Genomic DNA, 115,343 nt, shown 5'->3' on the forward strand with positions numbered 1-115,343 from the left:
CTGGACACCCACGCCTGGTTCGGCCGCCGGGCGCCGCTGGTGCTCGAGATCGGCTGCGGCAACGGCGCGTCCACGCTGGCGATGGCCGAGGACGAGCCCGGCATCGACGTGATCGCGGTGGAGATCTACCGGCGCGGCCTGGCCCAGCTGCTGTCCGCAATCGACCGCGAGCAGGTCGGCAACATCCGGTTGATCCGCGGGAACGCGATCGACGTGCTGGAGCACCTGATCGCGCCGGGCTCGCTGACCGGGGTTCGCCTCTTCTTTCCCGACCCGTGGCCGAAGGCCCGCCACCACAAACGCCGGTTCCTGCAACCGCGCACGATTGGCCTGATCGCCGACCGGTTACTCCCTGGTGGTGTCCTGCACGCTGCGACCGACCACCCCGGCTACGCCGAGCACATCGCCGAGGTCGGCATGGGCGAACCGCGGCTGCGTCGCGTCGATGCGGGCAGCCGACTGCCGATCTCGGTGGTCCGCCCCACGACCAAATACGAAACGAAGGCCCAAGAAGCGGGCAGCGCCGTGACCGAATTCGTCTGGAGAAGGCAATGACCACGCTGGCCGAAGAGACCACAGCGGAACCGGAACCCCTCGACTCGCCGTCGGTGCTGTCCGCCGAGGGGCTGAGCAGCTTTCAGGCGCCGGGCGGGCGCGTCTTGCTGGTGTGGGACGCCCCCAACCTCGACATGGGGCTGGGCTCCATCCTGGGTCGTCGCCCCACGGCCCTGGAACGCCCGCGCTTCGACGCGCTCGGTCGCTGGCTGCTGGTCCACACGGCGGAGGTCAGCGCCGGCCGCCCGGGGGCGGTGATCGAGCCCGAGGCCACCGTTTTCACCAATATCGCGCCCGGCACCGCCGAGGTGGTTCGACCCTGGGTGGACGCGCTGCGCAACGTGGGGTTCGCGGTCTTCGCCAAGCCGAAGATCGACGAGGACAGCGACGTCGACCGCGACATGCTCGCCCACATCGAGTGGCGCCGTCAGGAGGGGCTCGCCGCCCTGGTGGTGGCCTCGGCCGACGGCCAGGCGTTCCGTCAACCGCTCGAAGAGATCGCCCGCACCGGGGTCGGCGTTCACGTGATCGGATTTCGTGAACACGCGAGTTGGGCGCTAGCGTCGGATACCTTGGACTTCGTCGACCTGGAGGACATCGCGGGCGTTTTCCGGGAACCGTTGCCGCGAATCGGCCTGGATTCGCTGCCCGACCGGGGGGCGTGGCTGCAGCCGTTCCGGCCGCTGTCCGCCCTGTTGACCGCGCGTGTGTGACACTGGCTTGAAAAACCGAAAAACGCTGCGCGGGTCGTTACTGATCCAGTAAGGAGCTTACGTGTTCGCCTGGTGGGGTCGAACTGTGTACCGATACCGGTACATCGTGATCGGGGTCATGGTGGCTCTGTGCCTCGCGGGCGGCGCGTTCGGGCTGAGCCTGGGAAAGCACGTCACGCAGAGCGGTTTCTACGACGACGGCAGTCAGTCGGTGAAGGCATCGGTGCTGGGCGACAAGGTCTACGGCAGGGACCGCAGCGGCCACATCGTCGCGATCTTCAAGGCTCCGGACGGGAAGACCGTCAACGACCCGGCGTGGGCCAAACGGATCACCGACGAGCTCAACCAGTTCCAGCAAAGCCACCCCGACCAGGTCATGGGATGGGCCGGCTACCTCCGCGCGCCCGACACGACCAGCCCGATCGTGCAGGGCATGGCCACCCAGGACAAGAAGTACACGTTCGTTTCCATCCCGCTCAAGGGTGACGACGACGACACCATCCTCAACAACTTCAAGGCCATCGAACCGGACCTGCAGAAGCTCGACGGCGGCACGGTTCAGCTCGCCGGCCTCGAGCCGGTGGCCAACGCGCTGGCCGGCACCATCGCCACCGACCAGCAGCGGATGGAAGTGCTGGCGCTGCCGTTGGTGGCGGTGGTGTTGTTCCTGGTATTCGGCGGCGTGGTCGCCGCCGTCCTGCCGGTGATGGTGGGCGGGCTGAGCATCGCCGGCTCCCTGGGCATCCTGCGGTTCGTCACGCTCTTCGGGCCGGTGAGCTTTTTCGCCCAGCCGGTGGTCTCGCTGGTCGGATTGGGCCTGGCGATCGACTACGGGCTTTTCGTGGTGAGCCGGTTCCGCGAGGAGATCGCGGAGGGCTACGACACCGAGGTGGCGGTGCGGCGCACGGTGATGACGGCCGGCCGCACGGTGACGTTCTCGGCCGTGATCATCGTCGCGTCGGGCGCCTGTCTGCTGCTGTTGCCGCAGGGCTTCGTGCATTCGCTGACCTACGCCCTGATCGCGGCGGTGACGCTCGCTGCCCTGCTGTCGATCACGCTGCTGCCCGCGTGCCTGGGAATCCTGGGCAAAAACGTCGACGCGCTCGGCGTCCGGACCCTGTTCCGGGTGCCTTTCCTGCGCAACTGGAAGGTGTCGCGCTCCTACCTCAACTGGCTCGCCGATCGGCTACAGAAGACCAAGACCCGCGAGGAGGTCGAGGCCGGGTTCTGGGGCAAGCTGGTCAACTTCGTCATGAAGCGGCCGCTGACGTTCGCCATCCCGATCGTCATCGGGATGATCCTGCTGGTAATCCCGTTGGGCAACCTGTCATTCGGCGCGATGAGCGAGAAATACCTGCCGCCCGACAACTCGGTGCGCCAGGCGCAGGAGCACTTCGACAGCCTCTTCCCCGGCTACCGCACCGACCCGCTGACGCTGGTGATCCAATCGACCAACCATCAGCCGGTCACCGACGCGCAGGTCGCGGACGTGCGCAGCAAAGCGATGACGATCGGCGGCTTCAGCGAGCAGGACAACAAGCCGGCGAACATGTGGCAGGAGCGCAGCTACGCGCCGGGCGCCTCGAAGGATCCCTCGGTGCGGGTGCTGCAGAACGGACTCGTCAACCCGAACGACGCGGCGAAGAAGATCGGTGAGCTGCGCAGCATCACGCCGCCCAAGGGGATCGACATATTGGTCGGTGGTACGCCGACCCTGATTCAGGATTCGATTCACAGCCTGGTCGCCAAGGCTCCGTCGATGGTGGTCCTGCTGATCACCGCGACCATGCTGTTGATGTTCCTGGCGTTCGGGTCGTTCGTGTTGCCGATCAAGGCGGCGGTGATGAGCGTCCTGACGCTGGGGTCCACCATGGGCATCCTGACGTGGATCTTCGTCGACGGGCACTTCGCGACGTGGCTGAACTTCACCCCGACACCGCTGATGGTGGTGATCATCGCGCTGGTCGTGGCCGTCGGATATGGGTTGGCGACCGACTACGAGGTGTTCCTGGTGTCCCGGATGGTCGAGGCACGCGAGCGCGGCATGTCGACCGCGGAGGCCATCCGCATCGGCACGGCGACGACCGGCCGCCTCATCACCGCGGCCGCCCTGGTCCTTGCCGTGGTCGCCGGTTCGTTCGTGTTCTCCGACCTGGTGATGATGAAGTATCTGGCCTTCGGCCTGATGGCGGCGCTGCTGCTGGACGCGACCGTGGTGCGGATGTTCCTGGTGCCGTCGGTGATGAAGCTGCTCGGCGACGACTGCTGGTGGGCCCCGCGCTGGGCCAGGCGCCTGCAGAACCGGATCGGCCTGGGCGAGATCGACCTCCCCGACGAGCGCAAGCGCCCCGCCCTCAATGGGCGGCCCACCCGGCCTCCCGTCGCGGCGGCCAGCCTGGTCGCGGCGCCGCCGCGACCGCCGCACGACCCCACGCATCCCGGCGCGCTGGAGCCGCCGCGCCCGGCGCGCCCGAGCCCCGCCGCCCCGCCCGAGGCCAGGCAGCCGAGGCCACCGACGCAGGCCAAAACGGCGCGCCTCTCCGTCCCCGGCAACGCGGCCCCCGGCAACCAGGTCGCACCCGGCCGCGAGCGACCGGCCGACGTGCGCGGCCCCGCCAACCCCACCCCGCCGGCCATGACCCGGCCCCCGGCACCGTCGACGCCGTCCGGCGGTCAAACCCGCGCCATGCCGATCCCGACCAACCGTTCCGGTGTCGAGGGCAAGAGCGACCAGGTCGATCCCACCGCCGCGCTGCCGGTCATGCGGGCCGACGCCGACGACACCGAGGCGGCCACGGAACAGCTCAACGCCCGCGGGCAGGGCGGCCACGGCGACAACGGCGACAGGCGCCGCCGCGGCGGCGGAGGCCTCAGCGCCCAGGACCTGTTGCGCCGCGAAGGACGGCTATAGGCCCCGCGACTCAGCCGGGCTCGTCCGGTTTCGCCTGAACGATCGCCCCGACGTCGTCGGCCTCCCCGGCCTGCTCCTCGGCTTCGGCGGACGGATCCCGGGCGAGCAGCACCTGGATCGCGTTGTTGAGGAACGCGACCGTCGGCACGGCCAGCAGGGCGCCGACGATCCCGGCGAGCACGCCGCCGGTGGCGATGGCCAGCACCACCGCGAGCGGGTGGATGGAGACCGCCCGACCCATCACGAGCGGCTGCAGCAGATGGGCCTCCAGCTGGTTGACCGCGATGAGCAAACCCAACGTGATCAGCGCGTAGACGAAGCCCTTCGCGAGCAGGGCCACCACCACGGCCAGCAGGCCGGAGATCAGCGCACCGATCAGCGGGATGAAGGCGCCGAGAAACACCAGCGACGCTAGCGGCAGCGCCAGCGGGATGCCCATGATCGCCAGCCCCGTGCCGACGCCCGCCGCGTCGGTCAGGGCCACCAGGAACGTCGCCCGCACGTACCCGATGAGCGACCCGTATCCGGCATGGCCCGCCTCGCGCACCCTCTCCCGGACGTCGGCGGGGACGAGCTTGGTGACGTATTGCCAGATGTTGCGGCCGCCGTAGAGGAAGAAGATCAGCGTGAACAGCACCAGCACCGCGGCCGTGACCAGCTCGGTGATGGTGGCCGCGGTGGCCAGCGCGCCGCTGGTCAGCTTGGCTTGGTTGTTGCGCAGCGCCTGGATGGCGGCGTTGCCCGCGTTGTCGATCTGTTCCCCGCGCAAATGCGCCGGCCCCTCGATCAGCCACCTGCGGGTGGAATCGATGCTGCGGGTCACCTGCTCGGTCAGGTCGGGCAAGCCGTAGACGAACTGGATGATGACGAACGCCAGGATGCCGCCCACGATGGCAAACCCGCCCAGCAGGACCAGCGTCACCGCGGCGCCGCGCGGCAGGCCCTTTTTGTCCAGCCAGTCAACCGCCGGCACCAGCAAAGCGCTGATCATCAAGGCCAGCAACACCGGTACGACGATGACCTCGAGCTTTTTCACGACCCACAGCAGGGCCGTCGCCGCGGCGACGATGACGAGCAAACGCCACGCCCAGGCCGCGGCCTTGCGGACAAGGGGTTCGACCGACGCGTCGTCGAGGTTTGCTGACATTCGGCCAGCCTATCTGGCGCCGGCCCGCCCCGAGGGTCGCCCGAAGGCCCGGCTCGGGTTTCCCGGGCCCCTGTCGCCGGCACGATCCGGTTACGACGACGACACGGTCGGTGCTGCGTCTCGATAGCCGCGCCACCTGCGCGGTTACCCTAAAGCACGTGTCGCACGACGCGCCCGCCCACAAACTCCACCCGCGCGTGGGGGGACTCCCCCACACGCCGCGGGGCAAGTACTGGTGGGTGCGATGGGTGGTCCTCGGCATCGTCGCGGTCGTGCTTGCCGTCGAGATCGCACTCGGCTGGGACCAGCTGGCCAAGGCCTGGATGAGTTTGTATGAGGCCAACTGGTGGTGGCTGCTCGCGTCGGTGCTGGCCGCCGCCGCGTCGATGCACAGCTTCGCCCAGATCCAACGCACCCTGCTCAGATCCGCCGGTGTGCACGTCAAGCAATTGCGGTCCGAGGCCGCGTTCTACGCCGCCAACTCGCTGAGCACGACGCTGCCCGGCGGGCCGGTGCTGTCGGCGACGTTCCTGTTCCGTCAGCAGCGGCTCTGGGGCGCCTCGACGGTGGTGGCGTCGTGGCAGTTGGTGATGTCGGGCGTGCTGCAGGCGGTGGGGCTGGCGCTGCTCGGCCTGGGGGGCGCCTTCTTCCTGGGCGCGAAGAACAACCCGTTCTCGCTGCTGTTCACGCTCGGCGGCTTCGTCGCGCTGCTGCTCCTGGCCCAGGCGGTGGCGTCGCGGCCGGAGCTGATCGACGGCATCGGCACGCGAGTTTTGGCGTGGGTCAACTCGATTCGCGGCAAACCGGCCGACACCGGTCTGGACAAGTGGCGCGAGACGCTCATGCAGCTCGAATCGGTGAGCCTGGGCCGCCGCGACCTGGGGGTGGCGTTCGGTTGGTCGATGTTCAACTGGATCGCGGACGTGGCCTGCCTCGGCTTCGCCGCGTACGCCGCCGGCGACCACGCGTCCGTCGCCGGGTTGACGGTGGCGTATGCGGCCGCTCGCGCGGTCGGCACGATACCGCTGATGCCGGGCGGGTTGTTGGTGGTCGAGGCGGTGCTCGTGCCCGGGCTGATATCCAGCGGGATGTCGTTGCCGAGCGCGATCTCGGCCATGCTGCTCTACCGGCTGATCAGCTGGTTGCTGATCGCCGCCGTCGGCTGGGTGGTGTTCTTCTTCGTGTTCCGCACCGAGAACACCGCCGACTCGGACGACGACCCGATCACCGGTCCGCTGCCGCTGCTGCCGCATCAGAGCGGCCCCTCCGACGACCCGGCCGACGACGCCCTGCAGGGTCCGCTACCGCCGCCCGAGCCGAACCCGTAGGCGGGGTTTGGTGCCGTCGGCCGGGTTGGACGCTTGTCGGCCGGTTGGGTGCTCGAGTGTGAACCCAGGGCTTTGGGTGTGAGCCCAGGGCGGGATTCCGGCGGACCAGTTTCGCGCCCACGCCTCACAATCGAAGCCCACGCCTCACAATCAAAAGCCCAGGCTTCACAATCGACGGCCGACCCAAAGCGGCGGGGTCTTAGCGGCGGCGTTTGACGTAGCGTCGGGGCCAGAGCGCAGCCGCCCGGGGACGCGGGCGGCGCTAAGACGCCGTCGGCGCCAAACGGAGTTCAGCCCGCGTTGTTCGGCTTCGGCGCACCGCCCACCGTCACGCCGGGCAGCAGCGCGCCCGCGGCCGGCAGCGCGCCCGCGGCCGGCGGAATGCCCGCGGGCGGGACCGGACCCGCCGCGAGCGGGGCGCCCGCCGCGCCCTGGGCCTGCTGCATAAGGCCCATCGCCTGGGGGATCGTGATCGGCAGCTTGCACTGCATCGACATGTTGGTCAGCGGCTGCGCGATCGACGTCATGTCACCGGCAACCTTGGGGTTGGCCTCGAAGTAGGACTTCAGCCCCGTCAACGACTGCGGCCCCGCCTGCTGCTGCAGCATCGTGGTCATCGTCTGGTTGGTCTCGGGATGCGAGTCCAGGTAGTCGCCCATCGACTTGGACACCGACCCGATCGTCCTCGCGACCTCGCTGGCCGCGCACGGGTCGTTGGAACCTGTCGCCGGCGGCCCCGCCAACACAGCGACAGCGGCGGCGGGCACCGCGGCGGCGATCAGCCCCGCGATGAGTCTGCGGCGCCTGGTCACGCTGCCTGTCGTCATGGATCACTCCTTAAAGTTCGCAAGGCGCACCCCGCACCTGGCAAACGGACGCAAGAGATGGCCCGACGGCGGGGTCCCCCGTGCCCGCGCGGCCATCCGACATCCTGCCATCACCGACCTGGTCGGCGCCAAGCCGCCGCCGCCCCTTGTGACCGAAATCCCGGTTGATCACCGGTTCACAACGACTTGGCAGCGTCTTGGCAACATCGGCGTCTTTGCAGCTCAGGATGCCGATAGCCGACATAATCCACAGGCTGCTGCGGTATCCTCGCCTGCACGCATCGCGCGAGAAACCGGGGAGTGAAGAAATCCAGCAGTTCATGATGCGCCTCAGCCGCAGCCTGCGTAAGCACCGCTGGTTGGTCTTCACAGGCTGGTTGCTGGCATTGGTGCCGGCGGTCTACCTGGCGATGACGCAGTCCGGAAACCTCACCGGCGGTGGTTTCGAGGTGGCCGGCTCCCAGTCGCTGGCGGTGCACGACCAACTCGAGGATTTGTACCACGACCAGGGCGCGTCCGCGCTGGCGCTGGTGGCGGCGCCCCGGCCGGACGCCAGCTACCAGGACATCAACGACGCGGTCGCGTTCCTGAGGCGGGTCGCCGGCGAGTTCCCCGGCGTAACCGAGGCGCCCAACCCCGCCCAGCGGCCGCCGCAGCCCGACCGGCCGTATGTGCTGTCGCTGCGGCTCGACGCCCGCAACGCCAACACCAGCGACGTTGCCAAGCAGCTGCGCCACAAGGTTGGCATCAAGGGCGATCAGTCCGGCCAGACCGCCAACGGCCGGGTGCGGCTGTACGTCATCGGGCAGGGCGCGCTCAGCGCCGCCGCGGCGGCAAACACCAAGCGCGACATCGCCGCCGCCGAACGCTGGAACCTGCCCATCATCCTGATCGTCTTGCTGGCGGTGTTCGGCTCGCTGGCCGCCGCGGCGATCCCGCTCGCCCTCGGCGTCTGCACGGTCGTGGTCACCATGGGCCTCGTCTACCTGCTGTCGGCGTACACGACCATGTCGGTGTTCGTGACGTCGACGGTGTCGATGTTCGGGATCGCGCTCGCCGTTGACTATTCGCTGTTCATCCTGATGCGTTTCCGCGAGGAGCTGCGCAGCGGCCGCCAGCCGAACGAAGCCGTGGACGCCGCGATGGCCACGTCCGGCCTCGCGGTCGTGCTGTCGGGGATGACCGTCGTCGCGTCCCTCACCGGGATCTACCTCATCAACACCCCCGCGCTGAAGTCGATGGCCACCGGGGCGATCCTGGCCGTCGCGGTGGCGATGCTGACGTCGGCGACCCTGACGCCGGCGGTGTTGGCGACGTTCGGCCGGGCGGCCGCCAAAAGGTCGGCGCTGCTGCACTGGTCGCGCCGGCCGGAGAGCACCCAGTCCCGGTTCTGGAACCGCTGGATCGGATGGGTGATGCGCCGGCCATGGATATCGGCGGTCGCGGCGTCGCTGGTGCTGCTCGTCATGGCGGTACCGGTGGCGTCGATGGTGTTGGGCAACAGCCTGCTTCGCCAGTTCGACTCGTCGCACGAGATCCGCGCCGGGGTGGGCGCGGCGGCCGAGGCGCTCGGGCCCGGCGCGCTGGGCCCCATTCGGGTGCTGATCACCTTTCCCGACGGCGGCGCGGCCGCACCCGAGCACGGCCAGATGATCGCCGCCATCCGTCAGCGGATGACGCAGGCGCCCAACATCGTCTCGGTGTCGCCGCCCCAATTCGCCGAGGACAACGGCAGCGCCCTGCTGTCCGCGGTGTTATCGGTCGATCCCGAGGACATGCGCGCCCGGGACGCCGTGAGCTGGATGCGCGCGCAGCTACCCCGGATTCCCGACGCCGGAACGGCGCGCGTCGACGTCGGCGGCCCGACCGCGCTGATCAAGGACTTCGATGACCGGGTGTCGCAGACCGAGCCGCTGGTGCTGCTCTTCGTCGCGCTGATCGCTTTCGTGATGCTGTTGATCTCCATCCACTCGGTGTTCCTGGCGTTCAAGGGCGTGCTGATGACGTTGCTGTCGGTCGCCGCCGCCTACGGCAGCCTGGTGATGGTTTTCCAGTGGGGATGGCTGCGGGACCTCGGTTTCGCGCAGATCAGCTCGATCGACAGCACCGTTCCCCCGCTGGTGCTGGCGATGACCTTCGGGTTGTCGATGGACTACGAGATCTTCCTGCTCACCCGCATCCGGGAACGCTTCCTGCACTCCGGGAACACCCGCGACGCGGTCGCCTACGGCGTCAGCACCAGCGCCCGCACGATCACCAGCGCCGCGCTGATCATGATCGCGGTGTTCATCGGCTTCGCGTTCGCCGGCATGCCGCTGGTCGCCGAGATCGGCGTGGCGTGCGCCGTCGCGATCGCGGTGGACGCCACGGTGGTGCGGCTGGTCCTGGTTCCCGCGTTGATGGCGATGTTCGCCCAGTGGAACTGGTGGCTGCCCGGCTGGCTGCGCCGCGTGCTGCCGTCGGTCGACTTCGACCGGCCGCTGCCCGAGGTCGACCTCGGCGACGTCGTGGTCATCCCCGACGACATCTCGGCGCTGACGGCGCCCAGCGCCGACCTGCGGATGGTGCTCAAGTCGGCCGCGAAGCTCAAGGACCTGGCGCCCGACGCCATTTGCGTGGCCGACCCGCTCGCCTTCACCGGTTGCGGGCGCAACGGCGGGGAGGATCGGGGCCAGGGCCCCGGACAGATCCCGCACCAGGTCGACATCGGCGACGACACCGCGGGGACCCCGGCGGGCCCCGTCGGCGACAAGGCCGGCACCAACGGCCACCCGGGCGCAAAGAAGCTGGTCGGCGGGCTGGCGTCGCGCAACGGCATCGCCCGCGCGATCGCCGGCTCGGACCGGCCGGTGCATCCGGTCACGTTGTGGCGGGGGCGGCTCTCGGTCGCCATCGACGCCCTCGAGGCCGGCTTGGAGGCCGACACCGCGACGGCGGGGGCCGCCGACGGTCCGAGGTACGAGCGGCGCAGCCCGGTGGAGACCACCCACGTGCAGCTGCCCACCGGCGACCGGCTGCTCGTCCCGACCGGTGCCGAAGCGCTGCGACTCAAGGGCTACCTGATCATGTGCCGTAACAGCAGCCGCGATTATGCCGACTTTGCTGACATGGTCGAGACGGTGGAACCCGAGACCGCCGCCGTGGTGCTGTCCGGGATGGATAGGTATTACTGTTGTCAAACGCCGAAGCGGGAGTGGATCGCCACCCAGTTGGTCCGCCGGCTCGCGGACCCGCATCCTTGCGATTTCGGCGACGATCGGTGGTCGGAACCCGACGCCAAGGCGGGCTGGGACGAGGTCAGGCAGCGCTGCCTGTCGGTTGCCGTGGCGATGCTGGAGGAGGCGAGGTGACGTTGGCATCCGACCGGCGCCCCGCACCGCCGCCCGAGCGGCCCGCGGATGAACAGCGCGGGCCTTCCGGACCCCTTCCGGACCCCGACCAGGCGGTGGAGTTCTGGCCGACGTCGGCCATCCGTTCGGCGCTGCAGGGCGGGGACATCGCCACCTGGAAGCGCATCGCCGCCGCACTCAAACGCGACCCCTACGGGCGGACCGCCCGCCAGGTCGAGGAGGTCCTGGACGGCACCCGGCCCTACGGCATCTCCAAGGCCCTGTGGGAGGTGCTGGAGCGCGCCCGCAGCCACCTGCAGGCCAACGAACGCGCCGAGGTGGCCCGCCACGTGCGACTGCTGATCGACCGGTCCGGCCTGGGCCAACACGAATTCGCGTCCCGCATCGGGGTGGCGTCCGAGGAGCTGGCCGCGTACCTCGACGGCGCCACCAGCCCGTCGGCCGCGCTGATGATCCGGATGCGCCGCCTGTCGGATCGATTCGTCAAGGTGAAGTCGGCGCGCCCGGCCGATTCCAACTGACTCTCGTCAGCGCGAGTTGATCGGCGCCACGTCGGACACCAGCCAGCTGCCGTCGCGCTTGGTCAGCGTCACCCGCAGCGCGGGCGCCGCCTGAGCCGCGGGCTGGCCGGGCGTGTCCTGAGTGACCCGCAGGATCACCGCCACACTGGCCGCCGACGGCCCGAGGGCCTCGACGCCGGCCGCCAGCGTGGCCGCGTGGGCCGTGACGTTGTGCTGGGCCAGGTCGACGCTGGACTTTTTGTACTGCTCCTTGAACGCGCCCGCCTGCTCCGGCGCCATCATGGCGCCGGCCCGATCGATCGAGCTCGTCGGGTCGCCCGGGGTGAACGACGCCATCGCCTCGGCCATGCCCGTGGCGACCCGAACCACCTCGCGGGAGTCCTTTCTGAAGTCGCGGTCCGGCGTCGTCCAGTGCGTGAACCCCGTCCACACCGAGGCCGCCAGCGCGGCCGCGCACAGGAAGACCACGGCCAGCCGCAGCCCCGGCGCGTCGTCGTCGGTGCCGACGCTCACCGAATCGCGGCGCAGCAGCCAGAAATTGACGCCCACGCCCTCGACGATCAGCAGCACCAGCACCGAGCAGGCCGACACCCACCACAGCGGCCAGCCGAGCACCACCCCGATCGCCAGCAGCGCGGCGATCGCGGCCAGCGGGGCCACGACGTCGAAGGCCAGCAGCCGCCACCTGTTTCTCATCGGATCGATTCCAGCCTGGAGACCATCAACTTGCCGTCCACGTCGGACACGTCGAGCCGCAGGTTCCAGTGCACCGTTTGCGGCTTGGCGCCGGCGTTCTCGCTGACCGACGTCGCGACCAGCATCACCGAGTCCGTTCGGGTGGCGAACGCCGGCGACGTGGTGGCGGGCCTCGCGACGCCGGGCTGGGCGTCCGGGTCGTGGTGCACCGTTTCGATGGCCACCGCCTCGATCCGGCCGGCGCTCTGCGACTGCAGCTTCTGCACCACCTGCCGGTAAGGCTGCATGGCCGCGTCGAAGTCGGTGTTGAGCTCTCCCACCGTGCCGTCGTGCAGCCGCTGCAGGCTGGCGTCGATGTTGCCGCTGTTCATGTTGATCAACACGCCCGTCCACTCGGCGGCGGTCTGCATGACGCGGGTCAGGTACGTGCGTTCGCCCGCCTCGTCGCGGTGCGCCGACCAGATGAGCACGCCGAGCACGACCGCGGTTACCGACAGCACGCCGAGAACGGTCGACGCGATGCCGTAACCGGAGAAGATCGGGCCGGTCGCTGGCTCGTCTTCGGTCGCTGGCTCGGTCTGCTCCCCGTCGGACATGGCCAGATCGTTGCACCCAAAAGAAGATGGAAGGATGGCGGGGTGACGTATGCGGCCATTCGCTCGGGAATCGACCTGAGCCATGTCGATCCCGATGCCCGGCCCCAGGACGACCTCTTCGGCCATGTCAACGGCCGCTGGCTGGCCGAATACGAGATACCCGCGGACCGGGCCACCGACGGCGCCTTCCGCCACCTGTTCGACCGGGCCGAGGAACAGGTGCGCGACCTGATCATCGAGGCGAGCCGGGGCGGCGCGGCCGCGGGCACCGACGAACAACGCATCGGCAACCTCTACGCCGGCTTCCTCGACGAGGAAACCGTCGAGCGCCGCGGCCTGCGGCCCCTGCTCGACGAGATGGCGACGATCGACAACGCCGCCGACGCCGCGGGCCTGGCCGCCGCGATGGGCGCGCTGCAGCGCACCGGGGTCGGCGGCGGCGTCGCGATGTACGTGGACACCGACGCCAAGGATTCGGCCCGTTATCTGGTGCACTTCACCCAGTCGGGCATCGGATTGCCCGACGAGTCGTATTTCCGCGAGGAGCGGCACGCCGAGGTGCTGGCGGCCTATCCCGGACACATCGCGCGGATGTTCGGTTTGGTCTTCGGTGGCGACCCGGCGGACCACGCCGAGACCGCGGCGCGCATCGTGGCGCTGGAGACGAAACTCGCTGCCGCGCACTGGGATGTGGTCAAGCGCCGCGACGCCGACCTCAGCTACAACCTGCGCACCTTCGTGGAGCTGCAGGCCGACGCGGTGGGCTTCGACTGGGCCGGCTGGGCGACGGCCGTGGGCGGCACCGCGGACCAGCTCGCGGAAGTGGTTGTGCGCCAACCCGATTACCTCGCCGCGTTCGCGGAGCTATGGGGCGGCGGGGATTTCGAGGACTGGAAGCGCTGGGCGCGTTGGCGTTTGATCCGCGCCCGCGCCGCCTGGTTGACCGACGACCTGGTGGCCGCCGACTTCGATTTCTATGGCCGCCTGCTGACCGGCGCCGAGCAGATCCGGGAGCGCTGGAAGCGGGCGGTGTCCTTGGTGGAGAGCCTGATGGGCGACGCCGTCGGAAAGCTGTATGTGCAAAGGCATTTCCCGCCGGACGCCAAGACCCGGATGGACGCGCTGGTGGACAACCTGCAGGCGGCGTACCGGCTGTCCATCGGCGAGTTGGACTGGATGACGCCGCAGACCCGCGAGCGCGCGCTGACCAAGCTGGGCAAGTTCACCGCCAAGGTCGGCTACCCGACGAAGTGGCGCGACTACTCGACGCTGGTGATCGACCGCGACGACCTGTACGGCAACTACCAGCGCGGGTACGCGGTCAACCACGACCGCGAGCTGGCCAAGCTCGGCGGGCCCGTGGACCGCGACGAATGGTTCATGACGCCGCAGACCGTCAACGCCTACTACAACCCGGGGATGAACGAAATCGTCTTCCCCGCGGCGATTTTGCAGCCACCGTTCTTCGACGCCGAGGCCGACGACGCCGCCAACTACGGCGGGATCGGGGCGGTGATCGGGCACGAGATCGGGCACGGCTTCGACGACCAGGGCGCCAAGTACGACGGCGACGGCAACCTGGTCGACTGGTGGACCGACGACGACCGCACCGAGTTCGGCGCCCGCACAAAGGCTCTCATCGAACAGTACGACGGCTTCGTGCCGCGTGGGCTGGGCGACGGGCACCACGTCAACGGCGCGTTCACCGTCGGGGAGAACATCGGCGACCTGGGCGGGTTGTCGATCGCGCTGCTGGCCTACCAGCTGTCGCTTGGCGGTCAGCCCGCCCCCGTGATCGACGGCCTGTCCGGCGTGCAGCGCGTGTTCTACGGCTGGGCTCAGGTGTGGCGAACCAAATCACGTGAGGCAGAAGCGATCCGGCGGTTGGCGGTGGACCCGCATTCGCCGCCGGAGTTCCGGTGCAACGGAGTCGTGCGTAACCTGGACGATTTCTACGATGCCTTCGACGTGGCCGAGGGCGACGCGCTGTACCTGGAGCCGCAACGCAGGGTCCGCATCTGGAACTAGGGTCGCGCCCCCTGGCGAGCAGACACAGAATCGCACGAATCCGCTTGGCGGCGTGCGATTCTGCGTCTGCTCGCCAGGGGCAGGGGCAGGCTAGGTCTGCCAGTCGTTGGAACCGTCGTTCTTCTTGTAGTCGCCGCCGCTGGAGTTCTTCACGATGATCGGATCCCCGGCGCCGAAGTTGTCGAAGAACCACTTCGCATTGCTGGGGCTGATGTTGATGCAGCCGTGGCTGACGTCGCGCTTACCCTGATCGTCCACCGACCACGGGGCGCTGTGCACGAAGTCGCCGACGTTGTCGAACCGGACGGCCAGGTCGACGGTCACCTTGTAGCCGTATGTCGAGTTGACCGGGACCCCGTAGGTGGACGAATCCATCACCACCGAGGGCATCTTCTCTTGCACGTAATAGGTGCCGTTGGGGGTTTGGTGATTGCCGGCCGACATGCCCATCGACATCGGGATGGTCTTCTCCACGGTGCCGTTGCGCGTGACGGTCAGCTGGTGGGTCGCGTCGTCCGCCGTGGCGATCAGGGTGTCCCCGGTCTGGAAGCTGGACACCGTGCCGCCGGCGTCAACCGTCACGGCGGTGTGCGCGGGCCAGAAGCTCAACGGCCGCCAGCGCAGCTGGGTCGGGGTCATCCAATAGAACTTGCCCGGCACCGGCGGGACCGACGAGACGTGCACGGCGTCGATGGCCGCGCCGGCGTCATCGACGCGCCCCGGGAAGTTGATGATGATCGGCTGACCCACCCCCACCGTCGAGCCGCTCTTCGGGACGAACGACGGCGGCCCGAAGGGCGGCGTGCCCGTGAACGGCGTCGGGTTCTGCCCGGCGGCGGGGCCCGCGAACACCGGTTGCGCCCCGGGGAAAGCGAACGGCGGTGGCGCCAGCGGGTTGGCCGGGGGCGGAGGCGCGGCCAACGGGTCGGGCGGCGGCGGCCCCGGCGCGACGACCCCGGGGTCGCCGGGGGCCGGGTCGGGGTCGGCCAGCGCTGCACCGGCGCTCACCACCAGCACGAACCCCAACATCGACGCCGATCCGACTGCCTTCAGGGCCGCGCGGAGGCCCTTCCCGGTCGAGGCCCTCGTCCAGCCCGACATACGCATCCCCTCCAGTCGCTTTCTGCAAATAGTGTGGCACAACGCGCGCCCTAGCTACCTCCTCCGCCGACGGCGACGGGCCGATGCGCGACCCAATCTGCCAGCTGACCTGCGCAGCTATGAATTGCGTGAGCTTGCCCGGGCAACGTCCAGCGTCTGGCGGTTGGCCGCCATGCCGGCCAGCGCGGCGGCCATCAATCCCGCCGAGGCGGTGAGCATCAGCGCGACGCTGCGCTCATACAGGAGTCCGCCCGCCAGCGACCCGGCCATGATGCCCACCTGGAACGCCGTCACGTACAGGCCCGACGCGCCGTCGGGGTCGTCGGCGCCGCTGCGCATCGCCGCGGACTGCAACATCGGCGACACGGCGGTGGCCATCGCGCCCCACAGCACGATCGCGCCCGTCCCGATCAGCACCATCGAGTAGTGGGCCGCGGCGGGTGCGCCGCCGAACGCGAGCGCGGCCAGCACCACGAACGCGACGGTCAAGCCCGCCATGCACAGAATGACGGCGCCCTTCGGCCGCCGGTCCATGGACCGCGCCACCAACCCCACGGCGATCACCCCGGCGGCGCCGTAGGCGGCCAGCACCCAGGCGACGGTCGGCCCGCGCACGCCGACCACGTCGCGGATGATCACCACGATGTAGGTGTAGGACACGAAATGGCCGGTGACGCCGACCATGGTGATCAGGCTGACGACGATCAGCGCGCGGTTGCGGTGGTGTCGCGCCCGCGGACCCACACACTTGAGCTGGTCGGCGGACAGCACCATCTCGGGCAGCAAAAGCCAGGCCGCCACGGTGACCACGGCCGCGGCGACCGTGACGCAGACCGCGGCCAGCCGCCAGCCCCACATCAGGCTCATGGCGGCCGTGAGCGGGCTGCCGATCACCAGCGCCAGGCTGGTTCCGACGTAGATCGACATCGTGGCGCGTCCGGCATGGCTCGGCGGGACCAGCCGGGTGGCGATCGGGGCGATCACCGACCACAGCAAACCGTGGGTGACCGCGCACAGCACCCGCCCGACGGCCAGCACCGCGAAGTTGGGCGCCAGCGCCGAGATGAGTTGCGAGACGGTCAGGCAGACCAGGCTGAACATCAACGCGCGACGGCGCGGCCAGTGCGCGGTCCAGCGCACCAGGGGGAACGTCGACAGGGCCGCCACCAGCGCATACCACGACAGCAGGGTGCCGACCAGGACCACGCTGACGTGCAGGTTGCGGGCGATCGCCGACAGCGCCCCCACGGGCAGGATTTCGGCCGTGACATAGGTGAAGGCCGCCGCGGCCAGCACGGCGAGCTGCGCGGCGACCCGTGGCGTCCACGTTCGCGCGGCAGTGTTGGCGGCTTGCACAGTCATGGCGGTCATCGGTCGGGTACGCGATCAGCCGGTCAACGCCGCCGGCGAGATCGCGCTGCACCTAACCGTACGCACCGCAACAAGAGGTTCGCGCGTTTGCGGTTTCAACACGCCCAGCAACAAATTCGACGGTCAGGAACGAACGAGGCGCGCGATGGCGGCGGAGGCCTCGGCCAGCTTGTCGTGGGCCGTTCCGGAGGCGTCACCGCCGCCCTCGGCGACGGCACGGGTGACGCAGTGGCTCAGGTGTTCGTCGAGCAAATTCAGCGCCACCGAGCGCAGCGCGCTGTTGGCCGCGCTGATCTGGGTCAGGACGTCAATGCAGTATTTGTCTTCCTCGATCATGCGCGCGATGCCGCGCACCTGGCCCTCGATGCGCCGCAGCCGTTTGGCGTAGTTGTCCTTCTGCTGCGAATATCCGTGTGCACTCGTCACCCTTCGAGCCTACCCCATACCCCGATGGGGTATGACCCGCGCGTTTGCGGGCGCGACGTGCCCGGCATACTTGCACGATGGCCACAACCACCGATTCGGCGCCCGCTTTAGGGGACGCCGACATCAAACCCCGTAGTCGTGACGTCACCGACGGCCTGGAGAAGGCCGCCGCCCGCGGCATGCTGCGGGCGGTAGGCATGGGCGACGAGGACTTCGCCAAGCCGCAGATCGGCGTCGCGTCGTCGTGGAACGAGATCACGCCGTGCAACCTGTCCCTGGACCGGCTCGCCAAGGCCGTCAAGGAAGGGGTGTTCGCGGCCGGCGGCTACCCGCTGGAGTTCGGCACGATCTCGGTGTCCGACGGCATCTCGATGGGCCACGAGGGGATGCACTTCTCGCTGCCGTCACGAGAGTTGATCGCCGACAGCGTCGAGACCGTGATGCAGGCCGAGCGGCTGGACGGTTCGGTGCTGCTGGCGGGCTGCGACAAGTCGCTGCCCGGCATGCTGATGGCCGCCGCGCGACTGGACCTGGCCTCGGTGTTCCTCTACGCCGGCTCCATCCTGCCCGGCGTGGCCAAGCTGTCCGACGGCAGCGAGCGCGAGGTCACCATCATCGACGCGTTCGAGGCGGTGGGGGCGTGCGCCCGCGGGCTGATGCCGCGCGAGGACGTCGACGCCATCGAGCGCGCGATCTGCCCCGGCGAGGGCGCATGCGGCGGCATGTACACCGCCAACACCATGGCCTGTTCCGCCGAGGCGCTCGGAATGTCGTTGCCGGGCAGCGCGGCACCACCGGCGACCGACCGCCGCCGCGACGGGTTCGCGCGCCGCAGCGGGCAGGCCGTCATCGAGCTGCTGCGGCGCGGCATCACCGCCCGCGACATCCTCACCAAGGAGGCGTTCGAGAACGCGATCTCGGTGGTGATGGCGTTCGGCGGCTCGACCAACGCGGTGCTGCACCTGCTGGCCATCGCCCACGAGGCCGACGTCGCTTTGTCGCTCGACGACTTCAGCCGGATCGGATCGAAGGTGCCGCACCTGGCCGACGTCAAACCTTTTGGTCGTCATGTGATGTTTGACGTCGACCACATCGGCGGGGTTCCCGTGATCATGAAGGCGCTGCTGGATGCCGGCCTGCTGCACGGTGACTGCTTAACCGTAACCGGCCAGACCATGGCCGAAAACCTGTCGGCCATCGCGCCGCCCGACCCGGACGGCAAGGTGCTGCACGCCCTGGACGACCCGATCCACCCGACGGGCGGCATCACCATTCTGCGCGGTTCGCTGGCTCCCGACGGTGCCGTGGTCAAGACGGCCGGCCTGGAGTCCGACGTGTTCGAGGGCACCGCAAGGGTTTTCGACGGCGAGCGGGCAGCGCTGGACGCCCTCGAGGACGGCACGATCGCCAAGGGCGACGCCGTGGTGATCCGCTACGAAGGCCCCAAGGGCGGCCCCGGGATGCGCGAAATGCTCGCCATCACCGGCGCCATCAAGGGCGCGGGGCTCGGCAAGGACGTTCTGCTGCTGACCGACGGCCGGTTCTCCGGCGGCACCACCGGCTGCTGCGTGGGACACATCGCGCCGGAGGCGGTCGACGGCGGGCCGATCGCGTTACTGCGCGACGGCGATCGGATCCGGCTCGACGTCGCCGGCCGCACACTCGACGTGCTGGCCGACCCCGTCGAATTCGAATCCCGGCGAAAGGATTTCGCTCCTCCCCCGCCGCGCTACCAGACCGGCGTGCTGGCCAAGTACGTCAAGTTGGTCAGCTCGGCGGCGATCGGCGCGGTCTGCGGCTGATCTTCCTTTGGCGCCCTATGGCGCCCTTTGGCGCGAGCGTGCGTGTTTGCACACGACACGCCGCCTCACGGTGGCATTCTGCGCACGCTCGCGGCAAAGGGGGGGTGGCGCCAAGGGGGTTGGGGTTAGGCCGCGGCGCGCGTGCGCATGCCGAAGTAGGTGGCGGTCACGCCCAGAAGGGTCACCACCGCACCCGCGACGACGTTCGACCAGATCATGCCGGCGGTCAGCGCGAGGCCCGGCAGAATCCACGGCGAGAAGACGATCCACAGGCCGAGAACCGGCAGCGTCCACGTCATACCGTGCGTGCGGTCCAGTGCCGTCGCGAACCCGTACGCCAAGATCGCGACCGCGATCCCGGCGATGACGTCGCAGCGGGCAAGGCCTCTGGTCGCGCTGAACCCGACGATCCACGGTGAGGCCGCCACATACAGGCCCGTCAGCAGAGCCAGGCCGAAGGTGACGTGCGCGCCCATCGACTCGGCGGCGCGCTCGTAGCCGGCGCGTAGAGCCAACAAGTCGGGGTGGTGATCGATTGATGAATGGACTGTACTCATTTTGTGACCTTTCTGTTATGCGGCAACCCCGTTGCGCAACAAGCACTATGGGCTCGCCGCAACCCATCCATCTGCCGTCAAGGCTACGCCCGCCACCGCAGGCCAGCAACGAAAATCGGGCCCGCTACCGCAACACCCCTCTTTGGCGCGAGCGTGCGTGTTTGCACACGACACGCCGCCTCACGGTGGCATTCTGCGCACGCTCGCGGCAAGGGGGGTGGAGTTGGGGCCCGCTACCGCACCACCGCGAGCGCAAAGCCGTCCCACTCCTTGGCCCCGACGGTCTGGATGACCGCCGTGTCCAGCCGCGGGTGCTCGCCCATCGCCTGCAGGGCCTGGCGCGTGGCCCGCACCCTGGCGTCGTCGCACTCCGGCTCGAGGATCTTGCCCTCACGAATGACGTTGTCCAGCACGATGACTGAGCCGGGACGGGCCAGCCGGACCGCCCACTCCAGGTACGCGACATTGTTCTCTTTGTCGGCGTCGATGAAGACCAGGTCGAAGGGGTCGCCGGTCAGCGTCGGCAACGTGTCCAGCGCGGCGCCGACCAGCACCTCGACGCGGTCGGCCACGCCGGCCCGCTGCAGGTTGGCCCGCGCGACCTCGGCGTGCCTGGGCTCGTATTCCAGCGTCACGACCCGGCCCTGCGGGCCCGCGCCGCGCGCCAACCAGATGGTGCTGAAGCCGCCCAGCGTGCCGATCTCGAGGATGCGGCGCGCCCCAATCGCCCCGGCCAGCAGGGACAGGAACTTGCCCTGCTGCGCCGAGACGGCGATCTGGGGCAACCCCGCCGCGTCGCTGGCCTCTCGCGCCGCGGCCAGTGCCGGATCGTCGCCAATCACGGTGCTGTCCAAGAATGCGTCGACGTCCTGGGGGGTTGGTTTCTCGGTCATAGGCCAACGGTAGCCCGGCGCGCCGATGGGCGCCCCGCCGGCCGTTTACCTGATACCCGTATGGGGTATATAGTGAGGGCGTGGTCAAACCACGGCACTGAGAGTCCACGACAGGAATGAGGGTGATTCGACATGGCAAACTACGACACAGGAGCGCTGCTCACCTGCGGCCACAAGGGCTGCGGATGTCGCGTTCGCATCGAGGTTCCCTGCCACTGCTCCGGCGCGGCCGAGTCGTACCGCTGCACGTGCGGCGATGAGCTGTCGCCCGTCGAGTAGGCCCGGAACGCCGGTCGTGCGTTCGGGCCATGCCGATCAGCGCCCGAACGCACGGCCGGCCAGCTCGACCCCGGCCGCCAGCCGCCACGCGGCCGCCGAGGCGCCCACGGCCACCGTGTAGCCGCCCGGTGCGATGCGCCAGGTGTTCGCGTCGTAGCGGGCCAGCAGGCGGGGATCCGCCTCGATGGTCACCCGGCGCGTGGCGCCCGGTTCCAGCTCGACCCGCTCGAATCCCAGCAACCGCAGGCGTTGCTCGCCGGGGGCCGCGGTCAGATACAGCTGCGGGACGTCGGCGCCGCCGCGGTCGCCGACGTTGACGACGCTGAAGCTGGCGGTGACGGTGTCACCGCCGTCGACGACCAGGTCGCGGTACTCAAAACCGGTGTAGGACAGGCCATGCCCGAACGCGAACAGCGGTTCCTGGCCGCTCGCCGCGAACCAGCGGTAGCCGACGTCGGCCCCCTCGAAGTAGTCGATCGTGGTCGGCGTCCCCCACGGCGCGCCGAGGTCGGGCAGCTCCGGGCGCGGGGTCTGGCCGAGATCGGCCGGGAAGGTGATCGGCAGCCGGCCCGACGGGTTCACCTGGCCGGCAAGGACTTCCGCGATGGCGCGGCCACCGGCCTGACCCGGATACCACGCCTGCACGACGGCGTTCACCGAGCCCAGCCACGGCATGGCCACCGGGTTGCCGGTCTCCAGCACCACGACCGTGTTCGGGTTCGCGGCGGACACCGCGGCGATCAGCGCGTCCTGGCCCCACGGCAGCGAGAGGTCGGCGCCGTCAAAGCCCTCCCCTTCGGCGCGGAGCGCGAACACGATCGCGACGTCGGCCCGCCGCGCGGCCCGCGCGGCCTCGGCCGGGCCGACGCCGGGATCGAATTCGATGTGCGCGTGGGGAAGTTGCTTTCGCAGCTCATCGAGCGGGCTCGACGGCAGCACGTACAGATTCCGCAGGCCGGCCTCCAGGCCGGGGCCGCCGATCGGGACCACGGCCGCATAGCCGCCCGGCGGAACGACGGCGCTCGAGCCGTAACCGGCCGCCACGCCCAGGTGGGCGTGGCCGCCGATGACGGCGATGCGCGCGGTCGACTCGCGCCCCAGGGGCAGCACCCCGCGATTGGTCAGCAGCACGATGCCCTGCCGCGCGATCTGCAACGCAATCGCGTTGTGCGCGTCCATGTTCGGCGCGGGCGCGGCATCGGACCGGTCGATTCCGACCGCGAACATCGACCGCAGTATCCGCCGGACCATGTCAGACAGGCGTTCCGGCGGCAGCCTGCCGTCGGCGTGGGCGGCCCGCAGGCTCCCGCCGAACGCCTCCGACCCCCACAGCAGCGCGTCGAGCTGCGCGCCGCACTCCTGGTCGAGGCCACCCAACGCGCACTCCCAGGACGGCGTCGCGCCCCAATCCGACATCACCCAACCGCGGTATCCCCAGGCGCCTTTCAGCACCCCGTTGAGCAAGTCGTCGTTCGCGGCGGCGTAGTCGCCGTTGACCTTGTTGTAGGCCGTCATCACGGCGCCGGGCCGCGAGCGCTCGATGGCCATCTCGAAGGCCAGCAGGTCGGATTCGCGGTGCGCGTCGGGATCGATGACCGCGTCCAAAAAGTGCCGGTTGGTCTCGTTGCAGTTCAACGAGTAGTGCTTGACGGTCGAAATGACGCCCTGCCGCTGTATCCCGTTGACCGACTCCGCGGCCATCGTCGCGGTCAAAAGCGGGTCCTCGGAAAGGTATTCGAAGTTGCGGCCGTTGCGCGGGTCGCGCGCGAGGTTCATCGCGCCCGCGAGCTGCACGTTGAACCCGCGGCCGCGCGCCTCCCGGCCGATCACCTCGCCGGCGGCGCGGGCCAGCGACGGGTCGAAGCCGGCGGCCAGCGCCAGTCCCGCCGGCAGCGCCGTGGCCGTGTCACCCGGGCGGTAGCCGGGGTTGGTGACGCCAAGGCCGGCGTCGCTCATCAGCAACGCCGGCACCCCGAGCCGCGGAACCCCGGGCACGTACCCGGCGCTCATCGGGACGCCCGGCGGGATGCGTGGATCGCGCACCGGCCACATGTCGCCGGCCCCCATCACCCCGATCAAGCAGCGAGAACCGCTCGTCGTCGGTCATCCGGGTTTCGACGTCGCGCGCCCGCGCGTCCGGGTCGTCCAGTTCGCTCATCGCACACCCTCTTTGGCGTAGACGACGCGCAGCACGTGGCCGAGTTCCGGCCCCATCACCAGCTCCGCCAACTCGCAGATCGTCGCGACGAACTCCGGACCGTGCGGCGGCTGCGCCCCACAGAGGTGATGCGCCACCTCATGGAGCACCACCAGCTCGCGCAGCGCCCAGTCGGCGGCACCGCGGTCGGGAACCGCGATAACGCCCGCACCGTCGTGGCTTTCGTAGTGCGCCGCGGTGGTGGCACGCCGCGCCCGCACCCGCAGCGGCGGCGTCCCCGGCCACCGTCGCCGCACCGCCGGCAGCGCGAGCACGTCGTCGACATAGCGCTGCACCGACGCGACCGACCCGAATCGCCCCTCGGGGGGAAGGGTCAACTGTGCGCCGAAGAAATCCACGACGGGTGATCCGTGCTCGGCGGCGCGGTCGAACAGCGTCCGGACGAATTCCTCGGCCGCATAGACCCTGGAGCGCTGCGAATCGCGGGCCTGAGTCACCGGCGCAATGCGTCCCGCGCCCCGGGCAGCTCGGGGCTGTTCTGCAGCCGCGCGCGCCGGCCGGCCCGGTCGCCCGCGCGCCGCGCCGCCGACGAATACCCGGCCGTGGCGCTGGTGGCCCGCCAGGTGCCGCGCGCCCTCGACGCGCCGCGATAGTAGTCGCGCAGCTCGATCTCCTTGTCCCGCAAGGCGATCGCGGTGCCCGGCGGGCGACCTCGGTCCTTGGTGGCCTCCCGCGTGGCCTGCTCGCGGGCCTCGGCCAGCCGCTGACCGACGCGGGCGCCGAACGCGAGCTGGAAGTTGAGCCGCGCGGTGATCGTCGGCGTGGGCCGGTGCGCGCCCGACGCCAGGTAGGCGTCCGACGCCCGCACCATCTGGACGACCAGGCTGGCGTACAGGGCGTGGGTCGCGTCGATGTCCTCGGCGAACCCGTACGCATAGAGGAACGTCGAGTTCGACGCCACGTCGCAGCGCACGTCGTTGGCCGCCGCGATCAGCACGAAAAGCTGCACATACGTCCGCAGCCCCCTGCTGCCCGCGGTCCCGATGGTGACGGTCCGCTGGGACGGGGCCTGCGTCGGCGAGCGGCTGGCCGCGTGCGAGCGCGCCACCGCCAGGTCGATGGAGGCCGCCGTCGCCAGCCGCTGCGCGGCGCTCAGGAAGGCGTCGGCCTCGTGCGGGTTGTCGGTGCCCTCGGCCTGGCGCAGCAGCGCGCCGATGCGGGCGAGCATCTTGTCGTCGGTCATCTGCGCCGCTCCTCCCCGTTGCTTCGCGCCGCATCGTCGCCGGCGTCGGTCATCTGCGCCGCTCCTCCCCGTTGCTTCGCGCCGCATCGTCGCCGGCGCGGGTCATGGCGCCAAACTACGGGAGCGGTACGACACGTCGTTCATCGCAGGTCAGAGCCGCTTCACGATCCAGGAGACCACGTCGGCCAGCACCTGGTCGCGCTCCGGCTCGTTGAAGACCTCGTGGTACAGGCCGGGGTAGACCTTCAGCGCGACATCGGTGGACCCGACGCAGTCGACCAGGCGGCGGCTGCCGGCGACGGGGATGAGCCGGTCGTCGGAGCCGTGCACCACCAGCAGCGGCGCGGTCAACGCCGGCGCCCGCTGCGGCATGGTCTCGCCGACCTGCAGCAGCGCGCGCCCGACGCCGGCCGGGACCTTCCCGTGGTACACCAGCGGATCGGCCTTGTAGGCCGCCACCACCGCGGGATCCCGCGAGATCGCGTCGACGTCGAGCTCCTGCACGGGCAGGCCGGGCACGAGGACGCCGAGCACCTTGGCGGCGAGCACCATCAGCGGCGAGACCAGATCCTGGGCCGCCACCGCCGGCGCCGACAGCACCATCATGTCGTAGTTGTCCGGGCGCTCGACGCCGTAGGCGAACACGATCCCGCCGCCCATGCTGTGCCCGAGCACGACGCACTTGAGGCCGGGGTGCTCCCGGGTGGCGATCCCGACCAGGGTGTCGAAATCGCCCGTGTACTCGGAGATGTCCCGCACCAGCATCCGCTTGCCGCCCGAGCGGCCGTGCCCGCGGTGGTCCAGCGCGTAGGTGACCAGCCCCGCGTCGCCGAAGCACCGCGCGACGTGGTCGTAGCGGCGGGCGTATTCGCCGAGGCCGTGCGACAGCACGACCACCGCCCGCGGCGCGATGTGCGGCGTCCACACGTCGTAGACGATGCGCACGCCGCCGACGCCGTCGAAACTCCGTTCGGTGCGGGTAGTCATCAAGGGGCAGCGTATCGGCTCCTGGAGCGCCACCGTCAGAGGCGGTGCGTAGGCTCGTTCGGGTGAGCGTGCCGGCAGAAAGCTCCGACCGGGATTTCTCCGCCCATGCCGAGCCCTACCGCCGCGAATTGCTCGCGCACTGCTATCGGATGACCGGGTCGCTGCACGACGCCGAGGATCTGGTGCAGGAGACGCTGCTGCGGGCCTGGAAGGCCTACGGCCGCTACGAAGGCAGGTCGTCGATGCGGACTTGGTTGCACCGCATCGCCACCAACGCCTGCCTGACGGCGCTGGAGGGACGGCAGCGCCGCCCGCTGCCGACGGGGCTCGGGGCGTCCAGCTCCGACCCGACCGCGGAGCTGGTGGAACGCCCCGAGGTGCCCTGGCTGGAGCCGCTGCCGGAGTTGGCGGACCAGCCGGCCGCGGCCATGTACATGCGCGCGGGCGACGCGCACCTGCCCTTTCAGTTGCACGTGCTGGACATGCGCGCCGACGGGGTGTCGCGCGTGGTGGCGTTCCTCGACGACACGTTGTTCGCCAAATTCGGTCTGCCGGAGTCGCTATGACCGAATCCCCCGTCGTCACGCCCGCGCCCGGCAAGCCGGTTCTGCTGTTGGGCGCCTTCGACATTGACGGCGTCGGCTATCGCGCCGAGGAGTTCTTCGTCTCCGGCACGGCCTCGTGCTACGCCCCGGTCGGGGAGCAGGGCGCCGACGGTCGCTGGGACGTGACGCGTTCCGGCGCAGCCGATTACACCACCAGGGCGATGGCGCTGACCCCGGCGGATCGCGCACGGTTCAATGGGACCGCGCTGGTCGAGTGGCTCAACGTGAGCGGCGGCCTGGACGCCCCGGCCGTCTGGATGATGGCGCACCGCGAAATACTGCGCGCGGGCTACGCCTACGTCGCGGTCTCGGCCCAGAAGGTCGGCGTGGACGGCGGCGCGAATCTGCTCGGGATCGACCTGTCCCTCAAGAGCCAGGATCCGACACGATACGCGAGCCTGAACCACCCGGGCGACGCCTTCGCCTTCGACATCTTCTCCCAGATCGGCGAGATCGTCAGGGACGCGGGCATTCTGGGCGAGCTGCGCCCGCAACACGTCGTCGCCATCGGCGAGTCCCAATCGGCGGTGTTCCTCACCACCTACATCAACGCCGTCGATCCGCTCGCCCAGGTCTACGACGGCTTCCTCGTGCATTCGCGATTCGGGCCGGCCGCCCCACTGGACGGCATTTCGTTGATCGAAGGACTCGAATCGTCGGCCGGGTCGCAGGCGGCGGTGAAGTACCGTCGCGACCTGCGCGTCCCGCTGATCACGATCATCACCGAGACGGACCTTTTCGGCCGCGTGCCGCTGGGCTATTACTTTGCGCGGCAACCCGACAACGAGTGGTTGCGGGTCTGGGAGATCCCGGGCGCCGCGCACGCCGACAACTACACCATTCAGGTGGCGCCGATCGACTCGGGCTCGGCGCCGCTCGACGACATCGTGGCGGCCTACGCGCCGACCGAGCTGCTGATGGGTCAGCAGCTCGGCCACTTCATCAACTTCGCGCCGCAACACCACTACGTCGTGCAGGCCGCGCTCGCCGCGCTGACCAAGTGGGTCCGAACCGGCGAGCCGGCCCCCACCGCCGCGCCCATCGCGGTGCGCGAAATCGACCACCCCCGGCCTCTTCTCGATTCCCACGGCCTCGCCGAGGGCGGCATCCGGACCCCGTGGGTGGACGTGCCGATCGCCCGGACATCCGGCGTCACCGACGACGAGAGCATCATGTCCATGCTCTTCGGCTCCGGCGAACCCTTCGACGCCGCGACGCTGCGCCGGCTCTACCCGGGCGGCGCCGGAGAGTACCTCGAGCGGTTCACGGCCGCGCTCGACGAGGCGATCGACGCGGGCTTCATCCTGCCGGCCGATCGCGCCGAGATCCTGCTGCTGGCCGCGGCGACGTACCCCGGCGGTTAGAACAGCCGGCTGTCCGGCGACGGCCCGGGCACCGGGCGCACCAGGCCGGCGCCGGTGACCAGCGGGAGGTCCAGCGCCGACAGCAGACCGGGCGGGGCCGCGCACACCGCGGGGATGGCGTTGACCATCCGCGACGCGCCGGCGATGCGCGCGCCCAGATCGTGGTCGTGGTCCTCGGCCATCTCGAATTCGCAACGCATGCTGGGGGATCCCTCGATCTCGACGCGATAGAGACCCCGGCCGGTCGCCGACCCGTAGCCCAGGTCCTTGGGCTCGATGCAGATGTGCGGCTGCGGCCAGTCCGGGGCGATGTCGTCGCGCATGCGCGTCACATGGTCGAGGACGAAGGTCGGCTTGCCGCCGACGTAACCGGTCAGCGTCGAACGCATCGCCGCGATCGTCCCGGCCTCGATGTGACCCGTTGGCGTGTCGAAGGATTCGGGCGCCGGGACGCGTTCGTTGCTCTCCTCGATGTTGTCGATCGCGACGCCCAGCCCGGCGGCCAGCTGGTGCAGCACGGGCCCCCAGCCGAAGGTGAATATTCCCGGCTGGGCCGCGAAAGCCTGGTACTCCGGCGGCTGCCCGAATCCGAGGATCTCGTAGACGGCGGACTTGTCCGGATAGGTGGCGTAGTTGAACATCTCCGTCACCCGCACCGAGTCTACGACCCGGGAGACGCCGGTAAGCACCAGCGGCAGAACGTCATTGGCGAATCCGGAGTCGATGCCGGTGGTAAAGAACGACGCACCGCCGTCCAGCGCGGCCCGTCGCAGCGGATCGGTGAACGCGCCGTCGACGGCGTCCGGGAAGACCAGCGGCACCACCGAACACGACACCACGTTCTTCCCGGCCCGCAGGATCGACACCATGTCCTCGACCGCCTCCAGCGGGCGCAGGTTGGCGCCGGCGGCATACACCACCGCGTCGGCGTCCCCGGCGAGCATCGCCGCCGGACCCTGGGTGGCCACCACCCCGACCGGCGCGATGCCGCACAGCTCCCCCGCGTCGCGGCCCGCCTTGGCGTCGCTGTGCACGACGACGTCGACGAGCTCCAGCCGCGGGTGGTCGATCACCCCGCGCAGGGCGATCACGCCCATCGAACCGGGACCCCAAACTCCCACCTTGAACACCAAAGTCTCCTAATATTAGGACGTATATTCTGAGATTTTGGACGGATCGTAAGGAGGTGGTCGTGGCCACGTCAACCGCCAAGCCGACCGCCAGGCCGACCGCCCCGTCGGCCGCCAAGTCGCCGCCCACCGCCCGCGTGATGGATGTGCTTGCCGCCCTGGCGGATTCACCGAACGGGCGGGCATCGGCCGAGCTGGCGAAGGTGTGCGGCATCAGCACCTCGACCTGCGCCCTGGTGCTCGCCGAGCTGGAACGCCGCGCCTGGGTGACGCGCCGCGAGGACCGCCGCTACGTGCTGGGCAGCGGGCTGTTCGGCCTGGTGCACGGGCTGCGGACGCAGTTCCCGCTGCTGGATCGCGGGCGCGACGCGCTGCGGTTCCTGCACGACACGCTCGGCGCGGGCTGCTCGATGTCGAGGATCGGCGGCCGGCACCTCACCACCGTCGACGCGGTCGGCCACGCCACCGACGGCGAGCACGCCGTCGGGCAGCGCTTCCCCATCGACCCGCCGTTCGGCCTGGTCGCGATGGCCTGGCGCGACGACGACTCCGTCCAGGCCTGGCTGCACCGCGTGGTGCCGCGGCTGACCCGCGCCGAAATCGCCGAGCACCGGCGGGTGCTCGCCGACATCCGGGCCCGCGGCTACGGCGCATGGCGGTTCGACGACACCCACCGATCGCTGCACCACCGGCTGGCCGACGTGCTGGCCTCGCTCGAGCCGACCGCGCGGGTGACCCGCCAGCTCACCACCCTGATGACCATGGTGACGCTGCGGTCGGTCACCGACGCGCTCGAAACAGATTTGGCGTCAACGGAATTCGTCGTGCTGCCGATTTTCGGGCCGGACGGCCAGCCGGAATACCAGATCGAGATCCACCTGGGCCGCTCGGCCGCGCTGACCCTGCCCGCGCTCGACGCCGCGCTGCGGCACGCGCAGGGACTGCTCGCCGCCGGGGCGGGCCATTAGGCTGGGCCCATGCCTGCCACCGTGGAGGTTCGGCGCGCGGCCGACAGGGCGGTCACCACCACGCCGTGGCTGAACTCCCGGCATTCGTTCTCGTTCGGCGACCACTACGACCCGGACAACACCCACCACGGCCTGCTGCTGGTCAACAACGACGACCGGGTGGGGCCGGACGCGGGTTTCGACACGCACCCACACCGCGACATGGAGATCGTGACCTGGGTGCTGCGGGGCGAGCTGACGCACCGGGATTCGGCCGGCAATCACGGGGTGATCTATCCCGGTCTGGCGCAACGCATGTCGGCGGGCAGCGGAATCCTGCACTCGGAGAAGAACGGTTCGGCCACCGAGCCGGTCCATTTCGTGCAGATGTGGGTGGTCCCCGACGAGGCCGCCATCCCGCCGAGCTACCAACAGCACGAGATCGGCGGGGACCTGTCGGGCGGCGGCCTGGTGACCGTCGCCTCGGGCCTGCCCGGGCGGGACGCGGCCATCGCCCTGCACAACCGCAACGCCGCGCTGCACGCCGCCCGGCTGCGGCCCGGCGACGCGGTGGGCCTGCCCCCGGCGCCCTACCTGCACCTGTTCGTCGCGCGCGGCCGGGTCACCCTGGAGGGCGTCGGTGACCTGGACGAGGGCGACGCGGTCCGGTTCACCGACGCCGACGGGCGGCGGGTGACGGCCGGGGAGCCCTCGGAACTGCTGGTCTGGGAGATGCACGCAAAGCTGGGCGACTGAGATTGCATAGAGTGGGCACGACAGACAGGAGCCCGCATGTCTCAAACGCAGCCGCGGCACGCGGCGCCGAACCCCAAGCGGAACATCAAGGCGGTGCGGACCGTGCGGTTCTGGGCGCTGCCCGTCGTCGTCACGCTGGCCCTGATGTCGGCGCTGTGCGCGCTCTACCTCGGGGGCATCCTGAACCCGATGACCAACCTGCGGCACTTCCCCGTCGCCGTGGTGAACGAGGACGCCGGACCGTTCGGGGCGCAGATCGCCGACGGCCTGGTCGCCGGGCTGGACAAGAACAAGTTCGACGTCCGGGTGGTTTCCCACGGCGAGGCGCGGCGACTGCTGGACACGGCCCAGGTGTACGGGGAGGCCGTCATACCGCCGACCTTCTCGTCCAACCTGCGTGAGTTCGGGGCCAGCGCGGTCGCGCCGGAGCGCGCGGCCCGGCCCTCGATCACGATCTCGACGAACCCGCGGGCGGGCACACTCGGTTCCAGCATCGCCGGCCAGACCCTGACCCAGGTGATCGCCGTCGCGAACGGCAAAGTGGGCCAACGACTTACGGCCGACGTCGCGGCCGAGACGGGCGGCGCGCCGCTGACCGGAGCCTCGGCGCTGGGTCTTGCCAACCCGATCGAGGTCAAGGCCACCGTGTACAACCCGCTGCCGAACGGCACCGGCAACGGGCTGTCGGCGTTCTATTACGCGCTGTTGCTGCTGCTGGCCGGTTTCACCGGCAGCGTGGTGGTCAGCACGCTGGTGGACGCGCTGCTCGGCTACGTGCCGGCTGAATGGGGCCCGGTGTACCGGTTCGCCGAGCAGGTGAAGATCTCGCGTTTCCAGACGCTGCTGCTCAAGTGGGCCATCATGGTGCTGCTGGGGCTGCTGACGTCGGCGGTGTACCTGGCGATCGCCGACGGCCTCGGCATGCCCATCCCGCTCGGCTGGCAGCTGTGGCTCTACGGGGTCTTCGCGATCGCCGCGGTCGGCGTCACGTCCAGTTCCCTCATCTCGGTGCTGGGCTCGATGGGCCTGCTGGTCAGCATGTTGATCTTCGTCATCCTCGGATTGCCGTCGGCGGGCGCCACGGTCCCGCTCGAGGCGACGCCGCCGTTCTTTCGCTGGCTGGCCGAATTCGAGCCGATGCACCAGGTGTTCCTGGGCGTGCGGTCGCTGGTGTATCTCGATGGCCGGGCGGACGCCGGCATGTCGCAGGCGTTGTGGCTGACGTCGGTCGGCCTGGTCATCGGCCTGCTGCTGGGCGGGATCATCACGCACCTCTACGACCGCAAGGGTTTCCACCGGATCCCGGGGGCGGCCGAGATGGCGATCGCCGAGGCGCACCAAACGCAACACCAGGCGCGCGCGGGCAAGCGCGAGACGCCAAGCGAGACGCCAAACGAAAGCCTAAGCGAGCAAACGTAATTCGAGTGCCACCCAAGCGTCACGCGTTTGTTATCAAAGTTGACAGTGTGGCCTGTCTGACTGATGCTGTGCATGTTGCATTCACCTCAGCGCCGAAAGGTCCACCGTGCTGACGCCAACCGCCAGCGTGCGCCGGCTGGCGGCCTGCTGCACCGCGGTGGCGGCCTGCGCGGTCCTGTCGGTCACCACCGGACGACCCGTCGCCCACGCCGCCGACGGCCGCGACCTGCTGGCCAACGCCATCAACACCACCAAGGGTTCCTACCTGGTCTACAACTTCGGCGCCGGCCACCCCACGCCGATGCTCAACGCGGGCGGCGGCTGGTACGAGATGAACAACGGCGGCCACCTGATGATCATCAAGAACGCGGCGGGACGCCTGGCGCCGCACCTGCTGGTCGACACCCACCAGGGCAATCAGGCGCGCTGCGAGAACAATCCCCGGGCCCGCACCGGCGAGGGACTGTGGCAGGCATCGGAGATCTACCCGCCGCTGCAGGCGTGGCAGCGGCTGGGGCAGCCGACCATCGCGATCAACGCCAACTTCTTTGACATCCGGCCCCAGCGGGGCGGCTCCTGGCGCCAGACCGGATGCAGCTCGCCGCTGGGCGCCTTCGTCGACAACACCAATGGCCGGGGCCGGGCGAACCAGGCGGTCACCGGCACCGTCGCCTATCCGGGCAAGCAGGGGCTTTCCGGCGGGGGCGAGAGCTGGAGCGCGTTGTCGACGATGATCATGCCGACCGGTGGGGCGCCGTATGTGGTGTGGCCCCGGGCCAAGAACGACTACGACGCGGCCACCCCGGTGGTCCAGGACCTGCTCAACAAGAACGAAAAGTTCGTCGCGGTCTCGGGGATCGGGCTGCTGTCGCCCGGCAACACCGGCCAACTCCACGACGGCGGTCCCAGCGCGGCGCGCACGGCCCTCGCCTACGCGAAGCAGAAGGACGAGATGTACATCTTCGAGGGCGGCAGCTACACCCCGGACAACATCCAGGACCTGTTCCGCGGCCTCGGCAGCGACACCGCGGTCCTGCTCGACGGCGGCGGGTCGTCGGCCATCGTGCTGCGCCGAGACACCGGCGGGATGTGGGCCGGCGCCGGGTCGCCGCGGGGGTCGTGCGACACGCGCGAGGTCCTCTGCGACTCGCGTGAACGGGCGCTGCCCAGCTGGCTGGCGTTCAATTAGCCTTATCCGCAGGGCTTTTGGCCTTGGCGGGCCCGGCCAGGAAGATCAGCAGGCTCAACGCCACCACCGACGCCGCGAGCACGAACACCGGGGCCACGACGAACCGCGACATCGTCGCGCCGACCAGGGCGCCGGCGCACATCGTGAAAACCACGCTGAACCGCAGCTTTTCGCGGGCGCCCGTGCCGCCGGCCAGCCGGCTGTCCAGGCCGAGGCTGACGATCGTCGACGTCAACACCGTGGTGGACAGCTCCTGGATCCCGAACTGGCGGGCGCTCGAGTGCTGCAGGCCGAACGTCGTCGCGAGGATGCCGATCATGATCAGCTTGGTGTTGTCGTGATAGTGCAGCACGCCCGCGCCGGCCATGATCGACAGCGCCACCAGCAGGGCGATTTCCGTTGCCAACACGGTGGTGATCCAGCGCCGCGTCCGCTCACCGAAATGCCGTGACAGCCGGCCGCTGAGGATCGTGGTGCACACGAAGGTGGGCAGGGCCACCGCGACCGCGGTCAGGTCGATGTTGGTCTTCGGGGCCAGCCAGAAGCCGAGGAAGATCACGTTGCCGGTCATGTTGGCCACGAAGACGTGGCCGAGCGCCAGGATGCTGATCGAGTCGGCCAGGCCGGTGGCGAAGGTCAGCAACAGCAACGCCGCGACGGTCATCCGGTCGGACACCGGCGAGTCGACGGACATGGGCTGCAGTATATTTCGGTGGGCTCGGCCGGCCGGCGCTACGCGTGCGGCGTCAGATCCAGCGAGGTGATGGTCGTCATCCGGGTCACCAGCCAGCGGCCGTTGGCGCGTTTCATGAACAGCCGGTAGGACAGGTATTTTAGTGACGGGATGTTCTTGGTCAGCGGGCTGGTCGACGTGGTGTTGGTATAGACCATGACGACGGCGTTCGGGTCATCGAGCGATTCGACCGCCGCGCCGGTGACCTCGGTGTTATTGGTCACCTTGGCCTGCTTGTTCGGGGCCACGATCGCGTCGACGAATTTGCGGTACTGCGCCTCGAAGTCGCCGGCGAGGTAGGCCGCCGCGCGGTCGGCGAGGCCGTCCATGTTCTCCGGCGTGTAGGTCCACAGCGTCGTGATCGCGCGGGTCGCGGTCCGCGCGACTTTCAATTTGGTTGCGGCGGTGGCGCGATCGGCCAGGTACGGCTGGACCGCCGCGCCGCCGAAGGCCGCCGAACCGACGAAGAGCACCGCGGCCACGGCGACGGCGACGGCGAGCCGCTTCCCGGCCGGCCGCCTCCCGCGGCCGCCCGGCCCGGCCTCCTCGGCCTGCTCTTCGGGCTTCGCGTCTTCGGCGGATTCCGTTGGGGCGTCGGCGCTTTCGTCAGGCTCCGCGGGGCCCTCGGTGGTCGGGGTCAGATCACCTGCAGCAGGTTGCTGATTTTCCACTGCTTCCCTTCCTGCGTGGCGGTCGCCGTCCAACGATTGGCGTTCCCGAATACCTGCTTTTCGTCCGCCGACTTGGAGGTCACCTCGGTGGCCACCATCACGTTGGCGCTGCCGTCGTCGTTCCACCGTTCCAGGCCGGCGCCCAGGACCGTGCCGGTCGCCGGTTCGGCCCGGGCGACCTGGAGCAGGATCTCGTTGGCCTTTTCCTGGTACTGCCGGGCGAAATCGCCGGTCGCCTGGGCCAATATCCCCGCCACATAGTCGTTGGCGTGGTAGGGGTCGATGGAGGTGAACTGCGTCATGAACCCCGACACGTAGCTGATCACCTCGCGGTCCCTCGACGCGGCGCGCGCCCGGGATTCGTGGGAGATCAGCATCAGGGTGCACACCGTGACCGCGGCGGCCATCAGCACCGCGGCCACGGCGCCGGCCAGCGGCAACCCCCACGGTCGCCGCTCCGGCACGGGGCGCGCGACGAGCAGCGGTTCCTCGCCGGGCCGAAACTTGCGCCGGGGGCTCATTTTCCGTTCCCGGGGGGTTTCGGTTTGGTCAGCACGGCGAGGTCGTCGACGCGCCAGCGGTCGTCGCCGCCCTTCGCGAAATCCACCCGCACGGTCGCGCTGATGTAGCGTTCGTCGGGCGCCGCGCCCCGCCGGCCCTGCAGGAACAGCAGCATCGTCGCCCGATCCGGCGCGGCGGACTGGACCGACCAGTCGACCGGCCAGTACTCGTTGATGACCGCGTTCCCCTTCCGCACCACGTCCTGCTGGGCGGCCAGCTGGTCCCGGTATTTGTCGGTGGCCAGCGATCGGGCGCGCGCGAAATCGTCGCTCAACGATTTCGGGTCGTACGTCAGCATCTGAGCGACGATCTTCGGCCCCTGCACCGCGATCTGTGCGCGGGTCTGATCGGTCGCCCGATCGCGGGAGTACACCGCCAGGTAGCTCACGGCGGCGCCCGCGAGGCAGACCGCCGCCGCGGACAGCACCGCCGCCGCGATCCACCGCCGCGCGTCGGGCCGCGACCCGCCCGGCTCGACGCGTCGCACCTCGGTGCGCGACAACAGGTCGGCGAAGGTGCGGCGCCGCGAATCCCACAGCGGCCACAGCCATCCCACCACCGACGCGGTGTCCAGCAGGTGCGCCAGGTCGCGCAGCAGCAACCGCCACGGGCCGGCGGCCGTCCCGTCGCGGCGCACCACCGCGATCCCGAAGAGGGTGCGCCCCAGGCTCCAACCGGTCGCCGCCGGCAACAACAACCGGTTGGCCAGCATCGCCAGGACGGCGACGCCGATGACGGACACGCACGCCCACCACCACGCGCCGCGCGCCGGCACGGTGACCGACACCAGGGCCATCGTCGCCACCACCGCGGCCGCGGTCAGGACGTCGATGGCGAACGCGCCGACGCGGGAATGCCAGGGCGCCAAGGCTTCCCGCGGCGGTTCCGGGACGGCGGCCTCGGTTCGGGTCCGGGTGTGAGCCTCCTCGACCACCACCGTCACTTCGTCACCTGGTCGAGTTTGGAAATCTTGTACTGGCCCTCGGCGAGCGCCATCCGCACCCGCAGGCGGTAGCCGGTCTCGTTCTGCGACTGGTCGGTAGACACCTTGACGCGCATCGCGACGAGCACGTCGACCGAACCGTCGGCGTTGTTGCGCTCGACCGCCGCCCGCACGTCGGACACCTGGACGTGGATGTTCGCGGCCTGATACGCCTGGACGAGCATGTTGGTGTAGAGCAGGGCCTGGGCGCGGAAAGCGTCCGTGCCACAGTCGATGATCTTCTGTTCGCTCGCGGCCATCGCGGTGCCGTCGGGCGCCTGGGTCGCCGAAACGCAATCCACCGCCGCCTTGAGCGCGGCGGCGTCGTTGCGCGCGATGGCCAGGCTTTCGTGGTGGGAACGCAGCGCGAAGTAGCCACCGGTTCCCAGGGCGGCCGCGCACAGCACAAGCGCCGCAACAACACCGGCGACCCAGCCACACCCCAGGCGCGACGGACCGCGCCCGGCGCCGGCGTCCACGGCGGCGGGCGCCGGCTCCTGCTGGTTCTTCGGGCCCGATCTCCGGGAAAGCCCGCGCAGGCGACCAAACATCGGCATCGGTGGGGGTTCAGCCGGCCGGCGCCAGCATCTCCTTCCATCCGTCGTCTCCGGTCCTGGTCGAGTTTTCGACGGAGTACTTGACCCCGTCGGGCCCCACCAGTTCACCGCTCTGGGGGTTGTAGACGGCGGCGGGCGGCCCGCCGGGGGTGTAGACGCACGGGTTGGGCTGTTGCCCATTGCATTGCACCGTCCCGGTTCCCGGCCGCGACAGGGGGTCGCTGACCGGCGGCGGCGTCCCCGAGACCCGGTTCGACGGCGCCGGGTTCATGCCGTTGTCGACGGACGGCGCCGGGATCACCATGCCCGGCCGCACCGACTGATCGCAGCGCGCCGCCGGCGCGGGGCAGGTCAGGATCTGGTTCGGGTCGCCGTACCAGGGGTTGGTCCCCGCCGGAACGTACGGCTTGGGGTCGCGGCACTCCCGGGGCGTGGCCGCGCGCTTGCCGGGGATGTCCGTGCACGGGATGTTGCGCGACCCGCGCACGCTGTTGGCCGGCGTGTCCATCGGGATCTTGCAGTAGGTGCCGGTCGGCAGCGGCTGCATGCTGGTGTCCGCCGGGGACCGCCACTCCGATGCCGGAATGAAACCGGTCAGGCATGGCGGCGGCTGGTTGATGGACAACGCGAGGTCGAGCGCGGCCTGGTTCGGGAACGGCGCGGCGACGGTCTGGGCGATCGAGGCGCCCTGCGGCAGGAAGACCAGCACCTGCTCGACCCCGGTGTGGTAGCGCTTGAGCAGGTCGATGACGACCTCGAGGTTCGCCAGCGTCTGCGGCAGCGAGTCCCGGACGCCGCTGAACACCTCGTTGACCTGATCGGCCGTTGGTGCAGCCTGCGTCAGCAGGCTTTTCAGGTGCTGGTCGTTGGCCGCGCTCTGCGCGCCCAACCTGTCCAGGTTGCGCGCCCAGCGCTCGATCGCGCTGCCGGAATCGACCTGGCTGTCCAGGACCGGGCCGGAGTTCTGGATGATGTCGTTGACGTCGGTGATGTTCGTCTTGAAGTCACCGACGATCGCCTGGGTGGAGTCGACCAGCCGCTGCAGCGCGGGACCCAGCCCGCCGACGGATTGCGCCGTCTCGTCGAGCAACGAGCCGATCTTGTCCTTCGGCAGCGCGGCAAGCCCCCGGTTGGCGGTGTCCAGCGCCGGCCCGATCTCGGCGGGCACCGTGCCCTTGGCGATGGTTTGCCCGGGCGAGAGGTACTTGCCGGGATTCCCGGTCGACACCAGGTCCAGGTACTGCTCGCCGACCGCCGACACGGAGTGGACGTTCGCGATCGCGTCGACCGGGATCTTGTAGCGGCTGTCGACGCTCATGGTCGCCTCGGCGCCGGTTTCGGTGGGCTCGACGTCGGTGACCTTGCCGATGGTGATGCCGCGATAGGTCACGTTGGCCGTCGGATACAGGCCGCCCGACGCCGGCAGCTCGGCCTTGAGCGTGTACCGGCCGATGCCCACCAGGCTCGGGATCTGCAGGTAGTACACGCCCAGCACCAGCAGCGAGATCACCGTGAGGATGCCGAACAGCACCAGCTGGCGTCGGATGAAGCGAGTCAGCATTGTCCTCTGTCCGCCCTTTCCACCAGCGGTCCGCCCGGCGCGTCGTTCGGGTTGGGCGTGTAGCGGACGTCGGGGATCATCGTCTCGGGGTCGCGCCCGAACGACTGCTCGAGCGCGCGCAGCGACCCCGACAATCCGGTGCCGGTGAGGAACGCGTTGTCGACGGCGCTGTAGGTCAGGTCGAGCGTCAGCGACACGTTGACGTAGTCACCGCGGAACAGCTTGGGAACGGTGTCGATGTCGAACGGCTGGGTGAGGATCAGCTTCAGCGCGCCGATCAGATACGGCGAGGCGCGGCCGAGTTCCCGCAGCGGGCATTGCAGCGATTGCAGGTCGGTGTGCAGGGGGCCGCGGGCTTCCGACAGGTACTGGTCGGCGGCCTGGCTGAGGCGCCCCACCGCGTCGACGGCGTTGATGAGCAGGTTCTTGGTGTCGGCGAAATGCTTGATCAGCGGCGGGATCTCGGTAAACACGCGGTCCAGGACGTCGGCGCGGCCACCCACGTAGGTCAGCAGCCGGTTGGTCGAGTCGATGGCGTGGGTGATGTCGTCGCGCTGTTGATTCAGCTGGTCGGTGAAGGTGTCCAGCTTGCCGAGGAAGGCCCGGATCTTGTCCGCGCGCCCGTTGAAGATGTTGTAGACCTCGTTCTGCAGCACCTCCAGGTTGGGGATGCCGCCGCCGCGCAGGATCAGCGAGAGGCTGGCCAGGGTCTGCTCGGTGGTGGGGTACGCGGACGAGTTCTTCAGCGGGATGGTGTCGCCGTCCTTGAGCAGCTGCGGCGACGGGTTCGGCGGCGCGGCCAGCTCCACGTGCTGCGAGCCCAGCAGCGACGTCTGGCCGATCTTGGCGGTGGCGTTCTTCGGGAGCTTGACCGAATTGTCGATGCCCAGCGTCAGGGTGGCCACCCAGTTCTTGAGGTTGATGGCCTTGATCGAACCGACGTAGACGTCGGCGACCATCACCTTGCTGTTGCCGTTGATCGCCAGCGTGTCCGGCACCTGCGCGTAGATCGTGTAGGACCCCGCCCCGCCGCCCGGGCCGCCGGGGATCGCCACGTTGGAGATCCCGCGCCAGCCGCACGAGCTCAGCACCAGCGCGGCCACCAGCAGCGCCAGCCCCTGCCAGGCCCGGTGACGGATCGCGCTCACTGGCCACCTCCCACGTCGGCGGGCACCGGCGGGCCGCCGGCGTTGGGTGCGGGCGCGGCCACCGGCACCGGCGTCGGCGCGACGGGACCCGGGGCGACCGCCGGGCCCGGCGGCGGCGGGCCGATGGGCACCGGGGCGTTCAGGCCCATGGGCGGCAGCACCGGGTTCTCGTCGTAGGCGTTCGGCGGGCCCGGCGGGGTCTGCAGGTTCGACTGGACGGGCGCGATGTTGGGGCCGCCCATCAGCTCGGCCAGCGAGTCGGGCGTCATCAGGCCCGCCGTGATCGGGCCCACCTGCTGGCCCTGCATGCCCGGGGCGACGATCCACCCCTGCTGGGTGTTGCGGTGCGACAACGGCGTGTCCGGCACCCAGATCCCCGGCACGGTCGTGTCCTTGTACCCGTTGGGCGGCTGCAGCCGGGGCTCGGAATAGGCGACGTCCTTGGGCAGCGTCTCGGCGGTGCTGAACAGGTTCAGGCCGAACGGCAGGTAATTGAACTTGATCGCATCGAGGATCGGCGCCAGGTACTGCGCGCACAGTTCCGCCGACTCCTGATACCCGAGCCGGCTGCCGGCCTGAATCGAGCTGCAGATGAACTGCATCGGGTTCGCGAAGCTGGTGATCGCCGGGATGGCGACCACGGAGCCGTGCGACGGGTGATAGATCTGGTTGATGTTCGCCGCGGCCGTCGGGATGACGTGCAGGGCGGTCTCCAACCCGTTCAGCGGCTCCGGTTGCAGCAGCGCGTTCGTCGCGGTCGCCAGGTTGTTGACGTCGTGGGTCAGCACCTCGCGGTTTTTGTCGAGGAACGGCCGCACCGTGGAAAGCAGGCTGTCGAACTGCTGCAGCGCGTTGGCGAGGTCGGTGTCGTTGTGCGCCAGCCGGGTGGTGAAGTCCGCCAGGTTCTGGTTCAGCGCGACGAACTGCTGGTCGTCCTGGTGCAGCGCGTTGACGAACAGCGCCAGGCTGCGCACCACCGCGAAGAAGTCGCCGCGGCCCTCGTTGAGCGCGGTCAGCGCCCGCGACAGGTTGGTCAGCGTCGTGTTGATCTGCTTGCCCTTGCCGGCCAGCCCGTCGGCGAACGACTCGATGACCTCACCGAAGGGCCCCTTCGGCTGCTCGGGGGTCGGGCCGAGCTTGGAGATGATGTTGGTGATGCTGTTGCGCAGCTCGTCCCATTCCACCGGCACCTGGGTGCGCTCCTCCGGGATCACCGCGTTGTCGGCGAGCACCGCGCCACCCTTGTAGGGCGGCTCCAGCTGGATGGCGCGCGAGGCCACCAGGGTGGGGTTGAGGATCACCGCGGAGGCGTTGGCGGGCACCTTGTACTTGTTCTCGTAGTGGAAGGTGACCTTCATCTTGTCGCCGGTCGGCTCGATCTTGTCGATCGCGCCCACCCGCAACCCCATGATCTGCACCTTGTCGCCCGGGTAGAGCGCGTTCGCGGCGGGGAAGTAGGCGACCACCGTGTTGTTCGTCAGCTTCTCGTACAGCCGCCAGCCGACGTACCCGACGACGAGGGCCAGCACGATCGCCAGCGACCCGACGATCACCGTCGCCCGGGTCAGCTTGGGGAGCCGGATGTTGCGGATGTCAAAGATGGTGCTCAATTCTGGCTACCCCCTCCCGCCGCGCCGCTACCGCCGGTGCCGCCGGGGTTGATGAACGGCGCCGGCAGCTGGTTCCCGGGCCCGGGCGGGGCCGGTGGGCCGGGCGGCAGGCCCGGGGCGAACGTCGACGGCGGCGGGGTCGGGCCGGCCGGCGCCAGGTTCTCGGTGCGCGCGCCCGGCGGCGCCTCCGCCGGAAGCGGCACCGGGGTGCCCGGGACGTTGGGGGCCGGCTGGCCCGGCCGCCCCGCGATCGGGATGCCCGGCGTGGGCGGCAGGCCGGCGGGGTTGGGCGGCGAGGCGTCGACGTCGATCGGCGCGGGGAAGCCCGGGCCGCCGAACGGGCCGACCGTCGCCCCCGCGCAGGGCAGCGGGTTCCACGGCCGCGGCAGGCCCTCGTCGCCGACGGTGACGTTGCCGCCGGGATTCGCCGGCGCGTAGGAGCACGGCGACCCGGGCGGGACGGCGGGTCCCGGGTGATCCGGGGTGCCTTCCAGCACCGGGGGCGCCGGCGGCGGCGCGCCGTTGGGGAACCGGGTGCCGTTGGGGTCGGGCCAGCGGTATTCCGGCAGCCCGGCGCCGCGCCAGAAGTTCTCCGGGTCGATGCCGCGCTTCTTGAACGCCGCGTCGACCCACGGCTGCAGAATCTGATAGAAGGCCAGGTTGTGCAGGACCACCTTGAAGAATGGCCCCGACGCGATGGCCTCGTTCAGCGACGGGAGGAACTTGCCCACCTCGACGAGCCCGGCCGCCACGTCGTCCTTGCGCTCGACCAGGATGTCGCTGACCGTGCGCAGCTGCTCCAGCACGTGGTTCAGGTTCGGGTTGTCGTTGATGAGCCCCTTCACCTGCTGCGAGAACGCCGCGACGTTGGCCAGCAACGCGTTGATGGCCTGGCCGCGTTCGTTGAACGCGGCCAGCAGCGTCTTGGCGTTGACCAGCAGCCGGTCGACCTGGTCGCTGCGGTCACCCAGCACGCTGGCCACCTGGTTGGCCTGGGCGAGCAGGTGCTTGATCTCCTCGTCGCGCTTGCCGATCGTGTCGGAGAACTTCGCCACCCCGTCGAGCGCGGCGCTCAGGTGCGGGTAGGTCTGGTCGATGGTCTGCGACAACACGTGCAGTGACTGCTTGACCGTGTCGATGTCCCAGCCGCTGGCCGCCTTGGTGACGTCGAAGAAGGCGTCGTAGATCTGATAGGGCGTCGTGCTTTGACCCAGCGGCAGGGTGGCGCCGGGCTCCAGCGGCCGGTCGCCCCGCGCCTCGATCTCGAGGATCTTCTTGCCGAGGATGGTGTCCGTCTTGATCGCCAGCCGGCTCTCGGTGCCGATGGTTTCGGCGCCGATCGAGAACTTCAGTACGATGTGGTCCCCGTCGATCTTGAGGCCCTCGACCTTGCCGACGTCCATGCCGGCGATGCGCACCTTGTCGCCCGTGTTGATTCCGCCCGTATCGGTGAACTGCCCGTAGTAGCTGGGCTTGGCGAACAGCATCGGGACGCTCGTGAAGCTTTGGCCCACGCCGATGACGAGGGCCGTCACGAGGATGCCCATGATCCCGATGCGCAGCCGGTTGGGAGGTTCGAGCGTTCTCATTGCGGCGTGCACCTGCCCGTCGGCTGCTGGAACAGCCGGACCGTGCGGACCGGGCCGCCGGACTGCAGCCCGTTGATCTTGAGCGTGACGTCGCAGGCGTAGAAGTTGACGAAGTCCCCGTAGGACCCGATGCCGCGCCCGATCATGTTCAGCGCGGTCGGCACCTTGTGCAGGTAGTCGGTCAGCTGTTGGCGCTGATCGATGAGCGGCTGCTGGACCGCGTCGAGGTAGTTGAGGGTCTTGTGCAGCAGGGAACGGTCCTCACCCAGCAGGTCGGCCACCGTTCCGGCGGCGTTGCTGATGTGTGCGGTCCCGCCGGCCAGCTGATCGCCGTGGTCCTTCAGCCCGGTGATCAGCACCTCGAGGTTGTTGATGGTCTGATCGAAGTCCTTGCGGTGCCGGACCGTGGTGTCCAGCACGATGTTCAGGTTTTTGACGACCTCGCCGATCGCCCGGTCCCGCTCACCGAGCTGCGAGGTGAGCTGCGCGGTTTGGTCGAGGATGTCGTTGATGGTGCCGCCCTGCCCCTGGAACACGGTGACCAGGGCCGACGCGATGGTGTTGACCTTCTGCGGGTCCAGCGCCCGAAACAGCGGCTTGAAGCCGCCGATCAGCGCGTCGAGGTCGAGCGCGGGCGACGTCCGCGCCAGCGGGATGAAGCCGCCCGGCGGCAGGACCCGGTCGGCCCCTTCTCCCTCGCCGCGTTTGAGCTCCAGGTAGCGGTTGCCGATCAGGTCGAGGTAGCGGATCTGTGCGGTCGTCGACTGGTACAGCGGCACCGCGCGGTCGACGTTGAAATCCACCCGCACCCGCTTGCCGCCGTCGATCAGGTGCACCGAGCTGACCTTGCCGATCTCCACCCCCGAGGCGCGGACGAACTGGCCCTGCCGCAGCCCGCTGACGTTGCTGAACTCCGCCGAGTAGCCGTAGGTGCGGTCGAAGCGCATCTGGCCGAACACCACGATGATCATCACGGTGAACAGCAGCAGCACCAGCGAGAAGGCGCCGAGTCGGACGAGGGTACCGGTGATTTTCATGGGTTGATCGTGTTGTCCCCTACCTGGCGGCCCCAGACGTACTCGATCGCATACGGCGAACCGGTGTCCAGGTGGTTGTACGGCGCGATGCTGTTGCCGGAGTCCATCACCAACTCGGGCGCGGGCCACAGGTCGTGGGTGATGGTCTGCCAGCAACCCGGCGCGCCGCCCGGTCCACCGCGGGCATTCACCCGGGGCAGGTTTTCCGGATAGATATAGGGATTGGGCGCCCCGCCGACCACTCCGGCCAGCCCGCCGAGTCCCATCGTGAGCGCGTTGAGGGCCACGAACGACAGCGGGTTCAGCAGCAGTCCCGCGCCCGACAACGCCTGGGTATGGCTGTTCAGCGAGTAGCCGTTGCCGCCGAGGAAGCTGGCGGCCTTGGGTTCGATGTCGTGATAGTTGCGCACGGTGCAGAACAGCTCCGGGCTGTAGGTGTCCAGCAGCTGGGCCGTCGGCACCAGGTCCTTCGCTCCGCGCGCCAGGTACGGCCCGCCGCGGCCGAAAATGTCCGCGCCGGTGTTGCCGAACCCGGCCGCCGACAACAACGCCCGGTCCAGGTCCTTTTGCTGCTGATTGAGCGTGCGCGACGTGGTCACCGCGTTGTTGAGGAAGTCGAACAGGTCCGGCGAGGCGTTGGCGTAGGTGTCGCCCAGGCCCGCCAGCTGCCGGATGTCGTGCCGGGCCTGCGGCATCTGCGGGTTGACGTCGTCGAGGACCGCGTTGGCGTTGACGATCGACTGCCCGAACCTGTCACCCAACCCGGCCAGCGATTGCGCGGCGGCGCTCAGCGTCAGGTTCAGCTTGACCGGATCCACCTTCTCCGCGATCGAGGTGATGGTCTGGAACAACGTGTTGATCTCCGTGGTCACCGACCTGGCGTCGATCACGGTCTGCGGTGTGATCCGTTGCGGCGACGGGTTTTTCGGTGTCGTCAACGACACGTACTTGCCGCCGAACACCGTGGTCGCCTTGATGTCGGCGTTCACGTTGGCCGGGATCAGCTGGAGGTAGCGCGGGTAGACGTCCAGGCTGAACTTGGCCGCCGGCCTGCCGTCACGCACGGTCTCCGAGATGGTGGCCACCCGGCCGATCTCCACCCCGTTGTAGGTGACCTTCGAGCCCGGGTCCATCACCAGCCCGGCCCGCGACGCCACCATCGTCAACTTCGCCTTGGGGGTGAAGTTCCCCCTGAACTGCCCGTAGACCAGCACCAGGATCACCGCGGCGACCACCAGCATCGCGATCCCGGCCACCTTGTACGGCGGGTTTCGCGAGGGGTTGATCTGCACGGGCGACGACATGGCGGCTACACCGTGAGCGCGAAGTTGGGGTTGACACCGTAGAGCGCCAGCGCGGCGGCCAACACGACCACCTGCACCGACACCAGCGAGAAGCGCATCGAGCGGCCGACGGCCTCGCCGACGCCGACCGGCCCGCCGCCCGCGTTGTACCCGTAGTAGCAGTGGGTGATCATCACGACCGCCGTGATGATGATGGCCTCCACGAACGACCAGAACACGTCGTCCGGGCGCAGGAACGTCCGGAAGTAGTGCTCGTAGGTGCCGTTCGACTGCCCGTAGAGCACCGTCGTGGTGATCTGTGGCGACAGGAACGACATGATCATCGCCAGCGCGTAGAGCGGGATGATCACCACCAGCCCGGCCATGATCCGGGTGGTCCCCAAGAACGAGATCGACTTGACCCCCATCACCTCCAGGGCGTCGATCTCCTCGCTGATCCGCATGGCCCCCAGCTCCGCGGTGGCGCCGGCGCCGACCGTGGCCGCCATCGAGATGCCCGTCACGACGGGGGCGGCGATGCGGACGTTGATCAGGGCGGCGAAGAAGCCGGTGAACGCCTCCACCCCGATGTTGCCCAGGGACGCGAACCCCTGGATGGCGACCAGGGAGCTACCGGACAGCGTCACGAAACCGACGATCGCGACGGTGCCGCCCACGACGGCCATGGCGCCGGTGCCCATGCCGATCTGGGCGATCAGCCGCAGCGTCTCCTTGCGGTAGTTGCGCAGGGCGTGCGGGATATTCGCGAGGCACACCCCGCCGAACCAGGCCATCCGGCCGATGTCGTCGAGCCCGCGGCCGGCGGCGCCGCCGTAGCGATCGAGGTTCTCGGCGGCCCGCGGGAAGCGGGCGCGCAGCACGGCGGCGGTCGACATGTCAGTGCCCCGTCCCGAATCGCACACCGATCGTGGTCAGCACCACGTTGACCGCGTACAGCGCGACCACGCACAGCACGACGGTCTCGTTGACGGCGGTGCCCAGCCCCTTGGAGCCGCCGCGCACGGTCAGCCCGCGGAAACAGCCGACCAGCCCGGCGATCAGGCCGAACACCGCGGCCTTGACCGTCGCGATGACCACCTCGGGCAGCCCGGTGATGGTGGTCAGGGTCGCGAGGTAGGCGCCGCCCGACACGTTCTGCAGGTACACCCCGAACAGGTAGCCGCCGACCAGCCCGACGGTGATCACCAGGCCGTTGAGCAGGGTGGCGACCAGGGTCGCGGCGATCACCCGCGGCACCACCAGCCGGTGGATGGGGTCGATGCCGAGCACCTCCATCGCGTCGATCTCCTCGCGGATGGTGCGGGCACCCAGGTCCGCGCAGATCGCCGTCGAACCCGCGCCGGCGACCACCAGCACGGTGGTCAACGGGCCCAGCTGGGTGACCGCGCCGATCGCCGCGCCCGCGCCGGACAGGTCGGCGGCGCCGAACTGGGCCAGCAGGACGTTGAGGGTGAAGATGAGCAGGACGGTCAGCGGGATCGAGACCATGATGGTCGGCAGGAACGCCACCCGCATGATGAACCAGCACTGCAGGATGAACTCGCGCCACTGGAATGGCCAGCGGAAGAGGGCTTTTCCGGTCAGCACGCACATCCGGAAGAATCCGCCGATGAGGGTCAGCGGCGTCTCCAGCTGGTCGCGGAGGTAGCCGAGCAGGTGCGGACCCGTCGACGTCGAAGTCACCGCTTCCCCCTCACCCCGGGGTCGCGCGCCTGACGGTTCCGCGACGGAACGCGTCGCACGCCTCCCCTTTGCCCCGACCCTACGTCAGTGACCATCGGCTCCCTACTCGCGAGTAGTAACGGAGACCACAGGAATGTACCCGATGGCCGTGCACGTGTGAACCGCATCCGCACAATTAACCCTTCGTCAACAGCGGGCAAACATTACACTTCGCGTCATCCTTCCCCTCTGGTCGTTGAATCGTTTGCGGTGGAACGACTTTCGGTCGTGTAGGCGGCGCCGTAGCGCACCCGTAGCTCAGTCTTGAGCACCTTGCCGGCGGGGTTGCGGGGCAGCGCGTCGACGATCTCGAGCGCCTTGGGATGCTTGTAGCGCGCCAGCCGCTCGGCCAGGAACTCGTGGAGGTCCTCGAGCCGCAGCGGGTCGCGCGCGACGGCGGCGACGGCGATCGGCACCTCGCCCCATTTCTCGTGGGCCCGGCCGATGACGGCGACCTCGGCGATGCCGGGATGGCCGGCGAGCACGTTCTCCACCTCCGCGCAGTAGATGTTCTCGCCGCCGGAGATGATCATGTCCTTCTTGCGGTCCACCACCCACACGTAGCCGTCCCCGTCCATCCGGACGAGGTCCCCGGAATGGAACCAACCGCCCGCGAACGCCTCCGCCGTGGCCTCCGGGTTGTTCCAGTAGCCGCTCATCAATGTTGGTGCCCGGTAGACGATTTCGCCCACCTCGCCGACGGGCACGTCGTTCATGTTCTCGTCGACCACGCGGGCGGCCACCGTGGGGATCACCTTGCCGACCGACCCGCGTTTGCGGATCGCGTCCTCGCCCAGCAGCATGCACGTGACCGGCGACATCTCGGTCTGGCCGAACGCGGCCAGTATCTGGGTTCCGGGGAACGTCGCCGACATCTCCCGCAGCAGCGCGTCCGGCGCCGGGGCGGCCCCCCACGACATCACCCGCAGCCTCAGGTCGCGCGGCCGCGCCCGCTGCTCGGCGCACACCGCCTGCCACTGCGCGGGGACCAGGAAGATGCCGGTGACCCTCTCGGCCGCCAACACGTCGAGCAGCTGCCCGGGATCGAACGCGCCCAGCGGATAGATCACCGTGGGGGTGCCGAGCAGCATGCCGGTCAGCAGGTTGCCGATGCCGGCGATGTGGAAAAACGGGACACCGACGAAGCCGACGTCGCCGTTGATGTCGGCGCCGTTGGTGTAGAGCCCGGTCATCGCCTGGCCGGTCAGGTTGGCGTGGGTGAGCACCGCGCCCTTCGGGCGACCGGTGGTGCCCGAGGTGTACATGATCAGCGCCGGCGAATCGTTCGGGATGTCCCTGGGTTCGTGAGCCTCGCCCGGCTCGTTGACGAGGTCTTCGTAGCCCAACACGCCGTCGCCGGTCGAGCCGCCGGCCGCGACGACCGTGTCCAGCGACGGCCGGATGTCACGGACCCCGGTGGCCACCGGGGCGAGCACCGCCTCGGTGATCATCACGCGCGCCTCGCAGTCCTCCACCAGGAACACGATTTCGGCCGGCGTGAGCCGGAAGTTCAGCGGGACGGCGATGGCCCCGAGGGAGTTGACGGCCAGCACCGACTCGACGAATTCGGTGCGGTTGAGCATGAGGATCATGACCCGGTCGCCGAAGCCGACTCCCCGGCGGCTCAACGCGTCGGCCAGCGCCGTGACCCGGCGGCGCAACCCACCCCACGTCACCGTCCTGCCCAGGAACCGCAGCGCCGTCGCGTTCGGCTGCATCAGCGCGTGGCGCTCGAGTTGGTTCACCCAGTTCTGCCGCCGAGCCAGATACGGCTGCTCTTGGGCTAGTTTCTGGGCCTGTGTCAGATGGCTGGCCAATTGCGCGGTCAACTAACGCCTCCCCTTCACCTCCACACCGCTTGCGCCAGGTTGATATTTGATAAAACATAGTGTTGTGTAGATCACACTATGGCTTTGACGGCCCCCCTGACAAGACCCGGCCAAGCCCCGTCAAGCCCGTGAAAGCGCTGGCAGCCCGCGTGAACGCACCGACATCCATGCAACCGAGGACCCGGCGGCCACTGCGCCGCGCGCAGTTGTCCGACGGGGTCGCGGGCCACCTGCGGGCGGCGATCATGTCCGGGACGCTGCGCCCGGGAACGTTCATCCGCCTCGACGAGACCGCGGCCGAACTCGGGGTCAGCGTCACGCCGGTGCGCGAGGCGCTGCTGAAGCTGCGCGGCGAGGGCATGGTGCAGCTCGAGCCGCACCGCGGTCACGTCGTGTCGCCGCTGACCCGGCAGGACATCCAGGACATCTTCTGGCTGCAGGCCACGATCGCCAGGGAGCTGGCCGCCGCGGCCACCGACCACATCACCGACGCCGGGATCGACGAGCTGGAACGCATCAACGACGCGCTGGCGGCGGCCGTCGGATCCAGCGACGCCGAGACCATCGCGGGCATCGAGTTCGCCTTTCATCGCGTCTTCAACCAGGCCAGCGGCCGGATCAAGCTGGCGTGGTTTTTGCTGAACGCCGCGCGCTACATGCCGGTGCTGGTGTACGCGGCCGATCCCGAATGGGGCGTGGCCGCGGTCGGGAACCACCGGGAGCTGGTGGCCGCCCTGCGCCGGCGCGACGCCGCCGCCGTCATCGAGTGCACGGTCTGGCAGTTCACCGACGCGGCGAACCGGCTGACCGAGACGCTCGACCGCACCGGCGTCTTCGGCTGAGCCGGGCCTTAGTCGTTGCCGTTCAGCTGCTCGGCGCGCTGCTTGAGGTTTTCGGCGAGGCGGTCGAGCACGTTGTTGAGAAGCTGCTTCACCAGCGGCGCGGGCACCGGCATCGACGTCTCGACGTCCACGTCCACCGTCAGCAGGCTCGACGCGCCGGTCGCCACCACGCTGAACAGCTGCTCCTGCTTGGTGAACAGGTCGCCCTGCTGCAGGGCGGTCTGGATCTGGTTTTCCCCCGGGTAGTAGACCGCCTGGATGAGGGTGCTCTGGACGCCCTGGACCTCGGTGTCGAGGCGCACCTGGCTGGGGCGCCCGTCGTCGTAGCGGGCGAGCACCCACAGGCCCTTGATCCCCTCGTTCCACTCCGGGTAGCGCTCGAAATCGGCGACGATGGCCATGATCGACGCGGCGTCGGCGCCGATCTCCACGGTCTTGCTCAAAACTGGCATTGGCGAAGCATAGCCGGGCGCGGCCGGGCCCCGGTCCCGCCGAAACCTAGTGGTCGCCGGCACCGAGTCTGCGTTGGTGGCATCCAGACTGCACTCAGATCGCGTTTGAGCGCTCAGCGTCGCTCCCACCGCAGTCTCGGCGCCTCAGCTACTGGCCCACGCGGGCCGTCGACAGCAGGGAACGGATGGCGGCGGGAATCGGGACGGGCTTGCGGCTGGTCCGATCGACGTAGACGTGCACCCAGTGTCCCAGCGCGGTGATGGGCCGCGCCGGGTGTTCCTCGTCGCCCTCTCCGCACTGGAACACGCCGAGCCGGTAGGTGACGCTGCTGTTCCCCAGCCGGGTCACCGCCAGGCCGACGACGAGCGCTTCGGGGAAACGCAGTTCGGAGAAGTAGCGGCAGCCGGACTCGGCGACGATGCCCGGCGACGGCGTGGTGAGCGGGTCGAGGCCTGTGCTCGTGTTGATCCAGGCGTTGATCGCGGTGTCGAACAGCTGGTAGTACACGGCGTTGTTGAGGTGACCGAACATGTCGTTGTCCGCCCATCGGGTGCCGACCGGCCACAGCACCGGAAAGTCTTTGCTGGTCAGCTCGTTCGGCGCGGGCGGAACTACCGGCACAGAACTCATGGTGGTATTCCAACATGGTTCATGTCCGGGGCGCGGCCCCTGGAGCACATCGGAGTTGCATCCATGGAAGTGCTGTACGGGTTTCCGCTGGTGACGGCGTGTCGTAGCCGGCCGCTGACTCGGCGCAAGCGCGCTGAGCGGGCACTTACCAGTGTGGTAGCCACCTGCTATTTGCTTGGGGTGTCTACACGTCGCATGGAGCGGCTCGTCGAATCTCTCAGTGTTACAAGCTTTTCCAAGTCGCAAGTATCAATGATGGCTTCTGAACCCGATGAGGCCGTGGAGGCGTTTCGCACGCGGCCACTCGATGCCAGTCCGTACACCTTCGTCGCCGCCGATGCGCTGGTGCTCAAGGTCCGCGAGAACAGTCGCGTGGTGGGAGTGCGCAACACATCGGTGGCCGGCACCTCGTGCGCCTCGTCGAGGACATGCAGATAGGCGGCGAACCTCCGCACGACGGTGAGACGGTGAGCCCACCACAGGGGGCTGGCGCCTTGTGGTAGCCGCCCACGCCCTCCACGTGCAGAAAGCTCAGGAGCGACCGCGCCGCGGTCACGATCAGCTTGGCCGTTCTCACCGCACGTCCAGGGCACGACACCCGCACGAACCCGATGACTTCGGCCACGGTCAGCGTCGCCAAATCCAGTTCACCACCCCCCATCCGGCTCGCGAGCAGCGGCCTCGTCAGATGGGCATGCAACGCGGCAGTGGCAGCCGACCATCCCCGCTCAGCCACCAGTAGTCGCGGTAGTGGGCCAACAGCGTCTCCACCGCCCCTCCCGGCTCCGGGTCTGGCTCCACCGGCGCCACACCCACCCCGCGCAGGTACCCGAGTAAAGGCGTTAACGCATTGGGAGACAACCACAACCGATAACCCGCGGCGCGTCGTGCGGCGAGGAAATCTGCCAGCACCGACGCCGACGGCACCAGGACCACAGGTCCCGCTGCCTTTCGGCCATCGGCATTCGCTTCTTGAGCATCCTGTTCCCGCCGAGGGATTCCGCCCCTCTCACGATCGGCCTACCGGCCCGAAGGCCGGACCCGACAGGGTTTCCACGTTCCGCGCACACGAGAAACGGCCGAGGAGGGCGCCCTCTATACCCTGAGACCAGCGATGTTCGCACGACCGGCCTGTGGCCTCCGGTCGCCGCTTGCCGCCACTGCCAGCGGCCAGGTCCTATCACCCGGGTTCTCAACCCGTCTTCCCAGCTTCAAATAACGAGGCGTCACCAAGGGGTCATTCGCATTCGCCCGTCCGGCCTTCCCCTCGCCCGGTCGTTCCCCGGACGGAACGGGGGCCCTTGGGCTTCTTCCCTGAGCTTCGCACCCCCCACGGGCAGGACCCGTCGACACACGTCAGGGCGGGGATCGGTCACGAACACCAACCGAGAACTACGCGACCGGCATCGCCGACCTCTAATCCACGAGCTCGCTCACATGCGCGACATCGCATCGCACCCGCAAGTTCTGATCATTGCTCTTACCGGCCGGCGAGCTGGATATACCTAAGGAGAACCTGAGTTCGCGCGGTTTTCGAGGGACATTTGCCGATCACTTCAAGAACACGCAGTCCAGCAATCGTCGTGAAGTCAAGGAACACCTGCTAGAAGCGTAGTTACCATGTACGTTGGCAACATTTATCCGATGTTGTGATAGTTCAGTTTGAAAGTACCTACCGGTAACAAGCGGGGCTCGTACCCGCTCCCCACTCACGATAGCTGTGCCCCTGATCATATAGCTGCCCGGCGAGGGATATAGCGAATTACCGAGTTTGCTGCGGCTGGCTTCGGAAGCGGGTATCCGACAGGTCGGGGTCTTATGTCCTCAGGAACGCACGCGAGAAAAAGGGCGGGATCACCCCGGACCGTGGGCGTCGTCTCTGGGGCGGTGTGACGCGAAGGAACCCCCGCAGGTCGAGCCCTGGTGTTCCTCGGGCCGTGACCGGGGTGGGTGTTATCTCGGTCGCCGAGTTTTCGGTGTCGGGTTTCGGTGAGGGCGCGTGCGGCGGGGGTGTCTTTGCTGTGGCGGTCGACCATTTGTCGGGTGCACCAGCCGGCGACCTGCATGAGGGAGCCTTCGACACCGCCCAAGGAGAAGTAAGGGGTGTCTGAGTCGATGGTGGTGGCGCAGGCATGGGTAGCGGTCGATGACGGCACCGGTCTGTGTTGGGAAAGGAACGTGACGACCTTGGCCGCCTTTGGCTTTTCGGATGATGATGGCGCCGGTGGGTTGAGGGCGTGTGGGGATAGCGCGAGGAGCTCCCTTGTGCGCATTCCAGTTCCACCAGTGGTCGTAGCCAGGTTTCGTCCGCGGTGGTTGTGGAGGTGGTTGCCGGCGCAGGCTTTGAGCATCAACCACGGTTCGTTTGTTGGTCAGGCGTTCCACGATTTCGGTGTCGATTTGGGGTGGGGTGGGGTCGAGGAAGGGGTCGTGGTCGATTCTTTGTTTGTCGGCTAGCCAGGCGGCGAAGCGGCGCACGGCCTGGTGGCGGATGCGTGCGGTGGCTGGTTGGGCGCCGGAGTCCAGTAAGTGGGCGATCCAGCGTTGCCGGGCAGCCCGGGTGAAGGGGTGTGCATCGGGTTTGGCCGCACGCCAGGTGAGGTAGTAGCGCGCACCCCGTAGGTAGGAGTCGATGGTGTGATGCGCTTTGCGATCGGCCTGCATCGCCAGGTGCCGGCCGGGTACAGATACCACCAAGTCCTAGGGTGTAGCGGCGCCGTCAAGAATTCAAAAGGCCAATAATTCCGGGTTCACTTTGGGTGGATTCTTTTGCTGCCAATTTCCTATCACCGCAGCCAATTACCCATTTCATTACACGATTTCCCCAACATAATCCTTAGGTATGTTCAGCGTGTCGTTATCCCAAACACACTGCGAATCCAGAACGAAAACCGCCAGCACCCGGTTTTAGGTACGGCTCCGACTCGTTTTATCGGTCATGACAGGAAGGCGCTCCCATGAAGCGTAAGCAGCACAACATGAGGCGGGACCGCCGCAACGCGAAGGCGAACCGTGGCCGTATGGTCGGCCTCAGCACCGCAGCCGGCGCGTTCCTGACCGCCACCATGACCCCGGTGGCCGCCGCACCTGCTGCCCAGGCCGGGGTACTGGACATGATCATCAACCCGATCATCCAACCCATCATCGGCGCTACCAGCACCGCCGCCGCCGCCGCGGGCACCACCGCGATCAACGGTATCGGCGCGGGTGCGCTCGCAGGCCTGCACACCGGCGCCCTCCAAGGCATCACGAATAGCCTCAATGCGAGCGCGGCGGCTTTCCAGGGTGTGCATTCGGCCGCCCTGGCCAGCATCACCAACAGCCTTAACGCCAGCGCTGCCGCCTTCAACGCCGGCGGACTGAGCACCGCCCTAGAGAGTATGCATGCCAGCGCTGCGGCTGCCCTCAACGTCAGCAGCGTCAGCGCTGCCCTCGAAGGCCTGCATGCCAGTGCCGCCGCTGCCTTTAGTGGTGGCGGGCTAGACGCGGCGGTCGCTGCGGCGAATTCGCCTAAGGCCGCGCTGAACAACCTGGTGTACGGGGCGTTCAGCAACGTCTACACCATGGTCTACACCGCCGGCCAAACCTGGATCACCAGCCCCACCGGCCAACAACTAGACGGAGTCATCAACGCACCCTTCCTCTACCTGTTCGGGCGCGACCTGATCGGCAACGGCGTCAACGGATTCACCGGCCAAAACACCTCGCTGTTAGGCAGTCTCGGGCTCAACGGCACCCTGCACGATGGCGGGTTCTTGTTCGGTAACGGCGGGGCCGGTGCGGCCGGGACCGCCGCGAGTCACAACGGTCTTGTCGGCGGTGCTGCCGGGCTGATCGGCAACGGCGGGGTCGGTGGTGCCGGATTCAGCCCTGCCAGCGGTCGCGGCGGTAACGGCGGTGCCGGCGGTTTCGGGGGGTTGTTGATGGGTAACGGTGGTGCCGGCGGTGCGGGTGGTGTCAACGCTGGCTACAGCTTCGGCGTCGGTGGTGCCGGGGGTAATGCCGGCATCCTGTTCGGTAACGGCGGTGCTGGCGGCGCCGGTGGCGTCAGCAATCCCGCCGGTGGTTACGGCGGCCGCGGTGGTGCTGGTGGTAACGGTGCCTGGCTGGTCGGTAACGGCGGTCGGGGTGGTTCTGCGCCCAACAACATCTACGGTTCCGGACTTTACGACTCAGGTAACGCCGGTGGTGCCGGCGGTTTCAGCGGGCTCCTGGCCGGCAACGGTGGCGCTGGCGGCAACGGCGGCAACGCCACCCCCGGCTACGGCTATAGCGGCGGCCGCGGTGGTGTCGGCGGACTCGCCGGATTCCTCGGTCAGATCGGTGCGGCCGGCACTCCTGGGGCAAGCAGCTAATACCCCCTTGGGCGTGATGGCTTCTGTGCGCCCACGACTACCCAGACCACAGACAGCAAAGGAACAACACCCATGCAACAGTTAACAGCCCTTCGACCCCTTGTCACCGCGGGTGCCGCGGCACTAGGTGCCAGCCTGATCGCCCTGACACCGGCAGTCTCCAACGACGCGGCATCCGCCCTCCAGCACAGCGTTGCCGCCGCTCAGCAGCGCGCGGTCGAACTCGCGAGCACGGATTACGCCGTCAACCCGCTGCAAACCTGGCTCGACGTCTTCACGAACGCGGCCGCCAACCTACAGACCATTGGCGCCGACTGGGCCCAGATTCCCGCAGTGCTCGGACAACAGTTCGCCGCGAACTTGATCCAGTACGCGAACCTCTACGTCGGCTCATACCAATCCGCCGCCAACGGCGCTCTTCAGTTCTACACCTCAACTGTAACTAGCCACCCGGGCGTCCCGACCAATTTTTGGCCGGTATTAGCACAGGGACTTGCTGACTTCCAGTCGGGTCAGATCGCGAGTGGGATTGATCAAGTGGGCTTCGCGTTGCTTCAAGGCCCCATATCAGCTGTTCTTCAGCCAATGGAAAATACTCTGCAGATCCCTATATATTTCACGCAGAATATTGCGAACGCTACGGATGCTCTCCTTAAAACCAGTAATGGCGGCGTCATCGAGTCGGTCGGTGCGTACGCGCTCTTCGGGTTCAGCGGCACCCTTGAACATTCGCTCGGTGATAGTCTTCAAGCCGCTTACGATGCGTTTGCTGCTGGGGATCCGGTAGATGGGGTGCTCAATTTACTCAATACGCCGGGCGCGGTAGCCAACGGTGTGATCAACGGTTACAACGGCAGTCAGGGTCTCCTTTCACCGGAGAACGGTGTGTTGCAGAGTGGTTTGCTCTCGATATTCGCGAACCTGGCCCCCCAAAATTTAGCGAAGGCGATCGTTGTTCCCGGTGGGACCAACATTACGAACGGCGGCAGCCTGGCCACGGCGTGGGGATCATTCTTGAACATGGCGGCCGGTGGTTGGCCGTCTCCGAACGAAATCGTCAACAACATCCTTAATCTCTTCCAGACCTACGCCGGCTTGCCTGGTTTGGCGAGCGCGGCCAACGTTGGTGGCGTGGTCCCGGCGGCCGCTTTGGCTGGTTTGCCTGGTTTGTCGGCGGGTGTGCTCAAGGCGTTTGATCCGGCGGCGGTGACCAATATTGCGGCGTCGTTGGGTCCGTCGTTGGCCGCGGAGGTCGCGGGATCGTTGGGTTCGTCGTTGGGGGCGAATCTCGCGGGGTCGTTGGCGACAACATTGTCGGTGGACCTGTCCAGGGTCGCGTTGCACATTCTGTCGGCGCTGTAAGTCCCTTTCCTTTGGTTGTTGTGGGGTGTGGGAGGTACTTCGATGACCGGGATTTGGTGGACGGCGCGCGTGTGGTGGTGTGGCGCTAGTCCCTCACTACCAGCCGGTATTACTACGCGCGGCATGGCCTGAATGTAGGTGGTTGCTGATGTCTGTGGGCTCGCGGGAATGGGATGAGAGCGACGCCGCCGATGAGGTGTTGGGTGCTACCGGTGTCTGGTTAATTCCCCGGGCCCCCACGATGGTGGAGTCGAGATGTCGGGTCGTCACGACCGACGCCAGTCGCGACGCGCATGCCGGGACGGTGCTGTCTCGCGAACATCAGGAAGTCCTGGAGTGGGCGCAGGCCCGTGTTGATGAGTTGATCGGTGTGGTCGAAGCCAAGGAACGCTTCGCGGGGTGGCGCACCGTCCTGCAGACCAGCCAGCACAGCGGCGCGGTGACCTCGTGTGCGGACAACCATATGGTGTTTTTGGGTGCGCCGGGGACGGCGAAAAGGACGTTTGCCCGGGTGATCGGTGAGGTGTTGTTCGGGTTAGGCACCATCGCGCGCCCGGGGGTGACGGAGGTGGCTGCGGAGGATGTTGTGGTGGGGGGTCTTTCGCGGAGCGCGGTGGCGATGAAGAGTGTGTGTGATGACGCTCGGGGTGGGGTGTTGTTTATCGAGGAGGCCTATCGGCTGGCTCCGCAGACCGCAGGCCATTCGTGGGGTGTGGATGCGTTGACCATGCTCCAAACGTGTATGGCGGAGTATCGTGATGAGCTGGTCGTTATCCTCGCCGGCTACCCCGACCCGATGCAGGAATTCTTCACCGCTCATGACGGGCTGGCCGGCCGATTCCCCCACACGATGAGCTTCGCCAGCTATACCCCGGAGGAAGTCGTCGCCATCGGGCGCCGTCTAGCGGGTAAGGAGAATCTGGTGGTGGGGGAGGTGGTGTGGGAGTTGCTGCGTGCTGAGGCGGCCCGGTTACGGTCGATCCCCTACGGCCACGCCACGTTGCTCGATGCCGCCGGTAACGCCCACTACGCATACGATGTGGTCTCCATGTGTCGGCGTGCGCGGCTTCGCCGACTAAACCGACTGGCGCCTAATCGCGGCGACCTTAAACACCTCGTCCGCACCGACCCCGGTGTTCTCCACGTCAACACCACAGACATGCAACGCGCCCTCACCGCCTCACACCCAGCCGTAACAACCTAAAAACCGGCTGACCCCAAACCACCAGGCGCAACAACAATAAGTCCGCCTCGGGAAGGCTGGTGGTGGGCTGGCGGTCTGGTCTGGAGGCGGAGAGCCGAGCTGGGCGTCACGGTGAGGGCCGGCCCTTACCGGCCGGCGAGCTAGACGTACTTAAGGAGAACCTGAGTCCGCGGGATTTCCGAGGGATATTTGCCGATCACTTCAGGAACACACAGTCCAGCAATCTCCATGAAGTCAAGAAATTACTGGTAGATATGCTATATCGGCTATAACAGCAACATCAATTCGACGCTGTGATAGTTCAGTTTGAAAGTACCTACTGGTAACAAGCGGGGTCCATGCTCGCTTCCCACTCACGATAGCTGCAACCATTGCCGTAGGGCTGCTTGGCAAGGCATATAGCGTATTGCTGAGTTTGCTGCTGCTGGCTTCGAAAGCGTGCCTCTGACAGGTCGGGGTGACCCCTCTGTCATCAGGAACGCACTGAGAAAAGGCAGGATCACCCCGGACCGCAGCCACCGCCTCGCGGCGACGTGACCCCCGCCGCTCGGACCGCACGGCACCCTACGCGCCGAACCCCGTGCACACTTTTCAGCCCGCCCGAACCAAACCCCGCAAGCCGAGCCAGGTTTTCCTGGGGCCGTGACCGGAGTGAGGTGTGTTTGGTGTCGGGTTTCGGTGAGGGCGCGTGGGGCGGCACTGGCGAGGGTGTGTCTGAGTCGGTCGAGGTGACCTCCTTTGCCGCCCTTGCCTTTCGCATGCTGACCATGCCGGTGGTGGGGTTGACGTTGTGGGTTTTTCGACGAGTAGGCGTAGGCAGGCTTCCTCGCGGCGGTCGTAGAGTTGGCTGCCGGCGCAGGCTTTCAGCATTCACCGCAGGTCATCATCGGTGAGGCGTGGCACCCATCTTCGTATCGATCTTGGATGGCTTGAAACCCGAGAAAGGCTTTGCGGTCGGCCAGCATCGCTAGTTGCCGGCTGGGCGGAAATGTCGCCAAGTCCTGGGGTGTGGCGGCGCCGTCAAGCATTTCGGAATGACAATGATTCCGGGGTTATTTTGTGCAAGCTTTTTTGCTGCCCATTCCTATCGCCGCAGCTAATTACCCCATTTTATTACGCAAATTCCTCAACATAATCCTTAAGTATGTTCAGCATGTCGTTATCCACAACACACTGTGAATCCGGATCGAAAGTCGCCAGCAGCCGGTTTTAGGTACGGCTCCGACTCGTTTTATCGGTCATGACAGGAAGGCGCTCCAATGAAGCGTAAACAGCACAGCATGAGGCGGGACCGCCGCTCACGCAACGCCATGGCGGCTCGTCGTGGCCGTGTCGTCGGCCTCAGCACCGCGGCCGGCGCGTTGCTGACCGCCACCATGACCCCAGTCATCGCCGCACCGTCCGCTCAGGCCGGGGTGCTCGACATGATCATCAACCCGATCATCCAGCCCATCATGGGCGCCGTCGGCACCGCTGCCGCCGCGGGCACCACCGCGATGAATGGTTTCGGTGCGGGTGCACTCGCGGGCCTGCATACCGCAGCCCTCGAAGGCATCACCAACAGCCTCAACGCCAGCGCCGCCGCCTTCCAGGGTGTGCATTCGGCCGCCCTGGCCAGCATCACCAACAGCCTCACCGCCAGTGCTGCCGCCTTCAACACCGGCGGACTGAGCACCGCCCTGGAAGGCCTGCATGCCAGCGCTGCCGCTGCCCTCAGTGGTGGGGGGTTCAGCGCTGCTGCGGCTAATTCTGCTGGGAATGTGCAGCTGAACAACCTCGTGTATGGCGGTTTCAGCAATGTCTACAACATGATCTACACGGCCGGACAGTCGTGGATTGCCAGCCCCACCGGCCAACAAATAGACGGAGTCATCAACGCGCCGTTCCTCTATTTGTTTGGGCGCGACCTGATCGGCAACGGCGTCAACAACTTTACGGGTGCCAACACCTCGCTGATAGGTAGTACTGGCCTTACCGGCAACCTGAGCGACGGCGGGTTCTTATTCGGCAATGGCGGGGCCGGCGCGGCCGGTAGCGTCGCACATCCTGCCGGTTGGGCTGGTGGTACCGCCGGGCTGTTCGGCAACGGCGGCGCCGGCGGCGCCGGATTCAACGCTACTAGCGGCGCTGGTGGGGCCGGTGGGGTTGGTGGTCCTGGCGGCATTTTGATGGGTAACGGCGGTGTCGGTGGTGTCGGCGCCGGAGGTACCACTGGCTTCGGTGGCAACGGTGGTGCTGGTGGCGCTGGCGGGTTCCTGTTCGGCGACGGGGGCGCAGGTGGTGCCGGTGGCGTCGGCCCCTCCACCGGCAGTGGTGCCGGTGGTATCGGCGGTGTCGGCGGTTACGGGGCCTGGCTGGTCGGCAACGGCGGTGTCGGCGGTGTCGGCGGTACCGCGACCGGTACCGGTGCCGGTCGCGCAGGTGGTGCCGGCGGTCTTGGCGGCATGCTAGCCGGCAACGGCGGCAACGGCGGCAACGGCGGCCCCAGCGGCCCCAGCGGCACCGCCAAGGGTGGCCCGGGCGGTGTGGGCGGTTTGGTCGGGATCCTCGGCCAGATCGGCGTGGCGGGCACACCTGGAGCCCGCGGTTAGCCCCCATGAACAGCCAGATCACAGACAGCAAAGGAACTCAGCGCATGCAACAGCAAGCAGCCCTTCGGCCCCTCGTTACCGCGGGCGCCGCGGCATTAGGCGCCAGTATGATTGCCCTCACACCGGCGGTTTCCAACGATCTCGCCGCCGATATCCAGCACAGCGCAGTTACTATCCAGCAGCGCGCAGTAGAGCTGACCGACTACGTCGCCAATCCGATCGAAACCTGGATCGACGTCTTCGAGGCGGCAGGCATCAACATCCAATCGCTCGCCGCTCAATTCCAACAGTATCCCTTCGTGCTGGCCTGAGTTTGGACACCCTCGGCGATTCTGACGTGGCGTAGTTCTCTGACCTGCTGTTTCTGTCGCGCGGGTGGGTGTTTTGGGGTACTAACCGGGTAGGTTCGTGCGGTGGCGTACGTGCGGAAGGTGCGCACTGCCTCGGGTGCGGTGGCGGTGCAGGTAGCGCGCAAGGACCAGGGCAAGGTGGTGATCCTGGCGGATCTGGGCTCGGCGCATACCGATGCTGAGCTGGGCATTCTGCTCGATGTGGCCCACCAGGTGGTGCTTGACGGTCAGGCCGCTCTTGACTTTGAGGTCGGTGCTCGCGCTCAGTCGATGGCTCGGGTGGCCGACTTCCGGGAGCGCGCGTTGCTCGTTGCGCCGGTCCGGCCCAGCAACCCAGCAGCGGTGGTGGCACCGGGGCGCACGCTGGGCACCAGTTCACGACTGCTCTATGACGTGCTGGCCCACGTGTATGACTGGCTCGGTTTCGGCGAGGTCGGCGATGAAGTGTTGCGGGACCTGGTGATCGCCCGGATCGTGGAGCCGACCAGCAAGATCGACGCGCTGCGAGTGCTGGCCGACCTCGGAGCAACACTGGTGTCGTACAAGACGATCGACCGCCACGTCCGCAGCCTCCATGCCGGCCCGGCCCGGGATGTGCTCGCCGCGAAATGCTTTGCGCATTCCCGTGATTGCGGCGGTCTGTCACTGCTGCTCTATGACGTCACGACCTTGCATTGGGAAGCCGAGAAAGAAGACACGCTGCGCCGGGTTGGCTATAGCAAGGACCGCAAGGTCGACCCTCAGATCGTCGTCGGACTGCTGGTGGACCGCACCGGGATGCCTTTGGAGATCGGCTGTTTCGAGGGCAACACCGCCGAGACGACCACCATCGTGCCGATCATCCGCGGATTCGTCGAACGCCACCAACTGCAAGGGACGCCGATGGTGGTGGCCGCTGATGCCGGGATGCTCTCAGCGGCCAACCTCAAAGCCCTCGATGAGTTGGAGTTGTCGTTCATCGTCGGCTCCCGAATGACCAAGGCGCCTGGGGATCTGGAGTCCCATTTCCATTGGAACGGCGATGTTTTCACCGACGGGCAGATCATCGACACCGTCACACCCCGGCACGGAAACAGCACCGTCAACGACTGCAACAAACGTGCTGAGCCGGTCTGGGACCCCGAAGCCCACCCGGGCGCCTGGCGGGCGGTCTGGGCGTACTCGGCCAAACGGGCCCGCCGCGACCAGAAAACCCTGGCCGCCCAAGAAACCCGCGCGCGAGCCATCGTCGACGGCTCCAAGCAGGCCAAGACCGCCCGGTTCGTGAAGGTCCGCGGCGATGACCGGGCCATCGACGAGGCCAGCTTGGCCCGTGCCCAATCGCTGGTGGGCTTGAAGGGGTATGTGACCAATGTGCCGGTCACCGTGATGACGGCCAGCGAAATCATCGCGAAATACCACGACCTGTGGCACGTGGAGAAGTCGTTTCGGATGTCCAAGAGCGACCTGCAGGCGCGGCCGATGTTCAACCGGGTGCGTGACGCGATCGAAGCGCACCTGACCGTCGTGTTCGCCGCCCTGGCCGTCTCTCACGTCATCCAGTCGCGCACCGGCATATCCATCGCCAAAGCCGTCAAGGCGCTGCGACCGCTGCGCAGCGCCACCATCAACATCAACGGCGCCACCCAGACTTTCCCACCGGACATCCCCGACCCCGAGCGCAGGATCCTCACCGACCTCGGCTTCAAACCCGGGTACTAAGCCAAATGTCCAAACTCAGGCAACAGTATCCCTTCGTGCTGGCGCAGCAGGTCGCCGCCAACTTTTTGCAGTACGGAGTCCAATATGTGACGCCCTACCAAACGGCCACAAACGCCGCCGTCAACTACTTCCTCGGGACTGGCGGAGGCGATTTCGTGCCACTGCTCCAGAGTGCCGCGGCTGATGCAGTTTCGGGCAATATCTCTCTGGCATTTACCGAATTGCAGTCAGCCCTTTGGACCGCGCCGGCCGTCCAAATCGGAGAACCGTTGGAAGGGATTCCGACGATCCTCAACCCTATCACGCAGAACCTCGCGAATACGTCCAAATATCTCACGACCACTGGCCTAAAGGACTTCGGCGGTTGGTTCGCACTCACCCTCGCTACCCGTATCTTCACCCCGATCGGCACTGGACTGCAAAATGTTTACGATTCGTTGATCGCCGGGGATCCGGTGGGGGCTCTGATCAATACGATTGATATCCCCGGCGAATTGACGAATTCAATCATCAACGGTTTCCCAAGCCTTAACGGCACCTACAGTAGCGGCATACTCAGTGACGGCACCAATGGACTTGCCAAAATAGTGTTATTGACCCTTCCCCAAGGGCTTGCTACACAGGTCGTTGCTCCCAATGCGCAGAACATCATGAGTGGAGGCAGTCTCTCCTATGCGTTGGGGTATTTAGCCAATTTGGTGACGACTGGCTTTCCCAACCCGCAGACCGTCGTCGACAATGCGGTGAATTTGTTGCAGTATCTTTTCGCCAATCCGGGTGCGGCGGCGGCCGCCGTTAATGTGGGCAACTTCGCGGCCCTGGCCCCGGCGGCGAGTGCTTTGCCTGGTTTGTCGGTTGGTGTGGTGAAGGCGTTTGATCCGGCGGCGGTGACCAATATCGCGGCGTCGTTGGGTCCGTCGTTGGCGGCGGAGGTCGCGGGATCGTTGGGTTCGTCGTTGGGAGCGAATCTGGCGGGCTCGTTGGCGACAACGCTGTCGGTCGACCTGTCCAAGATTGCGCTGCACATTCTGTCGGCGCTGTAAGCCCCTGCGTTGGTTGTTGTGTGTATGCCGGCGACCCGATCAACGGTCGCCGGCCTACCCCCCGGGGTGTGAGAGGTGCTTTCGATGACCTGGATTTGGTCGGCGACACCCGTGTGGTGGTGTGGTGTTGATTCTTTGCTGCTTGTGGGTATAGCCGGTGGTTGCTGATGTCTGTGGGCTCGCGGGAATGGGATGAAGGCGACGCCGCTGATGAGGTGTTGGGTGCTACCGGTGTCTGGTTGATTCCCCGGGCCCCCACGCTGGTGGTGGAGCCCAGGTGTCGGGTCGTCACCCCCGACACCAGTCGCGACGCGCATGCCGGGACGGTGCTGTCTCGCGAACATCAGGAAGTCCTGGAGTGGGCACAGGCCCGTGTTGATGAGTTGATCGGTGTGGTCGAGGCCAAAGAACACTTCGCGCAGTGGCGCACCACCCTGCACGGCCGCGCGGTGAGGTCGTGCGCGGACAACCACATGGTCTTCCTCGGCGCACCGGGCACGGCGAAAAGGACATTTGCCCGGGTGATCGGTGAGGTGCTGTTCGGGCTAGGGGTGATCGCGCGCCCGGAGGTCACTGTGGTGGCTGCGGAGGATGTTGTGGTGGGGGGTCTTTCGCGTAGCGCGGTGGCGATGAAAAGTGTGTGTGACGACGCCCGCGGTGGGGTGTTGTTCATCGAGGAGGCCTACCGGCTAGCCCCACAGACCGAACGCTGTTCGTGGGGTGTGGATGCGCTGACCATGCTCCAAACGTGTATGGCGGAGTACCGCGACGAGCTGGTCGTCATCCTCGCCGGCTACCCCGACCCCATGCGAGCCTTCCTCACCACTCACCACGAGCTAGCCGGCCGATTCCCGGTCACGATGAGCTTCGCCAGCTACACCCCCGACGAAGTCGTCGCCATCGGGCGCCGTATAGCCGGTAAGGAGAACCTGGTCGTGGGGGAGGTGGTGTGGGAGCTGCTGCGCACCGAAGCGGCCCGGTTACGGTCGATCCCCTACGGCCACGCCACGCTGCTCGACGCCGCCGGCAACGCCCACTACGCACACGATGTGGTCTCCATGTGTCGGCGTGCGCGGCTTCGCCGACTAAACCGAGTGGCACCCAACCGCGGCGACCTCAAACACCTCGTACGCACCGACCCCGGTGTTCTCCACGTCACCACCACAGACATGCAACGCGCCCTCACCGCCTCACACCCAGCCGTGATGGCCTAAACCAACGACTGCCCGCGGCCACGGAGGACTTCAACCGTCCGCCGGCATCGCTAGTGACCATTGCGGACGGACCGGGGTCATCGCCCTGTCTGCTATGCCGTCACAGCGACCATGAGAGTGCCGGTCCTTACAGGCCGACGAGCTGTACGTACCTAAGAAGAACCTGAGCCCACAGGGTTTTCGATAGACATTTGCCGATCACTTCGAAAACACGCAGAACAGCAATCCCCGAGAAGTTGCGAAAGCACCGGTAGACATGCTACTGCTACGTATATCAGCAACATCTCTCCGGCACTGCGATAGTTCAGTGTGAAAGTACCTGCCGGTAACAAGCCCGACCCGTACCCACCCCCCACTCACGATAGCTGCACCCATTACTATGTAGCCGTTTGACACGTCATACAGCGCATAACTGAGTTTGCTGTGGCTGGCTTCGCCAGCATGCATCTGACACATCGTCATGAACCCCATGCCATCAGGAAGTAATCTCACTTTTTCTCAGGATCACCCCGATCGTGGCGATCCTCTGCCCGACCCGACCCATGTCACCGCCGGTCACCCGGCCCAGCCCGCAGCGACCCTGGCCATCGATTCCCGCGTCATCCACACTGCGCCGGCCCACACGAGGACAAAGCATCCAGCACCCACACCGGCCAGCGGGGGACGCCGAGAAGCGGGCCGCCCACTCACCTGGGCACCAGGGCAAGAACCCTAATCACGCTGTCCCCAAAGACGATCGCCGAGAAACGTCTTCATCAACACCGACGAAATCGCCACACCTCGCCGGCCCGGCCGCACCTGCCAACCAGACCCTCCCGATCGCAGCCCCCACCCCGATAGCGACGTTCCCTTCCCCCGCCGCGCGCCTCGGCGGGTGACCGACAACACGACCGCACTGCTCTCGGATCGATACTCGACGAGGCCCCCCAGTCGCGGGGTGCGACAGCGCCGTCAAGCATTTTGGAAAGGCCAATAATTTTCGGGGCTATTTTGAGCGGATTCTTTTGCTGCCAATTTCCTCTCACCACAACTAATTACCGAGTGTATTGGGCGATTTTCTCGACGTAATTCTTAGGTATGTTCACCTCTGTTACCAGCCAGAAACACAGGGTGAACCAGATCAACAACGGCCAGTACCTGGCTTTTTCTCAAGTACGGGCTCGGACACCTCGTTTTATCGGTCATGACAGGAAGGCGCGCAGATGAAGCGTAAGCAGCACAGCATGAGGCGAGACCGCCGCAACGCGAAGGCGGCGAGCCGTGGCCGTGTCGTCGGCCTGGGTACCGCCGCGGGTGCGTTGCTGACTGCCACCATGGCACCGGTGGTTGCCGCACCTTCGGCGCAGGCGGGGGTGCTGGACATGATCATCAACCCGATCATCCAACCCGTGATGGGCGCCGCCAGTACGGCCGCCGCCGCGGGTACCACCGCGATCAACGGTATCGGCGCGGGTGCACTCGCGGGCCTGCACACCGGCGCCCTCCAGGGCCTCACGAATAGCCTCAATGCGAGCGCGGCGGCTTTCCAGGGTGTGCATTCGGCTGCCCTGGCCAGCATCACCAACAGCCTTAACGCCAGCGCTGCCGCTTTCAATGCCGGGGGCCTGAACGCGGCCATCGAAGGCCTGCATGCCAGCGCGGCCGCGGCCCTTAGTGGTGGCGGGCTAGACGCGGCGGTCGCTGCGGCGAACTCGCCTAAGGCCGCGCTGAACAACCTGGTGTACGGGGCGTTCAGCAACGTCTACACCATGGTCTACACCGCCGGCCAAACCTGGATCGCCAGCCCCACCGGCCAACAAGTCGACGGGGTGATCAACACCCCGTTCGTCGCCCTGTTCGGGCGCGACCTGATCGGTAACGGCGTCAACGGCTTCACCGGCGCCAACACCTCGCCAATCGGCGGTATCGGCGCCAACGGCAGCCTCGCCGATGGCGGCTTCCTCTTCGGCAACGGCGGAACCGGCGCAGCCGGCACCGCCACCCACACCACCGGATTCGCCGGCGGCGCTGCCGGCTTGATCGGCAACGGCGGGGTCGGTGGTGCCGGATTCAGCCCTGCCAGCGGTGCTGGCGGTAACGGCGGTGCCGGCGGCGTGGGCGGGTTGCTGATGGGCAACGGCGGCGCCGGCGGTGCCGGTGGTGTCAACGCTAGTAACGGCGGCGTCGGGGGTGCCGGGGGTAATGCCGGCATCCTGTTCGGTAACGGCGGCGCCGGCGGCGCCGGCGGCGCCAGCAACCCCAACGGCGGTTACGGCGGCCGCGGCGGTGCCGGCGGTAACAGCGCCTGGCTGGTCGGCAACGGCGGCCAAGGTGGCTCTGCCCCCAACAACATCTACGGCTCCGGACATTACGACGTTGGCAGACCCGGTGGTGCCGGCGGTTTCAGCGGGCTACTGGCCGGCAACGGCGGTAATGGCGGCAACGGCGGCAACGCCACCCCCGGCTACGGCTACACCGGCGGCAAGGGGGGACTCGGCGGCCTCGCCGGATTCCTCGGCCAAATCGGTGCGGCCGGCATACCCGGAACCAGCGGCTAACACGTCCCTTGGACGCGATGGCTTCATGTACGCCCACGAACACCCAGACCACAGACAGCAAAGGAACAACACCCATGCAACAACTCACAGCCCTCCGGCCTCTCGTCACCGCGGGCGCCGCGGCATTAGGCGCCAGCCTGATCGCCCTCACACCCGCAGTCTCCAACGACGCCGCCTCCGCCCTGCAGCACAGCGTTGCCGCCGCCCAGCAGCGCGCGGTCGAGCTGCTGAGCGCCGACACGGGCGACCCCGGGGTCGTGAACCCCATCCAAACCTGGATCAACGTCTTCCAACAAGCGGGCGCCAACCTGCAAGCAATTGGAAGCAACATGAGCCACGGGGGCGCGATCCCGCTCCCACTCGCCCAGCAACTGGCCGCGAACTGGGTCACCTACGCGAGCATCTACGTCACGGCGTACAAGAGTGCCGATCTCGGCGCGTTCTCCTACTTGACTAATGTGCCGCCGCCGATAAACACCAACCTTGCCACTCTTCTTACCAACGCGGTCACTTTGCTTCAGGCACGTGATTTCGTCGATGCCGTCAGCAACCTGGAATTCGCGTTCTGGGGAGGGCCGGTTTCGACCATATTCCAGCCGATGGAAACGATCCCGACGATCCTCGCCTACATGTCGACCAACTTCGCGGCTCTGGGAAACGTGGCTTTTAACGAACCTGGCCTTCTCAGTCAATCGATCGTGTCAATGCTGGGTGCCTTTTTTGTCGAAGGTGTGAACAACAGCCTTGCTTACGCGCTTGGCAACGGTATTCAGAATGTTTACGACGCGTTCGCCGCTGGTGACCTGCCGGCGGGGGTGACCAATTTCCTCAATATGCCGGGTCTACTCGCAGGAGCAGTCCTCAATGGAGCTGGACTCACAAGCACCGGGCATTCCGGTCTTCTTACTCCCCAGGCCAGCTTGATAGGTGGTGGTCTGTTGGACACGTTGGCGGTCTGGGCCCCCCAGACACTCGCCTCGAAGATTGTTGTTAACAATCAGGTGACAGGCACGATACTCACACCCAACATTCTGGCAGGTGGCAGTCTGGCTAATGCGTTCTCGCAATTAGCAAGCCAGATAACCACCGGTTGGCCGACACCGAACATGTGGGTCAATGGCTTAATTAATGCGTTCCAGTACTACCTCGAGTTATTCGGCGGCCAGGGCGGCCTGGGGGGTGCGGCGTTCGCCGCTCCGGCCGGTGTCGCCAGCATTGCCCCGTCGCTCGCGGCCAACCTCGGTGGCATTGCTCCATCGATCGCGGCGGATCTCTCCGGTCTGGCTCCGTCGTTGGCGACGAACCTTGCGGGGACGCTGGCGCCTCAGCTGGGGACACTGGCGGCTCATCTCCTTACGTCGCTGTTCTGAGTTGCAGTGCGGGTCTGCTCGCCCAGCGCCGGTGGCAACCACGCCGGTACTGGGCGGGTGGGCCCGCCCCCGGGTAGTGCTGCGCGCAAGCGAGGGCTGTGGTGTCGGCGACGACCACCGATATGCCTGATGACCTGGCGGGCGAAGACACAGATGTTGCGCGCGCCGGGGTGGGTGTCGTGGGGGCAGGCCCGCTGTGCGTGAGACCCGGGAGCGAGGTACCGATGAGCAATGTCAACAGTACGGCGGCGGCCCTGGCCCTGGCAGAAGACTGGTGCCAGCGCGAATCGGGTACGTATCCGGGTACCGCACTGGCCGCCGAGCGCCGCGAGGTGCTCGAGTGGGCGCAAGCGCGTATCGGCGAACTGATCGGTTTGCAAAGCGCTAAAGACCGTTTCGCGGTGTGGCTCGGCCAGCACGATGCCCAGCACCGGGGTGTCGTGGCCTCGTGTTCTGAACACCACATGGTGTTCCTGGGTGCGCCGGGCACGGCGAAAACAACGTTCGCCCGGGTGGCCGCTGAAGTGCTGTTCGGGTTAGGCACGATCACGCGCCCGGAGGTCACCAAGGTCAGCGCCCACGACATCGCCGCCGGCAGCCCCTCGCACAGCGCGGCCAGGATGAAGAACGTGTGCGGCCGGGCGCGCGGTGGGGTGCTGTTCCTCGACGAGGCCCACCGGCTGGCCCCCGACACCGAAGACCACTGTGGGGGTGTGGAGGCCATCTACACGCTGTTGACGTGTATGGCGGCCTACCGCGACGAGCTCGTGGTCATCCTGGCCGGTCACGCCCGCCCGATGCAGGACTTCCTGGCAGTCCATGCCGGACTGGGCGTGCAGTTCCCGTTCACCGCGACGTTCACCAGCTACACCCCCAACGACATCGTCGCCATTGGGCGCCACCTAGCCGGCAGGGCACAACTGGTGGTCCAAGACCCGGCGTGGGACCTGCTGCGCACCGAAGCAACACGACTACGGTCCATCCCCCACGGCCACGGCACACTGCTCGATGTCGCCGGCAACGCCCACTACGCCCACGACGTCATCCACACCTGCCAACGCGCACGACTACGCCGACTCCACAAACTCGCACCCCACCGCCGCGACCTCGAACACCTCCTCCACACCAACCCCAGCGCCCTCCACGCCAACACCACCGACATGCAACGCGCCCTCACCGCAACACACCCACCCACAGGAATATGAAGCGACATACCGACACCCACAGGCATCGCTAGTGACCATTGCGGACGGACTGGGGGTCATCGTCACAGCCTGGTATGCCGTCACAGCGGCCATGAGGTGCCGGCTGCTGGTAGCTGCTCGCCATCCCCGCGATGCTTCTGGTGTGTTGAGAGGGCCAGCCAGATCTAAAAAGGCTGCTGGGCAACCACTTCAGGGCAGGTGACAACGGAGCGATTCGCCGAGGGAGAGCCAGGCTTGGGTGGTTCCCGGTGCAGGGCCGGTCCTTACCGGCCGACGAGCTGTACGTACTTAAGAAGAACCTGAGTCCACAGGGTTTTCGGTAGACATTTGCCGATCACTTCGAAAACACACAGTCCAGCAATCTCCGAGAAGTTGCAAAAGCACTGGCAAGTGCGGTGTTGCTGCGTATATCAGCAACATCTCTCCGATACTGTGATAGTTCAGTTTGAAAGTACCTACCGGTAACAAGCCGGACCCGCGCCCGCGCCTCACTCACGATAGCTACGTTCATTTCCATAGGGTCATTTGGCAAGGCATATAGTGAATTTCTGATTTTGCTGCAGCGCACTTCGCCAGCATGTATCGGACACCTCCTGATTGCTCGCTGTCATCAGGAGGCAATCTCGCTTTTTCTCAGGTTTACCTCGGACCGTAGCCATCTTCTGACGGACGCGACCCGTGTCACCGTGCGGTAGACACCTCCAACAGCACCAGTCACCCCCGGACCAGCCCCGCGATAACCGTCTCCGTCGATTCTCGCGTCATCCCTGCTGCGCCGGCCACCGCGAGAACAAGGCATCCAGTGCCCACACCGGCCAGTAGGGGACGCCGATAAAGCGGGCCGCCGCTCACCTGGGTACCAGGGCAAGAACCCCCTAATTACGTTGTGATCGACGACGATCGCCGAATCGCAGCAGACGATCGCTAAGAAGTGATTCGTCAACGCCGACGAGATCGCCACACACCTCGCTGGCCCGGTGCACCTGCCTACCAGACCCTCCCGGGCGCGGCCCCCACCCCGATGGCGACGTTTGCTTCCCGCGTCGAGAGCCTCGCGGGTGATCGTCGACACGGCCGACCTGCCGTCGGGTCGATACTCGACGATGCCCCAATCCCGTGAGGGCAACGGGCAGACTGCCGCCCAGTCGTGGGGTGTGGCGGCGCCGTCAAGCATTTCAGAATGACAAAAATTTTGGAGGTTATTTTGAGCGGAGCTTTTTGCTGCCAATTTCCTCTCACCGCAGCTTATTGCCCTTTTTATTGCGCCATTTTCTCAAAATAATTCTTAAGTATGTTCAGCATGTCGTTATCCACAACACACTGCGAACCCAGAACGAAAGTCACCAGCACCCGGTCTCAAGTACGGGCTCGGACACCTCGTTTTATCGGTCATGACAGGAAGGCGCCCAGATGAAGCGTAAACAGCACAACATGAGGCGAGACCGCCGCAACACCAAGGCGAACCGTGGCCGTGTCGTCGGCCTGGGTACCGCCGCCGGTGCGTTGCTGACCGCCACCATGACACCGGTGGTTGCCGCACCCCCAGCGCAGGCCGGGGTGCTCGACCTGATCATCAACCCCATCCTCCAACCCATGATGGGCGCCGCCAGCACGGCCGCCGCCGCGGGCACCACCGCGATCAACGGTATCGGCGCGGGTGCACTCGCGGGCCTGCACACCGGTGCCCTCCAAGGCCTCACCAACAGCCTCAACGCCAGCGCGGCGGCCTTCCAGGGTGTGCATTCGGCCGCCCTGGCCAGCATCACCAACAGCCTCACCGCCAGCGCCGCTGCCTTCAACACCGGCGGCCTGAACGCGGCCATCGAAGGCATGCATGCCAGCGCGGCCGCGGCCCTTAGTGGTGGCGGGCTAGACGCGGCGGTCGCTGCGGCGAACTCACCTAAGGCCGCGCTGAACAACCTGGTGTACGGGGCGTTCAGCAACGTCTACACCATGGTCTATACCGCCGGGCAAACCTGGATCGCCAGCCCCACCGGCCAACAAATCGACGGAGCCATCAACGCCCCCTTCCTCTACCTGTTCGGACGCGACCTCATCGGCAACGGCATCAACGGCGCGCCGATCCAAAACACCTCGCCCTTGGGGCAATGGCTGCCCGTCGGCAGCCTCCACGATGGCGGATTCTTGTTCGGCGACGGCGGCGCCGGCGCCGCCGGTACCGCCACCAGCCCCGCCGGCGGTGTGGGCGGTTCGGCCGGGCTGATCGGCAACGGCGGTATCGGCGGCGCCGGGTACTTCGGTTCCATAAGTGGTGCCGCCGGCCGCGCCGCCTTCGGCGGCGTCGGCGGTAATGGCGGTTTGCTGATGGGCAACGGTGGCGCTGGTGGCGCCGGGGGCGGTGTGAGCAGCGGTTCCTTCCAAGCGGCGGCCGGTAACGGCGGTGCCGCCGGCCTCCTATTCGGGAACGGGGGCGCCGGTGGTGTCGGCGCTAACGGGACCCAGCATGGGGGCACCGGCGGTAATGGCGGTAACGGTGCCTGGCTGGTCGGCAACGGCGGCGCTGGCGGCGCTAGCGGCGTTGGCAGCAGCCCAACCAGCTCGACGAGCAGCGCGGGTGGTGTTGGCGGGTTCAGCGGGTTGTTGGCCGGCAACGGTGGTAACGGCGGCAGCTCGTGGAACGGCCCTGAGGTCTACTCCAACCCCCTCCTTGGTGGTGTTGGCGGCTATGGCGGGCTTCTTGGCCTAAACGGTGCGGCGGGCAGCTCGATCAGCGGGTGATGGCCTCGGCACGTCCATGAATACCTAGACCACGAACAGTAAAGGAGCAACACACATGCAACAGCTAACAGCCCTTCGGCCCCTGGTCGCCGCGGGTGCCGCGGCAGTGGGTGCCAGCCTGATCGCCCTCACACCGGCAGTCTCCAACAATGTCGCAGCCGACCTGCACCGCAGCGCCGCAGACATCCAACAGCGGGCGGTGCAGCTGCTGAGCACCGACGATCCCGGGGTGGTCAACCCGATCCAAACCTGGATCAACGTCTTCACCGGCGCGGCCGCCAACCTGCAAGCCGATTACGCGATGGCGACCACCTACGGGTTTTTCCCCGTTCTAGAACAGGAACTCGCCAACCAGGCCTTTATCGACGGAACCCAGGTAATCCCTGCGTTTCAAAACGCGGCGCTCGCCGGTGTTCAGTGGTACACCGAGGGGCCTAACAGCGGTGTCGTGGGTACTATAAGCGGTTTCTGGGGAAACCTATTTCTGGGACTCTCCCAAGTCGGGGCGGGGGACTTCCAGAATGGGTTTGAGACTATAGCCTCGGCGGGCATCCCGGGCCTGGCGTCCAGCGCTGGGTTGGCGCTGCAACCCTTGCTGCCCGTGCTCCCGGACGAGCTGGAGAGCCTGCCGTCCGCTGTTACGTTCCTGCTCAGCGACGCTTATTACTCTTTTGCCATAAACTACTGGCTTGCTTGGCCCAAGGCTCTCGGGTGGGAGCTGGGTACGGATGTTCAAAACGCTTATGATGGGTTTGCTTCTGGTGACCTGCTCGCGGGGGTGACCAACTTGCTCAACATCCCGGGCGCATTCACCGGGCAATTCCTTAATGGCGGCCTGTGGAGTAGCCACGGTTTTTGGCCCGGATTCCTCACACCGGGAACTCCCAGTACCACGGATACTATGGGCTTGCTGTCGTTTTTCACCACGTATGTCTCTCAAGGCCTCGCGAACTCTCTGGTTTATCCCGGTGCGCCCAATATCGTGGAGGGCGGCAATTTCGCCGAGGTGGTTCAGCAATTTTTGGCCCAGGTGTCCAACTTTACCCCGAACATTTATGGTTCCTTGTCTGGCTGGCCGACCCCGGCGATCATCGTCAATAACGTGGTTAATCTCTTCCATACGTACGCCGGTGTCGGTGGTTTGACTAGTGCGGCCACTGGTGCAAGCGCGGCCAACGTCGCCGGTCTGGCTCCGTCGCTCGCGGCTAACCTCTCCGGTCTGGCTCCGTCGATTGCGGCCGATTTCTCGGGGATTGCCCCGTCGCTCGCGGCTGAGATCGGTGGTATAGCTCCGTCGCTGGCGACGAACCTTGCTGGGACGCTGGCGCCTCAGCTGGGGACACTGGCGGCTCACCTCCTTACGTCGCTGTTCTGAGTTGCAGTGCGGGTCTGCTCGCCCAGCGCCGGTGGCAACCACGCCGGTGCTGGGCGGGTGGGCCCGCCCCCGGATAGTGCTGCGTGCAAGCGAGGGCTGTGGCGTCGGCGACGACCACCGATATGCCTGATGACCTGGCGGGTGAAGACACAGATGTTGCGCGCGCCGGGGTGAGTGTCGTGGGGGCAGGCCCGCTGTGTGTGAGACCCGGTAGCGAGGTACCGATGAGCAATGTCAACAGTACGGCGGCGGCCCTGGCACTCACAGAAGACTGGTGCCGACCGGGTGCATATGCGGGTACCGCCCTGGCCTGCGAGCGTCGGGAGGTTCTTGATTGGGCCCAAGCACGCATCGACGAACTGATCGGTCTAGCCGAAGCCAAAGAACACTTCACGACATGGCGCACCGCCCTACAAAACAACCCCCACCATCGTCTCGAGCACGGCGGCGCGGTGACCTCCTGCCGGGAAAACCACATGGTGTTCCTCGGCGCACCGGGCACAGCGAAAAAAACGTTCGCCCGAGTCATCGCCGAAGTGCTGTTCGGACTCGATGTAATCACCCGCCCAGAGGTCACCGAAACCACCGCCCACGACATCGTGGCAGACGACCCCTCACACAGCGCCGCCAGAATGAAAACCGTGTGCGACGACGCCCGTGGTGGGGTGCTGTTCCTCGACGAAGCCCACCAACTAGCCCCCCACACCGACAACCCCTCCCGGGGTGCGGACGTGATCGCCGCCCTGCAAACCCACGTCGCGCACTACCCCGGCGAACTAGTCGTCATCCTCGCCGGCCACCCCACCCCCATGCAGAACTTCCTCACCACCCATGCCGGGCTGGCCGGCCGCTTCCCCCACACCGTGGCCTTCACCAGCCCCACCCCCAACGACATCATCGCTCTCGGGCACCGCCTCGCCAGCAAAGAAAACCTGACCATCGAAGACACCGCATGGGAACTACTGCGCGCCGAAGCAACCCGACTGCGATCCATCCCCCACGGCCACGGCACACTCCTCGACGCCGCCGGCAACGCCCACTACACCCACGACGTCATCCACACCTGCCAACGCGCACGACTACGCCGACTCCACAAACTCGCACCCCACCGCCGCGACCTCGAACACCTCCTCCACACCAACCCCAGTGCCCTCCACGCCAACACCACAGACATGCAACGCGCCCTCACCGCAACACACCCACCCACAACAACCAGCACCAACACCCACCCCACAACACCAAAAACCCAGCAAACACCAACACCGTTGGGCGACAGGCAACTGAACCATGGGCCCCTGAGCCCGCCAATGCGCGTGTATCGATCGCCGGCAATGACCCTGACTCACTCGACTGCTTGTGGCTATGGAGGACCCCAACCACCCGCCGACATCGCTATGGATCATTAGCGGGCGGTCTGGGGCAGTCGCCATGTCTGCTATGCCGTCACAGCGGCCATGAAGGTGCCGGCTTCTCGCCATCCCACGACGCTTTCTCGCGTGTTAAGAGAACCCGCCAGATCCCAAAAGACTGCCGCGCAACCACTTCAGGACAGGTGACAACAGAGCGATTCGCGAGACAAGGCCAGGCGATTCAGATCTACATGGCGGGAAAGCTCGTCATCTGCCGGTGAGAGTCCGATCCGGGTATCTGCCGAGAGGCTGGTGGCCCAGAGAAATTGTCAAGACCTGTGGATCGGGGGTTTTCAGGCGACGTCCGTTCCGGCTTGCTGAGCACCGTCTGAGGGCGGTTGTGGTGGGGTGATGTCGGTGGGCCGTTCGAGTAGTTTGCCCTTGTGGAAGACGGCGCTGGCGCGGACGAGGGAAGAAATGGCCGACACGGCGCGGCAGTACGAAGCGCTGTGGGGGCGCGTACTGCTTCTAGGCGGCACCAAAAGCCCAGATTATCTCGGCGTCACCCTCAGCGAACTAGCAAAAGTGTTACCGCACGCGAACCGGGTGACCTTGAAAAGGTTCTGTGATGCTTGAATACGCACAAGACGTGTTGTTTCCGGTGCCGGACCGAACGGGTTGATGGTCGCGCATGAACTTGCGCTCGCCGGTGTGCGTCCGATCGTGTTGGATCGGCTCGCCGAGCCGAGCAGTGAGCTCAAGGCGAACAGCGTCATCGGGCAGGTGATCGGATCCTTGACATGCGTGGGCTCTACCACGAGTTCGGGGGCGGACCCGGCGCTCCACAGCCCATGAACGCCTAAGAGCCGCCGACAACGCAAGACCGGCCGATGCCGGTCCGCTACGCGGAGCGCTCACCCGCTGGTTCGGCTCAGCCGAGCAAGCGACATCCGCCACGATGCCACGCTATTCACGCTGAGGCTATCGCGGTAGACCTGGCGCACCTATCCACTTGCTGACCAGCTCACAATGTGATCCGCGAACACGACAACATGCGCGGGAGCCACCGCAACTCGAACGGCGAGCCAAATAACCTAGGCTCGTGCATGCGGTTTCGAGCAGCGCCGGTCTCAAGCTAAACTCCACCCCGAAGGGTCACGCGATGGAGCGACCTGTTACACCACGTGCCTGTGCTTGACCCATCGGGTGAGCGTCGGCATGGTGGATCGCCTGGGCGCTCAGCGGACTACCAGTAGCGCATGGCTCGCCGAAACAGGTCCGCCAGAACCGGTTTGCTCATCTCTCGCGGAGCGTTCTGCAATAGGCGCTGCTGCGGGTACGCGCCCGCCGTCAGGGCCGCCACGTCGTCCTCGGTGTAGCCCACCCCGCCGAGGCCGTTCGGCATGCGCACCGCCCGCATGATGCGGACGAGTTCGCCCGCGAGCACCTCGCCCGCGTCCGTCGCGCCGGCGCCCCGCGTGTCGGCGCCGAGCAGGCGCGCGCCCTCCAGGTGCCGCTGCGGGCTTGCCTCCGCGGTGAACCGGAACGACGCCGGCGCGTTGAGGATGACGGCCATGCCGTGCGGCACGAGCGGCTCGTCGGCGGGGTAGCCCGAGGGGCGGAAGTCGCGCACCAGCCCCGCCACCGCGTAGGCCATGCCGTGCGGCGCGTGAACGCCGGCGTTGCCGAACGCGATGCCCGCAAGCGTTGCGGCCCACATCATCTGCTCACGCGCCTCGTCGTCGGAGGCGTCGTGCACCGCGCGCTCCAAAAACCGCCCCAGGAGGCGCAGCGCCTCGCGGCAGCCCAGGTCGCTCCACGGGTTGGCGCCCTGGCTCATCGGTCGCAGGCTGGGCCGTTCCGGAGCGCGGCGCCGGACGTAGGGTCGCGCGGTGTAGGACTCCAAGGCGTGGGACAACACGTCGAGCCCCGCCGAGGCGACGACCTCGGGGGGCAGGCTCGCGGTGCAGTCGGGGTCGACGAGCGCCTCGGTGGGACGCAGCGCGTGGGAGGCGATGCCCGTCTTCGCCTTCAGCGACAGAAGGTCGAAGATCGCGATGCCGGTCACCTCGCTGCCGGTGCCCGCCGTGGTGGGGCACGCGATGTGCGGCTTGAGCGGGCCGGGCACGGGTTTGCCCTCGCCGATGGGCGCGTTGACATAGGTCAGCAACTCGGCCGGGTGGGTGGCGCACAGGTTGGCGGCCTTGCACGTGTCGATGACGGAGCCGCCGCCCAGCGATACGTAACCGTCGGGGTTCAACTCCCGAGCGAAACGCGCCGCATCCAGAAACGAGGCGTCGGTGGGCTCGACGTGAACGTCGGTGTAGGTGGCGACGTCCAGTCCGGCCGCGACGAGCGAGTCGCGCGTCGTCGTGAAGATGGGCAGCCCGGCCACGCCGGCGTCGGAGAACAACGCCACCCGCCGCAGCCCGAGGGCGCTGGCCCGCTCACCCACCTCCGCCAGGCAACCGCGCCCGAAGGTCACCCGCGACGCGTCGACGGTGAAGGCTCGGTCGCAGTCCTCGGCGGCAATGGGAAGGTCGCAGCACGCCATGCTGCTCACAGTAGAGCCGGACGTTCGACGCCGGTCAGGCCCCGTCCCACGCGCGGCGCAGGGCCTCGCCCTGCAGCGCGAACAACCGTTGGGAGACGGGCCAGTCGGGCAGCAGCGTGTCGAATCCGTGGCAGGTGCCCGGAAACACGTGCAGTTCGGCCGAGACCCCGGCGCGAAGCAGCTGGAGCGCGTAGTCGACCGCCTCGTCGCGGAAGGGATCGATCTCCGCGCAGGTGATCAGGGCGTGCGGCAGGCCGCCCAATCGATCCCGGCGCGCCGGGACGGCGGCCACCGATCCGGGTGCCGGGCCCAGGTAGTGGCGCCACATCAGGTCCGCCGCCTCGCTGTCGAAGGCCGGGCTGGTGCAGAACTCCGCCTTCGACGCGGTTTCTCGGTCGTCGAGCACCGGTTGGTGCAGCAGCTGGAACGCGACCGCCGGCAGCGACCCGTCGGCGGCGCCGTGCGCCAGGCAGGCGGCCAGCGTGGCGCCGGCGCTGCTGCCCGCCACGGCCAGCCGCGCCGGATCGATGCCCAGGTCGGCCGCGCGGGCCGCCGTCCAGCGCAGCGCGGCGGCCGCGTCGTCGAGGGCGGCCGGATACGGGTGCTCCGGGGCCAGCCGGTAGTCGACCGACACCACCGTGCAGCGGGCGCGGCGCGCGAGTTCGACGCACTGCCGGTGATCGGTGTCCAGGTTTCCCAGCGCGAACCCGCCGGCGTGGCAATAGACGACCGCCGGGGCCGGGAACTCGCCGCCGTGATAGACGCGCACCGGCACGTCGCCGGATTCGGCCGCCGCGTTGTCCTCGACGATCCGAATGCCTTGCGCATCAACCTGTTCGGCGGCTTCGCGCCGGCGCTGGTTGAACGGTTCGCGGATGAGCCGGATCGAGGCCGGCGAGAAGTCGGTCCGCGTCGTCGCGACCGCGCGCAGGGCGGGATCGAGCCGGTCGAAACCGTCCAGACCGCCGGTGGTGTTCATCGGATCTGTAGGCATTGCCCACCGTCGACGACCAGTTCGGAGCCGGTGATGAACGACGCCTCGTCGGAGACCAGGAACGTCACGGCGTCGGCGATCTCGCGCGGCCTGCCGATCCGGCCGACCATCGACGCCGCGGCCAGCCGCGTCTGCGTGGCCTCGTCGAGCATCGGGGTCGCGATCGGTCCGGGGAAGACAGCGTTGACGCGGATGCCGGACGGGGCGAGTTCGGCCGCCGCCGTCTGGGTCAGGCCCCGAAGCGCCCACTTCGACGAACCGTAGGCGCAGTGCCGCGGGAAGGGGCGGATCGCTCCCGTGCTGCAGATGTTAACGATCGACGCGCGTTCGGCCTCCCGCAGCCGGGCCAGCGTCGCGCGCATGCCGAGGAAGGCGCCCAGACAGTTGACGCGCCAGGCCCTTTCGAAGCCTTCGGCCGTCTCGTCGGCCAGCGACGCCCGGTGCAGCACGCCGGCGTTGTTGACCAGCGCGCTCAGCACCCCGAACCGGTCGACGACCCGCTCGACGGCCGCGTCCCAGTGCGCCGGGGAGGTGACGTCGAGCTCGACCGCAATCACACCATCGTCACCCAGTTCGCCGACCGCGGCGGCGAGTTCGCCGGCCCGCCGGTCGCAGGCGGCCACCGAATAGCCCGCCGCGCGTAGCCGTTTGGCGATGGCCCAGCCCTGGCCGCCGGCTGCGCCGGTCACCAGCGCGACGCGTTGACTCATGATAGCGGGGCCCCGGTTTCGTCGTCGGAGGCGCCGTCGCTGGTCGCCTCGCGCAGGTGTTCGGCCGCTCCGCGCCGCAGCGCCTGCGCCTCGGCCGCCAGGGTGATCATCCGAAATCCCAGCCGCGCCATGGCGTAACCGGTCTTGCCGTTCCCGGCGTGAATGCCGGTAACCAGCCCGGCATTCGTCGCCACGCGGTGGATTCGCGTTATGGCGTCCAGGACCGCGGGGTGTTGGGTCGCGCCGACGGCGTCGACGCCCATCGAGATGGCCAGATCGGCCGGCCCGATGTAGATTCCGGCCAGGCCATCGACGCCGCAGATCGCGGCGATGTCCCACAGCGCCGCCGCCGTCTCGATCATCGCGAACACGCTCACCCGGGACTCCAGGGCGGCCGGGTCGAGACCCAGGCCGGGGCGCAGCGGGCCGAAGCTGCGGATGCCCGCCGGCGGGTAGCGGGTGGCGGCCACGGCCGCGGCGGCCTGGTCGGCCGACTCGATCATCGCGACGGCCACGGCGTCGGCGCCGGCGTCGGCCACCCGCCCGATCGGCGCCGCGTCGGCGTTGGGCAGCCGCACCAGGGTGCCGAGCGGCACGTGTTCGAGGCGTCGCAGGATGCCGGCGATGTCGGCGTCGTCGAGGTAGCCGTGCTGGGCATCGAAGCCCACGTAATCGTAACCGGCCCTGGCGAATTCCTCCGGACCGAGTAGCGTCGGCCCGGTGATCCAGCCGCCCCATGCCGGGGTTGCCCGGTTCAGTGCCTGCCGCAGGTTGCTGTCCGTCATCGTCACTCCGCGATCGCGATCTTGACGCGTTCGGGGACCGGCCGGCAGGCCAGCTCGAACGCGCCCTGCACGTCTCGAACGTCGTGCACGCCGAAGGCGTGCGTGAGGTAGGCGCCGAGCAGGCCGGGGTGCTCGGCGGCGAATTTGCCGGCGAGTTCCAGCACCCGCCGCCGGTCCAGCGTCACACCGGATTTCAGCGTCAGGTTGTTGCGCAGCATGAGGCGCATACTAATCGGGTAGGCGTCGTCGTCGGCAACCCCGAAATAGAAGACGGTGCCGCCGGGGGCGGCGGCCTCGATGGCGTGGCCCAGGGTTGCCACCTGGTGGCCGACGGCCTCGATGACGACGTCGGCGCGATCGGCCGGGGCCAGGTGGCTCACCCACCGGTCGCTGGTGGCGCGCACCGCGTCGTCGACCCCGAATGCCGTGGCGCAACCCGACCGGTCGAGGGGATCGACCCCGGTGACGCGCCGGGCGCCGGCCGCCTTGGCGACGTAGGAGAACAGCAGGCCGATCGAGCCCTGGCCGATGATCGCGACGTGCCGGCCGGCCAGGTCCGGCAATTGCTCGCACGCATAGAGCACGCACGCCAGCGGTTGCAGGCCGATCGCCTCCGCCGGGCTCAGCGCCGGGTCGTAGGGCGCCAGCCCGTCGCCGTCGCTGATGACGCGTTCCATCAAACCGTCGAACCCGGACGCCCAGCCCACCACGCGATCGCCGGGGCGGTGTTCGGGATGCCGGCTGGCGATCACCTCGCCGGCCACTTCGTGGATCGGGAACCCGTCCTTGCCGGCGGCGCTGCGTCCGTCGTCCCCCGGCAGCCGGCCGCGCGCGCCGCGGAAGGCCGGCAGGTCGCTGCCGCACACGCCAGCGGACGAAAACCGCAGCAGCACTTGGCCGTCGGCCAAATGCTCGGGTGTGTTGTCGGGGATCGACGCGCGCTCGAACAGGTACGGGGCGACGATCCGGTAGGACCACACGTCAGACCTCCACCGGGATCGTGTTCCAGCCCCATTGGAAGCTGGACGGCAGCCGGGTGGCGGCCTCGCCCCGGATCGCGTAGTCAGGCACCCTGCGCAGCCATTCGGCCAGCAGCACATCGATTTCCAGGCGGGCCAGGTGGTAGCCGATGCAGAAGTGCTGGCCGCGGCCGAAGGCCAGCGAGCGGCGGATGGGCCGGTTCCAGACGAACTCGTCGGGCTCGGGGTACTCCCGCTCGTCGCGGTTGGCCGAGGCCAGCAGCGTGATGATGCGCTGGCCGGGCCGGATCGTTGCGTCGTGAATGGTGAAGGGTTTGCGCGCCGTCCGCGCGAACCACTGGGCCGGCGCGCAGAACCGGATCATCTCCTCGCGCGCGATCGGCACGGTGTTGCCGGGGTCGGCGCGCACCTCGGCCAGCTGGTCGGGCCGCCGGCTGAGCTCCCACAGCCCGTGGGCGACGATCTTCGGCACGGTTTCGGTGCCGCCGATGAAGATGCACAGCATCTGGGTGGCGACCTCGACGTCGGACAGGGCGCTGCCGTCGGGCAGGCGGTAGCCGAGCAGGCCGTCGACCACGCCGAGCGCGGCCCCGGACGGCTCGGCCCGGCGGCGCCGCACCGCCGGCACCAGGAATTCCAGATAGTTGGGCCGCGCCTCGGCGGTGTCGACGCCGACGCCGGGCTCGGCGAGGCTGCCGGCGTTGACCGCGGCCAGCACCTGGGGCGCCAGATCTGTTGGGATGCCGAGCAATTCGCACACGACGGACGCCACCACGATGCCGCCATAGTCCTGGGTCAGGTCGAACGAGCCGCGCGGCAGCAGCAGGTCGAGCCGCTCGTTGGCCAGCGCGCGGATCCTGGCCTCCAGCCCGGCGACCGCCCTGGGCCGCAGCGGCGCGGAGTGCGCGCGCCGGATCTCGCCGTACAGGCCGGCGTCGAACACGGCGTGAAATGGCAACGGGTGCAACGGCGGATCGTCGACGGGCCCGGTGTTGTGCCTGGCCAAGACGGATGCCGCGGGCAACGTCCCCTCCGACGCGACGAACGTGCCGTCGTTGACTTCCAGCACCCGCCAGACGTCGTCGAAGCGGGACAGCGCGAAGGTGTCCCACCGCGGCATGTAGTACACAGGATGGTGGTCGCGCAGGATTCGGTAGTACGGCAACGGGTTTGCCATCACCGTCGCGTCGAACGGGTCGTAGGAGAAGCTCACTGCAGCGGCGACGGCGGTAGGGCCTGCAGAATGGAGTCCTCCCAGCCGTCGCGCAGGGCCGGCGCCACGCTCATCCAGGTGACGATCTCGGCCGGTGGGCTCTCCTTCCACGAGGGGTAGTGATTGGCGAAGCACTCCCAGCCGCCGTCCAGCGCCCAGTAGTGGATGACCTCGTTATAACGGAAGGTCGTGGTGAACGAGCCCAGCCAGCGCTTGCCGGTGCGTTCCGACCACGGGACGTAGAGGCGCTCCAGCTCGCGGATGTAGTCGTCCTGGCGCCCCGGCTTGGTCCGCATGATCTCCTGGATCACCAGCGGCGCAGTGACATTGGCCTCGCGCAGCTGGGCCAGCGTCTTGTTGCTGGGCCCGGGGTACATGATGCGCCCCTCCCCCGAGGCGCCGATGTCGGCCAGAAACGCCGACCACTTACCGGCAGCCGCGTGGTGGCTGCCGCCCGGCGCCCGGGCCGCGCCGATCCTGGCGTAGTCGGCGAAACCGTCGATCTCCCAGACGATCGTCACCTGCGGCCAGTGGCCGTTGTACGGGGTGGTTTCCCAGATCGCGAACAGCCGGGCGCCGAGCTCGTCCATCATCGGCTGGTAGGACCCGGTGAACGCCTCGGTGAAGTGGTCGCTTCGGCCGGAACCCAGCGAAATCGTCTCGTGCAGGTAGAGCAGTGTGTGGCCGTAGTACTTCTTCATGGGCTAGTCGAGCCGCGAACAGGTCGCCGCGTCGCACATCAGCGTCTCGGTGGGATCGACCGGGCCGCAAGCGATCCCGGCCGCGGCGAGCGCATGGCCCTTGAATCTGCGCGCCGCCGCGCTGAGCACGTGGTGGGTTCTGGTCATCGTGCGATCGACCCCGAGGGGCCATCCGTCACCCCACAGAGCCACCTCGGTCAACCGATCGTGCAGGGACTCGAGCACCTTCTCGCGCACGCGCGCGTCGGCGGTGAATGCCTCGGCGCTGACGGCCAGGCTGTGACCCGTCGATCCCGTCGGGGCGAACTGCGCGTCCGGGTCCAGCGCCTGCACCCCGAGGATCCGCAGCGCGCGGGTGTCGCAGCCGTGCGGTAGCAGCGCGGTCACCTCCCAGCCGGCCATCACGCGGTCGTAGAGCCAGCCCCCGGCCGACGCCACGACGTCGGCGGCGCTGGCCGCGACGACGTCCAGCCGATACCGCAGACAGTCACTGGCCACTCGTTCGGCGGTAACCCGGCCGTTCTGGCTGATGTCGAAGGTTGGAGTGACCATCAATCCGTTCCTCACCGCCGCATCGGAGGGGTGCGTTGGCGTTACCTGCAGCGCTTGTCATGGGCTGGTTGTCACCGGAAAGCGTGACACTTCAGGAAAAATTTGTAAAGGTGCCCGGCTTTCGCACGGCCGGTCAGCGGCCGCGCCGGGCCTCGAGTTCGGCGAGCACGTCGTCGGTGTGCTGTCCCAGTCGGGGCGCGACGGAACGCGGCCCCCACGGCGTGCCGTGGAAATCCGCCGGCGTGGCCACCATCGCGACGCCGGCTTGTCCGTCGGGCACGTCGACGATGCCGCCTGCGGCGTGGAACTGTTCGTCGGCCACGATGTCCTCGAGCGTGTTGACCGGCGACCAGAAGAAATCCGGTTCACCCGCGAAGATCTGGGCCCATTCGTCGAGCGTGCGGGTCGCGAAGATCGCGTCCAACTCGGCGACGAGCTGCGTCGCGTTGGCGGCGCGGGACCGCGCGTCGCGGAAGCGAGGATCGTCGAGCCATTCGGGACGGCCGACGGCGCGGCACAGCGGGGGCCAGTGCCGGTCGCCTTCGAGGCCCACGATCCAGAATCGGCGCCCGTCGCCGGCGGCGTAGTTGTTCATGCACGGGTTGCCCATCGTCTCGCGTTGCCCGATGGCGATCGGCAGGCCGGTCAGCAGGTAGGTGTTCAGGTCGAAGCTCACGGTGTAGGCGCCCTGGCGGTACAGCGAGGTGGTCACCAGCTGACCGGTCCCGGTGCGTTCGCGGGCCACCAGCGCCGCGCAAATGGCGGCGACCAAGGTCATGCCGGCCGAGTGGTCGCCCATGCCGCCGCGCTGGAACGGCGGCGTGTCGCCGGGCCGCGTCAGCAGGTGGGCCACGCCGGCGCGGGACCAGAACGCCGCCACGTCGTAGGCGGCGCGGTCGGCGTCGGGCCCGGTTTCCCCGTACCCGGTGATCAGGCCGTAGATCAGGCGCGGGTTGTGGGCGGACACGGACTCGTAGTCCAGCCCGAGGCGTTGCAGCGCGCCGGGGCGCACATTGGTCACGAAAATGTCTGCGTCAGAAAGCAATTCGAAGGCGGTGTCGCGGCCGGCGTCGGTGGCGAGGTCCAAGACGATGCTGCGTTTGGACCGGTTGTCCATTTCGAACGGCGGATTGACCCCGAGATCGCATCCCAGCATCCGCCCGAACAGGCGGCCCGGGTCGCCTGTCGGCGGCTCGATCTTGATGACGTCGGCGCCCCAGTCGGCCAGGATGCCCCCGGCGGCCGGTCCCGCGACCCACACCCCGAGCTCGACGACTTTGATGCCTTCTACCGGTCCGGCCATGGCTGGATTTCTACCGGCGAGTGCGGGGTTGTGTCACGCGAAATCGTGATCTGCCGACAAGAAGCTGGCAATCGCCTTCATCGGCAAGAAAAGATGAAGCGGATCGACCGGTGATTCCAGGAACTCGGCGTGATGGAGAGAGAACGCGCGAGCGGTGTCGTCGCGAGCATGGACCAACAGGGCGGGCGCTGCCACCGATCTCGATAACAGGAGGACTCGCCGCATCGCGTCGCGCAACAAACCCCAGCCCAGGCCACGGCCCTGCCATTCGAGATCGACGGCCAGCCGGGCCAGCAGAAAGCACGGGACCGTTTCGGGGGCCTTCTTTGCAACCGCTTCGGGAGCAGTGCCCCGTGCGTAGCCCGCGACCGTGATCGCGTAGTAGCCAACAACGCGACCGTCGAAGGTACTGACGTAGGTGGTCGCGTTGTTGGCGCGTTGGTTCTGCCAGCTGTACTTCTTGAGCCACTCGTCGAGTTCGGCCGCACCTGACTCGAAGCCGGTCCGATCGTGAGCTTTGGCAAGTTTCTCCGGCTCGCCCGGCTTTGCTTGGCCGCCTTCCGTCAACGGTCGCGGTCAATCGCGCTCGGCGAATGGACTCTCGCGCTGCAGAAGTCGATGAAGTTTGGGCATCGGCTCTAGCGGAGCGTCCAGCAGGGCCTGGAACTTTGCCCACTGTTCTTCGCTGGCGACGAACCATCTGCGATCGGCAAGAACCCGCTCGGCGCTCTCCAAGACGCTGTCCAGAATGAAGTCCGTAACCGTGCTTTCTGTCGCTTCTGCGGCCTGACGTATCAGCTGCTGCTGCTGGGCGCTGACTCGGAAATTCAAGCGCTGGTCGCGAGCGGTTTTGGTGGTGGCGGCGTCGGTGTTGCCCATGATTGCCTCACTGGTTGAGTACATACAATGTACATACTATCCGGCCCCGGGGGTCGACCTTGGGGTCCGGTCCGTTTCCTGAGCTTCGACGACGCCCGTGCGGATGTGGTGGCCGCGCTGCCTTCTGTTTAGCGCCGCGAAAGTGCAACTGGCAACGCATTTCCCGAGAGCCACCGTCGGTGGTTGCACTTTCGCGGCAGGCAGAGAAACGTCGCCGGGCGGGCCCGATCTGGTCGCCCTGTGTTTGGCCCTACAGCAACCCGTTGGCCCCATTGTTGCCGGCCTGGCCCGCGGTCCCGAGGGGTAGGGGTCCGAACAAGACGTTGCCGCTGGTATTGGTGCCCGCGAAGGTGACCGTCACTGGGACCGTGCCGCCGGTAGCCATCACCGCACCGGACGGACTCACGGAAGTGACATTGGACCCGAGCAGGAAGGAGACGGTAGCGCTTCCGGGGGTGTTGTTGAGGAGCGTGAAGCTCGATCCGACGGTGAGGCTCGCGAGTGAGGGGCTCTGACCGCTGCCGGTCCCGCCTTGCCCGGCAGCCCCGCCCTGCCCGTATAGCCACCCGCCGCGCCCGCCGTCGCCGCCATTGCCGCCGTTCAGTACGAGGGGTGTGGTCTGGCCGGTGGACAGGGTCGCACTGTTGGGTCCGCTGTTGCCGCCCTGTCCGCCGCTGCCGCCGGCGCCCCACAACCCCGCGGCCCCACCGACTCCGCCTGTCCCGCCGGTGAAGGCGGTTACGCCATCGGCCCGCGAGGCCGCCCCGCCACCGGCGCCGGCGCCGCCGTTTCCGTACAAGAACCCGCCGTTGCCGCCGGCCCCGCCAGCTGCGCCGGCCCCACCGGCGCCGCCGAGACCGCCGTTGCCGATCAACCCCGCGGCTCCACCGGCGCCGCCGGCCACACCGGTGCTGCCCGTCTGCGAAAAGCCGTTGCCGCCATTGCCGAACAACAACCCACCCGCCCCGCCGTTTCGGGTTGGTTACCGTCCCATTGGCACCGTTACCGATCAACGGGCGCCCTAACAAAAAATTGGTGGGCGCATTGATCATCGCCAAAACGTCTTGCTCCGCGGTCTGCACCAGCGAGGCGTTGGCCACCTCAGCGGCCGCGTACGAGCCGCCCGCGCCGCTTAACGCCTGCACGAACTGGGCGTGAAACGCCGACGCCTGCGCACTCAGCGCCTGAAAGGCCTGCCCGTGGCCGGCAAACTACCGACGTGATGGCCGCCGATATCTCATCACCGGCGGCAGGCACCATTGCGGTAGTCGAGGCCGTCGCCGCCGCGTTCGCCGCGATCAGCTCCGAGCCGATGTTAGACAGATCCGTTGCCGCTCGCGCCAGGAACTCCGGAGCCGCCGTCAGATACGACATCGCTTCCTCCCACCGGGCCGTCGACACATCGACAAATCGGAGACAGATCGGATGACGTGAAGATACGCGGATTCCCACCCGATATTTCAGCGTTCCGCCAAACGCGCACGCCAGCCAAAGAAATCCCCTGTTAGCGGAATCCCGCATTCCCCCATTTACACTATGCAGAGCATTTGTAATGCAGAGCGGAACCGGTGTCGGACCGGCGTTCCATGTCAGTGCTCAACGGCCTGGAAACCGTTGCGGCCCTTCGGAGGTGGAGCCATGAGCCTGGTGGCCGGACGTGGTCCGCTCGGCGCCGATCCGGCCGGGCGGTTCTTCCCGGCGATACCCGCCGAGGTCGTGTACGTCGAGCCGCATCCGCGGCGCGTGCAGGCGTTCCGGGCCGGGCGTGCGGTGATCGATACCGAGCGGGCGCTGATGGTGCACCGGCGGGGGCGCCCGCTGAGTTACGTGTTCCCCGTCGAGGAGATCGGCGACCTACCGGCCGAACCCGAACCGGAGGCGCCCGGCTTCGTCCACGTGCCTTGGGACGCCGTCGACACCTGGCTGGAGGAAGGCCGCGAACTCGTCCACTACCCGCCGAACCCGTATCACCGCGTCGACTGCCGCCCGACAAAGCGGCGCCTGCGCGTCTCGGTGTCCGGCACCACGTTGGTGGACACCGACGACACCGTGATCCTCTTCGAGACCGCGCTCGCGCCACGGCTCTACGTCGACCCGGCGCACGTGCGCACCGACCTGCTGCGACGCTCGGGGACAACGAGCTACTGCAACTACAAAGGCTTCGCCACGTATTGGTCCGCCACCGTGGACGGCCATGTCGTCGATGACATCGCCTGGAGCTACGACGACCCGCCGCCGGAAAGCCTTCCCATCCAAGGCTTCCTGAGCTTCGACGACGACCGTGTGGATGTGGTGGCCGCGCTGCCTTCTGTTTAGCGCCGCGAAAGTGCGACTGGCAACGCATTTCCCGACTTGCCACCGTCGGTGGTTGCACTTTCGCGGCAAAAGTCAGTGAGCGTCGATCACGAGGGACCGGAAGCGGTCGAGGGTCTCGAGCGCGTGCGCCATGCTGTCGCCGGGCAGGCCGACACTCACCCACGTCACCCCTTGTTTCGCCAGCTTGTCCAGGCCGTCGAGGTAGGCGTCGGCGTTGAACGCGTCCTTGGCGGGGTTGCCGCCCTCGCCGTTGGTGAAGGCGATGTCGATCGCCGACCAGTCCCTGCCCGCCGCATCGCATCGGCGTCGCAGATCCTCGATGCCCGCGGTGAGGCGCTGCGCGGAGTCGATGACGGCGGTGCCGGCCGTCCGGGCCAGTTGGGGCGGGGCGGGAAACGGACACCAGCCGTCGCCGTACCGCGCTACCCGCTCGCGGGCCGCCGCGGTGTTGCCGCCGATCCAGATCGGCGGATGTGGGCTGCTGACGGGCCGGGGGTGCGCGGTGATGCCGCGGGCGCTGAAATGCTTTCCCTCGAAAGACATGTCGTCGCCAGTCCAGATTGCCCGGATCACCCGCAGCGCCTCCTCGAACAGCTCGGCGCGCTCGTCGTAGCTGACACCCAGCGCCGCGAACTCGCGTTTGAGGTAGCCCACCCCGACGGCCAGCGTGAAGCGGCCACCGGAGAGCAGGTCGAGCGTGGCGCCAGACTTGGCCACCACGAACGGGTTTCGATACGGCAGCACCACGATGTTGGGGATCAGCCGCAGCGTGGTCGTCATGGCCGCAGCGAAACCCAGTGCGACAAAAGGATCTAACGCGTCGTGCCCGCCGGCTTCCAGCCACCGCTGCGAGGGCGCCGGGTGGTCGGTGAAGCCGAAACCGTGAATCCCGGCCGCTTCGGTGGCCGCCGCCACCTTCCCGATGCCGTCCCCGCTCACCAGCTCCGGGTTGTAGGGATGGCTGTGCATCGGGTGGGTGATGGTGAAGCGCATCTGGGCTCCCCGCCGCTAAAACCGTGCGCGGGAATCGATCGCGGCGTCGGTGGTGCGCAGCGGCCGGATCAGCGCCTCCTGGGCAAAGGAGGCGAGCAGCTCGCCCTCTTGCGTGTGCACGGTGCCGCGCACATACGACATTCCCGCGCCGACCTGGGTGCTCTCGTGCGTGTAGAGCAGCCACCCGTCCCAGCGCACGGGTTCGTGGAATGCGACGGAGATGCTCATCGGCGCGGTGGACACGGTCAGGTGCGCCTGGCTGGTGCCGATGCCCGGATGCGCCCGCATGGTGGTCGAAATCCCCAGGTGGCCGGTGAAATACGCGACGAGCGCCTTGGCCAGATCGTCGCGCGTCGGGATCGGGTCGTAGCGCAGCCACGCGTAGAGCTCCGGCGGCCCGACCTCGTCGGGGCTGTTGACGTCGACCACGTCGACGAGGCGCAGCTCCCGCCCGATCATCGGCATCTCGGAGTGGTTGGCGTCGGCGGGCGCACCCACGTCGGGACGGGGCAGGTGATGACGGATCACGTCGGCGGTCGGGACGTCGGCCAGCACGGTGATGCTCAGGCAGCGCCGGCCGTTCTGATGGACAGCGACGACGGCGGTGCCGGTGGACCGGCCCTCGGCCACGACGTCGAGGACGAGTTCGATCGGCGGGCCGACGGTGACGGCGCGGGAGAACACCGCGTGTGCCGAGCGCACCGACTTGTCCGGGAATCGTTTGGCCACCGCGACAATCGCCTGGGCGAGCACCTGGGTGCCCTCCACCACCTGCCGTTCGTCGGCGCCGGCGATGCCGGTGACGCCGGCGAACCGGTCCTGCCCGTCGGCCCGCACGTCGAACAGATCCAGCAGGCCCTGCACCGTCCACTCGGTCTGCTCAGATTCTGTGGTCAAGTCCGCCCCACCTCTCCGCAGTAGCAGGTCACGGCTCAGCGTGACACTTTGGGTAGGGTTTGTAAAGTTAGCGGACCGGCCGGTAGACGCCGCGGAACGATCCCGCGAGGCGACCCGCTGGATTCACGCGGCGGGTGTCAGCGCACCGACAAGCTTCAGGTGTCGCAGTGCGTCGACTCTCCCGCGGCACCGAGCATCGGATTGACATCAGCGCCGACATTGCGTGACACTTTTGCGGTGTTTTGTAAAGTGGAAGATTTGTCGAAGGCGTGAGCGGATGATCCCCAAGCCCCTGGCCAACGGATTCTGCTTCGGCGAGGGCCCGCGGTGGTTCGAAGGACTGCTGTGGTTCTCCGACATGCTCGGCGAGGCCGTGCACACCGTGGACATGCGTGGCTCGCTGACCACGTTGCCGCTGCCCGGACGCTGCCCGTCGGGTCTGGGTTTCCGTCCCGACGGGTCGCTGCTGATCGCCTCGACCAACGACCGGCAGGTGTTGCGCTACGACGGCGAGACGGTCGTCGTCGCCGCCGATCTCGCCGACCTCGCGCCGGCCAGCCTGGGCGACATGGTCGTCGACGACGCGGGGCGCGCCTACATCGGTTCCCAGGCATTCTCCGGCGGCGTGATCGTCCGCCTCGATCCCGACGGCACCGCCGCCGTCGTCGCCGAGGACCTCGACTTCCCCAACGGAATGGTCATCACACCGGACCGAAAGACGCTGATCGTCGCCGAATCGATCGGCCGGCGGCTCACCGCGTTCACCATCGACGACGACGGCGCGCTGCGCGACCGGCGGGTGTTCGCCGACGGGCTGGACGGGCCGCCGGACGGCATCGCGCTCGACGCCGAGGGCGGGGTGTGGACGTCGATGACGCTGGCCCACCAGTTCGAGCGGATCACCGAAGGCGGCGCCGTGACCGACCGCATCGACATGGGCGAACGCGTCGCCATCGCCTGCGCGCTCGGCGGCCCCGAACGCCGCATCCTGTTTCTGCTGTCGAGCACCGACGCGTATCCCAAGCGCCTGGCCGGCACGCGGCTCTCCCGACTGGACGCCGTGCAGGTCGCCGCGCCCGGTGCCGGGTTACCCTGAGGCACCCCGGAGGTGGACGAGTGACCGATTCTTACTACGAGCTGATCGACGACGGCAGCGCCACGGCGTTGGGCGAAAAGTTCAGGGCGACCGACCTGGCGCGCGGCACCTGGTCGGCGTCGATTCAGCACGGCGGCCCGGTGTCGGCGCTGCTGGTTCGGGCGCTGGAGCGATGCGAACGGCGCGACGACACCCGGCTGTCCCGGGTCGTCATCGACCTGCTGGGCAGGGTGCCGGCCGAGGGCGACCTGTGGGTCAGCTCGCGGCTGCAGCGGGGCGGCAAACAGATCGAGCTGGTCGGCGCCGAGCTGCTGGCCCCGGGTCCCGACGGGCAGCCCCGCCCGGTCGCCCGGGCCAGCGGTTGGCGGCTGCAGCAGCAAGACACCCGGGCGGTGGTCCACGCGGCGGCCGACCCGCCCAGGCCGAGGACCGAAGCCCGCGACCGCAACCTCAGGGCGAGGGACTGGGACCGTAACTACGTGCACAGCCTGGACTGGCTGTGGCTGACCGAACCACTCAGCGAGGGCCCGGGCGAATCCTGGATCAAGCCCACCGTCGACCTCGTCAAGGGCGAGACCATGACGCAGCTGGAGCGGCTGTTCGCGGTGGCCGACTGCGCCAACGGCATCGGCAGCAAACTGGACATCACCAAGTGGACGTTCCTGAACACCGACCTGGCCGTGCACGTGTTCCGCGTCCCCGACGGCGACTGGATCGGGATTCGCGCCGAAACCCACTACGGGCCCGACGGCATCGGGACGACGGTCGGCACGCTGTTCGACGAGCAGGGCGCGGTCGGCGCCATCCAGCAGTCCGTGCTGGTGCGCCGCCGCCCCGGATCGGCCTGAGACGGGAGCGGAAGAAACATGGTGACGTCGGCAAGACTTCGTAAAGTCTCAGATATGACCCAGCCGGCCCGGGCCGAGACCGACACCTCCACGCGCCAGCGGATCCTCTTGGCGACCGCCGAGGTGCTCGGCCGCAACGGCAAAACCAAACTCAGCCTGTCCGAGGTCGCCGCCCAGGCCGGGGTGTCGCGCCCCACGCTCTATCGCTGGTTCGCCTCCAAAGAAGAGTTGCTGTCCGCGTTTTCGAACTACGAGCGCCAGTTCTTCGAGGGTGGCCTGGTCAAGGCGACGGCGGGACTCAAAGGGGTCGACAAGCTCGACGCCGTGCTGCGATTCATCGTCGACTACCAGCACTCCTACTCCGGTGTGCGCATGGTCGATGTCGAGCCCGAGCACACCATCGCCCATGTCTCCCGCGTCATCCCGCAGATGCGAGACGGTCTGCAACGGCACCTTCCCGGACCCAATGCCGCGTTAAAGGCGGCGACGGTGATCCGAATCGCCATATCGCACTACATCGTTCGAAGCGATGACGCCGACCAATTCCTGGCGCAGCTGCGTCACGCCGTCGGTATCAAGAGCAACTAACCCTCTCGGCCGAGCGTGCGCAGTTGTACGCCGTTGCGCGGCGTGTCGTGTGCAAACACGCACGCTCGCGGCAAAGGTGATCAGTCAGAACAGCACTGCGGCGTTCAGGTAGCCGGTGGGGTCGAACGCCGCCTTGACCGTCCGCATCGCGGCGATATCGGCCGGCTCCCTTGACATCCCGAGGTAGGCGCGCTTGCGACTGCCGACGCCGTGCTCGGAGCTGACGTTGCCGCCGCACCGCGCGATGAGGTCCATCATCGGCCCGTACAACGCCTCCTCCCGCTCGACCGGCACCCGCAGCACGTTGAGGTGCAGGTTGCCCTCGCCGACATGGCCGAACAGCAGCGGCAGCGCCCCACCGACCTGCGCGCGGATCAACGCGACCGCGTCCGCGGCGAACCCGGCGATCGCCGACAAGGGCAACGACACGTCGAATTTCAGCGGCGGCCCGTACACGCCCAGCACCTCGGCCAGGGATTCACGAACGCGCCACAGCCGTTGCCGCGCGGCGACATCCACGCCCACCGCCGGTTCGCCACACAGCCGCGCGCCGTCAAGCAGGTCGGCGAGCCGGTCGGTCTGATCGTGGTCGGCGGCCAGCTCCACCAACAGCAGCCAGTCACCCCGCACCGGCGCGCCCACCCCGAGATGTTCGGCGGTCAGCGCGGCGGCCCGGCCGTCGATCAGCTCCAGCGCCGCGATCCCGTCCACGTCCCGAAAAGTCCGGCCGGCGTCGACCAGCGCCTCGAGGTCGGCGAACCCGCAAACCGCCGTCACCCGATGCGACGGCGTGGGGTGCAGCCGCAGGTCCAGCGCGGTGATGACGCCGAGGGTGCCCTCGGCGCCGACGAACAGCGCCGGCAGGTCGTAGCCGGTGTTGTCGCGGCGCACCAGGCTGTGCCGGCGCATCAGCGAACCGTCGGGCAGCGCCACCTGTAACCCGAGGACCTGCTCGCCCATGTTGCCGTAGCGAACGGTGCGCAGGCCGCCGGCGTTCGTCGACGCCATGCCGCCGACGGTCGCGGTGTCGCGGGCGGCCAGGTCCACGCCGAACACCAAACCCACCGCGGCCGCGGCGCTGTGCACCGCGGCCAGCGTGGCCCCGGCGCCGGCCTCGATGCGGCGCTCGACGGTGTCGACATCGCTTAGCGCACACAGCCGTTCGGTTGACAGCAGCACGTCGTCGTGCTCGGGAACGGTGCCGGCCACCAAAGAGGTGCGGCCACCCTGGACCGTCACATGCGCCCCGGCGTCGCGGCAGACCCGCAACACCTCGGCGACCTGCTCGGCGGACGCCGGCCGCACCAGCGCGCTGGCCCGTCCGCGATAGCGGCCCGTGTGGTCGACGCTGCGCCCGGCCAGCACGTCGGGGTCGGTGACGACGTGGTTCGCCCCGACCACATCCGCCAGGCTGCGCAGCATGCTCGCCGTTATAGCACCGCCCGCCACGGTCCGGGCACCCACCAAGCCGGCGGGGCCCCTTCTCGGGAGCGGCCGGCCCGCGCCGGGCGGGGTGGGCGTCGTCGCCGTAGCGCCGAATTTGACTGCTGCGCAACGTGTTCGACGGTGGATCGTCCGACGCCCGGGCGCCACAAGCGCCATCCAACCCATCGGGCCGCATGATGCTAAGTTCGACGACGGGAGCGAAGGAGCGGAACAATGAATTCGGGTTTGTTCGCCGGTCTGACCATGGTCGCCCTCGTGCTGGCGCTGGTGTTCCTGGCCTTCGCCGCCGTCTTCGTCAAACGCCTCGGCGACCGAGCGCCCACCCCGGCAAGCGAAGAAATAGGCGGCGCCAGAGCGGTTACGAGAAAAGTGCGCAAACGCGAACCGATGTCGAAGGACGAGTTGGACTTTGCGAAGCAACTCGTCGCCGCTCGTAGCTCCTTGATGGCGCTGTGCATCCCCGGCGCCCTGTTCATGGTGGGATGCTTTTATGTGTTTGGCAGCCTTTACCACTTGCATGGAGCGACGCCCTCCGAGCGGACGTTTCTCGGGGTGTTCCCCATGCTGGCCTCCACGAACTTCACCGTTCAGATTCTCCGAAGCGCAAGGCTGAAGCGACGCCTGCAGAAAATGTCCTGACGCACCACAAGGCTGTGGTGGTAGCCGACGGCACCGGCGGTCTTCGCCGGTGCCAAGCGGGCCGTCATGTTCCCATTAGGCACATGACCGTCTACTATCTGCATGGGCGTGAGGGCGGGGGCGGGATGAGCGTGCGAGATCCGGAACCGGAGTCGGAGAGGTGATCGAATGAGCCCTCGTTCGGCCGGCAGAAGAGTCTTGGCCCGGGTCTGGATGCCTCTGGTCGCCGTCGTCGCGCTCGGTGTGGGTGGGGTGGCCATGTGGAAGGTGCACGAGTTCTCCAATCCCCCGCCCGTCATCACCGTCAATCAGCCGGCGGCACCGCCGGAGTTCAGTATCAAACGGCTCACCTATGAGTTGTTCGGCTCCGTCGGGCAAGGGGGGATGCTCGTCTGGGTGGACATCGACGGGCATCCGCATCAGGTCAATCTCACGACCTTGCCGTGGTCGCACACGGAGGCGACCACACTCACCGTAGTGTCCGGCAGCATCTCGGCGCAGGTTCATGGTGGTGAAGTCGGCTGCCGGCTGCGGGTGAATGGCGTTGTCCGCGCTGAACAGTCCGATACCCATCAGGATGCACATGTCTTTTGCTTGGTGAAATCCGCATGAGCGAGCATCGGGCGGAGCATCGGATAAGACGCCCCTTCGTCCCCAGAATGGTCCGCATCCTCGCGATACCGATCATCGGCTTCTGGGCCCTGCTCGCCGTGTCGACGAACACCTTCATGCCGCAGGTCGAAAGGGTCGCAGAGGAACTCGCGGGGCCGGTGGTGCCGCACTACGCGCCGTCGCAGCGGGCGTTGCTGTCCATCGGCGCGAAGTTCCACGAGTCCGATTCGACCAGCTTGGCCATGATCGTGCTGGAAGCCAACCGGCCATTGGGCGATGCGGATCATCAGTACTACGACGATTTGATGCGCCGGCTCAACCAAGACCCCAAGCATGTGCAGTACGTCATGGATCTGTGGGGGAAGCCGATCACCGCGGCCGGGGCGCAGAGCCTCGACGGCAAGTGCGCATACGTGCTGTTGCGTCTCGCGGGCGATATCGGCCAGATGCAAGCGAATGAGTCCGTTGCCGCCGTCCGGGACATCGTCGCGAAGGACACGCCGCCGCCCGGGCTCAAGGTCTACGTCAGCGGCGCGGCCCCGCTTGCCTCGGACACGGTGGCCATTGCGAATTCGAGCCTGAACGACATCACGATCGTGACGATCTTCCTCATCATCGGGATGTTGCTGCTGGTGTACCGCTCCATCGTCACCCTGTTCGTGCCCTTGGCCGGCGTTCTGTTCGAGATGCTGGTCGCGAAGGGGGTTATCGCAACCCTCGGGCATCTCGGGTACATCGAACTCTCGTCGTTCGCCGTGAACATCGTCGTCGCGCTGACCCTGGGAGCGGGGACGGACTACGGCATCTTCCTGATGGGCCGCTATCACGAGGCGCGACACGACGGCGAAAGCAGGGAGGAGGCGTTTTACACCGCATATAAGAGTGTCACGCCCGTCATCCTCGGCTCGGGGCTGACGATCGCGGGGGCATGCTACTGCCTGACTTTCGCGCGACTCAACTACTTCCACACCATGGGGCCCGCCGTCGCGATCAGCATGCTGTTCACGATCGCGGCGGCGCTGACTCTCGGCCCGGCCTTCTTGACCGTGGGCAGCCTTTTCGGGCTCTTCGACCCAAAAAGCAAGGCCAAGGCACACCTGTATCGGCGGATCGGGACGAGCGTGGTCCGGTGGCCGGTGCCGATCCTCTTCGCCAGTGCCGCTGCGGTCATGCTCGGGGCGATCTTCGTGCCGACGTACCGCCAGAACTACGACGACCGTCAGTACCAGCCCCACAATGCCCCCGCCAATCTGGGCTTCCAGGCGGCCGATCGGCACTTCCCGAAGAGCAAGCTGTTCTCCGAGATGCTGATGATCGAGTCAGACCATGACATGCGGAACTCGGGTGACTTCATCTCATTGGACCGCGCGGCCAAGGCTCTCGAACGCCTTCCCGGCGTCGCGATGGTGCAGAGCATCACCAGGCCCATGGGCCGAGCTTTGGAACATGCCACCATCCCCTACCTGTTCACCACACAAGGCAGCGGGAGCGGTCAGCAGCTCCCGTTCAACCAGCAGCAAAACGCTAATACCAACGAGCAGGCACAGATCACGACGCACACCGTCGCGGTCCTGCGGAAAGAGATCGACTTTTTCCAACAGATGTCGGACGAGCTGCACAAGACAGTTGTCACCGTCGAGGACCTGCAAAAGATCACCGATCAGATGAATCAGCAAATCTCAAATGTCGACGATTTCTTCCGGCCGATCAAGAGCTATTTCTATTGGGAGCGCCACTGTTTCGACATCCCCATTTGCTGGACGTTTAGATCCCTATTCGATGCGCTCGACAATATCGACCATTTGGCCGCCGATATCAACGATACCAAAACCTCCCTCGAGGCCATCGACAGGATTTTGCCGCAAATAATCACGCAGCTGAAACTCACGGCCGACGACTCGGAGGCCCTGGCCGCTCTTTTGGTCAGCACCTACGGCCAGTCCTCTCTGCAGTCCACACAGACCGACCAGACATTCTTCGACCAGGTCAATGTGGGGCTCGACTTCGACCAGTCCCGCAGCGACGACTTCTTCTACATCCCGCACGAGGGCTTCGACAACGACGACGTCAAGACCGGCATGCAACTGCTGATGTCGCCGGACGGCCAGGCCGCTCGGATCATCGTCACCCACGAGGGGGACGCCAATGGCCCGGAAGGCGTCCAGCATGTCGAGCAATTCCCCACAGCTATAACGGTGGCGCTCAAAGAGACGTCGCTGGCCGGCGCGAAAGTTTATATCGGCGGTTCCGGCGCAACCAACAAGGACATCAAGGAATACGCCGCGTCCGATCTGCTTATCGTGGCGATCGCCGCCTTCGTGCTGATCTTCCTGATCATGCTGTTCCTCACAAGAAGCCTGATGGCAGCCTTGGTAATCCCCAGCACGGTGGCCTTCTCCTACGCCGGGGCGTTCGGGCTCTCCATACTCGTCTGGCAGCACCTCATCGGCCTGCCGCTGCACTGGCTGATATTGCCGCTCACGTTCATCATCCTGGTGGCGGTGGGTTCGGACTACAACCTGCTGTTGATCCTCCGTGTCAAAGAGGAGCTGCACGCCGGAATCCACACCGGCCTGATCCGCGCGCTCGGGAGCACGGGCGGCGTGGTGACGTCGGCGGGTCTGGTGTTCGCGTTCACTATGCTGGCGATGCTCACCAGCGACCTGCGGACCATCGGTCAGGTGGGTTCCACCGTGTGCATCGGCCTGCTGCTCGACACGCTGATCGTGCGGTCGTTCGTGGTGCCGTGCATCCTGCGAATCCTCGGGCCGTGGTTCTGGTGGCCGACCCTGGTGCGTTCCCGCCCGCTACCCCAGCGCTAGCCAATCCGGTTGCGGCGCAACGTGTTCGACCCTCAGAACTCCTTGTGCGGCACGTCGGTCACCAGTCCGCCGTCCATGACGAACTCGCTGCCGGTGGCATACGACGACTCGTCGCTGGCGAGAAACAGCACGAAGGTCGACACCTCGTGCGCCTCGCCCGGGCGGCCCAGCGGGACGGTGACCATGTCTTCGGGCAGCTTGGCGGTCATCGGGGTGCGGATGAAGCCGGGATGGATCGAGTTGACCCGGATGTTCAGCGGCGCCAACTCCAACGCCGCCGACTTGGCCAGGCCACGCACCGCCCACTTCGACGCCACGTACGGGTGCACGGCCGGGGCGCCGCGCAGACCCTCGATCGACGACACGTTGATGATCGAGCCGCTCCCGGCCGCGGTCATCGGCTCGACGGCGGCGCGCATCCCCAGGAAGGTGCCGGTCAGGTTGACGTCAATCACCTTCTGCCACTTGGCCAGATCGAAATTCTTCAGCTGCCCGAGGGCGACGATGCCGGCGTTGTTCACCAGCACGTTGAGCTTCCCGAACTCGCCGGTCGCCGTCGCGACGGCGGCGTCCCACTGCTCCGGTTGTGTCACGTCGAGGTGCACGTAGCGCGCGGCGTCACCGATGTCGTCGGCCAGCGCCTTGCCCTCGTCGTCGAGGACGTCGCCGATCACCACCTTGGCGCCCTCCTGGACGAGCAGGCGCGCGTGTGCGGCGCCCATCCCGCGGGCACCGCCACTGATGAGTGCAACTTTTCCGTCTACCCGTCCCATGTGGTCGGGGCTCCTTTCGGTGAGGGGTGATCGACTAACTCGCCACGAGATCGCTTGGCGCGTAAAGACCTTTACCGCTGACCAGCGGCAGGTCGAGCGTGGTCCGGATGCCCGGCGGCGCCGCGATCACCGCCGGGACGGCGTTGACGATGCGCCCGGCGGCGCCGGCGATCGCGGCGTGGTTGTGGTCGCCCTTGCGACTGCTCGGGACGATGTCCACGGCGTAGGACGGCTCCCCGGTGATCTCGACGCGGTACGAGCCGCCGCCCGAGGCGGGTTGCGGCCAGTCGGGTCGCAAATCGGGGCGCAGGCGGGTGATGTGCTCGATGACGACGGCCGGGCGGCCGTCCACCATGCCGCGGATCTCGAACTGCAGCGCGGCCACGGTGCCCTTGGCGACGTGGCCCACGGCGATGTCGAAGTCTTCGGGCGCAGGCTCGCGCTGGTAGGACTCGGCGATCTCGTCGATCTCGATGCCCAGGCCGGCCGCCAGCTGACGGATCGCGGTGCCCCAGGCGATGCTGAGCACGCCCGGTTGCAGCAGCATCGGCACCTCGTCCAGGGGCTGCGCGAACCCCATGTAGTGCATGACCTCGGCGCCGTTGTACGACGCGTAATCGTGGATCTCCATGCAGCGCACCTGCTCGACGCGCTGGCAGGTCCCGGCGAGCGCGAACGGGATCAGGTCGTTGGCGAATCCCGGGTCGACGCCGCTGATGAAGATGCTCGCATTGCCTTGCCGGGCGGCGTCTTCCACGCGATTGATGTACTTGTCGGGCATCACGCCCCACGGGTATTGCAGCAGCCCGGGCGAGGACCCGACGACGTTGATGCCGGCGGCCAGGATGCGCATGACGTCGCCCATGGCGTCGGGCAGCCGGGTGTCGCCCATGGCGCAGTAGACGACGCACTCGGGCCGGGCGGCGATGACGGCGTCGAGGTCGTTGACGGCGGCGACGCCGGTCAGGGTGGGGGCGTCCAGGCCGACGCCGCACAGCTCCCCGGCGTCCCTGCCCACCTTCTCCGGCGTCGACACGCACACGCCCGTCAGTTCGAACTGCGGGTTGGTGATCAGTTCGGCCAACGCCAGCCCTCCGACATTTCCGGTACCGACGTGCGCGACGCGGATAGCCATGAGAGTCTCCGTCCCTTGAACGCTCACAAACTTTTCTAGACACTAGTCCATGACCCTCAAGGCGCCTACCGGGCCCGACCCGGGTTTGCGCGGACGGAATGGAATCGCTTATGGCACAACGCGCGGATGTCCAATTCACCTCGGGCGACGACCGCGTCAGCGCGTGGCTCTACCGCCCCGCGGGCGACGATCCCGCGCCGCTGCTGGTGATGGCCCACGGCCTGGGCGCGGTGCGCACCATGCGGCTGGACGCCTACGCCGAGCGGTTCAGCGCGGCCGGCTACGCCTGCCTGGTGTTCGACTACCGCAACTTCGGTGACAGCGAAGGGCGGCCGCGGCAGCTGCTCGACATCGGCATGCAGCTCGCCGACTGGGCCGCCGCGGTGGCCTACGCCCGCACCCTGGACGGCATCGACCGAAACCGGATCGGCTTGTGGGGCACGTCTTTTGGTGGTGGGCACGTGATCGCTACGGCGGCCCGGCTGCCGGGTATCGCGGCCGTCGTGGCCCAATGCCCGTTCACCGACGGCGTCGCCTCCGCGCGCACGCTGAACCCGTCGGTCGTCGCACGCGTCACCGCTCGAGCGGTGCGCGACGTCGTCGCGGCCCGTCTGGGCAAACCGCCGGTGATGGTCGCCACGGCGGGCAGGCCGGGCGAGGTCGCCCTGATGAACGCGCCCGACGTGTACCCGGGCTACATGAGGCTGGTGCCCGCGGGCCAAACCGTGCCCAACGCGGTCGCCGCCCGAATCGGGTTGAAGGCCATCGCCTATCGCCCGGGCCGCCTCGCCGCGAAGATCGGCTGCCCCATCCTGTTCTGCGTCTGCGAAACCGACTCGGTGGCCCCCGCGGCGCCGACGCTGCGCTATGCGGCCAAGGCTCCGCGCGGTGAGGTCAGGACGTATCCCGACGGGCATTTCGCGATCTATGTCGACGACGCGTTCGAGCGTGTTGTCGCCGACCAACTCGCCTTTCTCGACAGGCACCTGAAGAAAGCGTGAGCGTTCTTACTCCGTTTGACTCCGCACAAACTTGCGCGAAACGCCGGATTTCCCGGCGGGACGGTTCTACCCTCTGTCAGTACCTAATACCCACGGTTGCGGGTAAGTCCCGTGTGGGCCGGGACGGGGTCGCGGCCCGTGGGGAAGGACGGGGAGATGTCGTATTTGTTCACCGCCGCCCCTGAGGCGCTGGTGTCGACGGCCGCCGATGTGGAAAGCATCGGCTCGGCGATTCGCACCGCCGGCGCGAATGCGGCGGGCCCGACGACCGGCCTGCTGGCCGCGGCCGAGGATGAGGTGTCGGCGGCCGTCGCGAATCTCTTTGGCGCATACGGCCAGGAATACCAAGCGGCCGTCGCGCAAGCCGCGGCGTTTCACGCCGAGTTCACCCAGGCCCTGGCGGCCGCGGCGAACACCTACGCGCAGGCCGAGGCCGCCAACGCGGCCCTGATGTCTCACGTCTCGAACGAGCTGTTCGGGCAGGCGCCGGTCGCCGGCAGCTCGGGCGGCGCGTTGACGTCGATCATGAAGTTGGCCTCCGGGGACCCGCTTTATGCGTTGATCATGGGCGGCACCAATAACCCGCTACCCGACGCCGACTATGTGGCGGCCATTTTCAACTCGTACATCAGGTCCAATCCCCTGTTCTCGTCGGCCATCCCGCAGGGCCTGTTCACCCCGGAGCAGTTCTGGCCGGTGACCCCGCAGCTTGGCAATATGACGTTCGGCCAGTCCGTCGCCCAGGGCGTCGCGATCCTGAACAATGCGCTGCTCAATCCCACCACCGGGGTGCTCGCGCAGGGAAATAGCGCCCTCGTTTTCGGCTACTCGCAGAGCGCCACGATCGCCACCAACGAGATAGCCGCCCTCATGGCGGCCGGCTCGCCCTATCAGGGCCAGCTGTCCTTCATGCTGGTCGGTAATCCCAATAATCCCGTCGGCGGCATTCTCTCGCGCTTCCCCGGCTTCTACATTCCGTTCCTGGATGTGGCATTCAACGGCGCGACCCCGCCGAATTCGCCATATCCGACCACGATTTTCACGGCCCAATACGACGGCATCGCCGACCTGCCCCAGTATCCGCTCAACGTCATCTCGGACCTCAACGCCTTCATGGGCTACTTCTTCGTGCACAACACGTATCCGCTCATGACGGCCGGCCAGATCGCCAACGCCGTGCCCCTGCCGACGTCTCCGGGCTACACCGGCACCGACTACTACATGCTCATGACCCAAAACCTGCCGCTGCTGGACCCGATCCGCGCCATCCCCTATGCCGGTCCCCCGATCGCCGACATCTTCCAGCCCGATCTGCGGGTGCTGGTCGACATGGGCTATGCCGACTTCGGCCCCGGCCTCAACTATGCGAACGTCCCCACCCCGGCCGGGCTGTTCTCGATTGGCAACCCGTTCACGATCATCCCCGACCTGGCCCTGGGGGCCGTGCAGGGACCCTATGGCGCCGCGGTGGAAATCGGGGTGGAGGCGGGGTTGTTGTCGCCGTCCCTGTTCCCCAACGCCTACCCGTGGGTCCCCTCGATCGATCCGGGATTGAACTTCTTCCTCGGCCAGCCGAGCACGACGCTGCTGTCGGTGCTCAGCGGTGCCGCCGGGGACGTACTCAAACTCATTCCGCCGGTGTTGAATTGATGCAGCCTGTCGCGGCCGGTGCGTGGTGGGCCCGCGTCGCGCGTCAATTCCCAGGTGTCACATCGGTCACTGGCCGGTCGGCATACACCGATGTGCCCACCTCAGCGCGACAACCAACCGCGTTTGTCGCTCGGAGGCGGGCGCAAGAGTATGTGCCCGCCGCGCCGAGACGCACGTGACGCGTGTGACCACCACGAGGTGACCCGGCCTGCCCGGGGTTGCGGGCCACCGCACAACAGCGACGCCGCGGTGGTTCACTTTCCCTGAATGAGGTGGCACACCAGCCTATTTCGCGAGTGACCGGCCGGGGCCGCCCAAGGCCCAGCGAGCAACGCCCTCAGGGCCCGAGCGGGGAATGCTGCCGGATCGACTCGTCGCGGATCAGACCCCGCAGCAGCGCGGTGCTGAACTCGGCGGCGATCTCCTTGGCGGTGCGCCGTCCGCTCGGCCGCAGCCAGCGGTAGCTGCCCAGCGTCATCCCGATGTAGCCCAGGGCCACGACGTGGGAGTCGCATTCGTAGAACTCGCCGCTGGCGATGCCGCGGTCGATGAGCCCGTGCACGTGCTCGTAGACCTGAGCCTCCTTCTCGCGGACCTCGGCGACCTGCTCGCTGGTGAACCATTCGGTGATGTAGGGCTGCTCCTGGAAGTAGACGGCGGCCCGCTCGGGATTGGCGGCGATCCCGGTGAGCAGCCGGACCGTGTATTGGTACAGCGCCTCGCGGGCCGTCCACGACGGATCGTCGTGGACGGCGGCCAGCGTGCCCTCGGCGGCCTGGCGGTAGATGTCGAACAGGATCAGCGACTTGCTGGCGTAGTAGTGGTAGACGGTCGCCTTGTTCAGGCCGATCACGTCGGCGACGTCGTCCATCCGGGTGCCGTGATAGCCGCGGGCGGCGAACAGTTTGGTGGCAACGGCCAGCAACTCATCGCGGCGCGTCAACCCGTTCTCGGATGGCATCGGTACTCTCTATCGTCACTGCCGGCGGGGGCGGATGGACCCCGGGCGAGGCTAATTATCAATCAACTGGTTGGACAGTTTAGGCATGATGCCGGGTGTCGCGGCGACTCGGATCGGATTAGACTCGTCTGACGGCCTAAGTCGCGACCTTAAGGGGTGGACAAATGGATCCGAGTCCGGACTACGACATGAGCGACGAGATCGAGTTCTTCTTCAAGTACGTCCCCTGGGGTCTGCGCGGCGTCGTCGACGGCAACGGGTACCCGCCGCAGGCCTACCCGCCCGTCTAAAGAATCGGCGAGACCACGTCAACCGGCCCGACGCCGGTTATAGGGCCTTGAGTTCCTCGGCGACCTCCGTGACGGATTTCTTGGCATCGCCGAACAACATCGTGGTGCCCTCGGCATAGAACAGCGGATTGTCGATGCCGGCGAAGCCGGAGTTCATCGACCGCTTGAGCACGATCACCGACCGGGCCTTGTCCACATTGAGGATCGGCATGCCATAGATCGGGCTGGACGCCTCGTTGCGGGCCGCCGGGTTGGTGACGTCGTTGGCGCCGATGACGATCGCGACATCGGTACGGGCGAACTCGTCGTTGATGTCGTCCATGTCTTTCATCGCGTCGTAATCCACCTCGGCCTCGGCCAGCAGCACGTTCATGTGCCCGGGCATCCGGCCGGCCACCGGGTGGATCGCGTACTTCACCGTGACGCCCTTGTTCTCCAGCAGCGACGCCATGTCCTTCACGGCGTGCTGGGCCTGCGCGACGGCCAGGCCGTAGCCCGGAACGACGATCACCTGGTTCGCGTAGGCCATCTGGATCGCCGCGTCGGCGGCCGACGTCGACTTGACGTGCTTGTCGCCGCCGCCATCGCCGCTGGGGGCCACGCCGCCGCCGCCGAAACCACCCGCCACGATCGCGGGAATGGACCGGTTCATCGCCTTGGCCATGAGGTTGGTCAGGATCGAGCCCGACGCGCCGACGATCATGCCGGCCACGATCATCGCGGTGTTGTTCAGCGCCAACCCCGCCGCGGCGGCCGAGAGCCCCGTCATGGCGTTGAGCAGCGAGATGACCACCGGCATGTCGGCGCCGCCGATGGGCAGCACGACCATCAGGCCCAGCACACCGGCGGCGGCCAGCAGGCCGATCATCCACCACAGCGATACCCCACCCGTGCCGGGATGCGCGTGCAGGCCGATGACCACCGCGGCGGCCACCGCCGCGGCCAGCAGCAGCAGGTTGACCGGTTGCTGGGCCTTCCCGAAGCCGATCGGCGATCCGGAGATGATCTCCTGCAGCTTGCCGAACGCGATGATCGATCCCCAGAACGAGATCGACCCGATGATCGCGGCGAACAACGACGCCACCACGATGTGCACCGTCGGCGACTCGCCATGCTGGAAGGCCGAAAACCCGGTGGTCTCAATGAATTCCGACAACGCGATGAGCGCGACGGTGCCGCCGCCGACGCCGTTGAAGAACGCCACCAGCTGCGGCATGGCGGTCATCTTGGTCAGCCGGGCCGGCGGGACGCCGAGCACGACGCCCACGACGAGGCCGGCGACGATCAGCACCCATTGGTCGGTGTGCCGGATCTTGACCAGCGTCGCGCCCACCGCGATGGCCATGCCGACCGCCGCGATCAGGTTGCCGCGCACCGCGGTCTTGGGCCCAGTCAGGCCCATCAAGCCGTAGATGAACAGCGCGAACGAAATGATGTAGAGGACGGTGACCAGGTAGCTCATTTCACGGCCTCGTCCGACTTGCCCTGCGGCACAGGCTTTTTGCCCTTGAACATGCCCAGCATCCGGTCGGTGACGATGAATCCGCCGATGACATTCAGCGTGCCGAACACCACCGCCACAAACAGGATGATCTGCACCGCGAGCGACGGGTGCTCCACCGCGCCGAACACCACCAGCGCGCCCAGCACCACGATGCCGTGGATGGCGTTGGTCCCCGACATCAGCGGCGTGTGCAGCGTGTTGGGCACCTTGGAGATCACCGCGAACCCGACGAATCCGGACAGCACCAGGATCGCCAGGTTGGCCAACAGCTCGTCGTACATCGGGGAGTCCTTACTGTCCGCGTTCACGGGTCACGCAAGCCGCCGCCACAACCTCGTCGTCAAAGTCCGGGGCCAGCTCGCCGTCCTTGATCAACAAGTCCAGCAGCGCCGTGATGTTCTTGCTGTACAGCTCGCTGGCGTGCTCGGGCATCGTCGCCGGCAGGTTCAGCGGCGCGGCGATGGTGACGTCGTGCTTGACCACCGTCCGGCCCGGTTCGGTGAGCTCGCAGTTGCCCCCGGTTTCCCCGGCCAGATCCACCACCACGCTGCCGGGCTTCATCGCCTCGACCGCCGCGGCGGTCACCAGTCGCGGCGCGGGCCGGCCCGGGACCAGCGCCGTGGTGATCACCACGTCGAATCCGCTGATGGCTTTTTCCAGTTCCTTTTGCTGCTGGGCGCGTTCCTCGTCGGTCAGCTCGCGGGCGTACCCACCCTCGCCGGACGCGTCCACTTTGTTCAGGGAGCCGACGTCCAGCCACCGCGCCCCCACCGACCGCACCTGGTCGGCCACCTCGGGACGCACGTCGTAGCCGGACGTCCGCGCACCCAGCCGCTTGGCCGTCGCCAGCGCCTGCAGCCCGGCCACGCCGACGCCGAGCACCAGCACGGAGGCCGGCTTCACCGTTCCCGCCGCCGTCGTCAGCATGGGAAAGAAGCGGGTCGATTCCGAAGCCGCCAGCAGCACGGCCTTATACCCGGCGACGTTGGCCTGCGACGACAACGCGTCCATCACCTGCGCCCGCGAGATGCGCGGGATGGCCTCCAGCGCGAACGCCTGCACCCCCGCTTGGGCGAGCGCGCCGATCGAGTTGTCCGCGTTGCGCGGCGCCAGGAAGCCGACCAGCGTCTGCCCGCTGCGCAACCTGGCAACCTCGTCCGCCGTCGGCGGCGCGACCTTGACGACCACGTCGGCGGCCCACGCGTCCCCGATGCTCGCGCCGGCCTCGGTGTAGAGCTCGTCGGGAAGCAGCGCCCCTTCGCCCGCGCCGGATTCGACCACCACCGCCAGACCGCCGTTCACCAGCGACGCGACTGCCTTCGGGACCAGCGCGACGCGTCGCTCACCCTCCCCGGACTCGCCGACCACCCCGACCGTCGTCTGCGGACCTGTCATGGCGCGTACCCTACCGGCGTCACCAGAGCGGGATATCCTGGCCGCGCTCCGACGCCGGCCGGGGCCCGAAGTAGCGGCGCTCGGATTCGTCGATCGGCACGTCGTTGATGCTGGCCTCGCGGCGCGCCATCAACCCCGACGGGGTGAATTCCCACAGCTCGTTGCCGTAGCTGCGGTGCCACTGGCCGGTGTGATCGTGGCACTCGTACTGGAACCGCACCGCGATGCGGTTGTCGTGGAAGTCCCACAAGCTCTTGCGCAGCGCATAGTCGAGTTCGCGCTGCCACTTGCGGGTCAGGAACGCCACAATCTGGTCCCTGCCGACGATGTGCTCGCCGCGGTTTCGCCAGTGTGAGTCCGGCGTGTAGGCCAGGCTGACGCGTTCGGGGTCGCGGGTGTTCCAGGCGTCCTCGGCGGCCTGCACCTTCTGGGTTGCTGTTTCGAGCGTGAAAGGCGGCGACGGGGGGCGGCTTTCGGTCATGACGCCCATCCTCCCCCGCGAGCAGACACAGAATCGCCCAAAACCACGGGTTTTAGGGCGATTCTGTGTCTCACTCGAAAATGTGGTGACCCGAAGCGGGTGAGTCGCTGGCCCCTGGTGTTAGGCGACTTCGGTGAGTGGTTCGAGGATGACGTTGTATCCCAGGGCTTCGAGCTGCTTGATGGCGTTGGCCTTGGTCTTGCTGGGGTGGTGGCGGGTGTAGTAGCCGGGGCCGGGGTCGCGGTAGAAAGCGCCGTTGATCAGCATGTTGTAGGCGTCGGTGAGCATCTTGTGTTCCAGGGCGACCAGGGCGATCATGCCCGCTGGTGAGCTGTGCTGGGCTTTGGTTCTGTTCCTGCGTTTTGGCTGGGGTGGGCGGCTGCCGGCGATGCGTCGGTAGCGGGCGTTGTAGTAGGTGTCTTTGCTGCGGGCCGCCGAGGGCCGCGACCCCGAGGGCGGCTTTGAGGTAGCGGTTGCCCGCTCGGGTGGCCGCTGATTTGACCCGGCCCGCTGATTCGTTGCAACCGGGCACCACCCCAGCCCACGACGCCAGGTGCGCCGCAGTGGGAAACACGCTCATGTCCGCGCCGGTCTCGGCGATGAACACATCGGCCACGATCGTCGAAAAGCCCGGGATGCTCATGAGTAACTCCCGGATGGCTTGAAAGGGTTGGATCGCCTCCTCGATGCGTTCATCTAGGCGGGCGACGTCGGCGTCGTGGGCGTCGATGCGATCCAGATACAACCGCGTCATGAACGCGTGATGGTCGTTAAACCGCCCGCGCAGCGCCTCGGTGAGCGCGGGGATCTTCTCCCGCAGCCGTTGTTTGGCCAGATCAGCCAGCACCGCCGGATCGCGCTGCCCGGCGATCAGCGCCTCGAGCATCGCCCGCCCGGAGACCCCGACGATGTCAGAGGCCACCGCCGACAGTTTGATCCCGGCGTCTTCGAGCAGTTTCTCTAGCCGCTGAATCTCCTTGGTACGCGCCCGGGTGATCATGGTGCGCGCCCGCGTCAGATCGCGTAACTCCCGAATCGGCTGCGGCGGCACGAACGAGGCGCGTACCAGCCCGTGTGCGCCCAGGTCAGCCAGCCACATCGCATCCGAGACATCGGTCTTGCGGCCAGGCACATTACGCACCGCCTTAGCGTTGGCCAAGATCACCGGCAGCGCATCTTCAAGCAGGTAGTAAAACGGCTTCCAATAATCCGACGTCGATTCGATCACCACACAGCTGACCTGCTCAGCCAGCAGATGCTCGCGCAACGCCAGGATCTGGCTGGTGGTCGAACCCACGTGCTCACCGTCGTCGTGGTGGCGCGCCGACCCTGACCCTGAACCCGGACACAGACCTTGGCGTCCTTCTTGGAAACATCAAGGCCTGCACACCGCCGATGGACCACCTCCATGATCAATCACCTCATCATCTAGAACCTGTTGTTAATCAGCGTGTTCCGGGAAGAGTGAAAACAAACAGGAGTCTCACTCGCGTGCTCACAGGCAACAAACCACGGCCCCCGCACAACCACGGGGTACCCTTCGTCCCAAGCTGCTCGGCGTGCTCACGACAACACAGACGCAACGGGATCCACCGAAACACCCCTCCAGCGTCAACCCCGCCAGCACGCCAAGCAACCACCTAGCCACGCCGAACGACACCACCAAATTTTCATCCCCCACGGCGGGGCCTCAGCCCCCCAGATAGCTGCTCGCGCCACATTGCCCGCGCTGCTCGCGCCACATTGCCCGCGCCGGCGCATCGCACGTGCCCTATCGTGGCGGACATGGACTTCGCGATGTCGGCCAAGGCCAGCGACTACCACAAGCGACTGTCCGACTTCATGACCGAGCACGTCTTCGAAGCCGAGGCCGAGGCCGACAAATACCGCCACGAAGCCGGCCCGCACGACCACACCGTTCCGCCGATCATCGAGGAACTGAAAACCAAGGCCAAGGAACGGGGCCTGTGGAATCTGTTCCTGCCGGCGGAGTCCGGCCTGACCAACCTGGAATACGCCCCGCTGGCCGAGATCACCGGCTGGAGCCTCGAACTCGCACCCGAGGCGCTGAATTGCGCGGCACCGGACACCGGCAACATGGAGACCCTGCACCTGTTCGCCACCGACGAGCAGCGCGAGCGGTGGCTGCGGCCGCTGCTGGCCGGCGAGATCCGCAGCGCCTTTTCGATGACGGAGCCCGCCGTCGCCAGCAGCGACGCCCGCAACATCGAGACCACGATCGTGCGCGACGGCGGCGACTACGTCATCAACGGCCGCAAGTGGTGGACGTCCGGGGCGGCGGACCCGCGCTGCAAGGTCCTGATCGTGATGGGCCGCACCAACCCCGAGGCGGCCAGCCACCAGCAACAGTCGATGGTCCTGGTGCCGATGGACACCGAAGGCGTGACGGTGGTCCGCTCGACGCCGGTGTTCGGCTGGCAGGACCAGCACGGCCACTGCGAGATCGTCTACGACAACGTCCGCGTGCCGGCCACCAACCTGCTCGGGGAGGAGGGCGCCGGCTTCGCGATCGCCCAGGCCCGGCTGGGGCCGGGCCGGATCCACCACTGCATGCGCGCGCTCGGCGGGGCCGAACGCGCGCTGGCCCTCATGGTCGACCGCGCGCGCAACCGGGTGGCGTTCGGCCGCCCGCTGGCCGAGCAGGGCGTCGTGCGGGAGTCAATCGCCAAGTCCCGCAACGAGATCGACCAGGCCAGGCTGTTGTGTGAGAAGGCGGCGTGGACGATCGACCAGCACGGCAACAAGGCCGCCCACCTCCTGGTCTCGCAGATCAAGGCGGTGGCGCCGCAGGTGGCCTGCGACGTCATCGACCGGGCGATCCAGGTGCACGGGGCCGCCGGCGTCAGCGACGACACGGTGCTGGCCCGGCTGTACGGCTGGCATCGCGCCATGCGGATCTTCGACGGTCCCGACGAGGTGCACATGCGGACCATCGCGCGCGCCGAAATCGGCCGCGAGCAATCCGCGCTCGCCGCGGCGGTCACCGCGCATGGCTGAGGCTGCCGTCCGGAAACTGCCGGGCGCATGGAACTTTCGCGACGTCTCCGAAGGCGCCGCGGCGCTCCGCCCCGGGCGGCTGTTCCGGTCCAGCGAGCTGAGCCGGCTCGACGACGACGGCCGGGCGACGCTGCGCCGGCTGGGGATCACCGACGTCGCCGACCTTCGCGCGACGCGGGAGGTCGCCCGGCGCGGCCCGGGGCTGGTTCCCGACGGCGTCCAGGTCCACCTGCTGCCGTTCCCCGACCTCGCCGACGACGAGCAGACCGACGGCGCGGCCCCGCACGAAGAGGCATTCCAGCGGCTGTTGACCGGCGAATCCGACGGTTCCGACGAATCCGTCAACGCCGCCGCCGCCCGCTTCATGGCCGACGAGTACCGGCAATTCCCGACACGTAACGGAGCCCAGCGCGCGCTGCGCCGCGTCGTCACGCTGCTGGCCGCGGGGCGCCCCGTGCTCACCCATTGCTTCGCGGGCAAAGACCGCACCGGCTTCGTCGTAGCGACGATCCTGGAGACGATCGGCATCGATCGCGACACCATCGTCGCCGACTTCCTGCACAGCAACGACGCCGTGCCCGAGCTTCGGGCGCGAATCTACGAGATGATCCAGCAGCGCGGGGACACCGAGCTGACCCCGGAAGTGATGACCTTCACCGAAGCCCGGCTGTCCGACGGGGTCCTCGGCGTGCGGCCCGAATACCTTGCCGCCGCCCGCAAAACGATCGACGAGGAATTCGGTTCGCTGGGCGGCTATTTGAGCGACGCGGGTATCACGGCGGCCGACGTGGAAAAGCTGCGCGGCGCGCTGCTCGCCTGAATGGGCGTGCCGGAGAATGCCCGGCCGGCCGGTGTCCCGAACCGCCACGGCCGCAACGGATTCTGCGCGGGGCGGCGCCGGGCGAATTGCCACGCGTCGCACTGAACAAAACATATAGTGCAAAACGGCAACAAGAACCCGCGATCGCTCTAAGCTAGCGGGGTGCCGGTTCCAGCGATGCGCCGGGTCATCGGCTTGGCAGCGTCGTCGATACCGGCACGAGAGTGCCTGCGTCCGGAAGGGAAAATCCGATGACGAGCTTGATCACCCAGCCCCAGATCTTGGCGACGGCCGCAGCGGACGCTTCTGCGATCGGCTCGGCGCTCAACGAGGCCAGGGCCGCCGCCGCCGGCCCGACGACCGGCGTGGTGGCGGCGGCGGAAGACGAGGTGTCGGCCGTCGCGGCGCAGTTCTTCGGCGCGTACGGCCAGGAGTACCAGGCGCTGCTGCAGCAGGCGACCGCATTCCACGACCAGTTCGTTGCGACACTGGCCGCCGCCGGAAACGCCTACACCCAAGCCGAAGCCGAGATCGCCGGCACGCTCGGGCTCGGCGGCGCCACGGCCAACCCGGTATTCGCCGCGGTGACACAGGCGGCGGACCCGGCCGTCGTCGCCAACCTGATCATGACCGGCAGCGGCACCGCGACACCGTCGATGGCCTACCTGCAGAGCGTCGCCGGCCTCTACTTGCAGAATTTCACGGGCCCCCTCCAGGCCGTGTCCACGGCCGAGGGCCTGTATCCGTTCACCGGCGTCAAAGACCTGACCCTGGACATATCCCTGGCCCGCGGCGTCACGGAGCTGAACAATGCGGTGATCGCGGCGCTGGGAACCGCCCCCACCGCGAACGTGGTTTCCATTCTGGGCTATTCACAGAGCTCGATCATCGCCTCGCTGGAAATGCCGAAGCTGCTCGCCGAGGGCTACAACTCGTCGAACGCGTTCTTCACCCTGCTCGGTGATCCGGCCAATCCCAACGGCGGCCTGCTTTCGCGCTTCCCCGGCCTGAGCCTCCCGAGCCTGGGTGTCACGTTCGGCGCCTCGACGCCGAGCAACGATTTCCCGACCACCATCTGGACGCTCGAGTACGACGGCTTCGCCGACTTCCCGCAGTATCCGATCGACTTCCTCGCCGACCTCAACGCGCTCGCGGGCATTGTGTTCGTGCACGGCACCTACCCGCACCTGACGCAGGCGATACTCAACACGGCCTTCCAGCTGCCGCAGTCCGGGGCCCCCTCCATGACCACCTACAACATGATCCCCACCGCGAACCTGCCGCTGCTGGACCCGCTGCGCGCGATCCCGGTCATCGGGAACCCGCTGGCGGACCTGATGCAACCGGACTTGAAGTACCTCGTGAACTGGGGCTACGGCAACCCGGCGTACGGCTTCTCGACCGGACCGGCCGACGTGCAGACACCGTTCGGGTTCCTGCCGCCGCTGAGCGCGACCACCGCCCTGGGGCCCGACTTGATCAGCGGCGCACAGCAGGGATTCGGCGCCTTCGTCGGCGACCTGTCCGCCCTGACGCCCGCGTCGCTGCCCGCCCTGTCCAGCCTGCTTCCGGGGGCCGCGGCGGGCGGTGGCGCGCTGGCCCTGCCGGCCCCGGCGTCGATTCCGTCGACGATCAACGGCATCATCTCGGGCATCCAGTCGGCGAACAGCAACATCGTCGGCACCCTGACGACCGACTTCTCGACCGCCTACGCGACGCTGCTTCCGACGGCGGACATCGCGACGGCCGTCGCCGTCTCCCTTCCGTCCTACGACGTCAACCTGTTCCTGAACGGGATCACGCAGGCGATCAACGGCCAACCCATTCAGGGGCTCATCAACGCGTTCGGCAACCCCATCGCGGCCAACGTCGGACTGACCACCCTCGCGGGCGGCTTCGAGCTCATAACCCTCGAGAACGCGGCCGATACAATCTTGACCGGGACGCCGAACCCGGGCCCCAACTGACCGCCATCTCCGGTCGCTGACCACCATAGGGAAAACCCCGCCGTCCTGAAGGGAATGGCCGATGACGGGCTTGACTGTTCAGCCGCAATTGCTGGCCGCGGCCGCGGCGGACGCCTCGGAAATCCGTTCGGCGATCGCCGCCGCCCAGGCGGCCGCCGCCGGACCGACCACCGGAATGATGGCCGCCGCCCAGGACGAGGTGTCAACGGTCACCGCCGCTTTCTTCGGCGCGTACGGGCAGGAGTATCAGGCACTGCTCCAGCAGGCGACGGCGTTCCAGACCGCATTCGTCGAGGCGTTGCAGTCGGCCGAAGCCGCCTACACCGGCGCCGAGACCGCGGCGTCGAACGCGCTGGGTCCCCTGGAAGCGAACGTCTTTTCGCTGCTCGGCGGCACCACCGCGGCGGTGAGCGCGACGCGGGTCGCGGCCCCGATAACCCAGGCGATGTCGAGCGCGGCCGCGACCGTCACCGTCGTCATGGGCGCCAGCGGATACCCGATACCGGCGCCCGATTACATCAACCAGCTCACCATGTTGTTCGTCAAGCCCTTCTACACCGTGGGCACCGCGATGGGCCTCGCCACGCCCGAGGGCCTGTATCCGCTCACCGGCATCAAGGACCTGACCCTCGACATCTCACTCGCCCGAGGCCTCACGATCCTGAACAACCAGATTCAGTCGTTGGTCAGCTCGGGCACCAACACGATCAACGTCTTCGGCTACTCGCAGAGCGCCATCATCTCCTCCCTGGAGATGCAGATGCTCAACCCCACCAACACGCCGGGCGGAAGCCTGCTGCCCCCCGGTGTCGGCCTGAACTTCTCGCTGATCGGTGACCCGGCGAACCCCAACGGCGGCCTGCTCTCACGCTTCCCGGGCTTGAGCCTGCCGAGCCTGGGCCTGACGTTCGGCACCGCGACTCCAGACAATTCCTTCCCGACCAAGATCTTCACGATCGAATACGACGGCTTCGCCGACTTCCCGCAATACCCCATCAACTTGCTGTCCGATCTCAACGCCTTTATGGGCATCGTGGCGTTGCACGGCACTTACCCGTATTACACACTCGATCAGATCAATTCGGCCATCCAGCTGACGAACACGGTGGGCAATCCGCTGACCCAGTACTTCATCCTGCCAACCCAGAATCTGCCGCTTTTGGATCCGTTGCGGGCGATACCGGTCATCGGCAATCCCGTCGCGGACCTGGTCCAACCCGATCTGAAAGTCCTGGTCGACCTCGGCTACGGAAGCACCACCCAGGGCTGGTCGCCCGGCGCGCCCAATGTCCCCACTCCGTTCGGGGTGATCCCGCCCGTCAGCCCGGGAGCCGTGCTTGCCGCTCTGGCCGGCGGCACCCAGCAAGGAATCGGCGCCTTCACGGGCGACATCAACGCCGGGATCGCCGGGATCCCGTCGCTCTCGCCGCCCAGCCTGGCCTCGATAGCGGGTTCGATCGGGACCGGCGGGGCCTATTCCCTGCCCGCGGGGCTGGCGTCGGCGCTGTCCTCGCCCGACAGCTTCATCGCCTCCCTGCAGTCGGCCAACAGCCGGATCACCGACGCGCTCACGGACGCCGGCTCGACGGCCTATGCGACGCTGCTTCCGACGGCCGACATCGCGACGGCTTTGTTCACCTCCGCCCCGTCCTATGACGCCAACCTCTTCCTGGACGGGGTGCAGCAGGTGATCAATGGCGATCCCACCGGGGGACTGACCTATGCGTTCGGCGCCCCGGTGGCCGCCGACGTCGCCTTGGCCACGCTCGCAGGCGGTTTCGAATTCCGCGTCTTCGAGCACGCGGCCGACACGATCGTCGCCGACTTGAACAGCCTCGCCTAAACGGCACCCGTCGGGCCTTGGGCGTCTCCCGGGTCAGAACGAAATAGGCTGGGTCACCTCGTGGTGGTCACATGCGTCACGTGCGTCTCGGCGCGGCCGGCACATACTCTTGTGCCCACCTTCGAGCGACAAACGAGGGCGGCTGTCGCGCTGAGGTGGGCACATCGGTGTATGCCGGCCAGCCAGTGACCGATGTGGCGCATGGGAATTGACGCGCAACGCGGGCCCGGCGCGGTTTACGGTTCGAGCACCAGCTTGCCGAGCACACCGCCGTCGGCAAGGCTCTGCAACGCGACGGCACCCTCCGACAGCGGATAGCGTTGCGGCGGAGGAGGTTTCAGCCCCAAGAAGACCAATTGGCTTAGGCCCCAGGAAAATAGGGCCGCCGAACCGGGAACCTTGTTGAGGTACTCGCCCCATGCGACGCCGATCACGCTGACATTGCGCAGCAGCAGCCGGTTGACCTTGACGGTGGGGATGCCGCCCGCGGCGAAGCCGATCACCAGTAGCTTGCCGTCGATGGCCAGCACGCGGATCGCGTCGTCGAAGGCCTGGCCGCCGATGGGATCGACGACGATGTCGACCCCCCGGCCCCGGGTGTGCTCGCGCACCTGGTCCGCCCAGCCGTCGGTCAGCGGTATCACCACGTCGGCGCCGACCGCACCGACATAGTCGGCCGCGGCCTCCCGATGCACCACCCCCAGGACTTTCTTGGCGCCCATCGCCTTCGCGACCTGGATCGCCGCCGTGCCCACCCCGCCGGCGGCGCCCAGCACCAGCACCGTGTCGCCCGGCCGCATCGCGGCGCGACGGGCCAGCGCGAAATACATGGTGTTGTAGTTCACCAGCAGCGAAACCGCCTCGGCGTCATCGAGTTCGGCGGGGCTGCGCATCACATTGGGCACGGGAACGGCCACCTGCTCGGCATAGCCGCCCAGGATTCCGAACGCCGAAACACGTTCTCCCACGCGGAATCCCGACCCCGTCGGCGCCGAACGCACCACGCCCGCGGCCTCCATGCCGGGGACGAACGGCGGCGGCAGCTTCAGCTGAT

General features: G+C 67.6%; 95 protein-coding genes and 8 pseudogenes (2 of these 103 cut by a window edge). 48 read left to right on the forward strand and 55 right to left on the reverse strand.

Going from position 1 to position 115,343, the window contains the following annotated elements; all coding sequences use genetic code 11:
* The 3 genes from trmB to G6N25_RS08365 all read left to right on the forward strand — a co-directional run.
* Window positions 1–555, forward strand: partial view of a tRNA (guanosine(46)-N7)-methyltransferase TrmB gene (trmB, locus tag G6N25_RS08355; protein WP_083076579.1) — the 3' portion only. It extends 246 nt beyond the left edge of the window; only the last 555 of its 801 coding nucleotides appear in the window; its start codon lies off the left edge, out of view; it ends in the stop codon at window positions 553–555.
* On the forward strand, window positions 552–1,268 hold the full coding sequence (locus G6N25_RS08360; protein ID WP_083076583.1) for an NYN domain-containing protein: 717 nt from the start codon (window positions 552–554) through the stop codon (window positions 1,266–1,268). Before trmB ends, G6N25_RS08360 begins: the two co-directional genes overlap by 4 nt.
* Window positions 1,269–1,329: 61 nt before the next feature.
* The gene (locus tag G6N25_RS08365; RefSeq protein ID WP_163672407.1) at window positions 1,330–4,179 is read left to right on the forward strand and encodes an MMPL family transporter; all 2,850 of its coding nucleotides are present in this window, start codon (window positions 1,330–1,332) and stop codon (window positions 4,177–4,179) included.
* A gap of 10 nt (window positions 4,180–4,189) precedes the next feature.
* On the opposite strand, the gene G6N25_RS08370 is transcribed toward G6N25_RS08365, so the two are convergent.
* A complete protein-coding gene (locus G6N25_RS08370; protein ID WP_083075847.1) occupies window positions 4,190–5,326 on the reverse strand; it encodes an AI-2E family transporter in 1,137 nt (378 codons plus the stop codon).
* 158 nt (window positions 5,327–5,484) lie between these two features.
* On the opposite strand from G6N25_RS08370, the gene G6N25_RS08375 reads away from it, so the two are divergent.
* Window positions 5,485–6,654 carry a lysylphosphatidylglycerol synthase transmembrane domain-containing protein gene (locus tag G6N25_RS08375; protein WP_083075845.1) on the forward strand — a complete coding sequence of 390 codons (1,170 nt, stop codon included), beginning with the start codon at window positions 5,485–5,487 and terminating at the stop codon, window positions 6,652–6,654.
* 290 nt (window positions 6,655–6,944) lie between these two features.
* Here the strand turns inward: G6N25_RS08375 and G6N25_RS08380 are convergent, their stop codons facing one another.
* On the reverse strand, window positions 6,945–7,481 hold the full coding sequence (locus G6N25_RS08380; RefSeq protein WP_083075844.1) for a hemophore: 537 nt from the start codon (window positions 7,479–7,481) through the stop codon (window positions 6,945–6,947).
* 320 nt (window positions 7,482–7,801) lie between these two features.
* On the opposite strand from G6N25_RS08380, the gene G6N25_RS08385 reads away from it, so the two are divergent.
* Entirely contained in the window at window positions 7,802–10,831 is a 3,030-nt protein-coding gene (locus tag G6N25_RS08385; RefSeq protein ID WP_083075855.1) for an MMPL family transporter, read from the forward strand.
* Complete coding sequence (locus G6N25_RS08390) at window positions 10,828–11,352, forward strand: transcriptional regulator (RefSeq protein WP_083075842.1); 525 nt, start codon at window positions 10,828–10,830, stop codon at window positions 11,350–11,352. The genes G6N25_RS08385 and G6N25_RS08390 overlap by 4 nt, the downstream gene beginning before the upstream one ends.
* A 6-nt stretch (window positions 11,353–11,358) precedes the next feature.
* On the opposite strand, the gene G6N25_RS08395 is transcribed toward G6N25_RS08390, so the two are convergent.
* Window positions 11,359–12,048, reverse strand: a complete 690-nt coding sequence (locus G6N25_RS08395; protein ID WP_083075841.1) for a hypothetical protein — start codon at window positions 12,046–12,048, stop codon at window positions 11,359–11,361.
* Window positions 12,045–12,644 (reverse strand): hypothetical protein, encoded by a 600-nt coding sequence (locus tag G6N25_RS08400; RefSeq protein ID WP_083075839.1) that lies wholly within the window; start codon window positions 12,642–12,644, stop codon window positions 12,045–12,047. The genes G6N25_RS08395 and G6N25_RS08400 overlap by 4 nt, the downstream gene beginning before the upstream one ends.
* Before the next feature lie 42 nt (window positions 12,645–12,686).
* Here G6N25_RS08400 and G6N25_RS08405 point away from each other — a divergent pair, with 42 nt between their 5' ends.
* Window positions 12,687–14,672, forward strand: a complete 1,986-nt coding sequence (locus G6N25_RS08405) for a M13 family metallopeptidase (protein ID WP_083075838.1) — start codon at window positions 12,687–12,689, stop codon at window positions 14,670–14,672.
* A 90-nt stretch (window positions 14,673–14,762) separates the two neighbouring features.
* Here the strand turns inward: G6N25_RS08405 and G6N25_RS08410 are convergent, their stop codons facing one another.
* The 3 genes from G6N25_RS08410 to ricR form a co-directional block, all read right to left on the reverse strand.
* Window positions 14,763–15,773, reverse strand: coding sequence for a L,D-transpeptidase (locus G6N25_RS08410; protein WP_083075836.1), 1,011 nt, complete (start codon window positions 15,771–15,773; stop codon window positions 14,763–14,765).
* Between the two features lie 117 nt (window positions 15,774–15,890).
* The gene (locus G6N25_RS08415; protein WP_163672409.1) at window positions 15,891–17,144 is read right to left on the reverse strand and encodes an MFS transporter; all 1,254 of its coding nucleotides are present in this window, start codon (window positions 17,142–17,144) and stop codon (window positions 15,891–15,893) included.
* 123 nt (window positions 17,145–17,267) lie between these two features.
* Window positions 17,268–17,570: a copper-sensing transcriptional repressor RicR gene (gene ricR / locus G6N25_RS08420; RefSeq protein WP_083075834.1), complete on the reverse strand. Its 303-nt coding sequence runs from the start codon at window positions 17,568–17,570 to the stop codon at window positions 17,268–17,270.
* 77 nt (window positions 17,571–17,647) lie between these two features.
* On the opposite strand from ricR, the gene ilvD reads away from it, so the two are divergent.
* Window positions 17,648–19,372: a dihydroxy-acid dehydratase gene (gene ilvD, locus G6N25_RS08425; RefSeq protein ID WP_083075833.1), complete on the forward strand. Its 1,725-nt coding sequence runs from the start codon at window positions 17,648–17,650 to the stop codon at window positions 19,370–19,372.
* A 125-nt stretch (window positions 19,373–19,497) separates the two neighbouring features.
* Here the strand turns inward: ilvD and G6N25_RS08430 are convergent, their stop codons facing one another.
* Together G6N25_RS08430 and G6N25_RS08435 are read right to left on the reverse strand one after the other, a co-directional pair.
* Window positions 19,498–19,929, reverse strand: a complete 432-nt coding sequence (locus G6N25_RS08430) for an SPW repeat protein (RefSeq protein WP_083075832.1) — start codon at window positions 19,927–19,929, stop codon at window positions 19,498–19,500.
* 233 nt (window positions 19,930–20,162) lie between these two features.
* Window positions 20,163–20,822 carry an O-methyltransferase gene (locus tag G6N25_RS08435; protein WP_083075831.1) on the reverse strand — a complete coding sequence of 220 codons (660 nt, stop codon included), beginning with the start codon at window positions 20,820–20,822 and terminating at the stop codon, window positions 20,163–20,165.
* 116 nt (window positions 20,823–20,938) lie between these two features.
* Between G6N25_RS08435 and mymT the strand changes: the two are divergent.
* A pseudogene (gene mymT / locus G6N25_RS08440) lies at window positions 20,939–21,101 on the forward strand (copper-binding metallothionein MymT).
* A gap of 36 nt (window positions 21,102–21,137) precedes the next feature.
* Here mymT and G6N25_RS08445 read toward each other — a convergent pair.
* From G6N25_RS08445 to G6N25_RS08460, 4 genes and pseudogenes are all read right to left on the reverse strand, one after another.
* Window positions 21,138–23,250 (reverse strand): annotated as a pseudogene (locus G6N25_RS08445) (beta-glucosidase).
* Between the two features lie 5 nt (window positions 23,251–23,255).
* Window positions 23,256–23,765, reverse strand: a complete 510-nt coding sequence (locus G6N25_RS08450) for a TIGR04338 family metallohydrolase (protein WP_083075852.1) — start codon at window positions 23,763–23,765, stop codon at window positions 23,256–23,258.
* On the reverse strand, window positions 23,753–24,502 hold the full coding sequence (locus G6N25_RS08455; protein WP_083075829.1) for a DUF2786 domain-containing protein: 750 nt from the start codon (window positions 24,500–24,502) through the stop codon (window positions 23,753–23,755). Before G6N25_RS08455 ends, G6N25_RS08450 begins: the two co-directional genes overlap by 13 nt.
* Window positions 24,503–24,652: 150 nt before the next feature.
* Entirely contained in the window at window positions 24,653–25,489 is an 837-nt protein-coding gene (locus G6N25_RS08460; protein WP_083075828.1) for an alpha/beta hydrolase, read from the reverse strand.
* On the opposite strand from G6N25_RS08460, the pseudogene G6N25_RS08465 reads away from it, so the two are divergent.
* A pseudogene (locus tag G6N25_RS08465) lies at window positions 25,440–26,055 on the forward strand (sigma-70 family RNA polymerase sigma factor). The gene G6N25_RS08460 and the pseudogene G6N25_RS08465 overlap by 50 nt on opposite strands.
* Window positions 26,052–27,458, forward strand: coding sequence for an alpha/beta hydrolase domain-containing protein (locus tag G6N25_RS08470; RefSeq protein ID WP_083075826.1), 1,407 nt, complete (start codon window positions 26,052–26,054; stop codon window positions 27,456–27,458). Before G6N25_RS08465 ends, G6N25_RS08470 begins: the two are co-directional and overlap by 4 nt.
* Here G6N25_RS08470 and G6N25_RS08475 read toward each other — a convergent pair.
* Window positions 27,455–28,588 (reverse strand): NAD(P)H-dependent amine dehydrogenase family protein, encoded by a 1,134-nt coding sequence (locus G6N25_RS08475; RefSeq protein WP_142272782.1) that lies wholly within the window; start codon window positions 28,586–28,588, stop codon window positions 27,455–27,457. The genes G6N25_RS08470 and G6N25_RS08475 overlap by 4 nt on opposite strands.
* Window positions 28,589–28,728: 140 nt before the next feature.
* On the opposite strand from G6N25_RS08475, the gene G6N25_RS08480 reads away from it, so the two are divergent.
* From G6N25_RS08480 to G6N25_RS08495, 4 genes are all read left to right on the forward strand, one after another.
* On the forward strand, window positions 28,729–29,556 hold the full coding sequence (locus G6N25_RS08480; protein ID WP_083075850.1) for a MarR family transcriptional regulator: 828 nt from the start codon (window positions 28,729–28,731) through the stop codon (window positions 29,554–29,556).
* A 9-nt stretch (window positions 29,557–29,565) separates the two neighbouring features.
* Window positions 29,566–30,291: a pirin family protein gene (locus tag G6N25_RS08485; protein WP_083075824.1), complete on the forward strand. Its 726-nt coding sequence runs from the start codon at window positions 29,566–29,568 to the stop codon at window positions 30,289–30,291.
* A gap of 36 nt (window positions 30,292–30,327) precedes the next feature.
* Complete coding sequence (locus G6N25_RS08490; RefSeq protein ID WP_083075823.1) at window positions 30,328–31,710, forward strand: YhgE/Pip domain-containing protein; 1,383 nt, start codon at window positions 30,328–30,330, stop codon at window positions 31,708–31,710.
* Between the two features lie 79 nt (window positions 31,711–31,789).
* A complete protein-coding gene (locus G6N25_RS08495) occupies window positions 31,790–32,899 on the forward strand; it encodes a phosphodiester glycosidase family protein (protein ID WP_142272781.1) in 1,110 nt (369 codons plus the stop codon).
* On the opposite strand, the gene G6N25_RS08500 is transcribed toward G6N25_RS08495, so the two are convergent.
* The 14 genes from G6N25_RS08500 to fadD5 form a co-directional block, all read right to left on the reverse strand.
* Window positions 32,892–33,593, reverse strand: coding sequence for a YoaK family protein (locus G6N25_RS08500; RefSeq protein ID WP_083075820.1), 702 nt, complete (start codon window positions 33,591–33,593; stop codon window positions 32,892–32,894). The two genes, G6N25_RS08495 and G6N25_RS08500, sit on opposite strands and share 8 nt — an antisense overlap.
* 38 nt (window positions 33,594–33,631) lie before the next feature.
* Complete coding sequence (locus G6N25_RS08505) at window positions 33,632–34,303, reverse strand: Mce protein (RefSeq protein ID WP_083075819.1); 672 nt, start codon at window positions 34,301–34,303, stop codon at window positions 33,632–33,634.
* Window positions 34,270–34,824, reverse strand: coding sequence for a mammalian cell entry protein (locus G6N25_RS08510; RefSeq protein ID WP_083075817.1), 555 nt, complete (start codon window positions 34,822–34,824; stop codon window positions 34,270–34,272). Before G6N25_RS08510 ends, G6N25_RS08505 begins: the two co-directional genes overlap by 34 nt.
* Window positions 34,821–35,807 carry an RDD family protein gene (locus G6N25_RS08515; protein ID WP_083075815.1) on the reverse strand — a complete coding sequence of 329 codons (987 nt, stop codon included), beginning with the start codon at window positions 35,805–35,807 and terminating at the stop codon, window positions 34,821–34,823. Before G6N25_RS08515 ends, G6N25_RS08510 begins: the two co-directional genes overlap by 4 nt.
* Window positions 35,804–36,403, reverse strand: coding sequence for an Mce protein (locus tag G6N25_RS08520; protein ID WP_372506824.1), 600 nt, complete (start codon window positions 36,401–36,403; stop codon window positions 35,804–35,806). Before G6N25_RS08520 ends, G6N25_RS08515 begins: the two co-directional genes overlap by 4 nt.
* A gap of 10 nt (window positions 36,404–36,413) precedes the next feature.
* Window positions 36,414–37,964, reverse strand: a complete 1,551-nt coding sequence (locus G6N25_RS08525) for a virulence factor Mce family protein (protein ID WP_083075814.1) — start codon at window positions 37,962–37,964, stop codon at window positions 36,414–36,416.
* On the reverse strand, window positions 37,958–39,112 hold the full coding sequence (locus G6N25_RS08530) for a virulence factor Mce family protein (protein WP_083075812.1): 1,155 nt from the start codon (window positions 39,110–39,112) through the stop codon (window positions 37,958–37,960). Before G6N25_RS08530 ends, G6N25_RS08525 begins: the two co-directional genes overlap by 7 nt.
* Window positions 39,109–40,722 carry a virulence factor Mce family protein gene (locus tag G6N25_RS08535; protein WP_083075811.1) on the reverse strand — a complete coding sequence of 538 codons (1,614 nt, stop codon included), beginning with the start codon at window positions 40,720–40,722 and terminating at the stop codon, window positions 39,109–39,111. Before G6N25_RS08535 ends, G6N25_RS08530 begins: the two co-directional genes overlap by 4 nt.
* Complete coding sequence (locus tag G6N25_RS08540) at window positions 40,719–42,311, reverse strand: virulence factor Mce family protein (RefSeq protein WP_083075809.1); 1,593 nt, start codon at window positions 42,309–42,311, stop codon at window positions 40,719–40,721. The genes G6N25_RS08535 and G6N25_RS08540 overlap by 4 nt, the downstream gene beginning before the upstream one ends.
* The gene (locus G6N25_RS08545; protein WP_083075808.1) at window positions 42,308–43,348 is read right to left on the reverse strand and encodes a virulence factor Mce family protein; all 1,041 of its coding nucleotides are present in this window, start codon (window positions 43,346–43,348) and stop codon (window positions 42,308–42,310) included. The genes G6N25_RS08540 and G6N25_RS08545 overlap by 4 nt, the downstream gene beginning before the upstream one ends.
* Complete coding sequence (locus tag G6N25_RS08550; protein WP_083075806.1) at window positions 43,345–44,652, reverse strand: MCE family protein; 1,308 nt, start codon at window positions 44,650–44,652, stop codon at window positions 43,345–43,347. The genes G6N25_RS08545 and G6N25_RS08550 overlap by 4 nt, the downstream gene beginning before the upstream one ends.
* A gap of 5 nt (window positions 44,653–44,657) precedes the next feature.
* Window positions 44,658–45,527 carry an MlaE family ABC transporter permease gene (locus G6N25_RS08555; RefSeq protein ID WP_083075805.1) on the reverse strand — a complete coding sequence of 290 codons (870 nt, stop codon included), beginning with the start codon at window positions 45,525–45,527 and terminating at the stop codon, window positions 44,658–44,660.
* Window position 45,528: 1 nt separating this feature from the next.
* A complete protein-coding gene (locus G6N25_RS08560; protein ID WP_372506845.1) occupies window positions 45,529–46,245 on the reverse strand; it encodes an MlaE family ABC transporter permease in 717 nt (238 codons plus the stop codon).
* Between the two features lie 305 nt (window positions 46,246–46,550).
* On the reverse strand, window positions 46,551–48,203 hold the full coding sequence (gene fadD5 / locus G6N25_RS08565; RefSeq protein WP_083075802.1) for a fatty-acid--CoA ligase FadD5: 1,653 nt from the start codon (window positions 48,201–48,203) through the stop codon (window positions 46,551–46,553).
* A gap of 149 nt (window positions 48,204–48,352) precedes the next feature.
* Here fadD5 and G6N25_RS08570 point away from each other — a divergent pair, with 149 nt between their 5' ends.
* Entirely contained in the window at window positions 48,353–49,045 is a 693-nt protein-coding gene (locus G6N25_RS08570) for a GntR family transcriptional regulator (protein WP_083075800.1), read from the forward strand.
* 8 nt (window positions 49,046–49,053) lie between these two features.
* On the opposite strand, the gene G6N25_RS08580 is transcribed toward G6N25_RS08570, so the two are convergent.
* Window positions 49,054–49,497, reverse strand: coding sequence for an SRPBCC family protein (locus tag G6N25_RS08580; protein WP_083075798.1), 444 nt, complete (start codon window positions 49,495–49,497; stop codon window positions 49,054–49,056).
* A gap of 148 nt (window positions 49,498–49,645) precedes the next feature.
* The gene (locus G6N25_RS08585; protein ID WP_083075797.1) at window positions 49,646–50,128 is read right to left on the reverse strand and encodes an acyl-CoA thioesterase; all 483 of its coding nucleotides are present in this window, start codon (window positions 50,126–50,128) and stop codon (window positions 49,646–49,648) included.
* Between the two features lie 114 nt (window positions 50,129–50,242).
* Here G6N25_RS08585 and G6N25_RS08590 point away from each other — a divergent pair.
* The 16 genes and pseudogenes from G6N25_RS08590 to G6N25_RS24155 all read left to right on the forward strand — a co-directional run.
* Window positions 50,243–50,554 (forward strand): annotated as a pseudogene (locus tag G6N25_RS08590) (transposase); the annotation flags it as partial.
* A gap of 1,677 nt (window positions 50,555–52,231) precedes the next feature.
* Window positions 52,232–52,585, forward strand: a complete 354-nt coding sequence (locus tag G6N25_RS23750; RefSeq protein ID WP_232065727.1) for a hypothetical protein — start codon at window positions 52,232–52,234, stop codon at window positions 52,583–52,585.
* A gap of 500 nt (window positions 52,586–53,085) precedes the next feature.
* Window positions 53,086–54,483 carry a PGRS repeat-containing protein gene (locus G6N25_RS24140; RefSeq protein ID WP_158084914.1) on the forward strand — a complete coding sequence of 466 codons (1,398 nt, stop codon included), beginning with the start codon at window positions 53,086–53,088 and terminating at the stop codon, window positions 54,481–54,483.
* 72 nt (window positions 54,484–54,555) lie between these two features.
* Window positions 54,556–55,845 (forward strand): hypothetical protein, encoded by a 1,290-nt coding sequence (locus G6N25_RS08605; protein WP_083075794.1) that lies wholly within the window; start codon window positions 54,556–54,558, stop codon window positions 55,843–55,845.
* Between the two features lie 148 nt (window positions 55,846–55,993).
* A complete protein-coding gene (locus G6N25_RS08610) occupies window positions 55,994–57,049 on the forward strand; it encodes an AAA family ATPase (RefSeq protein ID WP_083075792.1) in 1,056 nt (351 codons plus the stop codon).
* 1,259 nt (window positions 57,050–58,308) lie between these two features.
* Entirely contained in the window at window positions 58,309–59,640 is a 1,332-nt protein-coding gene (locus tag G6N25_RS08615) for a PE family protein (protein WP_158084913.1), read from the forward strand.
* Between the two features lie 5 nt (window positions 59,641–59,645).
* Window positions 59,646–59,951, forward strand: coding sequence for a hypothetical protein (locus G6N25_RS08620; protein WP_142272778.1), 306 nt, complete (start codon window positions 59,646–59,648; stop codon window positions 59,949–59,951).
* A 102-nt stretch (window positions 59,952–60,053) separates the two neighbouring features.
* The gene (locus G6N25_RS08625; RefSeq protein ID WP_083077655.1) at window positions 60,054–61,691 is read left to right on the forward strand and encodes an IS1634 family transposase; all 1,638 of its coding nucleotides are present in this window, start codon (window positions 60,054–60,056) and stop codon (window positions 61,689–61,691) included.
* Between the two features lie 35 nt (window positions 61,692–61,726).
* Window positions 61,727–62,734: a glycoside hydrolase family 43 protein gene (locus G6N25_RS08630; RefSeq protein ID WP_142272915.1), complete on the forward strand. Its 1,008-nt coding sequence runs from the start codon at window positions 61,727–61,729 to the stop codon at window positions 62,732–62,734.
* Between the two features lie 167 nt (window positions 62,735–62,901).
* Entirely contained in the window at window positions 62,902–63,948 is a 1,047-nt protein-coding gene (locus tag G6N25_RS08635; protein WP_083077642.1) for a hypothetical protein, read from the forward strand.
* Window positions 63,949–65,150: 1,202 nt separating this feature from the next.
* Window positions 65,151–66,485, forward strand: a complete 1,335-nt coding sequence (locus tag G6N25_RS24145; RefSeq protein ID WP_158084950.1) for a PGRS repeat-containing protein — start codon at window positions 65,151–65,153, stop codon at window positions 66,483–66,485.
* Between the two features lie 74 nt (window positions 66,486–66,559).
* Window positions 66,560–67,855, forward strand: a complete 1,296-nt coding sequence (locus G6N25_RS08645; protein WP_083077645.1) for a hypothetical protein — start codon at window positions 66,560–66,562, stop codon at window positions 67,853–67,855.
* 224 nt (window positions 67,856–68,079) lie between these two features.
* Window positions 68,080–69,060, forward strand: coding sequence for an AAA family ATPase (locus G6N25_RS08650; RefSeq protein WP_163672413.1), 981 nt, complete (start codon window positions 68,080–68,082; stop codon window positions 69,058–69,060).
* A gap of 1,410 nt (window positions 69,061–70,470) precedes the next feature.
* On the forward strand, window positions 70,471–71,799 hold the full coding sequence (locus G6N25_RS24150; RefSeq protein WP_158084946.1) for a PGRS repeat-containing protein: 1,329 nt from the start codon (window positions 70,471–70,473) through the stop codon (window positions 71,797–71,799).
* 55 nt (window positions 71,800–71,854) lie between these two features.
* Window positions 71,855–73,174: a hypothetical protein gene (locus G6N25_RS08660; RefSeq protein ID WP_142272900.1), complete on the forward strand. Its 1,320-nt coding sequence runs from the start codon at window positions 71,855–71,857 to the stop codon at window positions 73,172–73,174.
* Between the two features lie 224 nt (window positions 73,175–73,398).
* Complete coding sequence (locus tag G6N25_RS24155) at window positions 73,399–74,580, forward strand: AAA family ATPase (RefSeq protein ID WP_163672414.1); 1,182 nt, start codon at window positions 73,399–73,401, stop codon at window positions 74,578–74,580.
* Between the two features lie 296 nt (window positions 74,581–74,876).
* On the opposite strand, the pseudogene G6N25_RS08670 reads toward G6N25_RS24155, so the two are convergent.
* Window positions 74,877–75,017: pseudogene (locus G6N25_RS08670) on the reverse strand (IS256 family transposase); the annotation flags it as partial.
* Between G6N25_RS08670 and G6N25_RS08675 the strand changes: the two are divergent.
* Both G6N25_RS08675 and G6N25_RS08680 read left to right on the forward strand, forming a co-directional pair.
* Complete coding sequence (locus G6N25_RS08675; RefSeq protein ID WP_163672315.1) at window positions 75,001–75,159, forward strand: hypothetical protein; 159 nt, start codon at window positions 75,001–75,003, stop codon at window positions 75,157–75,159. The pseudogene G6N25_RS08670 and the gene G6N25_RS08675 sit on opposite strands and share 17 nt — an antisense overlap.
* A 45-nt stretch (window positions 75,160–75,204) precedes the next feature.
* Window positions 75,205–75,374, forward strand: a pseudogene (locus G6N25_RS08680) (FAD-dependent oxidoreductase); the annotation flags it as partial.
* Window positions 75,375–75,769: 395 nt separating this feature from the next.
* Here G6N25_RS08680 and G6N25_RS08685 read toward each other — a convergent pair.
* From G6N25_RS08685 to G6N25_RS24460, 12 genes and pseudogenes are all read right to left on the reverse strand, one after another.
* Window positions 75,770–77,077 carry a hydroxyacid-oxoacid transhydrogenase gene (locus G6N25_RS08685; RefSeq protein ID WP_083076688.1) on the reverse strand — a complete coding sequence of 436 codons (1,308 nt, stop codon included), beginning with the start codon at window positions 77,075–77,077 and terminating at the stop codon, window positions 75,770–75,772.
* Window positions 77,078–77,111: 34 nt separating this feature from the next.
* Complete coding sequence (locus tag G6N25_RS08690; protein ID WP_232065730.1) at window positions 77,112–78,071, reverse strand: alpha/beta hydrolase; 960 nt, start codon at window positions 78,069–78,071, stop codon at window positions 77,112–77,114.
* Window positions 78,053–78,781 (reverse strand): SDR family NAD(P)-dependent oxidoreductase, encoded by a 729-nt coding sequence (locus G6N25_RS08695; protein ID WP_083076681.1) that lies wholly within the window; start codon window positions 78,779–78,781, stop codon window positions 78,053–78,055. Before G6N25_RS08695 ends, G6N25_RS08690 begins: the two co-directional genes overlap by 19 nt.
* Window positions 78,778–79,566: an HpcH/HpaI aldolase family protein gene (locus tag G6N25_RS08700; protein ID WP_083076678.1), complete on the reverse strand. Its 789-nt coding sequence runs from the start codon at window positions 79,564–79,566 to the stop codon at window positions 78,778–78,780. Before G6N25_RS08700 ends, G6N25_RS08695 begins: the two co-directional genes overlap by 4 nt.
* 2 nt (window positions 79,567–79,568) lie before the next feature.
* A complete protein-coding gene (locus G6N25_RS08705; protein WP_083076675.1) occupies window positions 79,569–80,546 on the reverse strand; it encodes a zinc-binding dehydrogenase in 978 nt (325 codons plus the stop codon).
* Window position 80,547: 1 nt separating this feature from the next.
* Complete coding sequence (locus tag G6N25_RS08710) at window positions 80,548–81,759, reverse strand: cytochrome P450 (RefSeq protein WP_083076671.1); 1,212 nt, start codon at window positions 81,757–81,759, stop codon at window positions 80,548–80,550.
* A complete protein-coding gene (locus G6N25_RS08715) occupies window positions 81,756–82,460 on the reverse strand; it encodes an NIPSNAP family protein (RefSeq protein WP_083076667.1) in 705 nt (234 codons plus the stop codon). The genes G6N25_RS08710 and G6N25_RS08715 overlap by 4 nt, the downstream gene beginning before the upstream one ends.
* A gap of 3 nt (window positions 82,461–82,463) precedes the next feature.
* The gene (locus G6N25_RS08720; protein WP_083076663.1) at window positions 82,464–83,012 is read right to left on the reverse strand and encodes a hypothetical protein; all 549 of its coding nucleotides are present in this window, start codon (window positions 83,010–83,012) and stop codon (window positions 82,464–82,466) included.
* A gap of 133 nt (window positions 83,013–83,145) precedes the next feature.
* Window positions 83,146–84,315, reverse strand: a complete 1,170-nt coding sequence (locus G6N25_RS08725; RefSeq protein WP_083076659.1) for a CaiB/BaiF CoA transferase family protein — start codon at window positions 84,313–84,315, stop codon at window positions 83,146–83,148.
* 33 nt (window positions 84,316–84,348) lie between these two features.
* Entirely contained in the window at window positions 84,349–84,882 is a 534-nt protein-coding gene (locus G6N25_RS08730; RefSeq protein ID WP_083076655.1) for a GNAT family N-acetyltransferase, read from the reverse strand.
* Window positions 84,883–84,891: 9 nt separating this feature from the next.
* On the reverse strand, window positions 84,892–85,194 hold the full coding sequence (locus G6N25_RS08735) for a type II toxin-antitoxin system TacA family antitoxin (protein WP_083076698.1): 303 nt from the start codon (window positions 85,192–85,194) through the stop codon (window positions 84,892–84,894).
* A gap of 520 nt (window positions 85,195–85,714) precedes the next feature.
* Window positions 85,715–86,568: pseudogene (locus G6N25_RS24460) on the reverse strand (PE family protein); the annotation flags it as partial.
* 264 nt (window positions 86,569–86,832) lie between these two features.
* Here G6N25_RS24460 and G6N25_RS08745 point away from each other — a divergent pair.
* The gene (locus tag G6N25_RS08745) at window positions 86,833–87,510 is read left to right on the forward strand and encodes a DUF427 domain-containing protein (RefSeq protein ID WP_083076652.1); all 678 of its coding nucleotides are present in this window, start codon (window positions 86,833–86,835) and stop codon (window positions 87,508–87,510) included.
* Between the two features lie 72 nt (window positions 87,511–87,582).
* Here G6N25_RS08745 and G6N25_RS08750 read toward each other — a convergent pair whose 3' ends face one another.
* A complete protein-coding gene (locus G6N25_RS08750; RefSeq protein ID WP_083076649.1) occupies window positions 87,583–88,503 on the reverse strand; it encodes an LLM class F420-dependent oxidoreductase in 921 nt (306 codons plus the stop codon).
* Between the two features lie 15 nt (window positions 88,504–88,518).
* Complete coding sequence (locus tag G6N25_RS08755) at window positions 88,519–89,400, reverse strand: acyl-CoA thioesterase (protein ID WP_083076645.1); 882 nt, start codon at window positions 89,398–89,400, stop codon at window positions 88,519–88,521.
* A gap of 277 nt (window positions 89,401–89,677) precedes the next feature.
* Between G6N25_RS08755 and G6N25_RS08760 the strand changes: the two genes are divergently transcribed.
* The 3 genes from G6N25_RS08760 to G6N25_RS08770 are packed head-to-tail and all read left to right on the forward strand — an operon-like array spanning window position 89,678 to window position 91,932.
* Window positions 89,678–90,496 (forward strand): SMP-30/gluconolactonase/LRE family protein, encoded by an 819-nt coding sequence (locus tag G6N25_RS08760; RefSeq protein ID WP_083076642.1) that lies wholly within the window; start codon window positions 89,678–89,680, stop codon window positions 90,494–90,496.
* Between the two features lie 20 nt (window positions 90,497–90,516).
* Window positions 90,517–91,344: a thioesterase family protein gene (locus G6N25_RS08765; RefSeq protein ID WP_083076639.1), complete on the forward strand. Its 828-nt coding sequence runs from the start codon at window positions 90,517–90,519 to the stop codon at window positions 91,342–91,344.
* A 54-nt stretch (window positions 91,345–91,398) separates the two neighbouring features.
* Window positions 91,399–91,932 carry a TetR/AcrR family transcriptional regulator gene (locus tag G6N25_RS08770; protein ID WP_083076635.1) on the forward strand — a complete coding sequence of 178 codons (534 nt, stop codon included), beginning with the start codon at window positions 91,399–91,401 and terminating at the stop codon, window positions 91,930–91,932.
* A gap of 84 nt (window positions 91,933–92,016) precedes the next feature.
* On the opposite strand, the gene G6N25_RS08775 is transcribed toward G6N25_RS08770, so the two are convergent.
* Window positions 92,017–93,354, reverse strand: a complete 1,338-nt coding sequence (locus G6N25_RS08775) for an FAD-binding oxidoreductase (protein ID WP_083076632.1) — start codon at window positions 93,352–93,354, stop codon at window positions 92,017–92,019.
* A gap of 237 nt (window positions 93,355–93,591) precedes the next feature.
* Here G6N25_RS08775 and G6N25_RS08780 point away from each other — a divergent pair, with 237 nt between their 5' ends.
* The 3 genes from G6N25_RS08780 to G6N25_RS08790 all read left to right on the forward strand — a co-directional run bounded on the left by G6N25_RS08780 (window position 93,592) and on the right by G6N25_RS08790 (window position 97,451).
* Entirely contained in the window at window positions 93,592–94,017 is a 426-nt protein-coding gene (locus G6N25_RS08780; protein WP_083076628.1) for a hypothetical protein, read from the forward strand.
* Window positions 94,018–94,185: 168 nt separating this feature from the next.
* Window positions 94,186–94,629, forward strand: a complete 444-nt coding sequence (locus G6N25_RS08785) for an MmpS family transport accessory protein (RefSeq protein WP_083076625.1) — start codon at window positions 94,186–94,188, stop codon at window positions 94,627–94,629.
* Window positions 94,626–97,451: an MMPL/RND family transporter gene (locus G6N25_RS08790; protein ID WP_083076622.1), complete on the forward strand. Its 2,826-nt coding sequence runs from the start codon at window positions 94,626–94,628 to the stop codon at window positions 97,449–97,451. Before G6N25_RS08785 ends, G6N25_RS08790 begins: the two co-directional genes overlap by 4 nt.
* A 32-nt stretch (window positions 97,452–97,483) precedes the next feature.
* Here G6N25_RS08790 and G6N25_RS08795 read toward each other — a convergent pair whose 3' ends face one another.
* Together G6N25_RS08795 and G6N25_RS08800 are read right to left on the reverse strand one after the other, a co-directional pair.
* The gene (locus tag G6N25_RS08795; protein WP_083076619.1) at window positions 97,484–98,224 is read right to left on the reverse strand and encodes a glucose 1-dehydrogenase; all 741 of its coding nucleotides are present in this window, start codon (window positions 98,222–98,224) and stop codon (window positions 97,484–97,486) included.
* 34 nt (window positions 98,225–98,258) lie between these two features.
* On the reverse strand, window positions 98,259–99,359 hold the full coding sequence (locus tag G6N25_RS08800) for an NAD(P)H-dependent amine dehydrogenase family protein (protein WP_083076615.1): 1,101 nt from the start codon (window positions 99,357–99,359) through the stop codon (window positions 98,259–98,261).
* Between the two features lie 110 nt (window positions 99,360–99,469).
* On the opposite strand from G6N25_RS08800, the gene G6N25_RS08805 reads away from it, so the two are divergent.
* Both G6N25_RS08805 and G6N25_RS08810 read left to right on the forward strand, forming a co-directional pair.
* Entirely contained in the window at window positions 99,470–100,360 is an 891-nt protein-coding gene (locus G6N25_RS08805) for an alpha/beta hydrolase (protein ID WP_083076613.1), read from the forward strand.
* Window positions 100,361–100,516: 156 nt separating this feature from the next.
* Complete coding sequence (locus tag G6N25_RS08810) at window positions 100,517–102,010, forward strand: PE family protein (RefSeq protein WP_083076610.1); 1,494 nt, start codon at window positions 100,517–100,519, stop codon at window positions 102,008–102,010.
* A gap of 337 nt (window positions 102,011–102,347) precedes the next feature.
* Here the strand turns inward: G6N25_RS08810 and G6N25_RS08815 are convergent, their stop codons facing one another.
* Window positions 102,348–102,971, reverse strand: coding sequence for a TetR/AcrR family transcriptional regulator (locus G6N25_RS08815; protein ID WP_083076607.1), 624 nt, complete (start codon window positions 102,969–102,971; stop codon window positions 102,348–102,350).
* Between the two features lie 164 nt (window positions 102,972–103,135).
* Between G6N25_RS08815 and G6N25_RS08820 the strand changes: the two genes are divergently transcribed.
* Window positions 103,136–103,261, forward strand: coding sequence for a hypothetical protein (locus G6N25_RS08820; RefSeq protein ID WP_142272835.1), 126 nt, complete (start codon window positions 103,136–103,138; stop codon window positions 103,259–103,261).
* Window positions 103,262–103,298: 37 nt separating this feature from the next.
* On the opposite strand, the gene G6N25_RS08825 is transcribed toward G6N25_RS08820, so the two are convergent.
* The 5 genes and pseudogenes from G6N25_RS08825 to G6N25_RS08845 all read right to left on the reverse strand — a co-directional run bounded on the left by G6N25_RS08825 (window position 103,299) and on the right by G6N25_RS08845 (window position 108,051).
* Window positions 103,299–104,723: an NAD(P)(+) transhydrogenase (Re/Si-specific) subunit beta gene (locus tag G6N25_RS08825; protein WP_083076603.1), complete on the reverse strand. Its 1,425-nt coding sequence runs from the start codon at window positions 104,721–104,723 to the stop codon at window positions 103,299–103,301.
* Complete coding sequence (locus tag G6N25_RS08830) at window positions 104,720–105,046, reverse strand: NAD(P) transhydrogenase subunit alpha (RefSeq protein WP_083076695.1); 327 nt, start codon at window positions 105,044–105,046, stop codon at window positions 104,720–104,722. Before G6N25_RS08830 ends, G6N25_RS08825 begins: the two co-directional genes overlap by 4 nt.
* A 10-nt stretch (window positions 105,047–105,056) precedes the next feature.
* Window positions 105,057–106,160 (reverse strand): Re/Si-specific NAD(P)(+) transhydrogenase subunit alpha, encoded by a 1,104-nt coding sequence (locus tag G6N25_RS08835; RefSeq protein ID WP_083076600.1) that lies wholly within the window; start codon window positions 106,158–106,160, stop codon window positions 105,057–105,059.
* Window positions 106,161–106,179: 19 nt separating this feature from the next.
* Window positions 106,180–106,641 carry a nuclear transport factor 2 family protein gene (locus G6N25_RS08840; protein ID WP_083076691.1) on the reverse strand — a complete coding sequence of 154 codons (462 nt, stop codon included), beginning with the start codon at window positions 106,639–106,641 and terminating at the stop codon, window positions 106,180–106,182.
* Between the two features lie 120 nt (window positions 106,642–106,761).
* Window positions 106,762–108,051 (reverse strand): annotated as a pseudogene (locus tag G6N25_RS08845) (IS110 family RNA-guided transposase).
* 387 nt (window positions 108,052–108,438) lie between these two features.
* Here G6N25_RS08845 and G6N25_RS08850 point away from each other — a divergent pair.
* The 4 genes from G6N25_RS08850 (at window position 108,439) to G6N25_RS08865 (ending at window position 114,289) form a co-directional block, all read left to right on the forward strand.
* Window positions 108,439–109,659, forward strand: a complete 1,221-nt coding sequence (locus G6N25_RS08850; RefSeq protein ID WP_142272521.1) for an acyl-CoA dehydrogenase family protein — start codon at window positions 108,439–108,441, stop codon at window positions 109,657–109,659.
* Window positions 109,652–110,479 carry a tyrosine-protein phosphatase gene (locus G6N25_RS08855; protein ID WP_083072897.1) on the forward strand — a complete coding sequence of 276 codons (828 nt, stop codon included), beginning with the start codon at window positions 109,652–109,654 and terminating at the stop codon, window positions 110,477–110,479. The genes G6N25_RS08850 and G6N25_RS08855 overlap by 8 nt, the downstream gene beginning before the upstream one ends.
* Window positions 110,480–110,730: 251 nt before the next feature.
* Window positions 110,731–112,446 carry a PE family protein gene (locus tag G6N25_RS08860; protein WP_083072898.1) on the forward strand — a complete coding sequence of 572 codons (1,716 nt, stop codon included), beginning with the start codon at window positions 110,731–110,733 and terminating at the stop codon, window positions 112,444–112,446.
* A 61-nt stretch (window positions 112,447–112,507) separates the two neighbouring features.
* Entirely contained in the window at window positions 112,508–114,289 is a 1,782-nt protein-coding gene (locus G6N25_RS08865; protein WP_083072899.1) for a PE family protein, read from the forward strand.
* A gap of 236 nt (window positions 114,290–114,525) precedes the next feature.
* Here G6N25_RS08865 and G6N25_RS08870 read toward each other — a convergent pair whose 3' ends face one another.
* A protein-coding gene (locus tag G6N25_RS08870) for an NADPH:quinone oxidoreductase family protein (protein WP_083072900.1) crosses the window boundary here: on the reverse strand, window positions 114,526–115,343 show its 3' portion. 148 nt of this gene lie beyond the right edge of the window; 818 of the gene's 966 nt are visible here — the last part of the coding sequence; its start codon lies beyond the right edge, outside the window; it ends in the stop codon at window positions 114,526–114,528.

The sequence above is a fragment of the Mycobacterium heidelbergense genome (genome assembly GCF_010730745.1).
Taxonomy (GTDB): Bacteria; Actinomycetota; Actinomycetes; order Mycobacteriales; family Mycobacteriaceae; genus Mycobacterium; species Mycobacterium heidelbergense.

Bases quoted from the DNA above. Each gene is read 5' to 3' on its own strand.
- G6N25_RS08360 (WP_083076583.1), top strand. From the start codon at position 552: ATGACCACGCTGGCCGAAGAGACCACAGCGGAACCGGAACCCCTCGAC.
- G6N25_RS08370 (WP_083075847.1), bottom strand. From the start codon at position 5,326: ATGTCAGCAAACCTCGACGACGCGTCGGTCGAACCCCTTGTCCGCAAG.
- G6N25_RS08380 (WP_083075844.1), bottom strand. From the start codon at position 7,481: ATGACGACAGGCAGCGTGACCAGGCGCCGCAGACTCATCGCGGGGCTG.
- G6N25_RS08385 (WP_083075855.1), top strand. From the start codon at position 7,802: ATGATGCGCCTCAGCCGCAGCCTGCGTAAGCACCGCTGGTTGGTCTTC.
- G6N25_RS08395 (WP_083075841.1), bottom strand. From the start codon at position 12,048: ATGAGAAACAGGTGGCGGCTGCTGGCCTTCGACGTCGTGGCCCCGCTG.
- G6N25_RS08400 (WP_083075839.1), bottom strand. From the start codon at position 12,644: ATGTCCGACGGGGAGCAGACCGAGCCAGCGACCGAAGACGAGCCAGCG.
- G6N25_RS08410 (WP_083075836.1), bottom strand. From the start codon at position 15,773: ATGTCGGGCTGGACGAGGGCCTCGACCGGGAAGGGCCTCCGCGCGGCC.
- G6N25_RS08415 (WP_163672409.1), bottom strand. From the start codon at position 17,144: ATGACCGCCATGACTGTGCAAGCCGCCAACACTGCCGCGCGAACGTGG.
- ilvD (WP_083075833.1), top strand. From the start codon at position 17,648: ATGGCCACAACCACCGATTCGGCGCCCGCTTTAGGGGACGCCGACATC.
- G6N25_RS08430 (WP_083075832.1), bottom strand. From the start codon at position 19,929: ATGAGTACAGTCCATTCATCAATCGATCACCACCCCGACTTGTTGGCT.
- G6N25_RS08435 (WP_083075831.1), bottom strand. From the start codon at position 20,822: ATGACCGAGAAACCAACCCCCCAGGACGTCGACGCATTCTTGGACAGC.
- G6N25_RS08455 (WP_083075829.1), bottom strand. From the start codon at position 24,502: ATGACCGACGACAAGATGCTCGCCCGCATCGGCGCGCTGCTGCGCCAG.
- G6N25_RS08460 (WP_083075828.1), bottom strand. From the start codon at position 25,489: ATGACTACCCGCACCGAACGGAGTTTCGACGGCGTCGGCGGCGTGCGC.
- G6N25_RS08470 (WP_083075826.1), top strand. From the start codon at position 26,052: ATGACCGAATCCCCCGTCGTCACGCCCGCGCCCGGCAAGCCGGTTCTG.
- G6N25_RS08480 (WP_083075850.1), top strand. From the start codon at position 28,729: ATGGATGTGCTTGCCGCCCTGGCGGATTCACCGAACGGGCGGGCATCG.
- G6N25_RS08485 (WP_083075824.1), top strand. From the start codon at position 29,566: ATGCCTGCCACCGTGGAGGTTCGGCGCGCGGCCGACAGGGCGGTCACC.
- G6N25_RS08490 (WP_083075823.1), top strand. From the start codon at position 30,328: ATGTCTCAAACGCAGCCGCGGCACGCGGCGCCGAACCCCAAGCGGAAC.
- G6N25_RS08500 (WP_083075820.1), bottom strand. From the start codon at position 33,593: ATGTCCGTCGACTCGCCGGTGTCCGACCGGATGACCGTCGCGGCGTTG.
- G6N25_RS08510 (WP_083075817.1), bottom strand. From the start codon at position 34,824: ATGAGCCCCCGGCGCAAGTTTCGGCCCGGCGAGGAACCGCTGCTCGTC.
- G6N25_RS08520 (WP_372506824.1), bottom strand. From the start codon at position 36,403: ATGCCGATGTTTGGTCGCCTGCGCGGGCTTTCCCGGAGATCGGGCCCG.
- G6N25_RS08525 (WP_083075814.1), bottom strand. From the start codon at position 37,964: ATGCTGACTCGCTTCATCCGACGCCAGCTGGTGCTGTTCGGCATCCTC.
- G6N25_RS08540 (WP_083075809.1), bottom strand. From the start codon at position 42,311: ATGAGAACGCTCGAACCTCCCAACCGGCTGCGCATCGGGATCATGGGC.
- G6N25_RS08545 (WP_083075808.1), bottom strand. From the start codon at position 43,348: ATGAAAATCACCGGTACCCTCGTCCGACTCGGCGCCTTCTCGCTGGTG.
- G6N25_RS08550 (WP_083075806.1), bottom strand. From the start codon at position 44,652: ATGTCGTCGCCCGTGCAGATCAACCCCTCGCGAAACCCGCCGTACAAG.
- G6N25_RS08555 (WP_083075805.1), bottom strand. From the start codon at position 45,527: ATGTCGACCGCCGCCGTGCTGCGCGCCCGCTTCCCGCGGGCCGCCGAG.
- G6N25_RS08560 (WP_372506845.1), bottom strand. From the start codon at position 46,245: ATGTGCGTGCTGACCGGAAAAGCCCTCTTCCGCTGGCCATTCCAGTGG.
- G6N25_RS08580 (WP_083075798.1), bottom strand. From the start codon at position 49,497: ATGCCAGTTTTGAGCAAGACCGTGGAGATCGGCGCCGACGCCGCGTCG.
- G6N25_RS08585 (WP_083075797.1), bottom strand. From the start codon at position 50,128: ATGAGTTCTGTGCCGGTAGTTCCGCCCGCGCCGAACGAGCTGACCAGC.
- G6N25_RS24140 (WP_158084914.1), top strand. From the start codon at position 53,086: ATGAAGCGTAAGCAGCACAACATGAGGCGGGACCGCCGCAACGCGAAG.
- G6N25_RS08605 (WP_083075794.1), top strand. From the start codon at position 54,556: ATGCAACAGTTAACAGCCCTTCGACCCCTTGTCACCGCGGGTGCCGCG.
- G6N25_RS08610 (WP_083075792.1), top strand. From the start codon at position 55,994: ATGTCTGTGGGCTCGCGGGAATGGGATGAGAGCGACGCCGCCGATGAG.
- G6N25_RS08615 (WP_158084913.1), top strand. From the start codon at position 58,309: ATGAAGCGTAAACAGCACAGCATGAGGCGGGACCGCCGCTCACGCAAC.
- G6N25_RS08620 (WP_142272778.1), top strand. From the start codon at position 59,646: ATGAACAGCCAGATCACAGACAGCAAAGGAACTCAGCGCATGCAACAG.
- G6N25_RS08635 (WP_083077642.1), top strand. From the start codon at position 62,902: ATGTCTGTGGGCTCGCGGGAATGGGATGAAGGCGACGCCGCTGATGAG.
- G6N25_RS24145 (WP_158084950.1), top strand. From the start codon at position 65,151: ATGAAGCGTAAGCAGCACAGCATGAGGCGAGACCGCCGCAACGCGAAG.
- G6N25_RS08645 (WP_083077645.1), top strand. From the start codon at position 66,560: ATGCAACAACTCACAGCCCTCCGGCCTCTCGTCACCGCGGGCGCCGCG.
- G6N25_RS08650 (WP_163672413.1), top strand. From the start codon at position 68,080: ATGAGCAATGTCAACAGTACGGCGGCGGCCCTGGCCCTGGCAGAAGAC.
- G6N25_RS24150 (WP_158084946.1), top strand. From the start codon at position 70,471: ATGAAGCGTAAACAGCACAACATGAGGCGAGACCGCCGCAACACCAAG.
- G6N25_RS08660 (WP_142272900.1), top strand. From the start codon at position 71,855: ATGCAACAGCTAACAGCCCTTCGGCCCCTGGTCGCCGCGGGTGCCGCG.
- G6N25_RS24155 (WP_163672414.1), top strand. From the start codon at position 73,399: ATGAGCAATGTCAACAGTACGGCGGCGGCCCTGGCACTCACAGAAGAC.
- G6N25_RS08675 (WP_163672315.1), top strand. From the start codon at position 75,001: ATGGCCGACACGGCGCGGCAGTACGAAGCGCTGTGGGGGCGCGTACTG.
- G6N25_RS08685 (WP_083076688.1), bottom strand. From the start codon at position 77,077: ATGGCGTGCTGCGACCTTCCCATTGCCGCCGAGGACTGCGACCGAGCC.
- G6N25_RS08690 (WP_232065730.1), bottom strand. From the start codon at position 78,071: ATGCCTACAGATCCGATGAACACCACCGGCGGTCTGGACGGTTTCGAC.
- G6N25_RS08695 (WP_083076681.1), bottom strand. From the start codon at position 78,781: ATGAGTCAACGCGTCGCGCTGGTGACCGGCGCAGCCGGCGGCCAGGGC.
- G6N25_RS08700 (WP_083076678.1), bottom strand. From the start codon at position 79,566: ATGACGGACAGCAACCTGCGGCAGGCACTGAACCGGGCAACCCCGGCA.
- G6N25_RS08715 (WP_083076667.1), bottom strand. From the start codon at position 82,460: ATGAAGAAGTACTACGGCCACACACTGCTCTACCTGCACGAGACGATT.
- G6N25_RS08720 (WP_083076663.1), bottom strand. From the start codon at position 83,012: ATGGTCACTCCAACCTTCGACATCAGCCAGAACGGCCGGGTTACCGCC.
- G6N25_RS08725 (WP_083076659.1), bottom strand. From the start codon at position 84,315: ATGGCCGGACCGGTAGAAGGCATCAAAGTCGTCGAGCTCGGGGTGTGG.
- G6N25_RS08735 (WP_083076698.1), bottom strand. From the start codon at position 85,194: ATGGGCAACACCGACGCCGCCACCACCAAAACCGCTCGCGACCAGCGC.
- G6N25_RS08745 (WP_083076652.1), top strand. From the start codon at position 86,833: ATGAGCCTGGTGGCCGGACGTGGTCCGCTCGGCGCCGATCCGGCCGGG.
- G6N25_RS08750 (WP_083076649.1), bottom strand. From the start codon at position 88,503: ATGCGCTTCACCATCACCCACCCGATGCACAGCCATCCCTACAACCCG.
- G6N25_RS08760 (WP_083076642.1), top strand. From the start codon at position 89,678: ATGATCCCCAAGCCCCTGGCCAACGGATTCTGCTTCGGCGAGGGCCCG.
- G6N25_RS08770 (WP_083076635.1), top strand. From the start codon at position 91,399: ATGACCCAGCCGGCCCGGGCCGAGACCGACACCTCCACGCGCCAGCGG.
- G6N25_RS08775 (WP_083076632.1), bottom strand. From the start codon at position 93,354: ATGCTGCGCAGCCTGGCGGATGTGGTCGGGGCGAACCACGTCGTCACC.
- G6N25_RS08780 (WP_083076628.1), top strand. From the start codon at position 93,592: ATGAATTCGGGTTTGTTCGCCGGTCTGACCATGGTCGCCCTCGTGCTG.
- G6N25_RS08785 (WP_083076625.1), top strand. From the start codon at position 94,186: ATGAGCCCTCGTTCGGCCGGCAGAAGAGTCTTGGCCCGGGTCTGGATG.
- G6N25_RS08790 (WP_083076622.1), top strand. From the start codon at position 94,626: ATGAGCGAGCATCGGGCGGAGCATCGGATAAGACGCCCCTTCGTCCCC.
- G6N25_RS08795 (WP_083076619.1), bottom strand. From the start codon at position 98,224: ATGGGACGGGTAGACGGAAAAGTTGCACTCATCAGTGGCGGTGCCCGC.
- G6N25_RS08800 (WP_083076615.1), bottom strand. From the start codon at position 99,359: ATGGCTATCCGCGTCGCGCACGTCGGTACCGGAAATGTCGGAGGGCTG.
- G6N25_RS08805 (WP_083076613.1), top strand. From the start codon at position 99,470: ATGGCACAACGCGCGGATGTCCAATTCACCTCGGGCGACGACCGCGTC.
- G6N25_RS08810 (WP_083076610.1), top strand. From the start codon at position 100,517: ATGTCGTATTTGTTCACCGCCGCCCCTGAGGCGCTGGTGTCGACGGCC.
- G6N25_RS08815 (WP_083076607.1), bottom strand. From the start codon at position 102,971: ATGCCATCCGAGAACGGGTTGACGCGCCGCGATGAGTTGCTGGCCGTT.
- G6N25_RS08820 (WP_142272835.1), top strand. From the start codon at position 103,136: ATGGATCCGAGTCCGGACTACGACATGAGCGACGAGATCGAGTTCTTC.
- G6N25_RS08825 (WP_083076603.1), bottom strand. From the start codon at position 104,723: ATGAGCTACCTGGTCACCGTCCTCTACATCATTTCGTTCGCGCTGTTC.
- G6N25_RS08830 (WP_083076695.1), bottom strand. From the start codon at position 105,046: ATGTACGACGAGCTGTTGGCCAACCTGGCGATCCTGGTGCTGTCCGGA.
- G6N25_RS08835 (WP_083076600.1), bottom strand. From the start codon at position 106,160: ATGACAGGTCCGCAGACGACGGTCGGGGTGGTCGGCGAGTCCGGGGAG.
- G6N25_RS08840 (WP_083076691.1), bottom strand. From the start codon at position 106,641: ATGACCGAAAGCCGCCCCCCGTCGCCGCCTTTCACGCTCGAAACAGCA.
- G6N25_RS08850 (WP_142272521.1), top strand. From the start codon at position 108,439: ATGTCGGCCAAGGCCAGCGACTACCACAAGCGACTGTCCGACTTCATG.
- G6N25_RS08855 (WP_083072897.1), top strand. From the start codon at position 109,652: ATGGCTGAGGCTGCCGTCCGGAAACTGCCGGGCGCATGGAACTTTCGC.
- G6N25_RS08860 (WP_083072898.1), top strand. From the start codon at position 110,731: ATGACGAGCTTGATCACCCAGCCCCAGATCTTGGCGACGGCCGCAGCG.
- G6N25_RS08865 (WP_083072899.1), top strand. From the start codon at position 112,508: ATGACGGGCTTGACTGTTCAGCCGCAATTGCTGGCCGCGGCCGCGGCG.